Origin of the sequence: Ideonella sp. (genome assembly GCF_035254525.1) — a bacterium.
Classification (GTDB): Bacteria; Pseudomonadota; Gammaproteobacteria; order Burkholderiales; family Burkholderiaceae_C; genus Ideonella.
The window spans coordinates 1-111,308 of the sequence record NZ_DATFAN010000061.1 but is presented as its reverse complement, the minus strand read 5'-3'; the positions used below and the strand labels follow the sequence as shown (position 1 = coordinate 111,308).

Annotated in this window: 107 protein-coding genes and 3 tRNA genes; 51 read left to right on the top strand and 59 right to left on the bottom strand. The window is 71.2% G+C overall.

All coding sequences use genetic code 11. The features are described from left to right. From VJ693_RS05955 to VJ693_RS05945, 3 genes are all read left to right on the top strand, one after another. The coding region (locus tag VJ693_RS05955; RefSeq protein WP_422653704.1) for an acyclic terpene utilization AtuA family protein at positions 1–261 on the top strand (261 nt) is incomplete at its 5' end. After that, the gene (locus VJ693_RS05950) at positions 258–674 is read left to right on the top strand and encodes an AtuA-related protein (RefSeq protein WP_324152590.1); all 417 of its coding nucleotides are present in this window, start codon (positions 258–260) and stop codon (positions 672–674) included. The genes VJ693_RS05955 and VJ693_RS05950, both read left to right, overlap by 4 nt. Further along, positions 671–1,639 (top strand): tripartite tricarboxylate transporter substrate binding protein, encoded by a 969-nt coding sequence (locus tag VJ693_RS05945; RefSeq protein ID WP_324152589.1) that lies wholly within the window; start codon positions 671–673, stop codon positions 1,637–1,639. The genes VJ693_RS05950 and VJ693_RS05945 overlap by 4 nt, the downstream gene beginning before the upstream one ends. Positions 1,640–1,666: 27 nt before the next feature. Here VJ693_RS05945 and VJ693_RS05940 read toward each other — a convergent pair whose 3' ends face one another. Continuing rightward, positions 1,667–3,622 carry a hypothetical protein gene (locus tag VJ693_RS05940; protein WP_324152588.1) on the bottom strand — a complete coding sequence of 652 codons (1,956 nt, stop codon included), beginning with the start codon at positions 3,620–3,622 and terminating at the stop codon, positions 1,667–1,669. Positions 3,623–3,786: 164 nt separating this feature from the next. Here VJ693_RS05940 and VJ693_RS05935 point away from each other — a divergent pair, with 164 nt between their 5' ends. The 6 genes from VJ693_RS05935 to VJ693_RS05910 all read left to right on the top strand — a co-directional run bounded on the left by VJ693_RS05935 (position 3,787) and on the right by VJ693_RS05910 (position 11,557). After that, on the top strand, positions 3,787–5,691 hold the full coding sequence (locus tag VJ693_RS05935) for a TonB-dependent receptor (protein WP_324152587.1): 1,905 nt from the start codon (positions 3,787–3,789) through the stop codon (positions 5,689–5,691). 17 nt (positions 5,692–5,708) lie between these two features. Next, complete coding sequence (locus tag VJ693_RS05930) at positions 5,709–6,308, top strand: YfiR family protein (protein ID WP_324152586.1); 600 nt, start codon at positions 5,709–5,711, stop codon at positions 6,306–6,308. Beyond that, on the top strand, positions 6,305–8,392 hold the full coding sequence (locus tag VJ693_RS05925; protein WP_324152585.1) for an ATP-binding protein: 2,088 nt from the start codon (positions 6,305–6,307) through the stop codon (positions 8,390–8,392). The genes VJ693_RS05930 and VJ693_RS05925 overlap by 4 nt, the downstream gene beginning before the upstream one ends. 64 nt (positions 8,393–8,456) lie before the next feature. Further along, positions 8,457–9,617 carry an efflux RND transporter periplasmic adaptor subunit gene (locus VJ693_RS05920; RefSeq protein WP_324152584.1) on the top strand — a complete coding sequence of 387 codons (1,161 nt, stop codon included), beginning with the start codon at positions 8,457–8,459 and terminating at the stop codon, positions 9,615–9,617. 16 nt (positions 9,618–9,633) lie between these two features. Then, positions 9,634–10,827, top strand: coding sequence for an ABC transporter permease (locus tag VJ693_RS05915; protein ID WP_324152583.1), 1,194 nt, complete (start codon positions 9,634–9,636; stop codon positions 10,825–10,827). Position 10,828: 1 nt separating this feature from the next. After that, positions 10,829–11,557, top strand: coding sequence for an ABC transporter ATP-binding protein (locus VJ693_RS05910; protein ID WP_324152582.1), 729 nt, complete (start codon positions 10,829–10,831; stop codon positions 11,555–11,557). On the opposite strand, the gene VJ693_RS05905 is transcribed toward VJ693_RS05910, so the two are convergent. Both VJ693_RS05905 and VJ693_RS05900 read right to left on the bottom strand, forming a co-directional pair. Beyond that, positions 11,541–12,698, bottom strand: a complete 1,158-nt coding sequence (locus VJ693_RS05905) for a VCBS repeat-containing protein (RefSeq protein ID WP_324152581.1) — start codon at positions 12,696–12,698, stop codon at positions 11,541–11,543. The two genes, VJ693_RS05910 and VJ693_RS05905, sit on opposite strands and share 17 nt — an antisense overlap. Positions 12,699–12,843: 145 nt before the next feature. Further along, positions 12,844–14,736 carry a sigma-54-dependent Fis family transcriptional regulator gene (locus tag VJ693_RS05900; RefSeq protein WP_324152580.1) on the bottom strand — a complete coding sequence of 631 codons (1,893 nt, stop codon included), beginning with the start codon at positions 14,734–14,736 and terminating at the stop codon, positions 12,844–12,846. A 265-nt stretch (positions 14,737–15,001) separates the two neighbouring features. Between VJ693_RS05900 and VJ693_RS05895 the strand changes: the two genes are divergently transcribed. Next, on the top strand, positions 15,002–16,270 hold the full coding sequence (locus tag VJ693_RS05895; protein ID WP_324152579.1) for a PQQ-dependent sugar dehydrogenase: 1,269 nt from the start codon (positions 15,002–15,004) through the stop codon (positions 16,268–16,270). Next, on the top strand, positions 16,270–16,599 hold the full coding sequence (locus tag VJ693_RS05890; protein ID WP_324152578.1) for a cytochrome c: 330 nt from the start codon (positions 16,270–16,272) through the stop codon (positions 16,597–16,599). Before VJ693_RS05895 ends, VJ693_RS05890 begins: the two co-directional genes overlap by 1 nt. A gap of 16 nt (positions 16,600–16,615) precedes the next feature. Here the strand turns inward: VJ693_RS05890 and VJ693_RS05885 are convergent, their stop codons facing one another. Further along, complete coding sequence (locus VJ693_RS05885; protein ID WP_324152577.1) at positions 16,616–17,767, bottom strand: VCBS repeat-containing protein; 1,152 nt, start codon at positions 17,765–17,767, stop codon at positions 16,616–16,618. 93 nt (positions 17,768–17,860) lie between these two features. Further along, positions 17,861–18,850, bottom strand: coding sequence for a helix-turn-helix transcriptional regulator (locus tag VJ693_RS05880; protein WP_324152576.1), 990 nt, complete (start codon positions 18,848–18,850; stop codon positions 17,861–17,863). A 144-nt stretch (positions 18,851–18,994) separates the two neighbouring features. Here VJ693_RS05880 and VJ693_RS05875 point away from each other — a divergent pair, with 144 nt between their 5' ends. Beyond that, complete coding sequence (locus tag VJ693_RS05875) at positions 18,995–20,170, top strand: hypothetical protein (RefSeq protein WP_324152575.1); 1,176 nt, start codon at positions 18,995–18,997, stop codon at positions 20,168–20,170. Here VJ693_RS05875 and VJ693_RS05870 read toward each other — a convergent pair. The 5 genes from VJ693_RS05870 to VJ693_RS05850 form a co-directional block, all read right to left on the bottom strand. Then, positions 20,161–20,829, bottom strand: a complete 669-nt coding sequence (locus VJ693_RS05870) for a histidine phosphatase family protein (protein WP_324152574.1) — start codon at positions 20,827–20,829, stop codon at positions 20,161–20,163. The two genes, VJ693_RS05875 and VJ693_RS05870, sit on opposite strands and share 10 nt — an antisense overlap. Positions 20,830–20,890: 61 nt before the next feature. After that, positions 20,891–21,811, bottom strand: coding sequence for an alpha/beta hydrolase family esterase (locus tag VJ693_RS05865; protein ID WP_324152573.1), 921 nt, complete (start codon positions 21,809–21,811; stop codon positions 20,891–20,893). A gap of 3 nt (positions 21,812–21,814) precedes the next feature. Continuing rightward, entirely contained in the window at positions 21,815–22,804 is a 990-nt protein-coding gene (locus VJ693_RS05860) for a 2-dehydropantoate 2-reductase (RefSeq protein WP_324152572.1), read from the bottom strand. Beyond that, positions 22,801–23,922: a hypothetical protein gene (locus tag VJ693_RS05855; RefSeq protein WP_324152571.1), complete on the bottom strand. Its 1,122-nt coding sequence runs from the start codon at positions 23,920–23,922 to the stop codon at positions 22,801–22,803. The genes VJ693_RS05860 and VJ693_RS05855 overlap by 4 nt, the downstream gene beginning before the upstream one ends. Positions 23,923–24,049: 127 nt before the next feature. Next, positions 24,050–24,688, bottom strand: a complete 639-nt coding sequence (locus VJ693_RS05850) for an NAD(P)-dependent oxidoreductase (RefSeq protein ID WP_324152570.1) — start codon at positions 24,686–24,688, stop codon at positions 24,050–24,052. Between the two features lie 110 nt (positions 24,689–24,798). On the opposite strand from VJ693_RS05850, the gene VJ693_RS05845 reads away from it, so the two are divergent. Beyond that, positions 24,799–25,701 carry a LysR family transcriptional regulator gene (locus VJ693_RS05845; protein WP_324152569.1) on the top strand — a complete coding sequence of 301 codons (903 nt, stop codon included), beginning with the start codon at positions 24,799–24,801 and terminating at the stop codon, positions 25,699–25,701. Between the two features lie 12 nt (positions 25,702–25,713). Here VJ693_RS05845 and VJ693_RS05840 read toward each other — a convergent pair whose 3' ends face one another. From VJ693_RS05840 to VJ693_RS05830, 3 genes are all read right to left on the bottom strand, one after another. Further along, complete coding sequence (locus tag VJ693_RS05840; protein WP_324152568.1) at positions 25,714–26,166, bottom strand: CBS domain-containing protein; 453 nt, start codon at positions 26,164–26,166, stop codon at positions 25,714–25,716. 109 nt (positions 26,167–26,275) lie between these two features. Then, a complete protein-coding gene (locus VJ693_RS05835; RefSeq protein ID WP_324152567.1) occupies positions 26,276–27,082 on the bottom strand; it encodes a hypothetical protein in 807 nt (268 codons plus the stop codon). 23 nt (positions 27,083–27,105) lie between these two features. Further along, positions 27,106–27,774: a glutathione binding-like protein gene (locus tag VJ693_RS05830; RefSeq protein ID WP_324152566.1), complete on the bottom strand. Its 669-nt coding sequence runs from the start codon at positions 27,772–27,774 to the stop codon at positions 27,106–27,108. 79 nt (positions 27,775–27,853) lie between these two features. Here VJ693_RS05830 and VJ693_RS05825 point away from each other — a divergent pair, with 79 nt between their 5' ends. Next, entirely contained in the window at positions 27,854–29,308 is a 1,455-nt protein-coding gene (locus VJ693_RS05825; RefSeq protein ID WP_324152565.1) for a PLP-dependent aminotransferase family protein, read from the top strand. A gap of 51 nt (positions 29,309–29,359) precedes the next feature. Further along, on the top strand, positions 29,360–29,686 hold the full coding sequence (locus VJ693_RS05820) for a thioredoxin family protein (protein ID WP_324152564.1): 327 nt from the start codon (positions 29,360–29,362) through the stop codon (positions 29,684–29,686). Here VJ693_RS05820 and VJ693_RS05815 read toward each other — a convergent pair whose 3' ends face one another. The 7 genes from VJ693_RS05815 to hemC form a co-directional block, all read right to left on the bottom strand. Then, the gene (locus VJ693_RS05815; RefSeq protein WP_324152563.1) at positions 29,687–31,567 is read right to left on the bottom strand and encodes an AAA family ATPase; all 1,881 of its coding nucleotides are present in this window, start codon (positions 31,565–31,567) and stop codon (positions 29,687–29,689) included. A gap of 234 nt (positions 31,568–31,801) precedes the next feature. Further along, on the bottom strand, positions 31,802–33,997 hold the full coding sequence (gene rpoD, locus VJ693_RS05810; protein WP_324152562.1) for an RNA polymerase sigma factor RpoD: 2,196 nt from the start codon (positions 33,995–33,997) through the stop codon (positions 31,802–31,804). Between the two features lie 225 nt (positions 33,998–34,222). Next, positions 34,223–34,299 (bottom strand) — tRNA-Arg (locus tag VJ693_RS05805). A gap of 92 nt (positions 34,300–34,391) precedes the next feature. Then, on the bottom strand, positions 34,392–35,639 hold the full coding sequence (locus VJ693_RS05800; protein ID WP_324152561.1) for a heme biosynthesis HemY N-terminal domain-containing protein: 1,248 nt from the start codon (positions 35,637–35,639) through the stop codon (positions 34,392–34,394). A 1-nt stretch (position 35,640) separates the two neighbouring features. After that, positions 35,641–36,705: a uroporphyrinogen-III C-methyltransferase gene (locus tag VJ693_RS05795; protein WP_324152560.1), complete on the bottom strand. Its 1,065-nt coding sequence runs from the start codon at positions 36,703–36,705 to the stop codon at positions 35,641–35,643. Positions 36,706–36,882: 177 nt separating this feature from the next. Further along, positions 36,883–37,683, bottom strand: a complete 801-nt coding sequence (locus VJ693_RS05790) for a uroporphyrinogen-III synthase (RefSeq protein ID WP_324152559.1) — start codon at positions 37,681–37,683, stop codon at positions 36,883–36,885. Next, on the bottom strand, positions 37,680–38,651 hold the full coding sequence (gene hemC / locus VJ693_RS05785; RefSeq protein ID WP_324152558.1) for a hydroxymethylbilane synthase: 972 nt from the start codon (positions 38,649–38,651) through the stop codon (positions 37,680–37,682). The genes VJ693_RS05790 and hemC overlap by 4 nt, the downstream gene beginning before the upstream one ends. A gap of 104 nt (positions 38,652–38,755) precedes the next feature. Here hemC and ppc point away from each other — a divergent pair, with 104 nt between their 5' ends. Continuing rightward, entirely contained in the window at positions 38,756–41,611 is a 2,856-nt protein-coding gene (gene ppc, locus VJ693_RS05780) for a phosphoenolpyruvate carboxylase (protein ID WP_414652234.1), read from the top strand. 139 nt (positions 41,612–41,750) lie between these two features. Here the strand turns inward: ppc and VJ693_RS05775 are convergent, their stop codons facing one another. From VJ693_RS05775 to VJ693_RS05765, 3 genes are read right to left on the bottom strand one after another with little or no spacing between them, the layout of a single operon-like run. Further along, positions 41,751–42,965, bottom strand: coding sequence for a hypothetical protein (locus VJ693_RS05775; RefSeq protein WP_324152557.1), 1,215 nt, complete (start codon positions 42,963–42,965; stop codon positions 41,751–41,753). Continuing rightward, positions 42,955–43,728: a LytTR family DNA-binding domain-containing protein gene (locus VJ693_RS05770; protein ID WP_324152556.1), complete on the bottom strand. Its 774-nt coding sequence runs from the start codon at positions 43,726–43,728 to the stop codon at positions 42,955–42,957. The genes VJ693_RS05775 and VJ693_RS05770 overlap by 11 nt, the downstream gene beginning before the upstream one ends. Then, on the bottom strand, positions 43,728–44,786 hold the full coding sequence (locus VJ693_RS05765) for a sensor histidine kinase (RefSeq protein WP_324152555.1): 1,059 nt from the start codon (positions 44,784–44,786) through the stop codon (positions 43,728–43,730). Before VJ693_RS05765 ends, VJ693_RS05770 begins: the two co-directional genes overlap by 1 nt. An 85-nt stretch (positions 44,787–44,871) precedes the next feature. Here VJ693_RS05765 and argH point away from each other — a divergent pair, with 85 nt between their 5' ends. After that, entirely contained in the window at positions 44,872–46,305 is a 1,434-nt protein-coding gene (gene argH / locus VJ693_RS05760) for an argininosuccinate lyase (RefSeq protein WP_324152554.1), read from the top strand. 21 nt (positions 46,306–46,326) lie between these two features. Here argH and VJ693_RS05755 read toward each other — a convergent pair whose 3' ends face one another. From VJ693_RS05755 to VJ693_RS05745, 3 genes are all read right to left on the bottom strand, one after another. Next, positions 46,327–47,547: a DUF5666 domain-containing protein gene (locus VJ693_RS05755; RefSeq protein WP_324152553.1), complete on the bottom strand. Its 1,221-nt coding sequence runs from the start codon at positions 47,545–47,547 to the stop codon at positions 46,327–46,329. Next, positions 47,544–48,428, bottom strand: coding sequence for a DUF6502 family protein (locus VJ693_RS05750; RefSeq protein WP_324152552.1), 885 nt, complete (start codon positions 48,426–48,428; stop codon positions 47,544–47,546). The genes VJ693_RS05755 and VJ693_RS05750 overlap by 4 nt, the downstream gene beginning before the upstream one ends. A gap of 65 nt (positions 48,429–48,493) precedes the next feature. Next, positions 48,494–49,720: a DUF5666 domain-containing protein gene (locus VJ693_RS05745; protein ID WP_324152551.1), complete on the bottom strand. Its 1,227-nt coding sequence runs from the start codon at positions 49,718–49,720 to the stop codon at positions 48,494–48,496. 196 nt (positions 49,721–49,916) lie between these two features. Between VJ693_RS05745 and VJ693_RS05740 the strand changes: the two genes are divergently transcribed. Beyond that, positions 49,917–51,197, top strand: coding sequence for a DNA polymerase IV (locus tag VJ693_RS05740; protein WP_324152550.1), 1,281 nt, complete (start codon positions 49,917–49,919; stop codon positions 51,195–51,197). Between the two features lie 4 nt (positions 51,198–51,201). Here VJ693_RS05740 and VJ693_RS05735 read toward each other — a convergent pair whose 3' ends face one another. Next, positions 51,202–51,618, bottom strand: coding sequence for a YbaN family protein (locus VJ693_RS05735; protein WP_324152549.1), 417 nt, complete (start codon positions 51,616–51,618; stop codon positions 51,202–51,204). A gap of 118 nt (positions 51,619–51,736) precedes the next feature. Here VJ693_RS05735 and VJ693_RS05730 point away from each other — a divergent pair, with 118 nt between their 5' ends. The 4 genes from VJ693_RS05730 (at position 51,737) to VJ693_RS05715 (ending at position 54,965) form a co-directional block, all read left to right on the top strand. Then, positions 51,737–52,246 carry a hemerythrin domain-containing protein gene (locus VJ693_RS05730; RefSeq protein ID WP_324152548.1) on the top strand — a complete coding sequence of 170 codons (510 nt, stop codon included), beginning with the start codon at positions 51,737–51,739 and terminating at the stop codon, positions 52,244–52,246. 17 nt (positions 52,247–52,263) lie between these two features. Continuing rightward, complete coding sequence (locus VJ693_RS05725) at positions 52,264–53,205, top strand: LysR substrate-binding domain-containing protein (RefSeq protein WP_324152547.1); 942 nt, start codon at positions 52,264–52,266, stop codon at positions 53,203–53,205. Positions 53,206–53,301: 96 nt separating this feature from the next. Further along, on the top strand, positions 53,302–54,450 hold the full coding sequence (locus tag VJ693_RS05720; RefSeq protein WP_324152546.1) for an alpha-hydroxy acid oxidase: 1,149 nt from the start codon (positions 53,302–53,304) through the stop codon (positions 54,448–54,450). Between the two features lie 80 nt (positions 54,451–54,530). After that, positions 54,531–54,965 (top strand): hypothetical protein, encoded by a 435-nt coding sequence (locus VJ693_RS05715; protein WP_324152545.1) that lies wholly within the window; start codon positions 54,531–54,533, stop codon positions 54,963–54,965. Here the strand turns inward: VJ693_RS05715 and VJ693_RS05710 are convergent, their stop codons facing one another. Further along, positions 54,966–55,859, bottom strand: a complete 894-nt coding sequence (locus VJ693_RS05710; RefSeq protein ID WP_324152544.1) for a DUF3667 domain-containing protein — start codon at positions 55,857–55,859, stop codon at positions 54,966–54,968. Positions 55,860–55,947: 88 nt separating this feature from the next. Between VJ693_RS05710 and flhB the strand changes: the two genes are divergently transcribed. From flhB to VJ693_RS05680, 6 genes are all read left to right on the top strand, one after another. Continuing rightward, positions 55,948–57,102 (top strand): flagellar biosynthesis protein FlhB, encoded by a 1,155-nt coding sequence (flhB, locus tag VJ693_RS05705; RefSeq protein ID WP_324152543.1) that lies wholly within the window; start codon positions 55,948–55,950, stop codon positions 57,100–57,102. Between the two features lie 210 nt (positions 57,103–57,312). Beyond that, the gene (flhA, locus tag VJ693_RS05700) at positions 57,313–59,406 is read left to right on the top strand and encodes a flagellar biosynthesis protein FlhA (protein WP_324152542.1); all 2,094 of its coding nucleotides are present in this window, start codon (positions 57,313–57,315) and stop codon (positions 59,404–59,406) included. After that, on the top strand, positions 59,403–60,980 hold the full coding sequence (gene flhF / locus VJ693_RS05695; protein ID WP_324152541.1) for a flagellar biosynthesis protein FlhF: 1,578 nt from the start codon (positions 59,403–59,405) through the stop codon (positions 60,978–60,980). The genes flhA and flhF overlap by 4 nt, the downstream gene beginning before the upstream one ends. Positions 60,981–60,994: 14 nt before the next feature. Continuing rightward, positions 60,995–61,792, top strand: coding sequence for a flagellar biosynthesis protein (locus tag VJ693_RS05690; RefSeq protein WP_324152540.1), 798 nt, complete (start codon positions 60,995–60,997; stop codon positions 61,790–61,792). A 22-nt stretch (positions 61,793–61,814) separates the two neighbouring features. Further along, positions 61,815–62,528 carry an RNA polymerase sigma factor FliA gene (locus VJ693_RS05685; RefSeq protein ID WP_324152539.1) on the top strand — a complete coding sequence of 238 codons (714 nt, stop codon included), beginning with the start codon at positions 61,815–61,817 and terminating at the stop codon, positions 62,526–62,528. A 51-nt stretch (positions 62,529–62,579) separates the two neighbouring features. Next, on the top strand, positions 62,580–63,077 hold the full coding sequence (locus VJ693_RS05680) for a histidine phosphatase family protein (protein WP_324152538.1): 498 nt from the start codon (positions 62,580–62,582) through the stop codon (positions 63,075–63,077). On the opposite strand, the gene VJ693_RS05675 is transcribed toward VJ693_RS05680, so the two are convergent. Then, the gene (locus VJ693_RS05675) at positions 63,071–63,517 is read right to left on the bottom strand and encodes a DUF2214 family protein (RefSeq protein WP_324152537.1); all 447 of its coding nucleotides are present in this window, start codon (positions 63,515–63,517) and stop codon (positions 63,071–63,073) included. The genes VJ693_RS05680 and VJ693_RS05675 overlap by 7 nt on opposite strands. A 73-nt stretch (positions 63,518–63,590) precedes the next feature. Here VJ693_RS05675 and VJ693_RS05670 point away from each other — a divergent pair, with 73 nt between their 5' ends. Continuing rightward, positions 63,591–64,268, top strand: coding sequence for a TetR/AcrR family transcriptional regulator (locus VJ693_RS05670; protein WP_324152536.1), 678 nt, complete (start codon positions 63,591–63,593; stop codon positions 64,266–64,268). Between the two features lie 10 nt (positions 64,269–64,278). On the opposite strand, the gene VJ693_RS05665 is transcribed toward VJ693_RS05670, so the two are convergent. Both VJ693_RS05665 and VJ693_RS05660 read right to left on the bottom strand, forming a co-directional pair. Continuing rightward, the gene (locus VJ693_RS05665; protein WP_324152535.1) at positions 64,279–65,460 is read right to left on the bottom strand and encodes a DUF4382 domain-containing protein; all 1,182 of its coding nucleotides are present in this window, start codon (positions 65,458–65,460) and stop codon (positions 64,279–64,281) included. Positions 65,461–65,462: 2 nt separating this feature from the next. Next, a complete protein-coding gene (locus tag VJ693_RS05660) occupies positions 65,463–66,326 on the bottom strand; it encodes a DUF6502 family protein (protein ID WP_324152534.1) in 864 nt (287 codons plus the stop codon). A 231-nt stretch (positions 66,327–66,557) separates the two neighbouring features. Here VJ693_RS05660 and VJ693_RS05655 point away from each other — a divergent pair, with 231 nt between their 5' ends. From VJ693_RS05655 to VJ693_RS05625, 7 genes are read left to right on the top strand one after another with little or no spacing between them, the layout of a single operon-like run. Further along, positions 66,558–67,838, top strand: a complete 1,281-nt coding sequence (locus VJ693_RS05655) for an efflux RND transporter periplasmic adaptor subunit (RefSeq protein ID WP_324152533.1) — start codon at positions 66,558–66,560, stop codon at positions 67,836–67,838. A gap of 31 nt (positions 67,839–67,869) precedes the next feature. After that, positions 67,870–68,592, top strand: coding sequence for an ABC transporter ATP-binding protein (locus VJ693_RS05650; RefSeq protein ID WP_324152532.1), 723 nt, complete (start codon positions 67,870–67,872; stop codon positions 68,590–68,592). Between the two features lie 2 nt (positions 68,593–68,594). Next, positions 68,595–69,968, top strand: a complete 1,374-nt coding sequence (locus VJ693_RS05645; RefSeq protein ID WP_324152531.1) for a TolC family outer membrane protein — start codon at positions 68,595–68,597, stop codon at positions 69,966–69,968. After that, positions 69,968–71,272, top strand: a complete 1,305-nt coding sequence (locus tag VJ693_RS05640) for an ABC transporter permease (RefSeq protein ID WP_324152530.1) — start codon at positions 69,968–69,970, stop codon at positions 71,270–71,272. Before VJ693_RS05645 ends, VJ693_RS05640 begins: the two co-directional genes overlap by 1 nt. A gap of 8 nt (positions 71,273–71,280) precedes the next feature. Next, on the top strand, positions 71,281–72,498 hold the full coding sequence (locus VJ693_RS05635; protein ID WP_324152529.1) for an ABC transporter permease: 1,218 nt from the start codon (positions 71,281–71,283) through the stop codon (positions 72,496–72,498). Positions 72,499–72,526: 28 nt separating this feature from the next. Next, complete coding sequence (locus VJ693_RS05630) at positions 72,527–73,897, top strand: sigma-54 dependent transcriptional regulator (RefSeq protein WP_324152528.1); 1,371 nt, start codon at positions 72,527–72,529, stop codon at positions 73,895–73,897. 5 nt (positions 73,898–73,902) lie between these two features. Then, positions 73,903–75,306 (top strand): sensor histidine kinase, encoded by a 1,404-nt coding sequence (locus VJ693_RS05625; RefSeq protein WP_324152527.1) that lies wholly within the window; start codon positions 73,903–73,905, stop codon positions 75,304–75,306. Positions 75,307–75,318: 12 nt separating this feature from the next. Here VJ693_RS05625 and VJ693_RS05620 read toward each other — a convergent pair whose 3' ends face one another. From VJ693_RS05620 to VJ693_RS05605, 4 genes are all read right to left on the bottom strand, one after another. After that, positions 75,319–75,723: a GFA family protein gene (locus VJ693_RS05620; protein ID WP_324152526.1), complete on the bottom strand. Its 405-nt coding sequence runs from the start codon at positions 75,721–75,723 to the stop codon at positions 75,319–75,321. Positions 75,724–75,845: 122 nt separating this feature from the next. Then, positions 75,846–76,364, bottom strand: a complete 519-nt coding sequence (locus VJ693_RS05615) for a hypothetical protein (RefSeq protein ID WP_324152525.1) — start codon at positions 76,362–76,364, stop codon at positions 75,846–75,848. 52 nt (positions 76,365–76,416) lie between these two features. After that, positions 76,417–77,181 (bottom strand): CAP domain-containing protein, encoded by a 765-nt coding sequence (locus tag VJ693_RS05610; protein WP_324152524.1) that lies wholly within the window; start codon positions 77,179–77,181, stop codon positions 76,417–76,419. Next, entirely contained in the window at positions 77,178–79,076 is a 1,899-nt protein-coding gene (locus VJ693_RS05605) for an acyl CoA:acetate/3-ketoacid CoA transferase (RefSeq protein WP_324152591.1), read from the bottom strand. Before VJ693_RS05605 ends, VJ693_RS05610 begins: the two co-directional genes overlap by 4 nt. Before the next feature lie 184 nt (positions 79,077–79,260). Between VJ693_RS05605 and VJ693_RS05600 the strand changes: the two genes are divergently transcribed. Further along, complete coding sequence (locus tag VJ693_RS05600; protein WP_324152523.1) at positions 79,261–79,542, top strand: hypothetical protein; 282 nt, start codon at positions 79,261–79,263, stop codon at positions 79,540–79,542. A gap of 14 nt (positions 79,543–79,556) precedes the next feature. Here VJ693_RS05600 and VJ693_RS05595 read toward each other — a convergent pair whose 3' ends face one another. The 4 genes from VJ693_RS05595 to VJ693_RS05580 all read right to left on the bottom strand — a co-directional run bounded on the left by VJ693_RS05595 (position 79,557) and on the right by VJ693_RS05580 (position 82,243). Further along, positions 79,557–79,955 (bottom strand): DUF1801 domain-containing protein, encoded by a 399-nt coding sequence (locus tag VJ693_RS05595; protein WP_324152522.1) that lies wholly within the window; start codon positions 79,953–79,955, stop codon positions 79,557–79,559. A 10-nt stretch (positions 79,956–79,965) separates the two neighbouring features. Beyond that, on the bottom strand, positions 79,966–80,850 hold the full coding sequence (gene ypfJ / locus VJ693_RS05590) for a KPN_02809 family neutral zinc metallopeptidase (RefSeq protein WP_324152521.1): 885 nt from the start codon (positions 80,848–80,850) through the stop codon (positions 79,966–79,968). A 67-nt stretch (positions 80,851–80,917) separates the two neighbouring features. Next, on the bottom strand, positions 80,918–81,487 hold the full coding sequence (gene dcd, locus VJ693_RS05585; RefSeq protein ID WP_324152520.1) for a dCTP deaminase: 570 nt from the start codon (positions 81,485–81,487) through the stop codon (positions 80,918–80,920). Positions 81,488–81,514: 27 nt separating this feature from the next. Then, complete coding sequence (locus VJ693_RS05580; RefSeq protein ID WP_324152519.1) at positions 81,515–82,243, bottom strand: Crp/Fnr family transcriptional regulator; 729 nt, start codon at positions 82,241–82,243, stop codon at positions 81,515–81,517. A 96-nt stretch (positions 82,244–82,339) separates the two neighbouring features. On the opposite strand from VJ693_RS05580, the gene VJ693_RS05575 reads away from it, so the two are divergent. The 3 genes from VJ693_RS05575 to VJ693_RS05565 all read left to right on the top strand — a co-directional run bounded on the left by VJ693_RS05575 (position 82,340) and on the right by VJ693_RS05565 (position 84,603). Then, positions 82,340–82,876: a DUF962 domain-containing protein gene (locus tag VJ693_RS05575; protein ID WP_324152518.1), complete on the top strand. Its 537-nt coding sequence runs from the start codon at positions 82,340–82,342 to the stop codon at positions 82,874–82,876. Positions 82,877–82,932: 56 nt separating this feature from the next. Further along, positions 82,933–83,919: a 2-dehydropantoate 2-reductase gene (locus tag VJ693_RS05570; protein WP_414652235.1), complete on the top strand. Its 987-nt coding sequence runs from the start codon at positions 82,933–82,935 to the stop codon at positions 83,917–83,919. A gap of 132 nt (positions 83,920–84,051) precedes the next feature. Beyond that, positions 84,052–84,603: a DUF962 domain-containing protein gene (locus VJ693_RS05565; protein WP_324152516.1), complete on the top strand. Its 552-nt coding sequence runs from the start codon at positions 84,052–84,054 to the stop codon at positions 84,601–84,603. 91 nt (positions 84,604–84,694) lie between these two features. Here the strand turns inward: VJ693_RS05565 and apbC are convergent, their stop codons facing one another. The 7 genes from apbC to tolB form a co-directional block, all read right to left on the bottom strand. Next, positions 84,695–85,786, bottom strand: a complete 1,092-nt coding sequence (gene apbC / locus VJ693_RS05560) for an iron-sulfur cluster carrier protein ApbC (RefSeq protein ID WP_324152515.1) — start codon at positions 85,784–85,786, stop codon at positions 84,695–84,697. Between the two features lie 143 nt (positions 85,787–85,929). Next, positions 85,930–86,005: transfer RNA gene (locus VJ693_RS05555), tRNA-Lys, on the bottom strand. 66 nt (positions 86,006–86,071) lie between these two features. Continuing rightward, positions 86,072–86,147: transfer RNA gene (locus VJ693_RS05550), tRNA-Lys, on the bottom strand. 21 nt (positions 86,148–86,168) lie between these two features. Further along, positions 86,169–87,008, bottom strand: a complete 840-nt coding sequence (locus tag VJ693_RS05545; protein WP_324152514.1) for a tRNA threonylcarbamoyladenosine dehydratase — start codon at positions 87,006–87,008, stop codon at positions 86,169–86,171. 7 nt (positions 87,009–87,015) lie between these two features. Continuing rightward, the gene (gene ybgF / locus VJ693_RS05540) at positions 87,016–87,801 is read right to left on the bottom strand and encodes a tol-pal system protein YbgF (RefSeq protein ID WP_324152513.1); all 786 of its coding nucleotides are present in this window, start codon (positions 87,799–87,801) and stop codon (positions 87,016–87,018) included. A gap of 4 nt (positions 87,802–87,805) precedes the next feature. Beyond that, complete coding sequence (gene pal / locus VJ693_RS05535; protein ID WP_324152512.1) at positions 87,806–88,354, bottom strand: peptidoglycan-associated lipoprotein Pal; 549 nt, start codon at positions 88,352–88,354, stop codon at positions 87,806–87,808. Between the two features lie 38 nt (positions 88,355–88,392). After that, positions 88,393–89,646: a Tol-Pal system beta propeller repeat protein TolB gene (gene tolB / locus VJ693_RS05530; RefSeq protein ID WP_324152511.1), complete on the bottom strand. Its 1,254-nt coding sequence runs from the start codon at positions 89,644–89,646 to the stop codon at positions 88,393–88,395. 142 nt (positions 89,647–89,788) lie between these two features. On the opposite strand from tolB, the gene VJ693_RS05525 reads away from it, so the two are divergent. Next, complete coding sequence (locus VJ693_RS05525) at positions 89,789–90,409, top strand: peroxidase-related enzyme (RefSeq protein ID WP_324152510.1); 621 nt, start codon at positions 89,789–89,791, stop codon at positions 90,407–90,409. Next, on the top strand, positions 90,409–91,299 hold the full coding sequence (locus VJ693_RS05520; RefSeq protein WP_324152509.1) for an aldo/keto reductase: 891 nt from the start codon (positions 90,409–90,411) through the stop codon (positions 91,297–91,299). Before VJ693_RS05525 ends, VJ693_RS05520 begins: the two co-directional genes overlap by 1 nt. 23 nt (positions 91,300–91,322) lie before the next feature. On the opposite strand, the gene speB is transcribed toward VJ693_RS05520, so the two are convergent. After that, positions 91,323–92,273: an agmatinase gene (gene speB, locus VJ693_RS05515; RefSeq protein WP_324152508.1), complete on the bottom strand. Its 951-nt coding sequence runs from the start codon at positions 92,271–92,273 to the stop codon at positions 91,323–91,325. An 89-nt stretch (positions 92,274–92,362) separates the two neighbouring features. Between speB and VJ693_RS05510 the strand changes: the two genes are divergently transcribed. Further along, entirely contained in the window at positions 92,363–93,274 is a 912-nt protein-coding gene (locus tag VJ693_RS05510; protein ID WP_324152507.1) for a LysR family transcriptional regulator, read from the top strand. 112 nt (positions 93,275–93,386) lie between these two features. Here VJ693_RS05510 and rng read toward each other — a convergent pair whose 3' ends face one another. Genes rng through VJ693_RS05465 form a run of 9 tightly spaced genes read right to left on the bottom strand, consistent with a single transcriptional unit; the run spans position 93,387 to position 100,935 of the window. Then, a complete protein-coding gene (gene rng / locus VJ693_RS05505) occupies positions 93,387–94,865 on the bottom strand; it encodes a ribonuclease G (protein ID WP_324152506.1) in 1,479 nt (492 codons plus the stop codon). An 18-nt stretch (positions 94,866–94,883) separates the two neighbouring features. Beyond that, a complete protein-coding gene (locus VJ693_RS05500; protein WP_324152505.1) occupies positions 94,884–95,495 on the bottom strand; it encodes a Maf family protein in 612 nt (203 codons plus the stop codon). A gap of 13 nt (positions 95,496–95,508) precedes the next feature. Next, positions 95,509–95,979: a 23S rRNA (pseudouridine(1915)-N(3))-methyltransferase RlmH gene (rlmH, locus tag VJ693_RS05495; RefSeq protein ID WP_324152504.1), complete on the bottom strand. Its 471-nt coding sequence runs from the start codon at positions 95,977–95,979 to the stop codon at positions 95,509–95,511. Between the two features lie 25 nt (positions 95,980–96,004). Next, entirely contained in the window at positions 96,005–96,763 is a 759-nt protein-coding gene (gene rsfS / locus VJ693_RS05490) for a ribosome silencing factor (RefSeq protein WP_324152503.1), read from the bottom strand. Then, positions 96,764–97,381, bottom strand: a complete 618-nt coding sequence (gene nadD / locus VJ693_RS05485) for a nicotinate (nicotinamide) nucleotide adenylyltransferase (protein WP_324152502.1) — start codon at positions 97,379–97,381, stop codon at positions 96,764–96,766. It abuts the gene before it with no gap. Further along, positions 97,378–98,304 (bottom strand): oxygen-dependent coproporphyrinogen oxidase, encoded by a 927-nt coding sequence (gene hemF / locus VJ693_RS05480; protein ID WP_324152501.1) that lies wholly within the window; start codon positions 98,302–98,304, stop codon positions 97,378–97,380. The genes nadD and hemF overlap by 4 nt, the downstream gene beginning before the upstream one ends. Positions 98,305–98,308: 4 nt before the next feature. Further along, positions 98,309–98,908, bottom strand: coding sequence for a 1-acyl-sn-glycerol-3-phosphate acyltransferase (locus tag VJ693_RS05475; protein WP_324152500.1), 600 nt, complete (start codon positions 98,906–98,908; stop codon positions 98,309–98,311). Between the two features lies 1 nt (position 98,909). Further along, complete coding sequence (purD, locus tag VJ693_RS05470) at positions 98,910–100,199, bottom strand: phosphoribosylamine--glycine ligase (RefSeq protein ID WP_324152498.1); 1,290 nt, start codon at positions 100,197–100,199, stop codon at positions 98,910–98,912. A gap of 10 nt (positions 100,200–100,209) precedes the next feature. Beyond that, positions 100,210–100,935: a YebC/PmpR family DNA-binding transcriptional regulator gene (locus tag VJ693_RS05465; protein WP_324152496.1), complete on the bottom strand. Its 726-nt coding sequence runs from the start codon at positions 100,933–100,935 to the stop codon at positions 100,210–100,212. Between the two features lie 252 nt (positions 100,936–101,187). Here VJ693_RS05465 and VJ693_RS05460 point away from each other — a divergent pair, with 252 nt between their 5' ends. The 3 genes from VJ693_RS05460 (at position 101,188) to VJ693_RS05450 (ending at position 103,463) form a co-directional block, all read left to right on the top strand. After that, complete coding sequence (locus VJ693_RS05460; protein WP_324152495.1) at positions 101,188–101,439, top strand: hypothetical protein; 252 nt, start codon at positions 101,188–101,190, stop codon at positions 101,437–101,439. 152 nt (positions 101,440–101,591) lie between these two features. Beyond that, complete coding sequence (locus VJ693_RS05455; RefSeq protein ID WP_324152494.1) at positions 101,592–101,831, top strand: hypothetical protein; 240 nt, start codon at positions 101,592–101,594, stop codon at positions 101,829–101,831. A 63-nt stretch (positions 101,832–101,894) separates the two neighbouring features. Further along, complete coding sequence (locus VJ693_RS05450; protein ID WP_324152492.1) at positions 101,895–103,463, top strand: DUF853 domain-containing protein; 1,569 nt, start codon at positions 101,895–101,897, stop codon at positions 103,461–103,463. 19 nt (positions 103,464–103,482) lie between these two features. Here VJ693_RS05450 and VJ693_RS05445 read toward each other — a convergent pair whose 3' ends face one another. Further along, the gene (locus tag VJ693_RS05445; RefSeq protein ID WP_324152491.1) at positions 103,483–103,986 is read right to left on the bottom strand and encodes a hypothetical protein; all 504 of its coding nucleotides are present in this window, start codon (positions 103,984–103,986) and stop codon (positions 103,483–103,485) included. Between the two features lie 212 nt (positions 103,987–104,198). On the opposite strand from VJ693_RS05445, the gene VJ693_RS05440 reads away from it, so the two are divergent. Together VJ693_RS05440 and VJ693_RS05435 are read left to right on the top strand one after the other, a co-directional pair. After that, entirely contained in the window at positions 104,199–105,305 is a 1,107-nt protein-coding gene (locus VJ693_RS05440) for a sensor histidine kinase (protein ID WP_324152489.1), read from the top strand. Beyond that, the gene (locus VJ693_RS05435; protein WP_324152488.1) at positions 105,302–106,132 is read left to right on the top strand and encodes a LytTR family DNA-binding domain-containing protein; all 831 of its coding nucleotides are present in this window, start codon (positions 105,302–105,304) and stop codon (positions 106,130–106,132) included. The genes VJ693_RS05440 and VJ693_RS05435 overlap by 4 nt, the downstream gene beginning before the upstream one ends. Positions 106,133–106,136: 4 nt before the next feature. Here the strand turns inward: VJ693_RS05435 and VJ693_RS05430 are convergent, their stop codons facing one another. Together VJ693_RS05430 and VJ693_RS05425 are read right to left on the bottom strand one after the other, a co-directional pair. Next, a complete protein-coding gene (locus tag VJ693_RS05430) occupies positions 106,137–106,733 on the bottom strand; it encodes a chalcone isomerase family protein (protein ID WP_324152487.1) in 597 nt (198 codons plus the stop codon). Between the two features lie 178 nt (positions 106,734–106,911). Continuing rightward, a complete protein-coding gene (locus VJ693_RS05425; RefSeq protein WP_324152486.1) occupies positions 106,912–107,382 on the bottom strand; it encodes a hypothetical protein in 471 nt (156 codons plus the stop codon). 218 nt (positions 107,383–107,600) lie between these two features. On the opposite strand from VJ693_RS05425, the gene VJ693_RS05420 reads away from it, so the two are divergent. The 3 genes from VJ693_RS05420 to VJ693_RS05410 form a co-directional block, all read left to right on the top strand. Next, positions 107,601–109,373 (top strand): glutamine--tRNA ligase/YqeY domain fusion protein, encoded by a 1,773-nt coding sequence (locus tag VJ693_RS05420; protein ID WP_324152485.1) that lies wholly within the window; start codon positions 107,601–107,603, stop codon positions 109,371–109,373. A gap of 10 nt (positions 109,374–109,383) precedes the next feature. Next, entirely contained in the window at positions 109,384–110,763 is a 1,380-nt protein-coding gene (locus VJ693_RS05415) for a cytochrome P450 (RefSeq protein ID WP_324152483.1), read from the top strand. 164 nt (positions 110,764–110,927) lie between these two features. Then, positions 110,928–111,308: FAD/NAD(P)-binding protein (locus tag VJ693_RS05410; RefSeq protein WP_324152482.1), on the top strand; the 381-nt coding region annotated here is incomplete at its 3' end.

Here is a 111,308-nt window from a genome sequence, read left to right as displayed (position 1 = left end):
GCCGACGATGCCGGCCGCTGGCTGGCAACGCAGCCCGAAGGCGACGCTCGCGACGTGCGCCTGCGCGTGGCGCTGAACCACACCGAGCGCGCCGTGGCCGAGCGCCTGACGCGCGAAGTGACTGCTCTCTACACCTGCGGCCCGGCCGGCGGCGGCGGCGTGCGCACCGGCCTGCGCGCGCGGCTGGGCACCGTGTCGTGCCTGGTGCCGCGCGAGGCAGTGCCCACGCGCTTTCGTTTCGTCGAGGAGGCCTCGGCATGACGACGACCCCCGGCTTCATCACCGTGCCGCTGCACCACGCCGCCCACGGCCGCACCGGCGACAAGGGCGACCGCTCGAACATCAGCGTGATCGCCTGGGCGCCGGCCCTCTGGCCGCTGCTGGTGGAGCAGATCACCGAAAGCGTGGTCGCCCGCCAGTTCGCCCACCGCACGCCCACCCGCGTCACGCGCCACTTGCTGCCCAACCTGCATGCGATGAACTTCGTGCTCGATGATGTGCTGGATGGTGGCGTGAACGATGCGCTGAACCTCGACAGCCACGGCAAGGCGCTGAGCTACCTGCTGCTGGACCTGCCCTTGCGCGTGCCGGCCGGGCTGGTGCCGCAACTCGTCGCCTGGCCACCGGCTGCACCTGCCGATTTCGATTCACCCCACGGAGACAACCCACCATGACCACCCGCCGCACCGCCATCGCCGCCCTGCTCGCCGCCCTGCCCTGGGCCGGCGTGGCGCACGCGGCCGATGCCTACCCCGCCAGGCCCATCACCTTCGTTGTGCCCTTCGCCGCCGGCAGCGCCACCGATTCGCTCGCCCGCGCGCTGGGCCAATCGATCACCGCCGAGACCAAGCAGCCGGTGGTCGTGGACAACAAGGCGGGTGCCAGCGGCATGCTGGCCGCCCAGGCCGTGGCCCGCGCCGCGCCGGATGGCTACACGGTGCTCATCTCCACCAACACCACGCACGCGGCCAACGAGCACCTGTACAAGAAGATCGGCTACGACCCGGTGAAGGATTTCGCCCCCGTCACCGCGCTGGCCAAGGGCTACCAGGTGCTGGTGGTCAACGTGAACTCGCCCTACAAGACGCTGGGCGAGCTGCTGGCCGCGGCGAAGAAGACACCGGGCAAGCTGACCTTCGGCAGCGGCAGCGCCTCCAGCCGCGTGGCGGGCGAGCTGTTCACGCAGATGGCCGGCATCCAGATGCTGCACGTGCCCTACAAGAGCAACCCGCTGGCGATCACCGATCTGCTGGGCGGCCAGCTCGACATGATGGTGCCCGACACGGCCACCGGCGTGCCGCAGATCAAGGGCGGCAAGTTGCGCGCGCTGGGTGTCACCTCGACCAAGCCGCTGGCACTGCTGCCTGGCGTGCCGACCATCAGCGAGGCCGGCGTGAAGGGCTACGAGATGAGCTACTGGTTCGCCGCCTACCTGCCGGCCAACACGCCGCCGGCGGTCGTCAGCCGGCTGCACGATCTGCTGGTGGCGGGCACCGCGAGCCCGGCCGCCAAGGCCTTCTTCGAATCCGGCGGCTCGGAGCCCTTCACCACCACGCCCGAGGGCCTGGCCAAGTTCCAGATCGACGAATCGCAGAAGTGGGGCAAGGTGATCAAGGCGGCGGGTATCGAGCCGGAGTAAGCCCGCCGGGCCGGCCAGGCTGCGCGCTCAGCGCTCGTAGCCCAGCAGCAGCACGCCCTCCAGCACATTGAGCGCCACCGTGCCTTGCGGCAGGCAGGCAATGCCGACGGCAAACTCGCTTGCCAGCTCGTGCCGTGCCGACACGAACGGCGCCGTGGCATCGGTGGCATCCACCGCCACCGCGCCGCCACCCGGCCGCACCGGCTTGGCGAAGTAGACGATGCGGTCGCAGGCGGCCATGGTGCTTACATAACGATCTACCTCCACCTCGCCGCGCAGCGCCACGAGGGGCGCGTTGGCGAGCGTATACACCTGAAGCCGGCGCGTGTCGAACGCCCCCCGCAGGCCCAGGTACAGGCGCTGGCCTTCGGTGTCGAGCGCGAAGGCCTCGCCGATCGGGATCTGGTTCGCCAGCACGGGCGCCGCGGGGTCGGTGATGTCGTACACCAGCAGCAGGTGCTGGTAGTTGTCCACGGCATAGAGATGCAGCCCGGCGATGCGCGCCAGGGTGACGAAATCCGAGCCTGGCAGGTTGCCCACCCATTGCGGCGCCGAGGGCACCTGCACGTCGTAGATGCGTGCCGGGCCGCTGAAGGGCTTCAGGACGACGTGGTGGCCGGTGGCGGCGAGCGGCCCGGCGCCGGGCAGGATGGTGCCGACGATCTGCGGACGCTTCAGGTCCGCCAGATCGATGATCACCACGCCGGTGGACTGGGTGTTGACATAGGCGCGGCCCGGCGCGAAGACGAACTCGCGTTGCGCGGCGTAGCTGTCCTGGTCGAAATCGGGCAGTGCGAGGCTCCAGGCCAGGTGCGGTGCCTGCGGGTCGGCCAGGCGCAGGCGGTTGAACGCGCGGTCGGCCACGTAGGCGCTGCGGCCCATGGCGTGCAGCGCCTGTGACGCCGGGATCGGCACGTTGACCGAGGCCAGGCGCCTGGGCGCCGTGGGCTGCGAGATGTCCACCCGGTCGATCGAGCTTTCCCGGTTGATCCGGTAGGTGCCGGTGATGGCCTGGTCACCGACCGTGTCGACGGCGACCAGGTCGCCCGCCAGGTTGGCCAGCTGCAGCGGGTTGGCCGGGTCGCTCACGTCGATCACACGCAGCCCGCCCTTGCGGTAGTGCGACTCGCCGCTCTCGATGCCCCGGTCGGCCACATAGGCCAGGCTGCCGTTCAGGGCCACGCCGACCGCGTCCTCCTTCACCGCCTTGACGGAATGGCCGAGTTCGGCCGGGCGCGTGGGATCCGCCACGTCGACGATCCGCAGCCCCGCCGCGCCGGCCGCCACGAACGCCAGCGCGCCCTGCAAGGCGATCTGCCGGCCGTTGGCGGGCAGGCGGGTGGCGCCCAGGCGCCGCAGGGCGCGGGGGTCCGCCGCGTCCAGCACCAGGAACAGCCCGTCGCTCGCCGCCGCGCAGAGCCGGCTGGCCGCGCCCAGCCGCAGGCTCAGGTACGACACGCCAGGCTCCTCGAACACCGACAGCAGCGTGGGCGTACCCGCGTCCCGCACATCCAGCACATGGATCCCCGCCTTGCCCGACGCGGCGTAGAGCGTCTGGCCGTCGGTCGTGAGGCTGCGCGGGCGGAAGCCGGGCGCCGAGTAGGAGCCCAGCAGCACCGGGCGCTGCGGGTCGGTGGCAATGTCGTAGATGCGCAGCCCGGCCTGGCCAGCGGCAAGGTACAGGCGGCCGCCCCCTACCTCGAGATCGGTGATGTCGTCGGATTCCGACGGGCCCTCGCTGACCAGCGCCGGGGGCTTGCCGCCCTCGATGGCATAGACCTGCAGCCGCCGGCCGACGCCGGCGTAGACATGGTCGGCCGTGATCGCCAGCGCCCGCACCGGCCCGAGCGCCCGCTCGAGCTCGACGAAGCGAGCGGCTTCGCCCCCGGCGGCCCGGGCTGGCGTGGGCGCGACGGGCAACACCGCGGCCACGGTCACGCCCAGGGCGAGCAGACACCGACGAACCACGAACAGCACGGTCATCACAGCCTCCGCAGGGGGCAGTGTGCGCCGTGCCGCGCGTCGTTGGCAAACCTGGGGCGCACCCACGGGTGGCAAGAAACCATGTGCGCCACCATGGTCTCTCGCTTGTACAGATGGCCGACCCGCGTCGTAGTATCTAGCCAATAAATTCAGGGGAACGGCAGATGCGCGCTTCGACGCGTTGGTGCTGTTGGGCAGCGGCAGCGCTGTGCAGTGCAGCGCCTGCGTTCGCGCAGCCGCGGCTGGGCGACCTGAGCCTCGAAGAGCTGAGCAACATCGAGATCACCTCGGTGTCCCGCCGCGCCGAGCGCCTGTCCGACGCGCCCACCTCGGTCTACGTCATCACCGCCGACGACATCCGCCGTTCGGGCGTCACCAGCCTGCCGGAGGCGCTGCGCCTGGCGCCGAACCTGCAGGTGGCGCGCTCCAGCGCCAGCGGCTATGTCGTCACCGCGCGCGGCTTCGCCGGCAATTCGGCCAACAAGATGCTGGTGCTGATCGACGGCCGCTCGGTCTACACGCCGCTGTACTCGGGCGTGTTCTGGGACGTGCAGGACGTGATGCTCGAGAGCGTGGACCGCATCGAAGTCATCAGCGGACCGGGCAGCACGCTGTGGGGCGTCAACGCGGTCAACGGCGTGATCAACGTCATCACGCAGGACGCGGCATCGAGCCAGGGCAGCCTGGTGGCCGCCAGCGTGGGCGAAAGCGAGTCGCGCGCCAGTGCACGCCATGCAGCCGTCACCGACGGCGGCGTGGCCTGGCGCGTCTACGCGAAGCGCAGCGACCAGCAAGACACCGAGACGGCCGCCGGCATGCGCATCGACGACGCCGGGCACCACACCCAGGCGGGCTTTCGGGCCGATGCCACCCGCGGGCGCGACCGCCTGATGCTGCGCGGCGATGCCTACCGGGGCCGGCACGAGCAGCCGGCGCCCGCCTCCGGCGGGATCGTCTACGGGCCCCTCACCGTCTCGGGCGCCCACGTGCTGGGCCTGTGGGAGCGCCGGCTGGATGACGGCGCCTCGTTCCAGCTGCAGGCCTATGTCGATCACAACGAGCGCACGGCGGTGCCGATCTACGGCGACACGCTGGACACGCTCGATGTGCAGTTCCAGCACGCGCCCGGCGCCATCGGCCGCCACGCACCGGTGTGGGGCGTGCAATACCGCACCGCGTGGGACCGGGTGGACAACAGCCCGTATCTCGCCTTCCTGCCGCCGAATCGCCGCCAGAACTGGGCCAGCTTGTTCGCCCAGGACGAGATCACGCTCGGCGACGAGTTGCACCTGACGCTGGGCGCGCGCGCCGAGCGCAACGACTACACCGGCGTCGAGTTCCTGCCGACCGCGCGCCTGGCCTGGAAGCTGGCGCCGCAGCACCTGCTGTGGGCCGCCGCCTCGCGCACCGTGCGCGCGCCCTCGCGGCTGGACCGCGAGTTCTTCGTGCCGGGCCAGCCGCCGTATTTGCTGCACGGCGGGCCGGGCTTCGAATCCGAGGTGGCGAACGTGGCCGAGCTGGGCTACCGCGGGCAGCCGACCGCGGCGACCTCGCTGTCGGTCACCGCCCACCGCGCGAGTTACGACCACCTGCGCACCGTCCAGTACGACCCCGGTTTCACCTCCGCCATCGTGGCCAATGGCATGGAGGGCCGCACCAGCGGCCTCGAGCTGTGGGGCAGCCTGCAGGCCCTGCCGAACTGGCGGCTGCACGCCGGCTACAGCCGCCTGTGGCAGGACCTGCGGCTCAAGCCGGGCAGCAACGACCCGATGACCGTGGCCGCCACCGAGGGGGCCAGCCCCGCATCGTCGTGGATGCTGCGCTCGGCGCTCGATCTGGGCGAGCGGGTCGAGTTCGACCTGATGCTGCGGCACGTGTCGAAGCTGACCTCTCCCGCCGTGCCGGCCTACACCGCGCTCGACCTGCGCCTGGGCTGGCGCGCCACGCCCGCCCTCGAGCTTGCGCTGGTCGGGCGGAACCTGGCCGGCAGCCACGGCGAATTCGGCGACCTGGCGACGCGCACCGAGTTTGGCCGCGCGCTGTTCGCCAACGCGCTGCTGCGCTTCTGACGCATGAGGCTTTGCGCATGACCCTCACCTCGATGCGGCGCGCACCGGCCCGGTGGCCCGCCTGGCCCGGTTGGTACCTGCTGGCCGCGCTGGCGCTGCTCGCGAGCCTGGCGGCCGAGCAGGCCTGGGCCCAGGACACGCAGGCCGAGTACCGCATCAAGGCCGCGTTCGTGTGCAAGTTCGGCAACTACATCGAGTGGCCGCCCGCGGCCTTCGCCAGCCCCGAGGCGCCCTTCAGCATCGGCGTGTGGGCACCGGCGGCGGTGGCCGACGAGGTGGCGGCCGCCGCCGGCGGGCTGCTCGTCCATGGCCGGCCGATCAGCGTGCGCCGGGTCGGCCCGGGGGATTCGCTCGAGGGCCTGCACATCCTCTTCGTCGCCCGGGGCCCGGCCGCGCGCCTGGCCGCGGCGCTGGCTGCGGTGAAGGACCGGCCCATCCTGACCGTGACCGAGTCGGACATGCCCGCCGAGGCCGGCGCGGTCGTCAACTTCGTGATCGTCGACGACAAGGTGAAGTTCGACGTCTCGCTGGCGGCGGCCGAGCGCAGCAGCCTGAAGGTCAGCGCGCGCCTGCTCGGCGTGGCCCGCCAGGTGGCCGGCGGGAGGCCCTCGTCATGATGGCCCCGGCCGCATGGCTGTTCGGCGGCTCGCTGCGGCGCAAGCTGCTCGGCGTGATGCTGCTGACGACGCTGGTCGCGGTGGTGGTGGCGCTGGGCGCGATGATCGCCTACGACCTGCGCGCCTACCACCGGGGCTGGGTCGGCGACGTGGGCGCCCAGGCCGAGCTGCTCGCGCGCACCACCGCGCCGGCGCTGGCCTTCGACGATGCCCGCGTGGCGCGCGACAACCTCGCCGTGCTGCGCTTCCAGCCCAAGGTGCGCGCCGCGGCCGTCTACAACGCGCGCGGCGTGCTGTTCGCCAACTACCAGGCCGAAGGCGAGCGCGCCGGCTTCCCCAGCCTGCCCGATGCCGACGGCGTGGCGGTGCAGGGCCGCAGCCTCGTCGCCTACCGGCGCATCGTCGATCACGGCCAGATCCTCGGCACGATCTACCTGCGGGCCGACTACGAGCTGTTCGACCGCCTGCTCAGTTATGCCGGCATCGCGCTGGTGGCCGCCGCGGTGGCGATGCTGGTCGCGGCGCTGGTGTCGTCCTGGCTGCGGCAGATCGTGCTGCAGCCCATCCTGGCCATCGGCGACGCCGCGCGCGAGGTGGTCGAGCGGCAGGACTATTCACGCCGGGTCGACCCGCAGCGCGGCAACGACGAGCTTGGCGCGCTGGTCGCCACCTTCAACGCGATGATGGGCGAGATCCAGCGCCGCACCGAAGCGCTGGAAACCTCCAACCACGAGAAGGCGCGCGAGGTCGACGAGCGGCGCATCGCCCAGCAGGAGGTGATGCGCCTGAACGAGGGGCTCGAGCAGCGGGTGCGCGAGCGCACCGCCGAGCTGGAGCGCTCGAACGGCGAGCTCGCGCTGGCCACGGCCTCGGCCGAGGCGGCCAACCGCGCCAAGTCGGAGTTCCTGGCCAGCATGAGCCACGAGCTGCGCACGCCGCTGAACGCGATCATCGGCTTCGGCCAGCTGCTGGCCGGCGCGGACGCGGCCACGCTCGCCTCCGGCCGCGGGCAGGCGTTCGTCGACCACATCGTCAGTGCCGGGCACCATCTGCTCAGCCTGATCAACGACGTGCTCAACCTCGCGCAGATCGAGGCCGGCAAGCTGACCCTGTCGCTCGAGGGCGTGCGCCTGGCCGAGGTGCTGGCCGAATGCCAGACCATGACCGAGCCGCAGGCGCAGCGGCGCGACGTCCGCCTGATCTTCCCGCCGCCGGTCGATGCCATCGTGAACGCCGACCGAACCCGGCTCAAGCAGGTGCTGCTGAACCTGCTGTCGAACGCGGTCAAGTACAACCGCGACGGCGGCACCGTCGTGGTCGGCTGCGCGCGCCTGCCCGACGGGCGCCTGCGCGTGTCGGTGCAGGACACCGGCATCGGCATGCTGCCGGAGCAGCTGCAGTCGCTGTTCCAGCCCTTCAACCGCCTGGGCCAGGAGACGAGCTCGCGCGAGGGCACCGGCATCGGCCTGGTCGTGACGCGCCATCTCGTCGAGCTGATGGGCGGGGAGCTGGGCGTGTCCAGCACGCCCGGCGCCGGCAGCCTGTTCTGGATCGACCTGCGGCAGCTCGACGCGGCCGATGCCGGCGCCGACGTGGCAGCGGCAGAAGCCCCCGCACCGGCACCCGACACGACGAGTGCCGGCGATGGCGCCGGCGGCGACCAGGCCCAGCGGGTCGCCACCGTGCTCTGCGTCGAGGACAACCCGGCCAGCCTGGCGCTGATCCAGGCCGCGCTGGCGGCGCGCACCGGCGTGCGCCTGATCTCCGCCCCCAACGGCCAGCGCGGCATCGAGCTGGCCCGCAGCCGCCAGCCCGACGTGATCCTGATGGACAACAACATGCCGGTGCTCAGCGGCGGCGCCGCCCAGGCCATCCTGCGCGGGGACCCCCGCACCGCCCACATCCCGGTGATCGCCATCAGCGCCAACGCGATGCCCGACGCCGTGAGCAAGGGCCTGGCGGCCGGCTTCTACCGCTACCTCACCAAGCCGGTCGATCTGCGCGCGCTGGACGAGGCGCTGGACGGCGCGCTGGCGTTGGCCACGCACCGCCGGATGGCGCTGAGCGAGAAACCGCCAAGCTGAGCGCGGCGCCGTCGAGCTTGCTCGATGTCAACGCCCGACAGGTGGGCGGCCCCTAGGATGGGGGATGCGCATCAAACCCCCCAAGGTATATGTCGCGGGGCTGGTCACTGCGCTGGTCGTGTTGGCCCTGGCCGGCGTGGCCTACCAGCGCTTCGGTCGCGCCACCGCGTTGGCCGTTGCCGAGGCCGCGGCTGGCCGGGTGAGCGAGCGCGTGGTCGGGCCCGGAACGGTTCAGGCCCGCGTTCCAGTCACGCTGAGCTCGCGCATCACGGCCAGCGTGCGACAACTCGGCGCCGACGTGGGCGATGCGGTGAGTCAAGGCCAGGCCCTGGCCGTGCTCGACGACCGCGACCTGAGCGCGCGGCGCGGGGTGGTCGACGGCCAGCAGCTCGCGCTGGCCCGCAACCTCGAGGCCGCGCGCGCCGGCAGTGCCCGCGCCCAGGCCGAGCTCGAGCTGGCGCGCAGCAGGCAGCGGCGCGATGCCGAGTTGCTGCAGACCGGCTTCGTCTCGCCGGCCGTGCTGGAAGCCTCCGAAGCCGCGCTGCGCGCCGCGCAGGCCAATCTCGACGCCGCGCGCGCCACCCAGGCTGCACGCGAGGCCGACGCGCAGGCGCTGGTGCATGAGCGGCGCTACGCGGACACACAGCTCTCGTTCGCCCGCCTGGCGGCGCCGATGGATGCCGTGGTGGTTGCGCGGCTGGTCGAGGTGGGCAGCACGGTGGTGCCGGGCACCGCCTTGTTCAAGCTGGTCGACCCGGCCACGCTGTGGGTCGCCGTGCGCGTCGACGAATCGGTCGTCGGCCGCGTGCGCGTAGGTCAGCCGGCGAGCATTCGCCTTCGCACCGGCGACACGCTGCCGGGCAAGGTGGCGCGCATCGCGCACCAGTCCGACGCCGCCACGCGCGAGCTGGAGGTGGACGTGGCCTTCGACGCACCGCCGGCGCGCTTCGCGATCGACCAGGAGGCCGAGGTCGCGATCGGTGTCGGCGAGGCGGCCGGCATCACCGTGCCGCTGTCGGCGCTGACGCGCAATCGCGAGGGCCGCGTGGGGGTCCTGGTGGTCGAAGATGGCCGCACCACCTTCCGCCCGGTGCGCACCGGCGTGAGCGACGGGCCGCGCGTGCTGCTGGCCGAGGGGCTGGCGGCGGGCGAGCGCTTCGTCGCCCAGGCCGATGGCGTGAGGGCCGGGGTGCGGGTGAAGCCGCTCGCCACGGCGGGCCGCTGAACCGGCGCACGGGGCCATGGACCTCGCGCTCAAGGACATCCGGCGCCACGTCGGCAAGTTCGTCGCCACGATCGCCGGCGTCGCGATGCTGCTGGCGATCGTGCTGGTGATGAACGGCATCTACCAAGGCAACATCGCAGACGGCGTCTGGCTGATCGACAACACGGCGACCGACCTGTGGGTGGTCGAGCGCGGGCGCGGCGGGCCCTTCAACGAGAGTTCGCGCATCCCGCTGGACAGCGCCAAGAGCGTGGCCGCCACGCCCGGGGTGGCGCAGGCCTCGCCGCTGGTGATCTACGCCGCGCAGCGCGAGGTGGGCGGGCGCAGCCAGCAGTTCACGGTGATCGGCCACGAGGTCTTCGGCGGCCTGGGCGGGCCCGGCCGCCTGGTGCGCGGGCGCACGATCGCCGCACCGCACTACGAGCTGGTGGCCGACCGAAAGCTGGGGCTTGCGCTCGGCGAGCGGGTCACCTTCGGCACCCATGCCTATACGGTGGTGGGCATCACGCAGGGCGCCGTGGATTCGGGCGGCAACCCGCTCGTCTACCTGTCGCTGCCCGACGCGCAGGAGGTGCAGTTCCAGCAGGACAACCGGGCGCTGACCGCTGCGCGCGCCGCCAACCTGGCCCGGCTCGCGCGCGCCGGCTATTCGGCCGAGCAGGCGAGCCGGCTGCTGCCGCTGCTCGCCACGACCGGCGACACGGTGAACGCCGTGCTGGTCAGGCTCACCCCGGGGGCCGACGGCGCCCAGGTTGCACGGCACATCCGCGATTGGCTGTACTTCAACGTCTACAGCTCACAGGAAGAGCGCAGCCTGATGCTCGAAGGCCGGCTGAGCAAGATGTCGGCGGTGCTGGGCCTGTTTCGCGCGCTGCTGGTGATCGTGTCCATCGTGATCATCGCGTTGATCATCTACGTGCTGACCATCGAGAAGATCCGGTCGATCGCGACGTTGAAGCTGATCGGCGCTCCGAACTGGATCATCGTGCGGCTGATCATGGAGCAGTCGATGGCGCTGACGCTGGCGAGCTTCGCATTGGCCTATGGCCTGCGCGAGGCGATCGCTCCGGGTTTCCCGCGCACGCTGGCCTTCCTGCCGCAGGAAACGGCGGCCACTTTCGCGGTGATGCTGGTCGGCGGCGCGCTCGCCAGCCTGATGGCGATCTGGCATGCGCTGCGCACGCCGCCGCAGCTCGCGCTCGGGGGCTGAGATGCCAGTTGTCGAGGTCGAGAACGTCTCCAAGACCTTCGGCAGCGGCGAGCTGGCCGTGCAGGCGCTCAAGCCCTGTTCGTTCAGCGTGCAGGAGGGTGAGCTGGCCGCGCTGCTGGGGCCCAGCGGCTCGGGCAAGAGCACGCTGCTGCTGTCGATCAGCCTGATCCTCGAGCCGAGCAGCGGGCGCATCGTGATCGATGGGCAGACCGTCTACGACAACGGCTGGACGGGCGTCGACGAGCGCGCATTCCGCCGCCGCCACATCGGCTTCATCTTCCAGCAGCACAACCTGATCCCGTTTCTCACCGCGCAGGAGAACGTCGCGCTGATGATGCAGTTGAACGGCATCGGCCGGCGAGAGGCCGCACGCCGCGCGAAAGACCTGCTGGGTTACCTCGAAATCGCGCACCGCGCCGATGCGCTGCCGGCGAACCTCTCGGGCGGCGAGCAGCAGCGCGTGGCCATCGGCCGCGCGCTGGCCAATGAGCCGCCATTGATCCTGGCCGACGAGCCGACCGCGGCGCTGGACACCGAGCGCGGCAGCAAGGTGATGGCCATGCTGCGCAAGATCGCCCGCGAGCGGCACTCGGCGGTGATCACCGTGACGCACGATCACCGCATGATCGAGGGCTTCGATACCGTCTACCACCTGGACGACGGCCACCTCTCACGGCAGCCCGGGCTCGTCGCCCAGGCCGTCGGGCGCGACCTCAGTTCACCCACTTGATGGCGTAGTTCGGCCCCGGGTAACTGACGCCACCGTTCATCAGCAGAACCCGCGAGCCGTCCATGGTCGCGGCCTGGTGGCCGCAGCCGTCGTAGTCCTGCGGCTGCTTGAACTTGACCCAGGTGCCGGTGGCGCGCCCCTGGAAGACGAGATCCGGCGCGATGTCGTGCCGCGTGGTCGTCTGGCAATCGGCCTTCTGCAGCGTCACATAGACGTCGGGCAGCCCGTCGGCGTTGAAGTCGCCCACGGTCAGCGACTTGCCGGTCACCACGATGTGGCTCGAGTAGGCCGGCGCGTTGTCGAAGAACACACCGGTCCCGCTGTTGAGCCAGATCTGCAGGTCGTTCGTGCCGGTCAGCACGATCAGGTCGTCGCGGCCGTCGTGGTTCATGTCGGCCAGCTTGGCATCGCGCCAGTTGGCGCCGATCGCCGGGGACGCCACCTCGACGAAGTCGCCGGCCCGGTTGTTGCGGTAGATGTGCCCCGGCTTGCTGCCGTTGCACACCACCAGGTCGTCCCAGCCGTCCTGGTCGATGTCGCCCTTGGCCACGCACTGAAAGCCGCGCGCCCCCGTCGCCAGTGTCGGCAGCTCGACGAAGCCCGTGCCGCCCTGGTTGATGAAGACGTGGTTGATGTTGATCTGGCCGTCCGACCGCAGCGTCGCCTCGTTGGTGACGTAGAGGTCGGGGTAGCCGTCGTGGTTCATGTCGAAGGCGATCGGCAGGCGGCCCCGCCCGTACGGATCCGCCGCGCCGTGGTCGGTGCTCTTGTGGAAGACGCCGGCCGCGTCCTGCAGCCACAGCTCGTTGAAGCCCACGTCGGTGCCCCGGTCGGCGCCGACGGTGCAGTAGAAGTCGAGCCGGCCATCCTGGTTGAAATCCGCTGCGCTGCAAGCGTGGCGGTCGACCCATTCGAGCACCTGCGCCGAGGGCACATAACCCGTCGGGCTCCAGTACCAGAGGCGGTCGTCGGTGTCGTGCCCGCTGATCAGGAAGTCGTCGTGCCCGTCGCCGTTGAAGTCGGCGACCATCGATCCCCAGGCCTTCGATGTCTCGATGAACTGGGCGTTGTATTGCGCCTGTGCCGCCGCGCCGGCCAGCGCCAGCACCAGGCCGGCGGCCTGCATTGCGAATCGTCTCATCACCATCCCCCTAGTTGCCCGGCGGCCAACTGCGGCCCGGTGCCTGGCAATCTAGGGGGACGGGGTGGTGCCGACCCGGCGCCAGATCAAGGTCTGGTGCGCTCCCCCTAAGGCGCGGGGTCTGCTGACGGTTTCTTGCGCTCCGTCAAAGGGGCGTGGCGCGCAGGTGGCGGTAGACGGTGGTGCGCGAGATGCCGAGGTTGCGCGAGGTCTGGCTCACGTTGCCGCCGGTGCGCTCGTACTCGCGCCGCACCGTCTCGGCGGCGCCCAGGCGCAGGGCCGAGGCGCCGGCGGGCGCCTCGTGCGGAGGCGGCAGCAGGCGGTCGATATGGTGGCGCTCCAGGCGGCTGGGGGTGCGCGCGTCCGCGCCGGCCAGCAGCGCGCGGGTCAGCACGGAGCGCAGCTCGCGGAAGTTGCCGGGCCAGGTGTGCTGCGCCAGGCGTTCGATCGCCTCGTCGGTGAGCGTCGCGTGGCGGTCCAGCGCGGCGAGCAGGTGGCGCGCCGCGGCGGCGAAATCACGCCGCTGGCGCAGCGGCGGCAGCGCGACGCAGACGGTGTTCAGCCGGTACAGCAGGTCGGCGCGGAAGCGCCGGGCCGCCACCTCGTCGGCCAGGTCGGTGTTGGTCGCGGCCAGCACCTGCACCTCGACGCGGCGCGCAGCGGTGCCGCCCACCGGCCGCACGAGCTGGTCGTCGAGAAAGCGCAGCAGCGCGGCCTGCAGGTGCAGCGGCATCTCGCGCACTTCGTCCAGCAGCAGCGTGCCGCCGTCGGCGCTGGCGATCAGGCCGGCGCTGCCTTCGCGCCGCGCGCCGGTGAAGGCGCCGCCGGCGTAGCCGAACAGCTCGGCCTCGAACAGCTCGTCGGGCAAGGCGCCGCAATTGACGGCGACGAACGGGCCTTCGCGGCCGCTGGCGCGGTGGGCGTGGCGCGCGAGCATCTCCTTGCCGCTGCCGGTCTCGCCCTGGATCAGGATCGGCGCGCCGATGCGCACCGCCGCCTCGACGAGGTGCAGCGCCTCGGCCACCGCCGGGTCGTCGGCCACCATCTCGGGCGCCGTCTGCGGCGGCGGCGGGATGGCCGCGGCGCGCGCCGGGCGCGCCGCCACCGGGCCGGCCACCCGGCGCTCGGCGGGCCGGCTGACGCAGGTGGCCACCAGCGAGCTGCCGAACGCATCGCGCAGGCGCAGCTCGCCGTTGCGGCGCAGCCGCGCAAGCACCGGCTCGAAGGGCTCGCCGAACAACTCCTCGAACGACGCGCCGGGCACGCCGGTGGAGCCCTGCAGCAGCTGGCGGCCGCCGTCGTTCAGCGCGACCAGCCGGCCCTCGTCGTCGAAGGCCAGCAGGCCGGCGCTCAGCGTGCCGAGGAACTCGGGCCGCGGGTGGATGGCAAGCACGAAGCGCGAGCGCATCTGGTGGATGAACAGGCCGTTCTCCATGTTGGTCGCGGCCATGCGCACCAGGGCCTGGGTGTGGCGCTGGCGCGATTCGAAGTACGACGAGGCATCGAGCACGCCGACGACCGCGCCGTGCGCATCGCGCACCGGCGTCGCGGTGCACGACAGGTCACCCAGGTGCAGGAAATAGTGCTCGAGCCCCGTCACGGCCACCGACTGGCCGGTGGCCAGCGCGGTGCCCAGGCCGTTGGTGCCGCACAGGGCCTCGCGCCAGCAGCTGCCGGGCAGGATGTCGGCATCCGACCCGCTCATCGAGAAGCGGTTGTCGCAGAACAGGTCGAGGATCACGCCGTCGCGGTCGGCGAAGGCGAGCAGGAAGTTCGAGCCGGCGATCTGCTGGGCCAGGGTCTCGAGCTCGGCCTGGGCGAGGCGGCGCGTCACCTCGGCGCGCTCGCGGCGGCGCGCAAGATCGGCGGCGTCGACCACCGCGATCGGCGCGGCACCGCGGCTGTCCAGCCCGGCCTGCATGCAGCGCAGCCAGCTGTCGAGGATCTCGGGGCCCGGCATGCCGCCGGGCGGCAGCCTGCCGCCACGCGCCTGCAGGGCCCGGCTGTACGCCGACTGGCGATCGTCGCTGAGGCTCATCACCGTCTCCTCGTGCCCCGCGGGTCGGTGCCCGCAGGTCGCGGCCGACGGTAGCAGCCGGCCCGCGCCGCTGCAACCGAGCGCCATTGAACCGTTTCTGCACAGGGGTCACCCCGGCTGTCGCGCGGCTGGACAGGCGCGCCCATGCCCTGCCCCCGCACCCTGCGGGTCTACCCCCACTGGTACGCCGGTTGCGTGGAGCGCCGTGGGGGCGGCCGCGTTGCGAGCCATCCCTCGCCCAACGACACCACGAGGAGACACACGCATGCGACAACCCGCCACCGCCCTGTGCACCCTGGCCGCCGCCGCCTGCCTGGCCGCCGGCACCGTGCAGGCCCAGAGCCCGAACATCGAGAACCTGAAGCAGATGAAGCTGTCGGGGGTCGACCCCAGCATGCCGCCCGTGCCGCAGGAGGGCAAGAACGCCGCCGCGCTGCGCGAGAACCTCAAGCGCATCAAGCTGCCGCCGGGCTTCCGGATCGACCTGTACGCGGTGGTGCCCGATGCGCGCCACATGGCGGTGGCGCCGAGCACCAACATGCTGTTCGTCGGCACGCGCAAGAACACCGTCTGGGCCGTCACCAACCGCAACAGCGGCGACGTGGCGACCGAGGTCAAGCCCTTTGCGCCTTCGGCCAAGTTCCACGTGCCCAACGGCGTGTGCTGGACGAAGGATGGCTTCCTGATCGTCGTCGAGCACAACCGGGTGCTGAACTTCCCGGCTGCCGAGTTCTTCTACGAAGGCGGCGACGTGGCGGTGATCGAGGTGGTGCCGCAGGGCAAGCTGATCCCGCCCGAGGAGGAATCGTTCAACCACCATGCGCGCACCTGCCGCGTCGGGCCCGACGGGATGCTCTACATCACCCTCGGCCAGCCCTACAACGTGCCGCCGCGCAACAAGCTGGACCTGTTCACCAAGGTCGGCATCGGCGGCATCGTGCGCATGAATCCCTTCGACGGCTCCAAGCGCGAGGTCTATGCCACTGGCCTGCGCAACTCGGTGGGGCTGGAGTTCAACCCGAAGGACAAGACGCTCTGGTTCACCGACAACCAGACCGACGGCATGGGCGACGACATCCCCGCCGGCGAGATCAACCGCGCCACCAAGCCCGGCCAGTTCTTCGGCTACCCGTGGAAGCAGGGCCGCACCCGCATCACCGACGAGGGCTACGACAAGGACCCGCTGCCCCCGAACATCACCGACCCGCAGGTCTACATGGATGCCCACGCGGCCGACCTGGGCCTGGCCTTCTACACGGCCAAGGCCTTCCCTGCGAAGTACCAGGGCGGCCTGTTCTCGGCCCAGCACGGCTCGTGGAACCGCACCAAGCCGATCGGCGCGCGCATCATGTTCACCAGCCTGAAGGCCGACGGCACGGCCGACAAGACCGAGGTCTTCGCCGAGGGCTGGCTCGACGACGAGACCGGCGTCTACCGCGGCCGGCCGGTCGACGTGGCGGTGGCCAAGGATGGCTCGCTGCTGATCAGCGACGACTTCGCCGGTGCGATCTACCGCGTCACCTACGCACCGTGATGGCGAGGGCAACGCGCCGCCGCGCGGTGCTCGCCGCGGCGGCGCTGGCCGCCGGCGGCGCGGCGGCGGCCCAGGAGCCGGGCCCTCCGGCCGTGGGACGACCCTGCATGGTCTGCCACGGCCCGCTCGGCCAGGCCACGCAGCCCGACACGCCCAACCTCGCCGGCCAGCCGGCGAGTTACCTCACGGCACAGTTGCGCGCGTTTCGGGGCGGCACGCGCCGGCACGAGGTGATGTCGGTGATCGCCAAGCCGCTGACGGACGACGACATCGCGCAACTCGCGGCGTGGTTTGCCTCGGTGCGGGTGGAAGTGTCGGCGCCGAAGTGACGAACCGCGCGCCGCCTCAGGGCACCCAGGACAGCACGTAGTTCGGCCCGCGCCAGCTGATGCCGCCGTTCATCAGCAGAACGCGCGAACCATCCACCGTGTCGGCCAGGTGGCCGCAGCCGGCGTAGGCGGATTGGGGCTGCTTGATCTTGCTCCAGGAGCCGCTGGGCATGCCCTGGAAGACGAGGTCGGGCGCCTGGTCGCTCAGCACCGACGGGCAGCCTGACTTCATCAGCACGACGTAGACATCCCAGCGGCCATCCTGGTTGAAATCGCCCACGGTCAGCGACTTGCCGGTGTAGGTCAGCTGATTCTGGTAGCCGGGCTGCACGAAGTACGGGGCAGCGCCGGTGTTGAACCAGATCTGCAGCTTGTTGCCGGCCAGGGTCACCAGGTCGGCGCGGCCGTCGCCGTTCATGTCGGCCAGCTGGGCGGCCACCCATTTCACGGCCGCCGCCACGGTGTTCAGCTCGGCGAAGTCGCCGGCCCGGTTGTTGAGGTAGACATGCGGCGGGCCGGACAGATCGCAGACGATCAGGTCGTCCCAGCCGTCGCCGTCGATGTCGCCCTTGACGGCGCAGGCCGAGCCGCGCTCACCGGTGGCCGCCGTGACCAGTTCAGTGAAGCCGGTACCCCCCTGGTTGACGAACAGCCGGTTGATGCTGAGGTTGCCGTCCGCCCGTGTGCGGCGCTCGTTGGTGAGGTAGATGTCGGGGTAGCCGTCGTGGTTGACGTCGAGCACCATGGGGATCCGGGAACTGCCATAGATGTCTTCCGCACCGTGGTTGAGCAGCAGGTTGAACCGGCCGTCGGCATCCTGCAGCCACACCTCGTTCGCGCCCACGCCCTGGCCCCTGTCGGCGCCGACGGCGCAGTACAGGTCGAGCCGGCCGTCGCGGTTGAAGTCGGCCGCATCGCAATCGTGCCGGTCGACCCAGACCAGCGCCTGCGCCGAGGGCTGGTAGCCGGCGGGCGTCCAGTACCAGATGCGGTCGTCGGTATCGTGGCCCGTGATGAAGATGTCGTCGTGACCATCACCGTTGAAGTCGGCCACCACCGAACCCCAAGCTTTCGAGCTTTCGATGAACTCGGCGCTGTACTGCGCCTGCACCAGGAAAGATTGAAAGGCGAGCGCGACTCCCGCCGCGATGCGAGCTACCCGTTTCATCCCCGACCCCCCTTGTTTGTCAGGGCACTTTAGGCGTTACCTCCGGCAGACCAAAACAACAAAATTGTTGATCCTTACGCGCATCAAGTTCTGCTAGCGGTACTGCGCGGCCGCCGCGGCCAGGCGCTCGCCGACCAGGCGCGCCAGCGCCGGCGGGGCCAGCACCTTCACCTGCGGGCCGTGGCGCAGGATGTCCATCGCCAGCTCGGTCGCATCGGCATACGGCAGCTCCATGCGCAGCGCACCATCGGGCTGGGCGCTCAGGCGCTGCGCCGGGTGCCACTCTTCCTGCGCCACCCACTGCGCGGCGTCGGCGTCGAACAGCAGGGTGGCCCACTGGTCGGCCTTGCCGCTGAAGATGCCGTAGCCGCCGTCGAGCTCGGCCTCGACGGTCTTCATCGCGACGTCCTTCGCGCGCTGCTCCAGCGCCTTGGCGGAGCGAACCGCGTCGAGCGCGAAGCGGCGCAGCCCGTCGCTCGAATGGCACCAGGCATCTAGGTACCAGGTGTTGCGGTAGTGGATCAGCCGCTGCGGCGAGACCTCGCGCCGGCTCTCGGCCTGGCGCTTGCGGGTGAAGTAGACGAGGTCGATGCGGTGGCGCTTGAGCAGCGCACTGCCTACCACCTCGAACCAGCGCGGCGGCACCGGCCGGCGCGCCGGCGCGGCGATCTTCACGCGCCGCATCAGCTCGCGCGATTCGCCCTCGCTCGCGCCGAGCATGCCGTGCAGCTTGTCGAGCAGCGGCTGCAGGTGGCGGCCGAGCACGCCGCCGGCATCCAGCCCCTTGATGAGCTGGTGCATCGTCAGCAACGCGTGGATCTCGGCCTCGCTGAACCACACGCCGGGCAGCTCGTGCGGCGCGGCGGCCGCGGCGGCGCCGCCGGGCGCGGCGCCGTCGAAGCGATACACGTTGTCGAAACGGTCGTAGACGATGGGCGCGTCCATCCGGTCGCGCAGGTACTGCAGGTCGCGCTTGAGCGTGGCGCGCGAGACCTCGAGCTCGCCCATCAATTCGTCGAAGCTGACGCCTCCGTGCGACTTGATCAGCAGCTCGATGCGGTAGAAGCGTTCGGTGCGGTCCATGGGCGGCGACGCTACCACAGGCTCATGGCGTGAGCCTGCAACTTTCTTTTTGCGGGCGACGCAGGCTCATTCCATGAGCCTGTGAAAACGCACAGTGCAGGCACACGCTGTCATCCGACCCCACCGTTCACACCGGAGCACGCCATGGCCACCGCCCAAACCGCCCTCGCCTTCGACGACCTGCCGACGCTGCGGCGCCTGCCCTGCCCGGCACCGCTCGCCCGCAGCGGCCGCACGGCCCGCCTGGCCATGGTGCCTGCCGACCTGGCCGACGACGCCGAGGCGCCCGACCCGGCCTTCGTGCTCGGCTGGGATTACGCCCATCACGGCCTGGTGCCACCGGCCGCGCACCTGCTGCCGGGCCACCCGCTGCGCCAGGGCTGGCAGGCCGGCCGCGCCGCCTTCGGCAGCCGCACGCTGCGCGCCGGCCGCGGGGTGCAGCAGTGGCTGGCGCTGCGCCTGTCCGCGTGGGCCCAGGGCCAGGCCTTCGAGGGCGTCGAGGTCACGCCGAACTACCTGGCGCAGATCGACAGCCGCCGCTGCCCGGTCACCCGCGCGCCCCTCGGCGACGCCGCCTGTGAAGGCGGCGAGGCCGCGGTGATCGAGCGCATCAACCACCGCGCCGGTTATGCCGCCGGCAACCTCGTGGGCCTGAGCCCGCTCGCGCGGCAGGCCAAGGGCGGCAAGCGCTGGGACGAAGCGCGGCTCGCCGCCGTGCTGGCCGAGGCGCGCCAGGCCGAGGGCGCCGGCGCGGTCGAGGGCCTGGCCAGTGCCGAATGGGCGCGGCTGGCCACGCTGATGAGCTTTGCCACGCCGCTGCCGCACGAGTTGGCCGCCACGCTGCCGCTGCGCGTGCTGCCGCCGAACCGGGTGCGGCTGATCAACCCGATCCAGGGCCTGCAGGCCTTGATCACGCTGCAGCTCACCCACAGCGGCTTCGCGGTGCGCATCGCGCAGCTCGTCAACCTGCTGCCGGGCATGGGTCTGCGGCGCGACTTCCACCTCTTCTTCCACAGCCTGCTGCCGCGCGCCTGGCAAGGTGGCCGGCCGGAAACGCCCGAGGTGATGCGCGAGCGCCTCGAAGACGCCTGGGCCCACCCGGATGTGCTGCGCCGCTGGCAGCGCTTCTCGGCCCAGATCAGCGCCGAGCAGGCCGACCAGCTCGTGCAGAAGCTGGTCGCCAAGGGCCTGGCGAACGTGGCAAAGGGCATCCCGGGCGCGCAGCGCACCCAATGGCACCCGGCCGCTCGTGCGACCGAGGGCTGGGCGCTCGAACGCGGCGGCCGCGCGGTCGAGGCCGGCGGGGCCGTTCAGGCGTAGGTCACCCAGTCAGCCAGTTCGGGCTTGTGCAGGTGCGGCAGGCCGTTGAAGCTCAGCAGGCTGTGCCGCTTCGGGCTGGCGACGAACTCGGTCACCGCGCTGTTGCGGATGCGCAGGTTCAGCTCGGCCACCGCGTCGGGCGCCAGGCCCAGCACCAGGCCGACGGCAATCGAGATCGGGCCGCCGCTGGAGACGATCAGCACGTCGGCATCGGCGCGCTCGCGCGCACGCGCCAGCGCAGCGCCCACGCCGGCGGCGAAATCGGCGTAGCTGGGCATGCCGGCCGGCTCGCTGCGGCCCTGCATCCAGGCCACCAGGCCCTCGCGCAGCAGGCGAAAGTGCTGGCGCACCGCCTCGGGGGTCTTGGGCGCAGCGATCGGCCCGCTGTGGACCGCCCGCACGATGGCCTCGGGGTCGTACTCGTTCAGGCCCGGCCAGGCTTCCGGCTCCGGGCGGCTGCCCAGGCCCTCGGCGATGCCCTCGTAGGTCTCGCGGTGGCGGCGCAGCGTGCCGGTGAGCACGAGGTCGAAGCTCAAGGACATGCTGCGGAAGTGCTCGCCGAGCGCACGGCACTGGCGGTGGCCGAGCTCGCTCAGGCGGTCGTAGTCGTGGCTGCCGAACGAGGCCTGGCCGTGGCGGACGAGATAGAGCGTGCCCATGGGCCGGATTGTCCGGCCCGGCGCGCCGCGCGCCTGTCACGGCCGCGACGAAGCCGCCTACCTACCTGGCGTGCGCCTTGAAGAAGGCCCAGATCTCGTCGGTGGCGTTGATCGCCGTGCTCGGCGTTGCGCCCAGCCGGCTGCCCGGCACGCCGCCCGGCCAGGCATGCGGGTTGTCGGCCACCAGCAGCAGCTCGACATCGCGGCCGGCCGGGCAGCGATAGCGTGCGCGCTGCACGGGGCCCTGGGCGATCGTTTCCGGGCTCGCGGCACAGCCGTTGGCCTCGGCCCAGAATCGCCCTTGGGCGGTGGACGGCAGCGCGGGCGTGCCATCCCAACTATCGGGAAAGCGCCCGCCCGGCGCCCCGCCGGCCGCCGGCACCGAGGCATCGAGCGCGCCGTTGATCATCAGCGCCGAGACACCCTGCGCCGGTCTCTTCTCGTCGCCGAATAACGTGGCGACGACCGGCGCGATGGCCGCCAGCTTGTCCGGCAGCTCGATGCCGAGGCGGTGGCTCATCATGCCGCCGTTGGAAATGCCGGTCGCGTAGACACGCCGCGCATCGACCGGATAGTCGGCCACCAGCCGATCGATCAGCGTGCGAAAGAAGCCCACGTCGTCGACGCGGCGCTGCATCGCCTGGCCGCAGCAGTGCCCCGCATTCCAGGTCAGCAGGCGATTGGCGAACCGGCCGCTGCCTTCGGGGTAGACGACGATGAAACCCTCGCGCCGGCCCTTGTCGGTGAAGCCGGTCATCTTCTCGGCGCTCGCCGCATCACCGCCGCCACCGTGCAGCACCAGCACCAGCGGCAGGCGCGCACCCGCCGGCGGGTTGGCCGGCAGGCGCACGACATAGCTGCGCGCGATGCCCTGGTGGTTGAGCTCGTGTCGGCCGGGCCCGGCCGGATCGGCCACCTCGGCGGCCGCCGCCTGCGACAGCGCCACCATCAGCGCCAGGCCGATCACCGCCCGCGGCCGCACGCTTCAGCCCGCCTCGGGGTACAGCCCGTGCACGCGGGCGAACAGCCGCGTGAGGCCCAGCAGCGCGTCGATGTTCGGCGTCGCAACGCCCACGCGTTCGGCGATCTCGCGCACGACCGTCACGATGCCGTCCAGCTCGATCGGCCGGCCGGCTTCCACGTCCTGCAGCATCGAGGTCTTGAAGGCGCCGAGCTTGGTGGTGATCGCGTGGCGGTCTTCGGGCGTCTGCTCGACCGGGCAGCCGATGCGGGCGCCGACCAGCGCGGCCTCGTTCATCGCGGCCGAGCAGAAGCCGCGCACCAGCGGGTCGGCCAGCACGCGGTCGGCCGTGGCCCCGGTGATCGCCGAGACCGGGTTCATGGTCAGGTTGCCCCAGAGCTTGAACCAGATGTCGCGCCGCACATCGGCCGAGTGCGTCACTTCCAGGCCAGCGTGGCCGAGCAGCTCGGCAATCGCCTGCACCTCGGCGCTGCGGCCGCCGGCCGCCTCGCCGATGATCAGGCCGTTGCCGAAGCCGTGTTGCACGAGGCCCGGCTCGGGGCTGGAGGCGGCCACGTGGACCACGCAGCCGACGATGCGCTCGCGCGGGATCGCGGCGGCGATCGTGCCGCCCGGGTCCACGCTCGCGAGCGGCCGGCCGTCGAAGCCGGGCAGCCCCTGACAGAACCACCAGGGCACGCCGTTCATCGCCGGCAGCACGCGCGTCTTGGGGCCCAGCAAGGGCGCGATGCCGCGCGCGACCAGCGTCAGCGCCGGCCCCTTGACCGCGATGACCACCAGGTCCTGCGGGCCGAGTTCGGCCGCCACGTCGCTGGCCGCCGCCACCGGCGCGCGCAGCAGCTCGCCCGCCTGGCGCAGCCGCCAGCCATGCTCACGCAGCGAATGCAGCGTGGAGTTGCGTGCCAGCGCGCTGACCTGCGCCTGCCCGGCAAGCGCCAGCTTTGCGCCGATGAACCCGCCGATTGCGCCGGCGCCGATGATGCAGACCTTCATGTGTTCGTGGTGTTGTTCGTGGTGTTCGTGATGTTCGGGTTGGCCGGGGTCGCGGCGGCCGCGAGGCCCGCCGTGCGCGCGACGACGGCCTGCCAGTTCTGCCGCCAGCCGGGCAGCGCCGCCGGATCCTGCTCGAACTGCTGGCGCAGGAAGGCCGCAGCCAGCGTCTTGGTCGCGCCCTTGATCTGCTGGTTGACCTCGAAGCCGCCCGCCACGGTGCGGTCGGTGAAGATGCTGTGCGAACCGCGGCGGAAGACGACCAGCGCCTTGCGCGCATCGGGCATCGCGTCGTACAGGGCAATGCGGTCCTCGACGCCCGACTCGTAGCCCGGGATCAGGATCACGTCCTCGTTCGAGGTGATGTGCAGCGTGGGCAACTGCACCGGCGCCAGGATCGTCGCCAGGTCGTGCTCGCCATAGAACGGCGGCGCCGACAGCAGGATCGCGGCGTGGTAGCGCGAATCGTGAAAGTCGTAGACCTGCTGGCCGCGGGCCACGCGCGCGCCGATCGACAGCATCGTCGTGTTGGCCCCGTACGAATGGCCGGCGGCGACGATGCGCCGGCCGTCGACGCGCTCGGCCGGGCGGCCGACCACGGGGTGGCTCAGCGCCGGGTCGAGCAGGCGGTCGAGCGCGAAGCGCAGGTCGCGCGCCCGGTCCACCGCCTCGGTTTCGCGCGCCGCCTCGCGCAGGCGGCCGACGAGGCCGAAGGGGTTGCCCCACCACAGCGCGCGGTCGCTGCCCACGTGCTGCACATGCAGGCAGGCCCAGCCGTGGCTGGCGAGGTGGCGGCCGAGGTAGCTGTAGCCCAGCCGCGAGCCGCCGATGCCGTGCGAGAAGACGACCAGCGGCACCGGGGTGTCGGCCGCCGCGCCGTTGCGCTGCGGCCAGTACAGCCGCACCGGCACCTGGCGCTGGCGCGCCGCGTCGACCCAATCCCAGTCGATCACCGGCACGCGCGCCGCGGCGTCGAGCTCGGCGGCCTCGCCCGTGCTGGCGGGCGGCTCGGTGGCCGCGCCGGCGAGGCCGGGCCAGGCCAGCGCGGCGCCGGTGGCCAGCGCCGAGCCGACAAATCGGCGGCGGGTGGGGTCGGAAGGTTGGGTGGCGGCGGGCGGCATGGGAGTGCGAAGTATCAACGCACCGCGCCCGCCACGGTGGACGGGGGGCTCTCAAGGAATGAAGGGCCGCTCCCGAGTTCCTTGGCCCCCGCGGGGGGCGGGCTGGGCGACGCCCGGCCCTGGGGGCTCAGTAGCCGACCGTGAAGCGCTGTCGGCGGTGCGCGCCCTGCTCGGCTTCGTCGAGCATCGCGACGGCGTAATCGGCCACCGAGATCTCGCTCTTGCCGTTCGCGCCCACCAGCAGCTGGTTGCCACCGAGGCGGAACTTGGCCGTCCGCTCGCCCGGGAAGATCATGGCCGAGGGGCTCAGCATGGTCCAGTCCAGCGTCGGCTCGTCGCGCAGCCAGTTCAGCGCGTCGCGCGCGCCCTCGGCCGAGCCTTTCCATTGCGCCGGGAAGTCGGGGCTGTCGACGACCTGCTTGCCCGGCGCCACCTCCAGGCTGCCGGCGCCGCCGACGACCAGCAGGCGCGGCACCGCCGCCTGCTTGGCCGCCGCGATGATCGAGCGGATGCCGCGGCCGTAGGCCTCGCGCACATCCGCCTGGGCGTGGCCACTGAAGGCGCTGATGACCACGTCGTGACCGGCCATCGCGTCGGCCAGCGCCGCCGTGTCGATGACATCGACGGCCTTGGCGGTCAGGCCGGGCGCGGCCTCGAGCTTGGCCGGGTTGGAGACCAGGGCGGTGACCTGGTGGCCGCGCGACAGGGCCTCGGCGCGCAGGCCCGAGCCGATGAAACCGGAGGCGCCGATGAGTGCGATCTTCATGGAAGTGGGTGAGTACGGGGTTGAGATGGCCAGGATGATGGCCCTTGGCGTCGTTTCGATAAACCGCCACAGTCGTGAAACACTGTCGTAGATTCGTTGACAATCAACCCATGGCCGCCGATGCCCCCACCGACCTGAACCGCCTCGGTGCCTTCATCGCCGTCGCGCAGGCCGGCGGCTTCACGGCAGCCGCCGAGCGGCTGGGCATCAGCAAGGCGCGGGTGAGTCTGGACGTGCAGCGCCTCGAGCGCGCACTCGGCCTGAGCCTGTTCACCCGCACCACGCGCCGCGTGCGCCTGACCGACGCCGGCCAGCAGTTGCTCGACGAGACCGCCCCGCTGCTGGCCGACTTGCATGACGCGGTGGCGCGCACCCACCGCAGCGCCGGTGCGGTGAGCGGCAGCTTGCGCATCGCCGCCTCGGTGGAACAGGCGGCGCAGCAGCTCGCCCCGCTGGTGGCCGAGTTCGCGCTGCGGCACCCGGCCTTGAAGATCACGCTGCAGGCGAGCGACCGCGTCAGCGACATGCTGGCCGAGGGCATCGATGTCTCGTTCCGCATGGGCTGGCTGCGCGACTCCACGCTGCGCGCGGTGCGCCTGGGCGAGTTCGAGCAGTTCGTCGTCGCCTCGCCGGCCTATCTGCAGCGCGCCGGCGCGCCCCGCAAGCCCGAGGATCTGGCCGGGCACGACTGGATCGCGCTGACCCTGCTGCCCACGCCGCTGACCTGGCGCTTCACCGCGCGCAACGGCCACACCCGCAGCGTGCGGATGAACGCGCGGCTGCAGACCGATTCGGCCACCGCCCTGCGCGCAATGCTGCTGGCCGGGGCCGGCGTCACGGTGATGGATCGCCTGAGCGTGCAGGCCGACCTCGCCGCCGGCCGCATCGAGCGCTTGCTGCCCGACTGGCGCGTGCCCTCGGGTGGCGTCTTCGCGGTCTACCCGCCGGGGCGGCACCTGAGCGCCGCGGCGCAGGCATTCGTCGAGTTCTACCGCGCGCGCTGGAGCGCCTGAGGCGATGGCCGGTCAGTCCAGCGCCGTCTGTTCCTTGACGAGCTGGCGCGGCACGATGTGCGCCACGTCGCCGAGTTTCTCGGCCAGGTGACGCGTCACGTCATCGGCGGTCAACACGCCGACCAGCCCGCCTTCGCTGTCGACCACTGGCAGCCGGCGCACGCCGCCGGTGCGCATGCGCCAGACGGCCTGGCCGAGGTCTTCGTCCTCGTGCGCGGTGACCAGCGGGTGCACGAGCAGGTCGCCGGCGCGCAGCGCCTCGCCGGCCACGCCCATCGCCAGCACGCGCACCACGAGGTCGCGGTCGGTCACGATGCCCACCGGCTGCGGCCGACCGCCGAGCACCTCGTCGACCACCACCACGTCGCCGACGTGCTGGTCTCGCATCAGCCGCGCCAGCGTCAGCACCGGCGCGTCACGCCCGCAGGTGACGACGCTGCGCTCGCACCAGGTTCCGATTCCCATGATCTCGGCCTTTCGTCAGCGGCCGGCAGGCCGCGCTTCGAAGCATCCCGCATCGGCGTGCGGCCGGCTTGCGCCGCCGCAAGGCGCGAGCATCCGGGCTGCCGCGCGGTCAGGCGGCGACTGCCGCCAGGTAACGCTCGAACGAGCGGTCGACCGCGGCGCGCGCGCCGCCGATGATGTTGCGGCCCCAGCTGTAGCCCCACAGGCTGTCGAAGGCGAAGGGCGCGAGGCGATCCCGCATCGCGCGCACCGCGCTGGGCGGCATCGGCATGTGATTGGGGTAGCTGTACATGAAGCTCAGGTGGCGCCGGTCCGCCACGACCTGCAGCGCATCGCCCGGCAGCAGCGCACCGCCCGCGTGCGGGCCGCCGCGCCAATGCAGCGCCGTGCTGCCGGGGAAGTGGCCGCCGCAGCGGATCAGCGTGACGGTGTCGGACAGGCGCAGCTCGTCACCGCGCCAGTAGTCGATCTGCCGCGCCGGCCGCTGCACCCAGCCGCGGTCGGCCTCGTGCAGCAGGATGGGCACGCCGCCGAAGGCCTCGCTCCACTCGACCATCGCGCCGTAGAAGTGGGGGTGGGAGATGACGATGCGGTCGACCCCGCCGCGCGCCTTCAGCGCCTCGACCGCCTCGGGCGTGACCAGGCTCAGGCATTCCCACAGGATGTTGCCGGCGTCGGTGGGCAGCCACAGCGCACGCTGCGAGATCGCGAAGGCGCCGTCGACCGCGATGGCGGTGAGGCCGTCGTCGTCGCCCAGGCGCAGCCGCAAGCGCTGCCGCAGTTCGTCGTGCGTGGTCCAGCGCTGGCCTTGCCAGCCGACGTACTGGCGCTCGTCCTCGCAGACCGGGCACTTCGCGGGCGGCTCGGGGGTGGCGGCGAACTGGGTGCCACAGGTGTCGCAGATGAAGTGGGGCATGGTGTCGGTCTCCTTCGCGGGGTTCAGGCGGCGGGCGCCGCAGCCACCGGCGTGCCGCGCTGCGCGTACACATCCTCGACGCCGTCATAGGCGCGGCGCGTCGCCGGCCGCTCGGCGACCATGGCGAACCAGCGCGCGAGCGCGGGGAACTCGGCCAGGTCCTGCCCGTGGCCACGGTGCGGCACGACCCAGGGATAGCAGGCGATGTCGGCGATCGAGTACGCATCGCCGACGATGTGGTCGCGCCCCGCCAGGCGCCGGTCCAGCACGCCGTACAGCCGCCGCAGCTCGCGGGTGTAGCGCTCGACCGCGAAGGGCACCGGCTCGCTCGCGTAGACGCGGAAGTAGCCGGCCTGGCCGGCCATCGGGCCCAGGCCCGCCATCTGCCAGAACAGCCACTGCATCACGCCGAGCCGGTCGCGGCCGGCGGGCAGGAGCCGGCCGGTCTTCTCGGCCAGGTACCAGAGGATCGCGCCGGACTCGAACACCGCCAGCGGCTCGCCGCCGTCGGCCGGCGCATGGTCGACGATGGCCGGCATCTTGCTGTTCGGCGAGATCGCCACGAAGGCCGGCGCAAACTGGTCGCCGGCCGACAGGCGCATCGGCACGATGCGGTGCGCCAGCCCCGTCTCTTCGAGGAACAGGCGGATCTTCAGGCCGTTGGGCGTGGGGCTGAAGTACAGGTCGATCACGGGCAGGCTCCAGGCGATTCGTGAGCCTGAAGCGTATGTACCATCTGGTTCCTCGCTTGAGCCAGTCCACGGAGATTCGATGGAGCCAGTTTTCCCGTTCGACCTGGCACTGCCGGCGCGTGGCGACGGCGCCCGTGCCCAGGCACTGCACCAGCAGTTGCGCAGCGCCATCCTCGACGGGCGGCTCACGGCCGGCAGCCCGTTGCCCGCGACCCGGCGCGTGGCCGCGGCGCTGGGCCTGGGGCGCAACACCGTCGTCTCCGCCTACGACCTGCTGGTGGCCGAGGGCTACGTGCTGCCGCGCCCCGGCGCCAAGGCGGTGGTGGCCGAGCTGGCGGCGCGCCGCGCCGGGCCGATGCAGCGCGCACTGCGCCGCACCGACACGGCCGAGCGCATCAACCCGCTGTGGCGCCAGCCGGCCTTGCAGCCCGAGCCGCCGCGCACGTTGCCCGAGCGCAGTTTCCGCCTCGGCGTGCCGGAGCACCGCTTCTTTCCCCACGAGGCCTGGCGGCGGCTCACGGCGCAGTCATTGCGCATCTGGGCCCGCACGCCCTTCGCCTACCCGCCGTCGGTCGGCATTGCGCCCTTGCGCGAGGCGATCGCGCAGCACGTGGCGTTTGCCCGCGCCGTGGCCTGCACGGCCGACGACGTGGTCGTCACGTCGGGCGCGCAGCAGGCCTTCGACCTGCTCGCGCGGCTGCTCGTCGTGCCCGGGCAGACCCGCGTCGCGGTCGAGGAGCCGGGCTACCCGCCGCTGCGCGCGGCCCTCATCGCCGCCGGCGCGAAACTGGTGCCGGTGCCGGTCGACGACGAGGGGCTGTGCGTGGACCAGCTGCCGCCCGACGTGCAGGTGATCAGCGTGACCCCCTCGCACCAGTCGCCGACCGGCGTCGCGCTGTCGCTGCGCCGGCGCGGCGCGCTGCTGGCCTTCGCCCGCGAGCGCGGCGCGGTGATCCTGGAAGACGACTACGACGGTGAATTCCGCTTCGGCGTACGGCCGCTGGACGCGCTGCAGACGCTGGACCGCGACGGGCTCGTGTTCTACATCGGCACCTTCTCGAAGAGCCTGTTCCCCTCGCTGCGCAAAGGCTTCATCGTCGCCCCGGCTTGGGCCCGCGAGCCGCTCGCCGCGGTCAAGCACTGTGCCGATTCACACTGCGACACGGTCACGCAGTCCGCGCTCGCCGCGTTCATCCGCGACGGCCACCTGGCGCGCCATGTGCGGCGCATGCGGCCGGTCTATGCCGAGCGGCGCGAAGCGCTGCTGCATGGCCTGCAGCACCGGTTGGCCGACTGGCTGGCGCCGATCCCGAGCGAGGCCGGGCTGCACCTGGCCGCGCGCATCCGCGAGCCGCGCCGCGCCGCGGCGGTCGTCGCGGCCATGCGCCAATGCCTGCCGGGTGCGCAGACCACCGCCGAGTACGCGTTTGCGCCCGCCGGCTTGGCACCGGCACTGTGCTTCGGCTATGGTGTGGTCGATGCCGACGAGATCGATCGCGCGTTGCGACGAATGCGCCGGGCGCTGGAGGGCTGACGCCCGGCGGCGCGGCGCTGGCCGAACGAATCGAATCCCAGGAGAGCCCCGATGGCCTTCACGACCCACTTCGTCTCGCCCGAGCCGGCACGCGCCGAGGTCGACGCGCTGCCCGGCGCCACAGTGCTCGAGTTCGGCACCGGCTGGTGCGGCTTCTGCCTGCGGGCACAGCCGCTGATCGCCAGTGCCTTCCAGGGCCACCCCGAGCTGCGCCACCTGAAGGTCGAGGACGGGCCCGGCCGGCCGCTCGGTCGGTCGTTTCGCATCAAGCTGTGGCCCAGCCTGGTGCTGATGAAGAACGGCCAGGAGATCGAGCGGCTGGTGCGGCCGCAGAGCACGGCCGAGATCGAACAGGCGCTGGCCCGGCTGGCGGGCTGATCAGCCGGCCGCGGCCGGTTCCGGCTCGGCGGCCGGCAGGGCGACTGCCACCGCCGTGTCGCCCAGCAACGCCTTCAGCGGCGCGCCGGACAGCACCTCGGTATCGAGCAGCGCCTGCGCCATCGCGTCGAGCCGGTGGCGCTGGGTGGTGAGCACCTCGCGGCAGGTGGCCTGCGCGGCTTCGAGCAGGTGGCGCGCTTCGGTCAGCACCGCGGCCTGCACGTCCGGCCCCAGCAACTCCTTCGGGATGCCCGCGACGCTGAGCAGGCCGAAGGTCTCCGAAAAGCCGAGCTGGCCAACCATCTGGATCGCGAGCTCGGAAGCTCGCTTCAAGTCGTCCGACGCGCCGGAGGACACGCTGCCCAGCACCATCAACTCGGCTTCACGCCCGCCCAGCATCATCGCCAGGCGGCTGACCAGTTCGCCCTGCGCATACAGCGGGTCCTCGGTCTCGCGCGTCATGTAGGTCACCCCGAGGCCGGGGCCGCGCGGCTCGATCGTCACCCGCTCGATGCGGCCGGCGCCGGCCCAGTGGCCGACGATCGCGTGGCCGGCCTCGTGCACCGCCAGGCGGTCGCGCGTGCCGGCGGTCAGCAGATCCTTGATCGGCGAAACCTCGCCGCCCAGCAGCTGCGTCTCGATCGCGCGCAGCAGATGCTCCGGCGTCACCGCGTCGGCACCCTGCTCGGCCGCGCTCGACGCCGCCTTGTTGACCAGGTTGGCGATCTCGGCCGGCGACAGGCCCGTGGCCATGCGCGCCAGCGCCGCGGTGTCGGCGCGGCCGTCGTGCTTGACCTTGCCGAGATAGAGATCGAACAGCGCGGCGCGCTCGGGCAGCGTGGGCTTGTTCAGGCGCACCAGCATGTCGAAGCGGCCGGGGCGGCGCAGCGCCTCGTCGATGTTGTCCTCGTGGTTGGTCGCGGCGACGACCACCACGTTGTCCATCGGGTCGAAGCCGTCCATCTCGACCAGCACGCGGTTGATGATGCGGTTCATTTCCGATTCCGCGCCGCCGCCCGGGCCGCCGTGGGCCCGCCTGCCGATGCCGTCGACCTCGTCGATGAACAGCACGCACGGCGCCTGCTTGCGCGCCAGCTTGAACAGCGCCTTGACCTTGGCGACACCCGCACCGTAGTAGGTGGCGGTGAAATAGGAGCCGTCGACCGCGATGAAGTGGGCCTTGCTCTCGCCGGCCAGCGCCTTGGCCAGCAGCGTCTTGCCGGTGCCCGGCGGGCCCACCAGCAGCACGCCGCGCGGCGCCGCGGCGCCGAGCCTGGCGTATTGCGCCGGGTCGTGCAGGAAGGCCTTCACGCGCTGCAGCGCGGCCTTGGCCTCGTCATTGCCGATCGCATCGGCAAACCGGGTCTCGGGCCGGCTCGGCAGCGTGGCCGCGTCCGAACCGGCGCGCATCTGCACCCGGGTCAGCAGCAGCACGCCGCCGCCGAGCAGCGCCACCAGCAGCAGCGGCGACAGCGCCGAGCCGATCGCACCCAGCGCGCGCTGGCTCGGCGTGCTGCCGTCGACCTCGATGCCCACCAGCGTGAAGCCGGCGGCGAGGCTGCGCTCGCCGAGCCGATCCAGCGCGGTGCCGGCACAGCCGAGCGACGAGCAGCCCGGCACGTTCGCGCTGGCCTTCTCGCCGCTCTTCAGCGTGTAGAGCACCAACCCCGGCTGCCTGTTGGCCACACCGACGGCGGCCACGCGGCCCTGGTCGATGGCCTGGACGAAGTCCGACACCGAATGCGGCTGGCCGAGCCAGGCGTCGGGGTCCTGCTCGAACTGCTGGGCCAGCGGGTTCTTGCGTGCCAACGCTTCATCGTTGGCGTGCTGCCACAGCCAGCCCAGGCCGGCCAGCGCGACGAGTGCCGCTGCGAGGGCCATGGTGGCGCGCGGGTGGGCGCGGCTGCGCGCCAGGAGTTTCTGCCAGACGGTCATGGGAGGGCCGGGCGACCGGCGCGATGTGCAACTGCGGCCGCTGCCGGCGAGCGCCGGGCGGGCGAACAATCGGAGAAAAGACTCCGATGTTTACGGCAAGTTCACCGCCGGATCGCGTAAACCTTCGCCCGGTGATCGTTACCAGCGGTATCGGAGCCCGCCCATGGCCAACCGGGAGCGCTAGACGAGGCCATCCGCGAAGGTCCGAAGCTTGTCGGACCGGCTCGGGTGCTTGAGCTTGCGAAGGGCCTTGGCTTCAATCTGACGAATGCGCTCGCGCGTCACGTCGAACTGCTTTCCGACTTCATCGAGCGTGTGGTCACTGCTCATGTCGATGCCGAAGCGCATGCGCATGACCTTTGCCTCACGGGCAGACAACCCATCAAGGAGCTCGGCGACGACCGAACGCAGGCCCGATTGCATGGCCGCTTCCATCGGCGCCACGTTGAGACTGTCTTCAAGGAAGTCGCCCAGCGTCGTGTCGCCCTCGTCGCCGACCGGCGACTCCAGCGAAATCGGCTCCTTGGCGATCTTCATGATCTGCCGGATCTTGGCTTCGGGCATCTCCAGCTTCTCGGCCAGCGTCGCCAGATCCGGCTCGACGCCGAATTCCTGCAGGTGGGTGCGACTGACCCGATTCAGCTTGTTGATCGACTCGATCATGTGGACCGGAACGCGGATGGTCCTGGCCTGGTCGGCGATCGCCCGGGTGATGGCCTGGCGGATCCACCAGGTCGCATAGGTCGAGAACTTGAAGCCGCGCCGGTACTCGAACTTGTCCACCGCCTTCATCAGGCCGACATTGCCCTCTTGAATGAGGTCGAGGAACTGCATGCCGCGGTTGACGTACTTCTTCGCGATGGAGATCACCAGGCGCAGGTTGGCCTCGATCATCTCCTTCTTGGCGTTGAGCGAGGCGCGCTCGCCGTCGTTCATCTTCTGGTTGATGGCCTTCAGCTCGTTCAGCGGGATCACCGCCTTGGTCTGGATGTCGACCAGCTTGGCCTGCAGCTCCTGCAGGGCGGCCACGTGGCGGCCCACGGCCGCGCTGTAGGGCCGGCCCGCCGCCGCTTCGCGCAACACCCAATCGAGGTCCAGCGCGTTGGGCGGGAAGTGCTCGATGAAGTACTCCTGCGGCATGCCGCAGCGATCGACGGCGATGCGGCGGATCTCGCGCTCGTGGCGGCGAACACCATCGACCTGCGCGCGCAGCAGGCCACACAGCTTGTCGATCGTCTTGACGGTGAAGCGGATCGTCATCAGCTGGTCGGTCAGCGTGCGCTGGGCCGCGCTGTACTTCGCCGAGCCGTGGCCGTGCTTCTCGAAGGCGGTGCGCAGCTTGCCGAAGCTGACGCGCATCGCGGCAAACCGGTCGAGTGCCTGGGCCTTCATTTCCTCGAGGCGGCGGGTCATCGCGCGGCTGCCGCCGTTGCCGTCGTCGTCGTCCTCGCTGTCGTCGAACGAGTCGGTGTCTTCTTCGGCGACGTAGTCGTCTGCCTCGCCGGCCACGACGAAACCGTCGACGACTTCGGAAATGCCCAGTTCGCCGGTGGCGATCTTGTCTGCGTAGGCCAGGACCTCCGCCACCACCAGCGGCGACGACGAGACGGCCAGCATCATGGCCTGCATGCCGCCTTCGATCCGCTTGGCGATCTCGATCTCGCCCTCGCGGGTCAGCAGCTCGAACAGGCCCATGTCGCGCATGTACATGCGCACCGGGTCGGTGGTGCGGCCGAATTCGGAGTCGACCGTCGACAACGCCGCTTCGGCGGCCTCCTCGGCCTCCTCATCCGACGTCGCCGTGCCCGCGCCGCCGGCCACCAGGAGGGTGGCGGCATCGGGCGCTTGCTCGTAGACGGCGATGCCCATGTCGTTGAGCATCTTGACGGTCGCCTCGATCACCTCGGCGTCGACCAGCTTCTCGGGCAGGTGGTCGTTGATCTCCTGCTGGACCAGGAAGCCCCGCGTCTTGCCCATCTTGACCAGCGTCTTCAGGTCGCTGCGGCGCTTGGCGGCTTCTTCTTCGGTCAGCGTCGTCACATCCAGGCCGAACTCGCGGATCAGCGCGCGTTCCTTGGACTTGGGCACCTTCATCCGCAGCGGCTTCGCCTTGGCGGGCGTGCCGGTCCCGTCGGCGGTGGCGGGCTCCGCCGCGTCGCCGATGTCGTCGACCGAGGCGAGGTCGTCCAGATGCGCCTCGTCGAGGTCGTCTTCCGGCACCACCGGCGCCGCCTGGCCCTTGGCGCTCACCTTGGTCTTCGCCTTGACCGGGGCGGCGGCGGCCGCAGCCGGGCGCTTGGCCGCACGCTTGGCCGGCGCAGCGGCGGCGATCTTCTTGGCAGGCGCCGCGCGCACGGCAGTCGACTTCTCGGACATTCGATTCCTCAGTGGTGGAAGGCAGTGGGCAAGGCCACTCCCCATCAACTGGGGATCGCGGGCCAGATTGAAAGGCCAAGCGCCGAGCCCGTCAGCCCTTCCGGCGACGACCGCACAACAAGACAAACCCACAACCAATTCGTTGACAACGGGCTCCGGCCCATCGGCAAAGAAGAACGGGTTAGACGCCGGAACGTCTAACCCGTTGATCCATTTCTTGTTGTTTGGTGCGGCTGGCAGGATTCGAACCCACGACCCCTTGGTTCGTAGCCAAGTACTCTATCCAACTGAGCTACAGCCGCTGAGCCTCGCAGTATAGCACGAGTTCTTGAGACTTTGGAAGATCTTGTTCGCCGTGTCGCATTTCCTGCGTTGCGGCGTTGCGCGGCGGCCCTCAGTCGATCGCGGCGGCGCGCTGGTCGTAGGCCTGCGCCTGCTCCTCGTGGCCTTCTTCGCGCGCGATGGCGGCCAGGCAGCGCAAGGCCTGGCGGCGTACCGGCGCCGGCAGCGAGGCGGCCGAGGCGGTCTGCTCGAGCGGGCGGCGTGCCTTGCCCCAGAGCTGGCGGTCGGCGAAGGCCATGCCGGCCGCGGCCACCAGCGCGGGCTCGTGGCCATGCGCGCTGAGCGCGGCTTCGATGCGCGGCAGCCAATCGTTGCCGACACCCGGCGCGCAGGCCACCAATGCCAGCGCCAGTTCGCGCCGGTCTTCGGCAGGGGCGGTGGCGATCGCGTCCCAGGCCGCTTGCAGCCAGAGGCGGCCCTGCTCGGCGTGGCCCATCGCCTGCGCGCGGCGCGCGGCGCGGGCGACGACGAAGGCATCGCGCCGGTCGTCGGCGTCCAGATGGGCCCAGACGCGGCGCAGCTGGTCGAGGTCGTAGGCCTGCTCGATCGCCTCGATCGCGAGCGAGCGCAGCAGCGATTGCGCGGCGGGCGCCGAGAAGCCCTGGTGCTTGGCAAGCAGGCGTGCGGTCTGCAGCGCGTCGAGCGGGCGGCGCTCCTGGCGCGCGGCCTGCAGCTTCAGCCGCAGCGCCTGCGTGCGGCGTGCCGCGCCGGGCGGCAGCTCAGCCAGCAGTGCCAGGCCACGCTCGGCGTCGCGGTCCTCGAGCGCCCATTCGGCACCAAGCAGTTGCAGCCCGTCGAACGCGGTGGCCGAACCGGCGCGGCCGCGCACCAGGGCCAGCGCGGTGTTCATGCGCTCGTCGCGACCGCGCTTGTCTTGCAGGCGGTGCAGGCCGGAGGCGGCGACCATCTCCGCCAGCACGGTGAATTGCGTGTCGGCGCGCAGCTCGGCGCTCAGGGCCTGCAGGTCGAGCGCACGCTGTGCGGCCCGCTGCGCGCGCGCGTAACGCGCCGCGAACAGCTCGGCCAGCGCCTCGCGCAGCGCAGCACCAGCCGCGCGCTCGCGCTTCTGCTCGCGCCATTCGCGGGCCCGCGTGGGCAGGCTCAGCAGCGACTGCGCCGCCTGCAGCGCAGCAAAGACGATGAAGATCGTGGCCAGCAGCGCGAGCAGGAACAGGTTCAGCGACAGGTCCAGGCGCCAGCTGTCATAGAACACCGAGACCAACGCATCGTTGCGGCCGAGCACGGTGGCGGCCACCACCGCTGCCGTGAACAGCAGCACCAGCCAGATCACCGAACGCATGTCAGCGGCCGGCCGTGGCTGCGGCGAGGGCAGCCAGGGTGTCATCGGGCCGCGGCAGCGTGACCTGCCGCGTCTGCGCGCTGACCTGACGCAGCAGCTCGGCGGCGCCGATCACGCGGCGCGAGCTGCGGTCGAAGTACCGCTCGAGCGCCGCCTGGGCCTGGGCCAGGTCGCCCTGCGCCTGCTCGAACTGGCGCGACAGCAGCGCGAGCCGCGCGTTGAGCAGCCGAAGCTTCAGGTTCTCGCGCAGGAAATAGGCCTGCTCGGGCGCGACGAGCATCGCCTCGGGCTGGTCGATGCGCGTCACGCGCACCAGCGAGCGGACTTCGGCCCAGGTCTCGGTGGCAGCCCGCTGCCAGGCCTGATCGACCCAGCCCAGCCAGCTCGGCAGCACCGGCTGCGGCTCCGACGCGGCCGGCGCACGCGCCTGGGTGGTGCCCTTGCCCGCGGCAGTGTCCTTGCCGGAGGCGGCCTTGCGCTCGGGGTTGACCAGCATGGGCAGGTCGTCGACCAGGCGCACCGCCTCGTCGAGCTTGATCGACAGGCTGGGCACATCGGCCACCGACACGGCGCGTACACGATCGAGATCACGCGCAACGGCACGGCGCACACGCTCGAGGCGTGGCTGGTTGTAGCGCGCCAGGCGCTCGTCGGCCTGGCGCAGCACGGCCACGAGCGGCTCGGCGCTGCCGGTGATGGCCGACTGCTGCTGCGCCACGCGCAGCCCGGCCTCGACGTCGGCCAGCACGTTCTCGTCACGCGAGCGTGACAGCGACTGGATCAGCTCTTCGACCTGCGATCGCTGCAGCGCCGATTCGGCCACGCGCGCTTCGATCAGCGCGAGCTTGGCCGCCGCATCGGCGGCGATGTCGTGCGCCTGGCGCGCCAGCAGTCGCGCTTCGGTGGATTGATCCTGGCTGCTCTGCTGGCGCCGAACGAGCTCCTGCTCGAGCGTTTTTACACGCTGTTGCGTGCTCCACACCAGCGACAGGCTGGCCACGCTGAGCGCGGCCAGCACGAACGCACCCAGCGGCCAGACGATCGACTTCAGCGGATGGGCGGGCACGGACGCAGCAGCCGGCGCAGGGCCGGTCGATGGCGCCATCGCCACCGGCTCGGCGGCTGCTGGCGCCGGAGATGACGAGGGCAATTCAGGGGCATTCACGGTGTCGAAGGATTGTATCGACCGCCCTCGTCGGCCCGGGGCCGGCGCGGCTTCGGCGCCACACTGGTTCTTGGGGATTCAGCGCGGCGCGGGCAAGGCGGCCAGCGCGTCGGCCACGGCCTCGGGTGTCGGGCGAATCTCGATCACTTCGCCGAATCCGGCCGCTCGGGCGCGCGCGGCGATGCGCGGGTGCGAGGCCAGGGCGAGTGCCCCCGCCCAGCGGGCGCCGGGCGGCGCGACGGCCTCGAGGTTGTCCACTGCTTCCGAGCTGCTGAGCAGCCAGGCGTAGGCCTCGGGCTGCGCCAGCGCGAGGGCCAGCAGTTGCCGGCCGGCAATGTCGAGCTGCGGCGCCCGCCGCGCGTAGGACTGGACGAATTCGACCTCCGCGCCGGCCGCACGCAGCTGCGTGGCGAGCCAGTCGCGCCCGCCGTCGCCTCGCACGATGGCCACGCGCCGGCCGGCCCAGGCCAGTCGCGGTGCGAGCACGGCCCACAGCGCCTCGGAATCGAACTGGGCCGCATCCGGCGCCGGCTCGACGATCCGATCCGCCGGCACGCCGGCCTCGCGCAGCACGGTGCTGGTGCCCGGCCCGGTCGTCGCGGCAAGCAGTGTCGCAGGCCAGCGCCAGCCCGCGGGCAGCGCATCGACAAGGCATTGCGCCGCGTTCGGGCTGACGAACATCGCCAGCGCCGCAGGCTGCGGCGGGCCTTCGGCCAGGCTCGCGAACCAGGTTCGCAATGCCGCGGGATCGGGCGTGCCGACGATGTCGATCAACGGCAGCAGCTCGGCGCGCACGCCGAGCGCCGCCAGCCGCTGCTGCCACGCCTGGCCCTGCGCCCGCGGGCGCGTGACCAGTGCGCAGCGTGCCGGCAAGGTCACGCCACCGCAGCCAGGTAGTGCGCGGCGCCGGCCTCGCCCAGCCGGGCGGCGGCGAGCCGGCCCAGCGCCTCGGCCGCCTCGGTGTCGGCGACCTCGCTGCGCACCTCGAGCTTCAGCAGCGGCTGCAGCGGGTCGGCCCCATGGCCCAGCGCCACCGCAAGGTGCAGCTCGGTGGGCGTCGCCCAGTGCGCATGCGCCGCCAGCGGCACCGAACAGCTGCCGCCGAGCGAGCGCGACACGGCGCGCTCGGCATGGGTGGCCAGCCAGGTCGGCCGGTGCGACAGGCCGGCCAGCGCGGCGCCCAGCGCGGCGTGATCGGCTCGAATCTCGAGGCCGAGCGCGCCCTGGCCGGCGGCGGGGATCATCTCGTCGGGCTCGAACAGCGCACGCACCCGCGCCGCCAGGCCCAGGCGCTTCAGGCCGGCGGCGGCGAGCACGATCGCGTCATAGCCGCCCTCGTCGAGCTTGCGCAGCCGGGTGTCGAGGTTGCCGCGCAGCGGCTCGATGCGCAGATCCGGCCGGTGCGCCATGAGCTGCACCACGCGGCGCAGGCTCGAGGTGCCGACGACCGCCCCCTCGGGCAAGGCGGCCAGGTTCTCGTAACGATTGGAGACAAAAGCGTCGCGCGGGTCCTCGCGCTCGAGGATCGCCGCCAGCACGAAGCCCGCCGGCAGGTCCATCGGCACATCCTTCAGCGAATGCACCGCCAACTGGGCGTGCCCGGCTTCGAGCGCGGTCTCCAGCTCCTTGACGAACAGACCCTTGCCACCGACCTTGGACAGCGTGCGGTCGAGGATCTGGTCGCCGCGGGTCGTCATGCCCAGCAGCTCGGCACGCAGCCCGAGCTCGGCCCCGAGCCGGTCGCGCACATGTTCGGCTTGCCAAAGGGCGAGCCGGCTTTCGCGGGTGGCGATGACGACCGGCGCGGTGGTCGAGGCAGTGGGCGAAGAGGTGTTGGCTGCAGGCATGGGTGGAATTATCGCGGCGCCCAGGTGCTGCGGCCGCCGAAACCGGGCGGGAACCCTGTTACGATCCGCCAGTGGTAATTTAGTTACTTCAGTCTGGAGCTCCCATGCCTCGCGCCGCCCGCTCGCCCGCCGCCGCCCCGAAGACGTCGCCCCGCTCGCGAACGGCTCTCGTGAAGACCAGCGCCAAGGACGATGCAGCAGAGAAGAACCGGCCGCTGATGGAGGATATCCGGTTACTTGGCCGTATCCTCGGCGACGTGATCCGCGAGCAGGAGGGCCGCGCCGCCTTCGAGCTGATCGAGCGGGTGCGCCAGCTCTCGGTGGCCTACCGGCTGAAGAAGGACGCCTCCGCCGGCCGGGTGCTGGACCGCTTGCTGAAGAACCTTTCGGCCGATCAGACGGTCAGCGTGATCCGCGCGTTCAGCTACTTCTCGCACCTGGCCAACATCGCCGAAGACCGGCACCACGTGCGCCGGCGCGAGCACCACGAGGCCGAAGGCCACCTGCAGGAGGGCTCGCTCGCCCACTGCTTCGAGCGCCTGGCGCGCGCCGACCACCGCGGCGCCGACATCGCCGCGCTGCTGGAACGCGCCTACATCTCGCCGGTGCTCACCGCCCACCCGACCGAGGTGCAGCGCACCAGCATCCTCGACGCCGAGCGCAGCATCGCCCAGCTGATCGGCCAGCGCGAGGAGCTGCGCACCGAGCGCGAGCGCCACGAGAACGAGCAACTGATCCGCGCCCGCGTCACCCAGCTCTGGCAGACGCGCATGCTGCGCACCGCAAAACTGCGCGTGTCCGACGAGATCGAGAACGCGCTGTCCTACTACCACGCGACCTTTCTGCGCCAGGTGCCGCGCATGTACCGCGAGATCGAGGAGTCGCTGCAGGGCCACCCCGTGCCGCCCTTCTTCCGCATGGGCCACTGGATCGGCGGCGACCGCGACGGCAACCCCAACGTGACGGCCGACACGCTGCGCCTGGCCCTGTCGCGCCAGGCCGAGACCGCGCTGCGCCACTACCTGACCGAGGTGCACTCGCTGGGCGCCGAGCTGTCGATGTCGGCCATGCTGGCGCCGGTGCCGCCCGAGATGCAGGCCCTGGCCGAGCGCTCGCCCGACCGCAACCCGCACCGCGAGGACGAGCCCTACCGCCGCGCATTGATCGGCGTCTACGCGCGCCTGGCCGCCACGCTGCATGCACTGACCGGCACCGAGGCGCTGCGCCATGCGGTGGCCCCGCAGGACCCGTACGCCAATGCCGACGAATTCGCCGCCGACCTCGCCGTGATCGAGCACTCGCTGCGCTTTCACCATGCCGATGCGCTGGTGGCACCGCGCCTGGCGCCGCTGCAGCGCGCGGTGCAAGTATTCGGCTTCCACCTGGCCACCGTCGACCTGCGGCAGAGCTCGGACCAGCACGAGGCGGTGGTCGCCGAGCTGCTGCGCGTGGCACGCATCGAAGCCGACTACGCTGCGCTGCCCGAGGCCGAGCGCCAGGTCGTGCTGCTGCGGCTGCTGGACGACGCGCGCTCGTTGCGCGTGCGCGGTGCCGACTATTCGGCGCTGGCCAACAGCGAGCTCGCGATCTTCGAGACCGCCGCCGAGATGCGCCAGCGTTTTGGCGCGGCGGCGATCCGCCACTACATCATCTCGCACACCGAAACGGTGAGCGACCTGCTCGAGGTGCTGCTGCTGCAGAAGGAGACGGGCCTGCTCAACGGCACGCTGGGCGATTCGGCGCGCGCCGACCTGATCGTCTCGCCGCTGTTCGAGACCATCGCCGACCTGCGCAATGCGGTGGCGATCATGCGCGACTTCTACGCCCTGCCCGGCATCACCGCGCTGGTCGCGCGCGGCGGCGGCGAGCAGGACGTGATGCTGGGCTACTCCGACAGCAACAAGGACGGCGGCTTCTTCACCAGCAACTGGGAGCTCTACCGCGCCGAGATCGCGCTGGTCGAGACATTCGATGCGCTGGAACAGGAGCATGGGATTCGCCTGCGCCTGTTCCATGGCCGCGGCGGCACCGTGGGCCGCGGCGGCGGCCCGAGCTACCAGGCCATCCTCGCGCAGCCGCCGGGAACGGTGAAGGGCCAGATCCGGCTGACCGAGCAAGGCGAGGTGATCGCATCGAAATACGCCCACCCCGAGATCGGCCGGCGCAACCTCGAGACGCTCGTTGCCGCCACGCTGGAGGCGAGCCTGCTGCACCCGACCAAGGCCGCGCCGAAGGCCTTTCTCGATGCCGCGGAGTCGTTGAGCCAGGCCAGCATGGCGGCCTACCGCCACCTCGTCTACGAGACCGAGGGCTTCACCGACTACTTCTTCGCCGCCACCCCGATCCGCGAGATCGCAGAGCTCAACATCGGCTCGCGCCCGGCCTCGCGCAAGGCCACGCGGGCGATCGAGGACCTGCGCGCGATCCCCTGGGGCTTCTCGTGGGGTCAGTGCCGCGTGGCGCTGCCGGGCTGGTGCGGCTTCGGCTCGGCGGTGGAGGCCTTTCTGGCGGGCGACGACACGAAGGGCTCGGGCCGCACCGCCCGGCTCGAGCTGCTGCAGCGCATGCACAAGCAGTGGCCGTTCTTCCGCACGCTGCTGTCCAACCTCGACATGGTGCTGGCCAAGAGCGACGTGCGGATCGCGCAGCGCTACGTCGAGCTGGTCGAGGACAAGCGGCTGGGCAAGCGCATCTTTGCCGCGATCCGCGCCGAGTGGGACCGCACGCACGACGCGCTCGCGCTGATCACCGGCGAAGGCGAGCGGCTGCAGAGCAACCCGGCGCTGGCGCGCTCGATCGAGCACCGCTTCCCCTACCTCGACCCGCTGAACCACCTGCAGGTCGAGCTGATGCGGCGCTACCGCAAGCGCCGCGAAGGCGATCCGTCGAACGACCGCCTGCAGCGCGGCATCCACCTGTCGATCAACGGCATCGCGGCGGGCCTGCGTAACACGGGGTGATTGAGGCCCCCACGCCCCCTTCCGGGGGCTGCCCCCCCGGGGGGGCTCGCGCAGCGGACCGGCAAAGCCGGATCCGCGCACGCCGCTTGATGGCGGCGGCTCCTTTGGAGCGCCTTGTCCGCTTGGGGCTCGGCCGTGGTCAATGCGCCGTCGAGCTCGCGGCGCGCCGGGCCAGCGCGACTTCGCTGTCGCTGGCGATCAGCGACATCACCGCATCGATGCGCTCGAAGCTGCGGCAGGCCTGATCGAGCGTCAACGGCCCCGTCGCGTCGCCGGCGTCGGTGATCGCGAGGGCGTCGCCCAGCGCGTCGGCCATTTCGCGGTGCTCGGCCTCCAGCGCATCGACACGTTCGGCCGGCCAGCCGCTGCGGCGGCCGATCGCGATGCCGGTGCCGCGCTCCAGCATCGTCTGGCCGCTGCCGACCAGCAGCTCGGCGACCGCGCTGCACTGCGCCAGCCGCCCCGGGCCCATCGCGCCGGGCGCGCACAGACGCGACACGTCGAGCGTGTCGGCCTCCGTCAAGGCCACGCCGGTGCCGAGCAGGTCCACGGCCAGCACCTCGCGCTCGACCGGCGCCAGCGCCTGCAATGCCGGGCTGGCGGCCAGCCGCACGAGGTCGGCGCTGGCCAGCCGGCTGGTGCGCGCCTCGGCCGCACGGGCCATGGCCTCGCGCACGGTGGCCACGTCGCCACGGTCCTGCGCCTCGGCGGCCATCGCGAGCCAGGGCTGCACGTTGTCCGGGTCGACCGCGGCCCAGCGCTGCGGCAACAGCGACGAGCAGGCAGCCGGGCTCTCGACCGCCGGGTTTGCGCACAACTGCGAGGCCAACCCGGCGACGCGCGGGTCGTTGCCGCCCAGCGCCTCGCTGACCAGCGCGAGAAAGGCCTCGGGCGGCAGCGCCTCGTCGGGCGCCCGGGCACGCGCGGCGATCAGCTGGCCGGCCAGGCGCTCGAACGGGTCGGCCGAGCCCGCCAGCAGCGCCGCGGCGTGCGCCAGCGCGGCCGGCCGCAGCCTGCGAAACGCCCGGTCGATCGCACCGGCCCGCTGGCCTGCCAGCGCGCGCCACGCCGGGGGACAGGCAGGATCCACGGCCGCGGCCGACGGCGCGGCGACCCGAGGCGGCGCGGCGGTCGAAGCCGCCTCGCCCGAGGCCAGTGCCGCGGCCCAGCGCCTGGCAGCCTCGTCGAGGGCGGCCGCCGCCACGGTGCTCTCGGCGGCCGCGCCCGACACCAGCGCGTCGGTGCCATCGTTCAGCAGGTACCACGCGGCAAGGCCCAGCGCCGCCACCACGCCCAAGCCTGTGGCGACCCCGCCGGCACGCGGCCGGCGCCCGGCCTGGCCCTCAGCCGGCACGCGCGAGCACCTCGCGCACCTGCGGCAGCTGGCGCCGCGAGACAGCCAGCCACTCGCCGCTGGGCTCGACCTGCACGGCCCAGCTCTCGCCGCCTTCGTCGGCCTCCGAGCCCGGCAGCACGCGGCGCTCGAGCGCGCGCACCGCGGCCTTGGCCACCACCATGCTGCGGTGGATGCGCACCACTGCCTCGCCCAGGCGCTGCTCGAGGTCGGAGAGCGCGTCGTCGAGCACGTAGCGGTGCTTGGTGGTGCACAGCGTCACGTACTTCATCTCGGCACGCAGGTAGACCACCTCGGGCACGGGGATGCGCAGCACGCGGCCGCGGTCGCTGACGACGAGCGTGGGCACCTCGGCCGGTTGCGGCGCCGGCGGCGCAGCGGGCGCCCGGCCCAGCCGCTGCTCGACCCGCGCCAGCGCCTCCTGCAGCCGCGCGCGCCGCACCGGCTTGGTCAGGTAATCGACCGCATCGACCTCGAAAGCCTGCAGCGCATGCTCGGCGTGCGCCGTCACCAGCACCACGGCCGGCGCAGGCTGGTGCTCGCGCAGCCGCTGGGCCAGCGCGATGCCATCCATGCCGGGCATGTGGATGTCCAGCAGCACCGCGTCGACCGGCTGGCGCGCGAGTGCGTGCAAGGCCTCGGCAGCGCTGCCCGCCTCGTCGACCACCGTCGCCGCGGGGCGCACGCAATCGGCCAGCAGGCCGCGCAGGCGCAAGCGGGCCAGGGGCTCATCGTCGACGATCAGGACGCGAATTCGATCCATCAGGCGGGCACACCAATGCTGACGCGATAGCGGCCGTCCTCGGTCAGGCCGCTGCGGAAATCGGCGTCGAGATCATGCATCAGCCGCAGCCGCTCGCGCACGCTGGCAATGCCGATGCCGTGGCCGGCCTTCGACGGCGCACCGCCCACCGTATTGGTGACCGAGATCAGCACGCGGTCGCGCCGGCGGCGGGTGCGGATCTCGATCGTGCCGCCCTTGTCGGCCGGCTCGATGCCGTGGCGCACCGCGTTCTCGATCAGCGGCTGCAGCGCCAGCGGCGGCAGCTTCGCGCCGATGGCGTTGGGGTCCAGGTCCCATTCCACGTCGAGCCGGCGGCCGAAGCGCAGCTGCTCGATCGCCAGGTAGCGGCGCGACAGCTCGATCTCGGCGCCGACGGTGGTGGCCTGGTCGAGGGCGCCGAGCGCGGCGCGGAACAAGTCCGACAAGTCCTCCAGCACCTCCTCGGCACGCTGCGGGTCGAGCCGCACCAGTGTGATCGCGGTGTTCAGCGTGTTGAACAGGAAGTGCGGCCGGATGCGGGTCTGCAGGTCGGCCAGGCGCGCAGCGGCCGCGGCGGGCAATCGCGCGCGCTCGCGCCAGCGTTCGTTCTGGTAGACCAGCATCGCGAGCAGCGCGCCGGTCACGGCCGGCGCGACGGGGCTCGCGCCGGGCGACGGCGCCATGCCCACCGCCGCCATCGGCCACCACAGCAGCAGCGCCGCTGCGGCGCCCAGGCCGCCGGCCACGGCCACTTGCGCCCCGCGGGCCGCCCGCGCGATCAGGTGGCGGCCGACGCAGGCCATCAGCACCCACAGCAGCGTGGCCGGCACGGCGACCGTGGCGGCCGCCGACAGATCGCTCACCCAGGCCGCGGCGCTGTGGGCGCCGAACAGCAGCCCCGCGCCGAGTACGACGATGACCAGCAGCATTGCGCGCAGCAGCGTGCCGCTGCGGCACAGCGGCAGCGGCTCGGGCCGCGCCGGATCCGGCGCGGTGACGACCTCGCGCAGGTCGTCGAACAGGGTGCTGGTGGCGCCGGTGTCGTGCGTGCGTTTCACGGCGGACATTCTGGCGGCCCGCATCGGCATGCGCGCGGCATGGCTCCTAGAATTCGTGGTTTCCCTGACACAACCCGGGCCCGCCATGAGCACGAACCAGTTAGACAAGAAATCCCAGGCCTGGTCGGCCCTGTTCTCGGAGCCGATGGGCGAGCTGGTCAAGCGCTACACCGCCAGCGTTTCGTTCGACCAGCGCCTGTGGCGGGCCGACATCGACGGCAGCCTGGCCCACGCGGCCATGCTCGCGCGCCAGGGCATCATCAGCGCGCAGGATCTGGCCGACATCGAGCGCGGCATGGCGCAGGTGCGCGGCGAGATCGAGAACGGCGAGTTCGTCTGGAAGGACGAGCTCGAAGACGTCCACCTCAACATCGAAGCGCGGCTGACCCAACTGGTCGGCGACGCCGGCAAGCGCCTGCACACCGGCCGCTCGCGCAATGACCAGGTTGCCACCGACGTGCGCCTGTGGCTGCGCGGCGAGATCGACGCGATCGCGCCGCTGCTGGCCGACATGCAGCGCGCGCTGGTCGCCGTGGCCTCGCACCACACCGAGACCGTGATGCCCGGCTTCACCCACATGCAGGTCGCGCAGCCTGTGAGCTTCGCCCACCACCTGCTGGCCTACGTGGAAATGTTCGCGCGCGACGCCGAGCGCCTGGCCGACGTGCGCAAGCGCGTGAACCGCCTGCCTCTGGGCGCCGCGGCGCTGGCCGGCACCAGCTACCCGCTGGACCGCGACAGCGTGGCCGCCGCGCTCGGCTTCGACGGCATCTGCCAGAACAGCCTCGATGCGGTCAGCGACCGCGACTTCGCGATCGAGTTCACCGCCTTCGCGACGCTGGTGATGGTGCACGTCTCGCGGCTGGCCGAAGAGATCGTGCTGTGGATGAGCCAGAACTTCGGCTTCATCGACCTGTCGGACCGCTACTGCACCGGCTCGTCGATCATGCCGCAGAAGCGCAACCCCGACGTGGCCGAGCTGGCCCGCGGCAAGAGCGGCCGCGTGGTCGGCCACCTGATGGGCCTGATCACGCTGATGAAGGGCCAGCCGCTGACCTACAACAAGGACAACCAGGAAGACAAGGAGCCGCTGTTCGACACCGTCGACACGGTCAAGGACACGCTGCGCATCATGGCCGAGATGGTCGGCGGCGAGGTCGATGCCAACGGCACGCGCTCAGGCGGGCTGAAGGTCAAGGCGGAGGCGATGCAGCAGGCTGCCAGGCGCGGCTACGCGACGGCGACCGACCTGGCCGACTACCTGGTCAAGAAGGGCCTGCCCTTCCGCGATGCGCACGAGGTGGTCGCCCATGCGGTGAAGGAGGGCCTGAACCGCGGTGTCGACCTGGCCGACCTGCCGCTGGCCACGCTGCAGGGCTTTCACGCCTCGATCGGCGAGGATGTGTTCGAGGTGCTCTCGCTGACCGGCTCGCTGAACGCGCGCAACGTGATCGGCGGCACCGCGCCCAACCAGGCGCGGGCCCAGCTCGAGCGGCACCGCGCGCGGCTGGGCCAATGAGGTGCCGCTGAGCCGTCGGGCTCAGTCTTCGATCTCGACCTCGCTGGCCACCACGGTCGTGCCGTCCTCCGACAGCTGGCCGTGCACCTTGACCTTCACGTCGACCGCGAGGTCGTCGGCGGTGCCGTTCTTGATCTCGGCGTCGCTGTAGTCGACGACCTGCTCGCGCAGGACGAAGGTCATCGCCACGGGATCGATCGCGCTGATGTGGGCCTCGATCTCGATGTTGCGTCCGCCGCCGCTGTCGTCGCCGCCGTCATCGCCGCTGCCCTTGACCTCGACCTTGCTGGCGATCAGCACGCCGCCGCTCATCGTGCCCTCGACCTCGACCCGCACGCCGGCCGCCAGCGTGGCGCCGGCCGGCTCGATGCTGGCCGACGCGGCGTTGACCCGCACGCCCGACAGCGTGAAGTCGGCGTTCGAGGTGTAGCTCGCAATCACGCTCTCGATCTCGACCTCGTCGCCCTCGGCCGGCCTGGCGGCCCCGTCGTCGAAGCGGGTGATGACCCAGCGGCCGTTGGCGTCGGGCGTAGTCTCGAGCTTCAGGCGCACGATCTGCCCGTTGGCCAGGTTCACCGGCGCGATGTCGGCCGCGTAGCTGAAGCTCGCGGCGCCGATCTGCAGCGTGTGCTGCACCGTGTCGAGGTTGGCGACGACGCCGCGCAGCTTGTAGGCCGAGGGCGTGCCCTTCAGCTCGATGCGCTGCGCCGCATAGACGCCGCTGACCGGGTCGAGGATCGCGAAGACCTCGACGTCGTCGCCCGGCACGATCACCGACTGGCCGCCGACCAGGTTCTCGTCGAACACGGTCGACGCCGTCACGCGCACGGTCTGGCCCAGCACCGTCAGCGTGCTGCCCACCACGTCGTTGGCGCTGACCGGGCCGATCAGGTCGCTGCCGACGTGCACGGCATCCGCCACTGCGGTGCCCAGCGTCTGGTCGATCGCACCGCCGTCGATGCGCACCGTCATGCCCAGCTTCAGGTCGGCGGCGCTCAGCAGGTTGCCGTCGTCATCGCTGATCGCGGCCTGGCTCTCGTCGAAGTGGATGCCGTTGACGATGATCGAGCCGAAGCCCGCGATCGGCCCCTCGCTGTAGCTCGACACCGACCCGGTGCCCTGGCCCTCGACGCCACCGCCGCAGGCGTGCAGCAAGGCGGCGGCCACGCTGACGAAGCCCAGCAGGCCGATGCGGCGCCAAGCGCCGAAACGGGTCGATCCGAAGGTGAAAGTCGGGCTCATGATTTGTCTCCTGCCGGGGGCAGCGCCTCGCCCTGCGGGGGCGGCGCGTCCGGCTGGTGGTAGCTGTACAGGCCGATCAGCACGCGCTGCGTCGGCGAAGGCGCGGCGCCGTCGACCGGCTCGGCGGCGCCGGCCTCGATCAGGCGCTCCAACGCCGGTACCAGGCTGTCGAAAGCCTGCTTCCATTGGGCAGCCGTCAGCTGCCGGACGGCTTGCACTGCATCAAGGGGTACGCCGCTGGCGACGATGGCCTGCTCGAAGTGCTGGCGGCCGTCGCCCAGCACGTTGGCCACCGCGCCGGCCAGGTGGCTGCCGACATTGCTGCCGAGGATTCGCAGCGCGCGCGGCAGGTCGCTGCGCGGCACGAGCGCGTCCTTCACCGGCAGCACCTGGTCCGCCGCCTCGTCCAGCGTCGCGTAACCCAGGCGCTGCATCTCGCTGAGCAGGCTGCGCGGGTGCACGTCGCTGGTGACCTCGCGCGCCAGCGCCTCGAAGCTGGGCCGTGGGCCCTGGCGAGGCAGTGGCTTCGGCTGGCCTGCCACGTCGCGGTACAGCGGGTCCGTCAGCCAGTGGGCATACACCTCACCGGCCAGCGAGCGCTTCGGACGCGCCTGCTCGAGCTTGGCGTGCACCAGCCGCGTCACCTCGCGCCGGTTGATGCCGGTCGCGGTGCTGATGCGGCTGACCTGGCGGTGCGGCAGGCCGCCCGGGTTGGCGTCGCGCGCGGCCTGCACGAACGCCGTCTTCAGCCGCTCATCGACCTCGCTGAACGGCACCCCGCGCGCCACGGCCAGCCGCGCCAAGGGCGCGAGCAGGGCGTTGACAGCCTCCAGCACGGCCTGCTGGTCGGGCGGCAGCGAGGAGTCATTCGGTTCAGTCATCTCGGCGTGGGCAGGGCAAAGGCTCAAATGTGCACATTGCCCAGACCCATCCTACCTTGTCCGGCTCAATCCTCGCGGCTGATGCGGGTGGCCGTGAGTTGCGTGCCGTCGTCCGAGAGGTTGCCCTTGACCTCGACCATCAGCCCATCGGCCAGGTCGGCCTCGGCCAGGTCACGCCACTCGGTCGTCTCGCCGTAGGCCACCGTCAGCCCGCGCAGGCTGAAGGTGTGGGCCGCCGTGTCGAGCGCGCTGATGCCGCCGTGCAGCTCGTAGTCCTCGCCGCGCTCGTGCTCGCCCTCCTCGTCCTCGAGGTGGACCTTGGTTGCGACCAGCACCCCGTCGACCAGCGTGCCCTCGACCTCGACCATCGCGCCGAGCACGACGCCGGATTGCCCGTCGGGGAAGGTGGCCGCGCTGGCATCGACGGCAAGGCCGTTGACGCTGAACTGCGTGGCCGAGGTCCAGGCGTCGATCAGGCCCTTGACCTCGGCCTCGCCGTGGTCGTCGTGGTGGCGTTCGCCGGCTTGCACCTGGGTCGCGACCCATTGGCCGCCGACCGGCGCGGTGGCCAGCAGCACGCGCACCCGCACGCCGTTGGCCAGCTGCGGCGTCACCTCGCTGGCGCTGGCGTAGTTGATGGTCGCGGCGCCGATGCGGAAAGTGTGGGCCGTGCCGTCCAGCGCCTCGACCAGGCCGCGCAGCTTGAAGGCTGCCGGTGCCGATCCGGCCTCGATGCGGCTGGCCACATAGGCGGCGCGAGCAGCGTCGAACTGGGCGTGGACCTCCAGCACCGCGCCGGCCGAAATGCCGGCCAGGCCACCGGGCAGGTTGTCGTCGAACACGGTGCGCGGGCTGATCGCCACCGTCTGGCCCAGCACGGTGAGCTGCTGGCCCGCGAGGTCCACCGCCTCGACCGGCCCGAGGATCTCGCTGCCGAAGCGGATGCGCGTGGCCACGCCATGGCCGCCGGCACGGTCGATGTCGGACGCCTCGACCTCGACCTGGGCGCCGAGCTTCAGGTCGTCGACGCCGTGGCGGTTGCCGTCGTCGTCCAGCACCTCGGCGCCGCTGTCGTCGAAGCGAACGCCGTTGACGATGACCGAGCCGAAGCCGCTGATCGCGCCACTGGTGAACGACGAGCGCGCCTGCGGTGGCGGGGTCGTCGTGTCGCCGCCGCCGCCGCCGCAGGCGACGAGCAAGGCCGCCAGCGCGGTGGCCAGCAGCGACGCACGGGAGGTGGGAATACGCCGTGCGGCCCCGGCGCCGCGCAGCGAAATGTGTTGGGTACTCATGATGGGCTCCCGCACGACGCTCAGCACGCCGTGCCATGGGTGGCTGAACCTGCCCTCGACCGTGCCGGGCGTCAGGCGCAGCGCCGAAAGGTCCTTCGGCGTGTCGCCATAGTAAATGTGCTGAATGCACATTTCAAGCATGGGAACGTAACTCTTCGCGTCGACCACTGATAATCCATCCAGTTGCCGAGCTGCCATGCCCACCCCACCGCGCCGCCTGATCGCTCACCTCGACATGGACGCCTTCTACGCGTCGGTCGAGCTGCTGCGTTACCCCGATCTTCGTGGCCGCCCCGTGGTCGTCGGCGGCGGCCGGCGCCATCAGCCCGAGCTGCTGCCCGACGGCACGCGCCGGTACGCGCTGCTGAAGGACTACACCGGACGCGGCGTGATCACGACCTCCACCTACGAAGCCCGGGCGCTGGGCGTGTACTCGGCCATGGGCACGATGAAGGCCGCCGCGCTGGCGCCGCATGCGGTGCTGCTGCCGGTCGATTTCGAGCAATACCGCGCCTATTCGCGCCGCTTCAAGGCCGCCGTGGCCGAGCTGGCGCCGGTGGTCGAGGACCGCGGCATCGACGAGATCTACATCGACCTGACGAACGTGCCCGGTGCGCAGGACGCCGTCGGCCACGACCCGCTGGGCGGCGTGCGCGCGCTGGCGCTGGAGATCAAGAACAACGTCAAGCGGGCCACCGGTGGCCTGACCTGCTCGATCGGCGTCACGCCGAACAAGCTGTTGTCCAAGATCGCCTCCGAGCTCGACAAGCCCGACGGCCTGACCGTGCTGACGCTCGATGACCTGCCCACGCGCATCTGGCCGCTGGCGGCGCGCAAGGTCAACGGCATCGGCCCGAAGGCGGCGGCGAGGCTGACCGAGCTCGGCATCCACACCGTGGGCGACATCGCGCAGCGCGAGCGCGGCTGGCTCGTCGAGCACTTCGGCCGCTCGTACGGCGCATGGCTGAACGACATGGCCTGGGGCCGCGACGAGCGCCCGCTGGTCACCGACAGCGAACCGGTGTCGATGAGCCACGAAACCACCTTCGACCGCGACCTGCATGCGGTGCGCGACCGGGCCGAGCTCGGCGCCATCTTCACCCACCTGTGCGAGATGCTGGCGGCCGACCTGCAGCGCAAGGGGTATCTGAGCCAGACGATCGGCATCAAGCTGCGCTTCGACGATTTCAAGACCGCCACGCGCGACCTGACGCTGCCCGAGCCGACCGCCGACGCGCAGGCCATCCGCCGCGCGGCCGGCGAGTGCCTCAAGCGCGTCGACCTGAGCCGTCGCCTGCGGCTGCTCGGCGTGCGCGGCGGCCGGTTGATGACGCCCGGCGAGTGGGAGGCGCGGGTCCGGCGCGCCGCCGAGCTGGCGCGTGGCCGCAAGCCCGCGGCGCCGGCAGCCGTGGCCGAGGAGCCGCCGGCCGGCTACAACCTGCCGTTGTTCGAGCCGCCGGCCGACGCCGACCCATGACGGCTCAGCGCGAGCTCGGCAGCCGCCAGAGCCAGATCGCGACCGCCGTGCAGCAGATGGTCGGCACGTAGCGCCAGGGTGCGGCGAGCGTCAGCCCGGCCCACAGGCTGCTCGCGGCCATCATCGCCGTGGCCAGCCGCTTGGCCGCGAGCGGCACGGCGCGCCGCTCGCGCCAGTTGCGCACCATCGGGCCGAAGTGGCGGTGGTTCAGCAGCCAGCGCTCCCAACGCTCGCTGCCGCGCGCGAAGCAGAACGCCGCCAGCAGCACGAAGGGGGTGGTCGGCAACAGCGGCAGCGCGATGCCGACGATGCCCAGCAGCAGCGCGAGTGCGCCGCCGGCCAGCCACAGCCGCCGCACCCAGCGCCAGGGCACGGCGGCGCCAGCAGGTGTGGGTACGCCGGGGGCGCGGTCTTCGGGCATGGGCCGATTGTGCCGAGCCGGCCCGCCTTGCGTCAGCGCAAGGTCGCTCCGGATTGATGATGCCCGCCCGCCACCGGTCGGGGACAATCCCGATCCCCCTTTTGCATGAATTGCCGCCATGCCGAGCCTGACCTGGTCCGACGAACTCGTCCTCGCCCACCCGCAGATGGACGCGACGCACGAGGAATTCGTTGCGCTGCTGGGCGCCGCAGAAACGGCCCTGGCCGAGTCGCGCGAGGCGGGCCTGGCCGCCTACGAGGTGCTGGTCGAGCACACCGTGGCCCACTTCGGCCAGGAAGACCGCTGGATGACGGCCACCGGCTTCGCGCCCGAGAACTGCCACAGCTTCCAGCACGCCCAGGTGCTGGGCCTGATGCACGAGGTGGCCCGGCTGGCCCGTGAGCAGGCCGATTTCGGCCCGCTCGGGCGGGTGCTGCCCGAACTGGGCGCCTGGTTTCGCATGCACGCGCAGAGCATGGACGCGGCCCTGGCCTCGCACCTGGACCAGATCGGCTACGACCCGGCCACCGGCCACATCGCCCGCGCGCCGGCGGCGCAGGGCATGACCGGCTGCGGCGGCTCGAGTTGCTCACCCTCGCCCCAGCCCGGCGAGCCGGCCGAAGCCTGAGCAGCCAGAATGCGGGCGTGAGCGCCCCGCCGCCCTTTTCCGCCGACCTGCGCCTACCCTCGCTCGAGGGCCTGCGCGCCTTCGAGGCCGCCGCGCGGCTGGGCACCTTCGAGCGCGCGGCCGACGAGCTGGCGATCACCGCCAGCGCCGTCAGCAAGCGCATCGGTGCGCTCGAGGACCTGCTCGGCGTGGTGCTGCTGCAGCGGGGCGCCAAGACGCTGGCGCTGTCGGCCGCCGGCAAGGAATACCTCGAGCAGGTGCGCGCCGCGCTCGCGCTGCTGGCGGCGATGCCGCTGCACCAGCGTGCCGCTCAGCGCCGCGAGCGCTTGCGCATCAGCGCGCCGCCCACCTTTGCCCGCCAGGTGCTGGTGCCCGCGCTGCCCGAGTTCTGCAGCCGGCACCCCGGCGTCGAACTGGAGATCGTGCTGTCGGTGCCCTACCTCGACCTGGCCGGCGCCGATGCCGAGCTGGAAGTGCGCCACGGCCCGGCGGGCGCCTTCGGGGCCGATGTGCCGCCGCTGTGGCGCGATCACCTGCTGCCGCTGGCCAGCCCGGCGCTGCTGGCCACCGAGGCATCGACGCCGCGCACCCCCGCCGAGCTGGCGCGGCTGCCGCTGCTGCGCACGCCGGTCGAGCCCTGGCAACCGTGGTTCCGCGCCCAGGGCCTCGACTGGCCCGAGCCGGACCAGGGCCCGCGCCTGGTCGACCTGGGCCTGACGCTCGAAGCCGCGCGCTGCGGCCAGGGCGTGGCGCTGGCCCGGCCGGCGCTCGCACGGCAGATGCTGCGCAGCGGCGAGCTGGCGCCCGCGCTGGGCATCGGCCGCACGCCGATGGTGGCCGCCGCCACCGCCTACCACCTGCTGCCCGGCACACGCCCCACACCGGCCGCCGAGGCCTTTGCCGCCTGGCTGCGCGAAGCCGGCGCGCGTGCGGCGGCCGAAGGCCTGGCGCTGGTTTAGCGAAGCCGATTCCGGCGCGACGCGAACATCTTTCCGGCCGCCGGCCCGGTCCGGCCGCTAGCATCCGGCCGACAAGCCAACTGCCGGAGACAACGGATGAGCGTGATCACCAACATCGAGGACCTGCGCGTCCTGGCCCAACGGCGCGTGCCGCGCATGTTCTACGACTACGCCGACTCCGGCTCATGGACCGAGAGCACCTACCGCGCCAACGAGACTGACTTCGCCAAGATCAAGCTGCGCCAACGGGTGGCCGTGAACATGGAGGGCCGCTCGACCGCCACGACGATGATCGGCCAGCCGGTGGCGATGCCGGTGGCCATCGCGCCCACCGGCCTGACCGGCATGCAGCACGCCGACGGCGAGATCCTGGCCGCGCGCGCGGCCGAGGCCTTCGGCATCCCGTTCACGCTGTCGACGATGAGCATCTGCTCGATCGAGGACGTGGCAGCCCACACCAAGGCACCCTTCTGGTTCCAGCTCTACGTGATGAAGGACCGCGACTTCATCGAGCGCCTGATCGACCGCGCCAAGGCCGCGAAGTGCTCAGCGCTGATGCTGACGCTGGACCTGCAGATCCTCGGCCAGCGCCACAAGGACCTGAAGAACGGCCTGTCGGCGCCGCCGAAGCCGACGCTGGCCAACCTCCTGAACCTGATGACCAAGCCGCGCTGGGGGCTGGGGATGCTGGGCACTTCGCGGCGCGGCTTCGGCAACATCGTCGGCCACGTCAAGGGCGTCGAGAACATGGGCTCGCTGTCGGAGTGGACCGCCAAGCAGTTCGACCCCAGCCTGTCGTGGGCCGACGTGGAGTGGATCAAGAAGCGCTGGGACGGCAAGCTGATCCTCAAGGGCATCATGGATGCGGAGGACGCCCGCCTTGCGGCCGATTCCGGCGCCGACGCGCTGATCGTCAGCAACCACGGCGGTCGCCAGCTCGACGGCGCGCCCTCGTCGATCCAGGCGCTGCCGGCGATCGCCGACGCCGTGGGCTCGAAGATCGAGGTGTGGATGGACGGCGGCATCCGCTCCGGGCAGGACGTGCTGAAGGCCCGTGCACTCGGCGCCCGCGGCACGCTGATCGGCCGCGCCTTCCTCTACGGGCTGGGCGCGATGGGCGAGGCCGGCGTGGCCAAGGCGCTGGAGATCATCCACAGGGAGCTCGACCTGACGATGGCCTTCTGCGGCCACACGAAGATCGACACCGTCGATCGAGGGATTCTCCTGCCCGGCACGGCGCCTTGATCGGAGCCGGGGCTGCATATACTTCCGCGGCCCGGCAGAGCCCCTCATCCAGGGCTGCCGTCATGCCACGAAGGACTCCCATGAAGACCCGCCTCGCCTGCCTGCTCGCCACGCCCCTGCTGGCGCTTGCCGCCCACGCCGCCCATGCGGCCGACCCCGTCTACATCACGCTGGACCACTCCTCCGACGGCGTGATCGACAAGGCCTCGGCCCAGGCCGTGTGGAACGAGCTGCTGGCCGGCAAGGTCGTCAAGCTCAACAAGCTCTACCCGACCAAGCGCTGGGGCTTCGTCAGCGAGGTCGAGGGCGGCTTCAACCAAGGCAAGACCTGTGTCGTCACCGCCCGCGCGATGATGATGCCGGTGACGGTGGGCAAGTCGCTGGTGTTCAAGCCGAACAGGACCGCCACTGCCTTCGATGCCCTGCCCAACGCCACGCGCGAGCAATGCCAGGACCTGGCCAAGGCCAAGCTGAAGGAAGCCGCCAGCGGCGTGTTGTCCGGCCTGATGCAGTGATCAGGCGATGAAGGCCCAGACCGCGACGATCGCCATCGCCGTGGTCAGGGCGACGAAGTAGAAAAAGCCCAGGCTCACCACGCGCAGCGTGGTGGCCCACCAGCGGCCGCCATAGACCGCCTGCAAGGCGACGATCGAGTAGACCGGCATCGCCGCCATCGCCAGCCCCTTGACCCAGGGAATCGCCGCCAGCTGCACGATGACCATCGCGAAGAGGAAGGCGTGCAGGTGCAGTGCGAAGACCAGGTGCTCCGACCAGCGCATGCGCCGGTTGAAGTAGACGATCTTCAGCAGCAGGGCATACAGCGGCAGCAGCGCAAACATCGCGCTGCCCCAGTGGCTGACGAATCGCTCGGGCACCTTGCGCAGCTCGCGCTCCATGCCCTTGGCATCGAGCGAGAAACGTTCCTGCAAGCGCTCGCACCAGGCGGCGGGCGGCCCCTTGCAGACGAACCGGCCGTTCTCCATGCCGGCCTTGATCGAATCGGTGATCTCCAGGCGCGTGTTGTTGAACTCGTCGCTGCTGTCGAGGATCACCGGCTGCCCGGTCGGCGGACGCACCACGGTCGACCATTGCAGCGCCAGCAAGGCCACCACGCTGATCGTCAGGTACAGGCGCAGCGGCAGCACATAGCGCCGCTTGCGGCCGGCGAAGTACTCCTGGGTCAGCCGCCCAGGCAGGAACAGCAGCGTCAGCAGCGTGCGCCAGAGCGCCCCCTCCATCGCCACGTAACTGCCACCGAACTGCTGCAGGAACTCGCCCACCGTGGGCGGCTTCAGGGTGGTCTCCTGCCCGCAGTGGCCGCAGTAGTTGGGCCGGGGCTCGACGAGCAGCGAGCCGCAATTGCGGCAGGCCTCGGGCGGGGGAACGGCGGTGACAGTGACGGCGCTCACGGCGCTGGATTATTGCGAGAACTGGCGGTACTTCGCGGGTCTTTTCGCGCTCAAGATTCCGCCCCCGCCCGGCACCATGTGAGCTGACATGGCCGATTCCGCCCAGGACCGCACCTTACCCGCGTCAGAGCGGAAGAAAAGCCGCGCCCGCGAGGACGGGCAGATACCGCGTTCGCGCGACCTGGGCCACTTCGCGGCGCTGGCCGCCGGCGGCGCGCTGATGATGGCCGGTGCGAGGCCGCTGTCGGGCTGGCTGCAGCAGTTGCTGAGCAATGGCCTGCGCTTCGACCACGAGATGATCGCCAACCCGGACGCGATGGGCCGGCAGTTCTGGTCGCTCGCCGCGCAGGGGCTGATGGTCATCGTGCCGATGGGCCTGCTGATGGCCGTGGTGGCGATCCTCGCCGCCGTGCTGTCGGGTGGCTGGAACGTCAGCTTCAAGGCGCTGCAGCCGAATTTCGGCCGCTTCAACCCGATCGCCGGCATCGGGCGCCTGTTTGCCAAGCAGCACCTGCTGGACCTGCTGAAGATGTGCGTGCTGGCCGCGGTGATCGGCACCGTCGGCGTGCTCTACCTCAAGTCGCAGTGGCAGGGCCTGGCCCAGTTGCTGGCGATGCCGCTGCCCGAGGGCATCGCGACGCTGTCGCACACGATCGCCGCCGGCTTCGGGCTGATGCTGCTGGTGATCGGCGGCTGGGCCCTGATCGACGTACCGATGCAGCGCCAACTGTGGCTCGGCCGCCTGAAGATGACCCGCGAGGAAGTCAAGCAGGAGCACAAGGAAGCCGAGGGCAACGTCGAGGTCAAGGGCAAGATCAAGGCCCGCATGCGCGAGATGGTGCGCAAGCGCATGCTCGCCGCCGTGCCGCAGGCCGACCTGGTGGTGATGAACCCGACCCACTATGCCGTCGCGCTGAAGTACGACGAAGCGAAGATGGGCGCGCCGCGCGTGGTCGCCAAGGGCACCGATCTGCTGGCGCTGAAGATCCGCGACCTGGCGCGCGACGCCAAGGTGCCAGTGCTGCAGGCGCCGCCGCTGGCGCGCGCGCTGTATGCGCATTGCGAGCTCGACCAGGAGGTGCCGGCCGCGCTGTTCGCCGCCGTGGCGCAGGTGCTGGCCTGGGTCTACGCGCTGCGCCGCACGCCCAATGCGGCGATCGCGCAGCCGAGCATCAGCGTGCCCGACGAGCTCGACCCCCAGTCGCCTGCCTTCCACGCCAAGGGCCGCCGCCCGGCGCGCTGACCACGGCGCGCGCGGCGCCGCCGCTTCAAGTGGCGTGCGCGGACCCGGCTTTGCCGGTCCGCTGCGCGAGCCCCCCAGGGGGGGGCAGCCCCCGGAAGGGGGCGTGGGGGCCCACGAACACAGCCGGTTTCCCGGCCCTTTTCCGGCTCAAGTTTTCCGGCCGCCCGGGCAACATCCGGTTTCACGATGCCCGCCTGCTGACTGCTGCCGATGAACGCGCTCCAACAACAACTGCAAGCCCTGTTCGGCGCCCAGAACGCCGTGCTGCTGCGTGCGCTGATGGCGCCGGTGTTCATCGTGATGGTCCTGGCGATGATGGTGCTGCCGCTGCCGCCGTTCGCGCTGGACCTGTTCTTCACCTTCAACATCGCGATGTCGCTGATGGTCATGCTGGTTGCGGCCAACATGATCAAGCCGCTCGATTTCGCGGCCTTCCCGACCGTGCTGCTGGTCACCACGCTGCTGCGGCTGTCGCTCAACGTGGCCTCGACCCGCGTCGTGCTGATCGAAGGCCATACCGGCCCCGGCGCCGCCGGCAAGGTGATCGAGGCCTTCGGCCACTTCCTGATCGGCGGCAACTTCGCCGTCGGCCTGATCGTCTTCGCGATCCTGGTGGTCATCAACTTCATCGTGATCACCAAGGGCGCCGAGCGCATCGCCGAGGTCGGCGCGCGCTTCACCCTCGATGCGATGCCCGGCAAGCAGATGGCCATCGACGCCGACCTGAACGCCGGCCTGATCGACGAGGCCGAAGCCAGGAAGCGCCGCTCCGAAGTCGGCGAGGAAGCCGATTTCTTCGGCTCGATGGATGGTGCCTCGAAGTTCGTGCGCGGCGATGCGGTCGCCGGCATGCTGATCCTGCTGATCAACGTGGTCGGCGGTTTCACCATCGGTGTCGCGCAGCACGACCTGTCGGCCTCCGAAGCGGCCAGCTCCTACATCCTGCTGGCGGTCGGTGACGCGCTGGTCGCGCAGATCCCCGGCCTGCTGATCTCGGTGGCCGCGGCGATGGTGGTCTCGCGCGTGGGCTCCGAGCACGACATCGGCCACCAGATCCGCACCCAGGTCTTCAACTCGCCGCGCGCGCTCGGCCTCACCGCCGGCATCATCGGCCTGCTGGGCCTGGTGCCGGGCATGCCGCACCTGGTGTTCCTGCTGATGGCCGGCGTGATCGGCTACTACGCCTGGTGGCTGACCCAGCGCGCCAAGCGCGAAGCGAAGCAGCCGAAGATCGACGCAACCCAGGCCGCCCCGGCCGCGAACGCCGAGGCCACCTGGGACGACCTGCAGCCCGTCGACACGCTGGGCCTGGAAGTGGGCTACCGGCTGATCGCGCTGGTCGACAAGGACCGCAAGGGCGACCTGCTCGCCCGCATCAAGGGCATCCGCAAGAAGTTCGCGCAGGAGGTGGGGTTCCTGCCGCCTTCGGTGCACATCCGCGACAACCTGGATCTGAAGCCCAGCATGTACCGCGTCACGCTGCGCGGCGCGGTGGTCGGCGAGGGCGAAGCCTTCCCCGGCATGCAGCTGGCCATCAACCCGGGCGGCTCGGTGCCCCAGCTGCCGGGCACGAAGACCGTCGACCCGGCCTTCGGTCTGCCCGCCGTGTGGATCGAGGAGCGCCACCGCGAGCAGGCGCAAATGAGTGGCTATACGGTGGTTGATTGCTCGACCGTGGTGGCGACCCACCTTTCACACTTGATGCAAGTGAATGCAGCCAAGCTGCTGGGCCGGATCGAGACCCAGGCGCTGGTCGAGCATGTGACGAAACTGGCCCCAAAACTCATCGAAGACGTGGTCCCCAAGATGGTTGGCATCGCAACGTTGCAGAAGGTCTTGCAGCTGCTGCTCGACGAAGGCGTGCACATCCGCGACTACCGCTCGATCATCGAATGCCTGGCCGAGCACGCCTCGATGGTGACCGACCCGGCCGAGCTGGCCCGCCGCATCCGCATCCACCTGGCCCCGGCCATCGTCCAGCAGATCTACGGCCCCGCCAAGGAGCTGGACGTCATCGCGCTGGAGCCCGATCTCGAGCGCATGGTCAACCAGGCCCTGAACTCGCCGCACGGCGCGGTGCTGGACCCGGGCGTGGCCGAGGCCCTGACCAAGCAGGCCGCCGAGAGCGTGCGCAAGCAGGAGAACCTGGGCGTGCCCGCCTGCCTGCTGGTGCCCGATGCGCTGCGCGCACCGCTGGCCCGGTTGCTGAAGCGTGCCGCCCCTCGCCTGAAGGTGCTGGCGCACAGCGAGATTCCTGAGACCCATTCGATCCGGATCGGCTCGATCATTGGAGCAACATCGTGAACGTCAAGCGCTTTACGGCCCGCACCTCCCGCGAGGCATTCGCCCTGGTCCGCCAGGCGTTCGGCGAAGACGCGGTGGTGCTGTCGACCAAGCCGGCACCCGAAGGCGTCGAAGTGCTCGCGATGGCGCCCGATTCGGTGGCGCAGATCGAGAAGGTCGCCGAGACCGCGCCGCTCGTCAGCGCCGCTCGCACGGCCCCGGCCGCCCGCCCCACCCCGCGCGGCGAAAGCCTCGCCGCCCGCGTCGAGCGCCAGAACGCCCAGCCGGCCGCCGGCCGCCGCGCCGCCGCCGACGTGCAGGAAGACGTCGAGCAGATGGCGATGAGCACGCTGTCGTTCCAGGACTACGTTCGCGAGCGCATGCTCAAGCGCCGCCAGGCCGCGCTCGGCCAGGACGACATCGCCAGCCCCGCCATCGCGGCCGACCGCCCATCCGAGCGTCATGTGGCGCGCGCCGCGGCCGAAGCCCCGGCCCGCCGCCCGCTGCCACGCGCCGACGAAGGCAGCCGCACCGAGCCGCGCGCCGAACCGCGTGATTTCGCCGCCTCGATGCCCAGCCTGTCGGCCATGCCGGCGATGCACGACGACGGCCCCGGCGCCGCCGCCGCCCGCCGCGACCAGCAGGACATGATGAACGAGCTGCGCTCGATGAAGGGCCTGATCGAAGAGCGCTTCGGCGCGCTGGCCTTCATGGAGAAGCTGCAGCGCCAGCCGCGCCAGGCCCTGCTCGCGCAGAAGCTGCTCGACGCCGGCTTCTCGCCCGGCCTGATCCGCAAGCTGGTCGACGCGCTGCCCGCCAACGCGGCCGACGAAATGGTCTGGGCCACCAGCGTACTCGAGCGCAACCTGTTCGCCGGCGACCACGAGCCCGCGCTCGAAGAGCAAGGCGGCGTCTACGCGCTGATCGGCTCCACCGGCGTCGGCAAGACCACCAGCACCGCCAAGCTGGCCGCCGCCTTTGCCACCCAGTACGGCGCCGCCAACCTGGGCCTGATCACGCTGGACGCCTACCGCGTCGGCGCCCACGAGCAGCTGCGCGCCTACGGCCGCATCCTCGGCGTGCCGGTGCACACCGCGCACGACCGCGCCTCGCTCGAAGACCTGCTCGAGCTGCTGGCAGGCAAGAAGATGGTGCTGATCGACACCGCCGGCATGGCCCAGCGCGACAGCCGCACCCGCGAGCTGCTGGACATGCTCTCGCACCGCTCGATCCAGCGCCTGCTGGTGGTCGACGCGGCGGCCCAGGGCGAGACCATCGACGAGGTGATCACCAACTGGCGGGCCGCCCAGTGCAAGGGCGTCGTGCTGTCGAAGATCGACGAGGCCGTCAAGTTGGCCCCGGCGCTCGACGCGCTGATCCGCCACAAGCTGAAGGTGCTGGGCGTGGCCAACGGCCAGCGCGTGCCCGAAGACTGGCACCGCCTGTCGTCCCAGGCCCTGGTGCAGCGCGCGCTGCGCGCCACCACCAACCCGACCTGGAAGCTCGAGGCCGACGACGTGCAACTCGTCTTCGCCTCGGCGCCGCGCGGCGGCCGGTCCATCGGCTCGGCCGGCGCCTCGCCGCTGCACGCCTGAGCACGCCGCACACCATGCGAAGCCAGACCCCCACGATGGACGAGTGGTACGCGCCGCCGGTCGACCAGGCCGAGGGCCTGCGCCGGCTGTTCGCCTCCGGCCGCCGGCAGCGCCTGGTGCCGGTCGCCTTCAACGCGCATGTCGACTGCACGCCCGTGCTGCTCGAGCGGCTGGCCGGTGCCTTCACCGAGCTCGGCGCCCACACGCTGGTCATCGACGCGGCCGACAGTGCACCACGCGCCAATGCGGTGGCCGAGATCGACCTGGCCGCGGCGATCGAATCGCTGGGCCCGAACATGAGCTACCTCGCCGCGCGCGGCCTGCCGCTGCGCCACGTGAACTCGCGCGGCTCGTGCGAGGCCTGGCTCAGCGCGGTCGAGACGGCGGCGCCGCAGGCCGACGTGCTGCTGCTGCATGCCAACGCACGCGACCTCGTTCGCCTGCTCGGCCGGCGCGAGGTGCGCCCGGTGCTGACGACCTCGCTCGACCCGGCCAGCCTGACCGATGCCTACACCTCGATGAAGCTGCTGGCCCAGCGCTCCAGCCTGATGACCTTCGACCTGCTGACCGGCATGGCCGGCGCGCCCCGGGCCGCGCAGCGCATCGCCGAGCGGCTGGCCAGCTGTGCCGATTCCTTCCTCGGCGCGGTGGTGCGTGAAGCCGTCTGGCTCGACAAGCGCGACCCGCTCGATGCGCCCGCGACGCCGGCGCTGGCGCGCCTGGCCGCCAATCAGCTGCTCGACCCCGAAGCGCCCGACACCGGCTTCGGCCCCGGCGCCCTGGCCGCCGCCCACGAACAACACGTCTACTGACACGCCCCCCGGGAGACCGCCCATGTACACCGCCACCGGACGCCTCGACTCCAACGCGTTGCTCAAGCAGTACAGCCCGCTGGTGCGCCGGCTCGCGCACCAGATGATCGCCAAGCTGCCCGCCAACGTGGAGATCGACGACCTGATCCAGGTCGGCATGATCGGCCTGCACGACGCGCTGGGCCGCTTCGACACCGACCAGGGCGTGCAGTTCGAGACCTTCGCCACCCAGCGCATCCGCGGCGCGATGCTCGACGAGCTGCGCGGCAGCGACTGGATGAGCCGCGGCAACCGCCGCCAGCAGCGCGAGATCGAAACCGCCGTGCACAAGCTCGAGCAGCGCCTGGGCCGCGCGCCGCAGGAGAGCGAGATCGCCAAGGAGCTCGGCGTCAGCCTGACCGACTACCAGGACACCCTGACCAAGGTGCGCGGCACGCAGCTGGTCTACCTGGAAGACATGTCGGGTGACGAGGGCGGCGACGAATTCCTCGACCGCCACGTCGCCAACGAAGATGCCAACCCCCTGTCCCAGCTGCAGGACCACCGCATGCGCCAGGCGCTGGTGGACGCCATCAAGAAGCTGCCCGAGCGCGAGCAGTACGTGATGAGCATGTACTACGAGCACGACATGAACCTGAAGGAAATCGCCGCCGTGCTCGGCGTGACCGAGTCGCGCGTGTGCCAGCTGCACAGCCAGTCGATCGCCCGGCTGAGGGTCAAGTTGCGCGAGTGGTGATTCGGCGCCAGGATCTACGGCCAAGGCACGCGCCTTGCCCCGGAGATCCGCATGAAAACGCTGCTCCTCATCCGCCACGCCAAGTCCGGCAAGGACGACCCCACTCTGGCCGACCGTGACCGGCCGCTGAACGACCGCGGCCTGCGCGACGCCTCCCGCATGGGCGAGCGCCTCGCCCGGCGCGGCGTGCACCCGGACCTGATCCTCACGAGCCCGGCGCTGCGCGCGCTGAGCACGGCCCAGTTGATCGCCGACGCGCTCGGCCACCCGCGCACTTCGATCGTCGCGGACGAGCGCCTTTACGAGTCGACGCCGCCCGCGCTGCTGGCGATCGTGCGTGACACCGAAGACCGCCACCGCACGCTGATGCTGGTGGGCCACAACCCCGAGATCAGCGCCCTGGCCCACCGCCTGGCGCCCGACATCACCGAGATGCCGACCTGCGCGGTGCTCGAGTGCGGCTTCGACGCGGCCAGCTGGGCCGATGTCGGCGATCGGCACCCGGTGCGCGTGAACCTCGACAGCCCGAAGGGCCTGCCCGGTCAGTAACCGATGCCGCGCGCCATCAGCGCCGCGAGCAAGGGAATCAGCGTGAGCAGGCCCAGTTGCGCCAGCATCCAGCGGCGCAGGTCGTAGACCGCCGCGGCATCGGGCAGCGCGGTCTGCTTGCGCCAGCGGATCAGCCGCACCGTCGGCACCGCCGACAGCAACCCGACAGCCACGAAGACGCCGATCTTGGCCCAGAAGACCGGGTTCGATGCGTAATAGCTCCAGCCCTTGGCCCCGAAGACGGCGCGCACGAAGCCGGCCAGCACCACCGCGCCGGCCAGCGCGCCGTAGACCTGGTCGAGCCGGGCGAGCTGGCGCAGCCGGTCGCCGTCGGTCAGGCCATCTACCAGCACCAGCTCGGCGAACAGCACCGCCACCAGCGAAAAGACCAGCAGGTGGTGCAACGAAGCCAGCAGCGCATCGAGGATCATCGGGTCCATATCTTTCCACCGTCAAGATCAAAGTGGGGCGATTCTCAAACCTTAACTTGACGCTGTCAAGTTAGAATCCCTGATGGCCTCGCGGCGAGATATTCCCCCCACGGCAGACACCTACCACCACGGCGCGCTGCGCGAGGCGCTGATCGCCGCCGCCGAGACGCTGCTACGCGAGCAGGGGCTGGAGGCGTTCACGCTGCGCGAGTGCGCGCGCCGTGCCGGCGTCTCGCACGCCGCCCCGGCGCACCACTTCGGCGATGCACGCGGCCTGCTCAGCGCCTGCGCCGCCGCCGGCCTGGCGCGCCTGGCCGACACGATGGACGGCTATCTCTCGCTCGCGCCGGCCGGCGATGCCACCGCACGGCTGCGCGCGGTCGGCCAGGCCTACATCGATTTCGCGCTGACCAACCGGGCCTTGTTCCAGCTGATGTTCCGCCGCGACCGGCTCGACCCGCAGGACGCCGCCCTGCGCGCCGCCGGGCAGCGCGTGGGCGATGCACTGCGCGACTCGATCGACGCGTTGCTGGCCGAGCGCCGCCTCCCGGCGGCCGAGCGAGGCCAGCGCATCCTGCTGGCCTGGTCGCTGGTGCACGGCTACGTCACGCTGGTGCTCGAGCAGCAGACCGGCGAGCTCTTCGGCCTGGCGGCCGACGCAGCCGACTCCGGCGCCGCCGCCAGCGCCATGGGCGCGGAGCTGCTGCGCCTGCTGATCGATGGCCTGGCGCGGCCCGTGGCCGCGCCAGGCAGCGCCTGACTCGAGGGCATCAAGGGAAGGTGAAGCTCATCGGCGGCACCGGCAGCTTGGCGTCGATGGCCTGCGTCTTGACCACCCCGCCGGACGCGGCCTCGATGGTGTACAGGCCGGTGGCCGTGAGGTCGGCGCTGAAGCTGATCGAGGTCGGCGCTGCGACGTAGACCGTGCTTTCCGGCGGATCCAGCGGCAGCGTGAAGCTGAAGGCGCCGCTGAGCGCGTCGACCGCGGCGTACTGCACCTCGACCGTCGGTCCGCCGTTGAACGATTGCAGCGCGCGCACCGTCGCCGTGGCCGGCGTCACCGTGCCGGCGACCGACGCGGTGCCGAAGGCGGCGACCGACGGCACGATCGGCACGACCGCGGTGCTGACGTTGGTCACCGCCACCGTGTCGACCGGCACGCCGGTCATCACGGCGGTCGCGCGGCCCTCGGCGCTGACCACCAGCTCGTAGTTGCCGGCCGGCACCGGGTACAGCACGAACTTGCCCGCCAGGTCGGGCGCCGTGGCCTTGACGACCACACCACCCTGCTGGACGCTGACCAGCGTGCTCGGCAGCGCGATGGCCGGGTCGAGATACCCCACCACGCCCTGACCGGCGGTCGTGAGCATCGGGGTCGCGGTGATGACCGGCTTCAGGTTGTAGCGGCCGGAGTTGCCTGCCTTCACGACCGAGCGGCAGGCATCGAAATCGAGCACCACGTCGACCGCCTGGCCCTCGGCCACGTCGACATCCATGTTGACCTTCAGGCCGCTCTGCTGGCCACTGGGCGTGTGCAACTCGGTCTCGGCCTCGCCGGTCGGGATGACCGAATTCGCCAGCGGCTGGGCCTGGCTGTTATCGACCAGCACCAGCCGAAGCTGCGTGTACTTGCCGGCCGGCAGCGGGGTTTCGCCGAGCGCCTCGACGATACCGTTCTGCAGCGTCAGCAGGTCGACGCGCTTGGCCGGGTTCATGACGATCTCGGTCCAGCCGGCGTCGTTGTCCCCGGCATCCGCGCTCTGGTTGACGCGGATGCGGTCGATCGTGACGTTCACCTCGTCATAGCCGCAGGCGGGAGCATCGGTCAGCGACACGCGCATCACGCCCGTGCCGCCGATGCCCCCGCCGCCGCCACCGCTGCCACCTCCACAACCAGCCAGCAGCAGGCCCAACGCCGCGCAGGCCGACAACACCATGCGTTGCAGCTTCATGTTCATTCTCCTGATGAATCGGAGGGGCCGATGGGCTCCTCGAAGTAATAGATGCCGACGCCGACCCGTGCCGCATGCGGCTCGGAGCCTGTCTCGGTCTCGCTCTTGGTCTCGTGATGGGCAACGCCCGTGTCGTGCTCTTGCAGCCAGCCGTCAAGCCGCTCGAGCAAGGCCTGGGCCTGCATCGCGCTGAGCTTGCGCAGCGCGGGCAAGGCCGCTGTCGGAATGCGGTGGTACATGACCTTGCGCTGGAATCGCGGGTCGGCCAGGCCGGGGGCGAGGTTGTGGTCGATCGTCGCGATCAGGTCGGCCACGTCGCTGCCGAGGATCGCCAACTTGTCCGTCGCGCTGATCGCGGGCACGTAGGCGCGCGCCTGCAGCACGACGCGGCCCGCGTCGTCGCGCCGCACCGCACCGACGCGCAGCAACTCGTCCATGACCGCGCGCGGCGGCACGTCGCCGCCATGGCGCCGCACGAGGCCGGCGAAACCCTGCTCCCCCTCGTCGGCCAGCGGGCGCGGCTGGCCGTTCGAGTCACGGAAGTCGGCGTCGCGCAGCCAGCCGGTCAGCACGCGCGCAGCGCGGTTGTAGCGCTCGCCCTCCTCGCCCGGGGCCGGCGCCGGCTCGGAAAGCAGGTGCCGCACCTCCTTGCGCGTCAGGCCCGACAGGATGGCGGCGCGCGACACCGACGGCAGCTTGCCCTCGATCGCGAACTCCTTCATCGCCACGTCGACGTAGACCCGCTTGGCGATCGCCTCGAAGGCCAGAAACGACACCGACTGCCGCAGCAGCAGGCGGAACAGCGGCCGCAGCAGGCTGGCAAGTGCCGCTTCGAGCACGCCTTGGCGGGGGATGGGAGCGTCCATGATTGGGAAAATTTTCCCAAATCATGCGCCGCCTCCATGCTGACGACTGTTCGAAGTTGTGACCGGGTGCCGTGTCCGCCAGAACTGTCCGCCCGGCTGTCCGCGGACACCGTCGGCGAGCCGCGATCAGTGGTAAGCGCTTGATTAAGAAGAAGAATCCTGGGATTCCCCGGCTGGTACGCAGCTTGCGAAATGACACCCCGACGCCACCCCACCCCAATGCCGGACACCATGATTCGAGACACCTCTGCGCAAGACCGCGCCCTCGCCCCCCAACCGCTCTGGCGGCGGCGCCGGGCCCAGGTGCTGGCCGCGGTCGGCGGTGGGGTCGCGCTGGCGCTGGCGGCCTGGGCCTGGCCGGGGCTGACGCGCGGACTGCAGGCGGGGCAGTCGGTCAGCCAGGCCCGGCTGGCACTGGCCGAGGTCGAGCGCGGGCCCCTGACGCGCGATGTTGCCGGCGAAGGCAAGGTCGTCGCCGCGGTCAGCCCGACGCTGTACGCCGGCAGCGCCGGCTCCCTGAGCCTGCTGGTCCAGGCCGGCGACCCGGTCAAGCAGGGCCAGCCGCTGGTGCGCATCGCCAGCCCCGAACTCAACGCCCGCCTGGCGCAGGAGCGCTCGAACGCCGATGCACTGCACAGCGAGGCGCTGCGTGCCGAGGCCGACGCCCGCCAGCAGCGTGCGATCGCGCAGGGCCAGCTCGAGACCGCGGCCATCGCCCACAAGGCCGCGCAGAACGAGCTGGCTCGCCAGACCCAGGCCTTCGACGCCGGCGCCACCGCGCGCTCGCAGGTCGACCAGGCGCGTGACGCGGTCGAGCGCGCCCAGGTCGCGCTGAAGCAGGCGCAGGAGCTGTCGACTTTGAAGGACGACGCGATGCGCTTCGAGCTGCAGGCCAAGCGCCAGGCCTTCGAGCGCCAGCAGCTCCTGGTCAAGGACATCGAGCGCCAGAGCGGCGAGCTGACGGTGCGCTCGCCGGTGGACGGCCAGGTCGGCCAGCTCTTCGTCGCCGACCGCATGAGCGTGGCCAAGGACGCCAGGCTGCTGACGATCATCGACCTGTCGCAGCTCGAGGTGCAGATGCAGGTCGCCGAGAGCTTCGCACGCGAGCTGCAGCCGGGCATGCCGGGCGAGATCAGCGGCAACAGCCAGCGCTGGGCCGGCCGCGTCAGCTCGGTCTCGCCCGAGGTCGTCAACGGCGAGGTCGCCGCGCGCCTGCGCTTCGACGGCGCGGTGCCCGAGCAGCTGCGCCAGAACCAGCGGCTGTCGGTGCGCGTGCTGCTGGACAGGCGCGACAACGTGCTGAGCGTCGCCCGCGGCAGCTTCGTCGACGAAGGCGGCGGCCGCACCGCCTACGTGCTGCGCGACGGCATCGCCGAAAAGCGCGCCATCAAGCTCGGCGCGCAAAGCCTGGCCAAGGTCGAGGTGCTCGAGGGCCTGCAGCCCGGCGAGCGCGTCGTGATCTCCGGCGCCGACCACTTCCGCGGCGCCGAGCGCGTCGTGATCACCCCTTGAATCGCCCCACAACGACCCAGGAGCCCACCCCATGCTGAAGATGCAATCCCTGGCCAAGGTCTATCGCACCGAGATGGTCGAGACCTACGCGCTGCGCCACTTCGACCTCGAAGTGCGCGAAGGCGAATTCGTCGCCGTCACCGGCCCCTCGGGCTCGGGCAAGACCACCTTCCTGACGATCGCCGGCCTGCTGGAGGCGTTCACCTCGGGTCGATACGAGCTCGACGGCGTCGACGTCAGCCGCATGGGCGACGACGAGCGCTCGCGCATCCGCAACCAGAAGATCGGCTTCATCTTCCAGGCCTTCAACCTGATCCCCGACCTGAACGTGATCGACAACATCGAGGTGCCCTTGCGCTACCGCGGGCTGCCCGGGGCCGAGCGGCGCCAGCGCGCGGCCGATGCGCTGGCCCGCGTCGGCCTGTCGGCACGCGCGCGGCACTACCCGAGCGAGCTGTCGGGCGGCCAGCAGCAGCGCGTGGCGATCGCCCGCGCGCTGGCCGGGCAGCCGAAGCTGCTGCTGGCCGACGAACCGACCGGCAACCTCGACAGCCAGATGGCACGCAGCGTGATGGACCTGCTGGAGGAGCTGCACCGCGAGGGGGCGACGATCGTGATGGTCACGCACGACCCTCAGCTCGCCGCGCGCGCGCAGCGTAACGTGCACGTGATCGACGGCCAGGTCGTCGACATCGCCGCCGAGCTGCATCTGGACCCGGCGCTGCTGCGCCCGCACGCCGCCTCGGCCTCCTGACGATGCGCCTGCGCCCTTCACTCCTCGCGCTGGCGCTCGCGCTCGGCCTGGCCCGGCCGGCGTCGGCCGACGACCTGCTGCAGGCTTACGCCATGGCGCGCGCCGCCGACCCGGTGCTGGCCATGGCCGACGCGCAGCGCGGTGTGCAGCACGAGCTCGCGCTGCAGGCCCGCGCCGCGCTGCTGCCGCAGTGGCAGCTCGACGCCACCGAACTGCGCGACCAGCAGGACGGCACGCGCCAGCGCGAACTCGCCAGCCGTGTCAGCCAGGTGCTGCTCGATCTCGGCCGGCTCCGCACCTGGGAGGCCGAGCGAACGCTCGAATCGGCGCAGGGCCTGCGCCTGCGCGCAGCCGAGCAGGCGCTGTGCGCGCGCGTGGCCACCGCCTACTTCGGCGTGCTGTCGGCACAGGCCGCGCTCGCGACTACCCAGGCCAACGAGGACGCGTTCGCGGCCCAGGTGGCGCAGGCGAGCAAGCGCTTCGAGGCCGGCCTGTCGGCGCAGGTCGATGTCGACCAGGCGCGCGCCTACCACGCGCTGGCCCGCGGCGCCACCGTGCAGGCGCGCCAGGCGCTGGCCGATGCGCGCGAGGCGCTGGCGCAGATCACCGGCCAGCCACCGGGCGAGCTGCAGCCGCTGGCTGCCGAGCTGCCGGCGCTGCCGCCCGAGCCGCGCGACCCGCAGGCCTGGGTCGACCAGGCGCTGCGCGGCAACCCGTCGCTGCAGGCCCAGGCCCGCCTGGTCGATGCCGGCGAGCAGCGCATCGGCGCCGCGCGCGCGGCCCACTGGCCCACGCTCAGCGCCGGGCTGGACAGCACTCGCAGCGGCGGCGCCGGCATCAGCGACGAGCAGCGCCGCGGCGGCACGCAGTTCGCGCTGCGCCTGACCGTGCCGCTGTTCGCCGGCGGCGCGACGCAGTCGCAGCTGCGCCAGGCGGGCTTTCAGCGCGACATCGCGCGCGACGAGTTCGAAGCGGCCCGCCGCGCCCTCGTGCGCGAAACGCAGGCGCAGTACCAGGCGGTCGTCGCCGGCGTGGCCCTGCTGGAAAGCACGCGCACCGCGGTGGCCGCCGCCGACCAGGCACTGGCGTCGACCCGCGCCGGCCAAGGCCTGGGCACCCGCACGATGACCGACCTGCTGCTGGCGATCCAGACCCAGGCCGCCGCGCAAAACGCGCACGACCAGGCACGCCACGGCTACGTGCTGGCGCGGCTGCTGCTGCAGCAGGCCGCCGGCGTGCTCGGGCAGGCCGAGCTGGCGGCCGTCAACGAATGGCTTCTGAGGGCCCCGAGGGCCGGGCTAACGCCCAGCCCGCCCCCCGTGGGGGTCAAGGAACTCGGGAGCGGCCCGTCGTACCTTGAGAAAAAGGAAACGTGATGCTCGCCTACTACTTCGATCTCGCGCTGCGCAGCTTCAAGTCCGCCCGCGGCCTGAGCGTGCTGATGGTGCTGGCGCTGGCGCTGGGCATCGGCGCCTGCATGACCACGCTGACGGTCTACCACGTGCTGTCGGGCGACCCGATCCCGCACAAGAGCGACCGGTTGTTCGACGTCGAGCTCGACGCGGCCAACACGATCGGCTGGAAGCCGGGCGACGAGCCGACCTTCCAGCTCACCCGCTTCGACGCCGAGGCGCTGCTGCGCGCAAAACACGCCAAGCGACAGGTGATGATGACGGGCGCGAACGTGCCGGTGCAGCCCGAGTCCACCGCGGTCAAGCCGTTCTACGCGCCGGCCCGCTACAGCTCGGCCGACTTCTTCGCGATGTTCGACGCGCCCTTCCAGTTCGGCAGCGGCTGGGATGCCGCGGCCGATGAAGCGCAGGCCCGCGTCGTCGTGATCTCGAAGTCGCTCAACGACCAGCTCTTCGGCGGCGAGAACAGTGTCGGCCGCACGCTGCGCGTGCGCAGCGTCGACATGCGCATCATCGGCGTGCTGAAGGAATGGCGGCCGGTGCCCCACTTCTACGACCTGACCTTGGGCATGGCCGAATCCGAGCAGGTGTTCCTGCCCTTCTCGACGGCGATGGGCCTGAAGTTCGGCAGTTCGGGCAACATGAACTGCTGGGGCAACGGCGGCGCCGGTGTCGGCCCACGCGACCTGGCCGCGCCCTGCGCGTGGATCCAGTACTGGGTCGAGCTCGAATCGGCCGACCAGGCCGCCGCGTTCCGCGACTACCTGGTTCAGTATTCCGAGGAACAACGCCGCGCCGGCCGCTACGAGCGGCCGGCCAACGTGCGGCTGCGCAACGTGACCGAGTGGCTGGTCCACCGCCAGGTGGTGCCGGGCGACGTGCGGCTGCAGGTGGTGCTGGCCTTCGGCTTCCTGCTCGTGTGCCTGACCAACACCGTCGGCCTGCTGCTGGCCAAGTGCCTGCGACGCTCCGCCGAGATCGGCGTGCGCCGCGCACTCGGCGCCACGCGCGGCGCGATCTTCGCCCAGTTCGTCACCGAGGCCGGTACGCTGGGGTTGGCCGGCGGCGTGCTCGGCCTCGGGCTCGCGATGCTGGGCCTGTGGCTGGTTCGCCAGAGCCCGGCCGAGTACGCCCCGCTCGCGCAGATGGACTGGCCGATGCTCGCGCTGACCTTCGCGCTGGCGCTCGCGGCCAGCCTCGTCGCCGGCCTGCTGCCGGCCTGGCGCGCCGCCACCGTCACGCCGGCCCAGCAACTGAAGACCCAATGAGGAACCGAATGGACATCCTGCCCATCCTGTCGACCCTGCGCCGCCACAAGACCGCAGCTGGCCTGATCGTGATCGAGATCGCGCTGACCAGCGCGATCGTCTGCAATGCGCTGCACCTGATCAGCCACCGCCTCGGTGTGCTGAACCGCGACACCGGCCTGCCCGAGGCCGAGCTCGTCGTGCTCGCCGCGCGCAGCACCGGCGGCCCGGCCGACCCCGACGAGCTGACCGCGCGCGACCTCGCCGCGCTGCGCACGCTGCCCGGCGTGAAGGACGCAACGATCGTCAACCAGATCGTCTACGGCCACAACAGCAACAACAGCGGCGTGCACATCACCGCCGACAAGAACGAGCAGCGCACCGTGGCCGCGCACTACGTCGGCGGCGAGGGTGTCGTCGCCACGATGGGCCTGCAGCTCGTCGAGGGGCGCGACTTCAAGCCCGAGGAGTTCCTGGCCAGCTCGGTGGTCGACCAGGCCGAGCAGCCCAGCGTCGGCCAGGTCATCATCAACCGCTCGATGGCCGACAAGCTCTTTCCGGGCCAGTCGGCACTCGGCCGCACGGTCTACGCCTACGACGAGGCCCCGTCCACCGTGATCGGCGTCGTCCGCAGCCTGCCGCACCCCTACCCCGGCAAGGCCGAGAACGAGAGCGAGCACGCGATGCTGTTCCCGGTGCGGCCGACCTTCCGCAACGGCACCTACCTGCTGCGCGTCGCGCCGGCGCAGCGCGAGGCGGCCCTGAAGGCGGCGACCGCGGCGATCGAGCGCAACGACCCGTCCCGCATCGTCACCCAGGGCCGGCTGCTGAGCGAGATGCGCGCCGAGTTCTACGCGCAGGACCGCTCGATGGCCTGGCTGATGGGGGGCGTGATCGTCGCGCTGCTGGTCGTCACGGCCTTCGGCATCGTCGGCCTGGCCAGCTTCTGGGTCCAGCAGCGCACGCGCATGATCGGCACGCGCCGCGCGATGGGCGCCACGCGTGGCCAGATCCTGCGCTACTTCCAGCTCGAGAATTTCCTGCTCTCGGGCGTCGGCATCGCGCTGGGCATGCTGGGGGCCTTCGGCCTGAGCCTGGTGCTGATGGCGAGCTACGAGTTGCCGCCGCTGCCGCTGGCCTTCCTGCCCGTCGGCGCGCTGGTGCTGTGGGGCCTGGGGCAGCTCGCGGTGCTCGCACCGGCGCGGCGCGCGGCGGCCCTGCCACCGGTGGCAGCTCTGCGCAGTTGATCAGCGGGTTGCTATCCTCACGGGCCTCATGCACACCGTCCTGATCATCGACGACCACCCCGGCGTCGGCGAAGCGCTCGCGCTGCTGCTGTCGCTGCGCGACATCCGCGCGCTCGTCGCCACCGCGCCGGCCGAGGGCCTGGGCCTGCTGGCGCGCGAGCCGGTCGACCTGGTGATCCAGGACATGAACTTCAGCGCCGACACCACCTCGGGCGAAGAGGGCTCGGCGCTGTTTCGCGCGCTGCGCGAGCGCAGCCCCGACCTGCCGGTGGTCCTGCTGACGGCCTGGACGCGGCTGGAGAGCGCGGTCGAGCTGGTCAAGGCCGGTGCCGCCGACTACCTGGCCAAGCCCTGGGACGACGCCAAGCTGCTGGCCACGGTGCAGAACCTGCTGGAGCTGGGCGAGACCACCCGCGAGCTCAAACGTGCCCGGCAGGAGCGGCGGGCACGGCGCGAGGCACTGCAGCAGCGGTTCGACATCGATGGCCTGGTGTTCCAGTCCGAGGCGATGCTGTCGACGCTGGAGCTGGCGGCGCAGGTCGCACGCACCGAGCTGCCGGTGCTGGTCACCGGGCCGAACGGCGTCGGCAAGGAGCGTGTGGCCGCGCTGGTGCACGCCAACTCGGCCCGCAAGGCGCTGCCCTTCGTCGCGCTGAACTGCGGCGCGCTGCCGGCCGAGTTGATCGAGGCCGAGCTGTTCGGTGTCGACAGCGGCGCCTACACCGGCGCCCACCGCGCGCGTGAAGGCCGCTTCGAGGCCGCCCACGGCGGCACGCTGTTCCTCGACGAGATCGGCAACCTGCCGCTGGCCGGCCAGGTCAAGCTGCTGCGCGTGCTCGAGACCGGCCGCTTCGAGCGCCTGGGCTCGAGCCGCACCCGCGAATCACAGGTGCGCATCGTCAGCGCGACCAATGCCGAGCTGAAGGCCATGGTCGCCGCCGGCACGTTCCGCGAAGACCTGTACTACCGGCTCAACGTGTTCGAGCTGCGCGTGCCGCCGCTGGCCCAGCGGCGGGACGACGTGCTGCCGCTGGCCACGCACTTCCTCGGCCCGGCCGCCGCGCGCCTGACCGACGCCGCGCGCGATGTGCTGCTCGCGCATGCCTGGCCCGGCAACGTGCGCGAGCTGAAGAACGTGATGGCCCGCGCCGCGCTGCTGGCCGGCGACGGCCCGGTCGTGCCGGCGCACCTGCAGATCGAGTTGCCGAGCCGGCCCGCCGCGGCGCGCGACCTCGACGAACCCGGCAAGGACGCCGTGCTCGCCGCGCTGGCCGAGGCCCACGGCGTGGTCAGCCGCGCCGCGCAGGCGCTGGGCCTGTCGCGCCAGGCCCTGTATCGCCGCATGGAGCGCTACGGCATGGCGGGGGCTGGCGGCCCGGTGGCCGACACCGCCGCTTGACCCGCATGGGCGGCCTTCGTGCGCTGGCTCTCAGCTTGCAGGCCCGCCTGACACTGTTGCTGCTGGCCACGGCCTCGCTGGCCGGCCTGGTGCACGTGGCAATCGTTCAATGGCCGCTGCCCGCGCTGATGGCGCTGCTGCAGCGCCGGCTCGGCTGGGCTGTGCAAGCGCCCGCACCCGGCAGCGCCAGCGCACTCGCATTGACGGCGCTGCTGTTGTTTCCCTTCCTGGCCTGGATGGCGGCCGTCACCGTCGGCCCGCTGCAGCGCCTGTTGCGCGCGCTGCAGGGCGCGGTGCTGAGCTACCGCGAGGGCGACTTCAGCATGTCGATCCGCGCGCCGGGCCATGCCCCGCTGGGCGAGCTCGGCGAGCTGCTGCGCCTGCACAGCGAACTCGGCATGGCCCTGCGCGACCAGCGCCAGCAGCTCGCGCAGCGCGAGCTGCTGCTCGACACCGTCGTGCAGAACACGCCGCTGGCGCTGCTGCTGTGCGACGAGGGTGGCCAGATCGTCTACGCGAACATCGCCGCGCGCCAGATGCTGGCCGAGGGCCGGCGCCTGGTCGGCAATACGCTCGACACCGTGCTGGCCGACGCCCCGCCCGACCTGCGCGACGCCGTGCAAAGCGGGCAGGACCAGCTCTTCTCGGTCAGCGACAGCGCGGGCCACGAGGAGCACTTCCACCTGTCGCAGCGGCCGCTGCTGCTGCAGGGCGTGCGCCACCGCCTGATCCTGCTGCGCCGCATGACGCGCGAGCTGGCCCGCGAGGAGGTGGCCAGCTGGAAGCGGGTGATCCGCGTGATCAGCCACGAGCTGAACAACTCGCTGGCGCCGATCTCTTCGCTCGCGCACAGCGGCGCCGAGCTCGCCCGCCGCGGCCAGGCCGAACGCCTGCCCAGGGTGTTCGACAGCATCGCCGAGCGCGCAAGCCATCTGCACACTTTCCTGGCCGGTTACGCCCGGTTCGCGAAGCTGCCGCAGCCGCGCCCGGAGCCGGTCGACTGGCCGGCCTTTCTCGATCGGCTGGGCGCGCACAGCCAATTCAGCTGGCTCGGCGCGGCGCCGGCATCACCCCCGTGCTTCGACGCCGGCCAGGTCGAGCAGGCCTTGATCAACCTGCTGAAGAACGCCCACGAATCGGGCAGCGCGGCGCAGGACATCTCGCTGGCCTTGGCCACGACGACCAGCGAGATGCGCTTCACGGTGGCCGACCGCGGCCCCGGCATGAGTGACACGGTGCTCGCCCAGGCCCTGCTGCCGTTCTACTCGACCAAGCGCAGTGGCACCGGCCTCGGCCTGGCCCTCGCGCGCGAGATCGCCGAGGCCCACGGCGGGCGCATCGCCCTGGCGAACCGCGAAGGCGGCGGGCTGGCGGTCACGCTCGTGCTGCCGGTCGACGCCAGCCGCTGACCCGCTGGCGCGCTACAGATGCCGCGTCTCGGCCGGCGCCTCCCACCAGGTGTTGTCGCGCCCGTTCGCGAACCTGACCGGGGCGTTGGCCAGCTCTTCCAGCGGCGCGTCGTCCAGCGTGCACAGTTGCACCGAGACATAGTCGCCGCCGATCTGCTCGATGTAGCCGCGGCCGAAGGGGCGCACGCCGCAGTGGCGGCAAAACAGGTGGTGGCCACTCATGGTGCCGAACTGGTAGTCCAGCAGATCCGCTTCACCGGACAACAGGCGAAAGTCGGCCGGCTTGATGATCGCGCTCCAGTTGCGCGTCTTGGTGCAGATCGAACAGTTGCACTTGCCGGTGCCGGCCGCGAGGTCGATGTCGGCCTCGTAACGCACGGCGCCGCAATGGCAGCTCCCCGTGTAGCTCTTCTTCATCGGGTCCTTCTCCTGGCTGAATGTGTGAATCTGGTGAGGGTCGATCACCGCGCGTGTCGGCGCGGCGCCGGCCATGCTGCCAGTGCCAGGTCAAGCCTGCTGTTTCCGACTGTGCCGTGGGCTCAAGGGCAGCGCAGCACCGCCCCTTCGAGCGTGCAGGCGCCGCGCGGCCCGACCAGGTTCGGCCCGACGCGGTTCAGGCGCGAGCCGTCGCTGGCCCAGCAGCCGGCCGGGTCGCAACCCACCACCGTCAGCAGCGGCTCGGAGCGGGCGGGCAGCGCTGGCTGCGCCGGCACCGGTGGGGCCACCGGCGCGGTCAGGGGCCGGCCGGCGGTGACGGGCGACACCGTCACGGGCGGCTGCGCCGTGCGCGCCGGCGCGGCGCTGCCGCGGCTGCCGCCGAGGCAGGCCCGCGCAGCCCGCTCGCGCCACGGCTGCAGCGCCGAAGCGGCGGCACCGGGCGCCGAAGCCGATGGCGGCGCGCTGCGTGCCGCCGACAGTGCAGCCGTCTCCTGCGCCTGCAGCGCGTCGAGCGCCTGGCGGCAGGCGACCGACTCCGGTGCAGCCGGCAGTTCGGCATCGGCGGTCATCGCCGCCCAGCCAGCGACCGCACCCACGATGAAGGCGAGCACGCGTGCCATCTTGATTGGAGCGCCTCCAGAGGTCGGAGTTCGAATCGATCGGCGCGGCCGTTCAACCACCGGCCAGGCGCAGTCCGCGGCCCGCCGGCTCGATGCGGTAGCTGGCCCCGGCCGTCGGTTGCAGTTGGATCGGCTCCGGCCGGCCGGGCAGCGCGACCCGCAGCGTCGCCGCGCTGCACTGCTCGTGTCGGCGCGTGACACCGGGTGCCAGGCTATAGCGCATGTCACCGAGTTCGTAGCGCACCGGCTGGTCGCTGCGGTTGGCCAGCTCGAAATGCATCCGCAATGCGGCCGGGCGGCCAAACATCTGCACCGCGTAGTAGCGGTCGCCCCGCGCATTGCCGGCCATCGCCACGCCGGTCTCGGTGGCATCGGCGGCGAGCAGGTTGCGCCGGTGGCCCGGCGAATCGATCCAGCCCTGCATGAAGCGCTCGGGCAGCTCGGCCGGGTCGAGGCCCGCCGAGCTCATCACATAGGCGATGTTCTCGGCCACCAGGCACCAGGCATAACCCTGGGCCTCGGCACGCTCCGCGGGCTCACGCCCATCGGCCTCGTGGCTGTAGCGTCCCGTGCGCGCCATGAAGGCGGCGAACTCGGCCGCCGCGGCGCCGAGCACGGTGTTCGGCACCAGCGGCGCCAGGCCCTGCGAGCGACGGAAAGCGTTGCTTCGGTCGACGATGTCCTGCTGGGCCCGGGCGAGTTCGGGTTCGCGCGCCGCGGCCGGCCGCGACACTGCAGTGCCCAGGAAGAGGGTCGCCAGCACGGCGGCGGCCGCCACGCCGTGGCAGCCGCGGGCCCATCGCCGAGCGGGTGTCATTCGCTCGTCAGGCCCTGCCGCGCCTCGTCGGCCGTGCCGTACAGGCGGGGCGCGACGCCGCGCGCGGCCAGCGCCGGCCCGAGCTTGGCGCGCAGGAAGGCCGAGCTGGTGTAGCGGGTGACCTGCAGGTAGTGGCGCTCGACGATCTCGTGCACCATCGCCGCCCACGCGTCCTCCACCTGGGGGTCGAGCGCGAAGTGCTCGTAGTTGATGACGCCATAGACCTTGTGGCCCAGCGGCTCCAGCCGCTGGGCGATCTCGCGGCGCACTGCCTCCACGTCGTCGGGCGTGCGTATGCTCAGGTGCTCGAAATTGACGAACAGCGTGCGCTGGTCGGCGTCGTAGGTGAAACGATCGGCCAGCGGCAGCAGCAGCAGGCGGGCACGCAGGCCCATCGGCGCATCGGCGAAGAGGGCGGCGTCCATGCGCTTCGGCTCGCACTCGACGATCGGCGTGAAGCCCATGCGGGCGAGGATGTCGCGCTCCAGGTCCAGCCCCGGCGCAATCTCGATCAACTCCAAGCCCTCGGGGTGCAGGCGGAACACCGCCGCCTCGGTCACGTAAAGCACCTGCTGGCCGCGCCGGCGCGCCTCGGTGCCCGAGAAGGTGCGCTGCTCGACCCCGGCGACGAACTTCGGCCCGTCCTCGGTCGCGAAGGTGCCGGTGAAGACCAGCTTCTTGGCGTTCTGGCTGATGTTGATGAAGCCACCTGCGCCGGCCAGCCGCGTGCCGAAGCGGCTGACGTTGACGTTGCCCTGCGCATCCGCCTGGGCCAGCCCGAGAAAGGCCAGGTCCAGCCCGCCGCCGTCGTAGAAGTCGAACTGGTAGGGCTGGTCGATCACCGCCTGCGTGTTGACCGCAGCGCCGAAGTTCAGCCCGCCGGCCGGAATGCCGCCGATCACGCCGGGCTCGGCGGTCAGCGTGATCAGGTCGATCACGCGCTCCTCGGCGGCCACCGCGGCCACGCCCTCGGGCATGCCGATGCCCAGGTTCACGATGCTGTGCGGCCTGAGCTCCAGCGCCGCGCGGCGGGCGATGACCTTGCGCTTGCCGGCGTGCATCGGCTCCACATGGCCGGGCGGCACGCGGATCTCGCCGGCGAACGCGGCGTTGTAGGGCTCGGCGAAGGTCTGCTGGTGGTAGCGCGGCTCTTCGGCGACGACCACGCAGTCGACCAGCACGCCGGGGATCTTGACCTGCCGGGGGTGCAGCGAGCCGGCCGCGGCCAGCCGCTCGACCTGCACGACCACGATGCCGCCGGAATTGCGCGCCGCCATCGCGATCGCCAGCGCCTCCAGCGTCAGCGCCTCGCGCTCCATCGTCACGTTGCCGTCGGGGTCGGCGGTGGTGCCGCGCACGAAGGCCACGTCGATCGGGAAGGTCTTGTAGAACAGGTAATCCTCGCCGTCGATCGGCATCAGGCGGACCAGATCCTCGGTCGTCCTCGCGTTGACCTTGCCGCCGCCCAGGCGCGGGTCGACGAAGGTGCCCAGGCCGACCCGGCTCAGGTGCCCCGGCTTGGCCGAAGCGATGTCGCGAAACAGCTGCGAGATCACGCCCTGCGGCAGGTTCCAGGCATCGATCTCGTTGTTCACGGCCAGCGCCTGCAGCTTCGGCACCAGGCCCCAGTGGCCGCCGATCACCCGCGCCACCAGGCCCGCATGGCCCAGATGGTTCAGCCCGCGCTCCCTGCCGTCGCCCTGCCCGGCCGCGTAGACCAGGCCCAGGCGCCGAGGCGCGCCGGTCTCGACGAAGCGCTTCTCCAGCGCCACGGCCAGGTTCTCGGGAAAGCCGATGCCGACGAAGCCGCCAGTGGCCAGCATGTCGCCGTCGTGCACGAGCTTGACCGCGTCGGCCGCCGAAACCACCTTGCCGCGCTCGGCCAGCGCCGCCATGCGGGCGTGGGCGTTGGAGTTTCGTGGCGAAGCCGCGGGCGCGGAGGTGGTGGGCTTGTCCATCCGGCCAGTGTCCGCCCAGGCGCCCGGGGCCGCCATGCGGGGCGGCCCCTCCCTCACATCGAAGCTGACACGAAACTGACGTAGCGCTACAGTCGACCCATCCCTTGCGAGGAGGGCCGCCATGAGCTTCGCTCAACTCACCGCCATGAAGGCCTGGATGGTCGCCCACCGTGCCGGCCAGCCCATCGAGTACCACACCTGCGATGCGGTGCTGACGCTGTGGCTGTTGGGCTGGATGGGCGCGCCGGCCTTCATCGTGCTCGACGCGCCCTGGGCGGTGATCGGCTGCGTCGCGCTGTTCTTCACCCCGTCGGCCTACCTGCGCCTGCGCCGCTCGCTGCACCTGAAGGGCCGGCTGCGCTGCGACTGGCTGGACGCGGTGCGGCACCCCGCCCGGGCCTGAGCACCGCCGCCGGGTCAGCCCTCGTCGCGCGGCAGCCCGGCGCCGGCTTCGCTGGGTGCGCGCGCCACGCTGGCGGCCACCAGCATCTGCACCTGCACCACGTCCACCGGCTGTTGCAGCCGGCAGCGGTAGCTGCGCGTGCCGCGACCGTGCCCCTCGAGCGGCCCCAGGTCGGGCGGCAGCAGGTAGCCGTTGAAGATCTGCAGGTTCACGTGGCCGCGGTGCGGCGCGATCGCGAGCAGCGGCGCCCCGCCCCAGACGAAGACCAGTTGGCCCCATCGGATGATCTCGTCCAGCGCCGGCTCGGCCTCGCGCACCGCCGCGCGCAGGGCCTGCGCGACCTCGCGCTGGGCCGGTGGCTGGAAATCCAGCCAGGCGGAGATGAGGGCCTTGGAGCGGGGGCCGGGGCGCATGGTGACATGCCTAAAGCTGCCGTGCCTTGAAGGTGTCGCAGTCGCCCACACTACCGCTTTGCAGCCCGCGGCGGAACCACCCTACGCGCTGTGCGCTCGTTCCGTGGGTGAAGGTCTCGGGCACGACGCGCCCTTGCGATTGGCCCTGCAGTGCGTCGTCGCCGATGCGCGAGGCGGCGTTGAGTGCCTCTTCGACGTCGCCGCCTTCGAGGATCTGGCGTGCCGCATCGGCATGGTGGGCCCAGACGCCCGCAAAACAATCGGCCTGCAGCTCGACACGCACCGACAGCGCATTCGCCTGTGCCTGGCCCATCCGGCCGCGCCGCTGGTCCACCTGCCCGGTGATGCCCATCAGGTTCTGGACGTGGTGGCCCACCTCGTGGGCAATGACGTAGGCCTGGGCGAAATCGCCCGGCGCGCCGAGCTGGCGCTGCAAGGTGTCGTAGAAGGCCAGGTCGATGTAGACCTTCTGGTCGCCGGGGCAGTAGAACGGCCCCATCGCGGCTTGGCCAGTGCCGCACGCGGTGGGGGTCACGCCGCGGAACAGCACCAGGTGCGGCGGGCGGTAGCGGGCGCCACTTTGCTGGAACAGCTGGCCCCAGACGTCCTCGGTGATGCCCAGCACGGTGGCGACGAAGGCGGCCTGGCGGTCGCCGGCGGGCGGCGCGTGGGCCGGCGCCTGGGCGGCCGGCGGAGCGCCGGTGTTCGGGTTGCCGCTGAGCAGCCCCAGCACCGTCAGCGGGTTGATGCCGAAGATCCAGCCGGCCACCAGCGCGACGGCCACGGTCCCCAGGCCGATCCCGCGCCCACCGATGGGCAGGCCGAAACCACCTCCGCCGCCCTCGTCGCGTCGGTCTTCGACGTTCTCGCTCTGACGGTTGCCTTCCCAGCGCATGGCGCCACCTCCTGCATGACTGCTTGCGGCGGCACGGCAAGCCGCGCGCCCGGCCGGGGATCAGGGATCAGGTCTTGGGCAGCGTGACGCCGCGTTGGCCCTGGTACTTGCCGCCGCGATCGGCATAGCTGGTCTCGCAGACCTCGTCGCTCTCGAAGAACAGCACCTGGGCACAGCCCTCGCCGGCGTAGATCTTGGCCGGCAGCGGCGTGGTGTTGCTGAACTCCAGCGTGACGTAGCCTTCCCACTCGGGCTCGAACGGCGTCACGTTGACGATGATGCCGCAGCGCGCGTAGGTGCTCTTGCCCAGGCAGATCGTCAGCACGCTGCGCGGGATGCGGAAGTACTCGACCGTGCGCGCCAGCGCGAAGCTGTTGGGCGGGATGATGCAGACGTCGCTCTCGATGTCGACGAAGCTCTTCTCGTCGAAGTTCTTCGGGTCGACGACCGTCGAGTGGATGTTGGTGAAGACCTTGAATTCGCGTGCGCAGCGAATGTCGTAGCCATAGCTGGAGGTGCCGTAGCTGACGATCTTGTGGCCGTCGGCCGCAAACCGCACCTGGCCCGGCTCGAACGGCTCGATCATGCCGTGCTCTTGCGCCATCCGGCGGATCCACTTGTCGCTCTTGATGCTCATCGAAGCCTCTGTCGAAGTGGGCTGATTCTAGGCGGCGGGGCTGTCCAGACCGGCCGCCGCAGCCAGCGCCGCAAGGTCATTCAGCTCGATGCTGCCGTAGCGCAAATGGATCAGCCCGCGGGCCTCGAGCGCGCGCAAGGCCTTGTTGGCCGTCTGCCGGCTCACCCCCAGCATCAGCGCGAGCTGCTCCTGGGGCAGGCGCAAGGTGCGCCGCGGCGGCCCGCTGCGCGCGCCCCAGCCATGGGCCTCGAGCCAGAGCCGCTTGGCCAGGCGCCCTTCGAGCGGCAGCTGGGCGATGTCTTCCAGCACGCCGAACAGCATGCGCAGTTTCGCGCAGGCGAGCTGGGCGATGGCCTGCCAGTGCGCCGGGTGCTCGGCGAGCCAGCCCCGCAGCGCCCGCTCGGGCACGCGCAGCACCACCGTCGGCCCATCGGCCACCGCATCGTGCGTGCGCGGGCGGCCGTCGATCAGCGAGATCTCGCCGAACCACTGGCCGGGCTCGAGAAAAGCCAGCAGCGTCGCCCGCCCGTCGCCCTGCACCGCGCCGACCCGCAGCGCCCCTTCAAGCACGCAGGCCAGCCCCTCGGCCGCCTGGCCGCGTTCGAACAAGGCCTCGCCGGCGCCCAGGCGCTGCACGCGGCCCAGGTGCTGCAGGGCCTCGCGCAGCTCGGCCGGGCACTGGGCGAACCAGGCGTCGCCGTTCAGCACTTCATGCCAGGCGCGCGGCGTGGATGCGGGAATGTCCGGATCGTGCATGGCGGGTCGCTCAAGCCGAATGTCGGCGTTTTGACAGTCGTCAACAGCAGGCGACCCTAGCATGCGGCGACCGCTGTCAAACCCCAGGAGTGCCCCATGCGCCATGCCGCCGAGCTGTTGATCCAGTACGCCCGCTACCACCGCGATCGCCGCAACATCGCGACGCACTTCGTCGGCATCCCGCTGATCGTGTTCGCGGTCGGCGTGTTGCTGGCACGCGCCAGCTTCGAGGTGGCCGGCGTCCCGCTGACGGCCGGCTGGCTGGTGGCCGCGCTGGTGACCGTGTGGTACCTGACGCGCGGCCGGCTCGACCTGGGCCTGGCCGTCAGTGCGGCCACCTGGCTGCTGGTCGCATTGGCCCACCAGGTGGCCGGCGGCAGCACCGCCCACTGGCTGGGCTGGGGCCTGGGCGTGTTCGTCGGCGGCTGGGTGCTGCAGTTCATCGGCCACTACTACGAGGGCCGCAAGCCCGCCTTCGTCGACGACCTGGTCGGCCTGCTGGTCGGCCCGATGTTCGTGATGGCCGAGGCGATGTTCGCGCTCGGCTGGGGCCGTGACCTGCGCGACGAGATCGAGCGGCAGGCGGGGCCGACGCATCTGCGCGATCTGAAGCAACCCGTCGCCTCGCATTGAGCCCCGCATTGAACGCGCCGACGGTCGCCGCCCCCGGCCCCGGCCCGGTGCTCGTCATGGGTGCCGGCAGTGTCGGCGGCTACGTGGGTGGCGGCCTGCAGGCGGCCGGCGCCGAGGTGCACTTTGTCGGCCGGCCGCGCATGCTGGATGCCTGGCGCGCCCACGGCCTGCGCCTGACCGACCAGGACGGGCGAGACGAGCGCCTGCCGCCCGTGGCGCTGCATCTGTCGGCCACGGTGCCCGCCGGCATCGCGCCATCGCTGGTGCTGCTGGCCGTGAAGTGCGGCGCCACGCGTGAGGCCGCCGCCGCGCTGGCAACGGCACTGCCGGCCGGCACGCCGGTGCTCTCGCTGCAGAACGGCCTGGGCAATGCCGAGGCCGGCCGGGCGGTCGCCCCGGCGCTGCGCTGGCTGGCTGGCATGGTGCCCTACAACATTGCCGAACTCGGCCCCGGGCACCTGCACCGCGGCACCGGCGGCAAGCTGGCGGCGCAAGACGACCCTGCCCTGCGGGCCTGGCTGCCGGTATTCGACGCCGCGCGGCTGCCGATGCGGCTGTACGCCGACTTGAAGCCCGTCCAGTGGGGCAAGCTGCTGCTGAACCTGAACAACCCGGTCAATGCCTTGTCGGGCCTGCCCCTGCGTGCCGAGCTGATGCAGCGCGGCTACCGCCAGGTCTTTGCCGCCCTGCAGCGCGAGGCACTGACCGCGCTGGCGGCGGCCGGCATCGAGCCCGCCCAGGTGGCCGCGGCCGCGCCGCGCAAGCTGCCCACCCTGCTGTCGCTGCCCGACTGGCTGTTCCGCCGCGTGGCCGCGCGCATGCTGCGCATCGACCCCGAGGCCCGCTCCAGCATGGCCGACGACCTCGCGCTCGGCCGCACGACCGAAGTCGATGCGCTGTGCGGCGAGGTCGTGCGCCTGGCCCAGGCGAATGGGCTGGCTGCGCCGCTGAACCAGCGCATCCAGGCGCTGGTGGAGGCCTGGCCCGGCCAGCCGGCGCCGCTGGCGGCGCCCGAACTGAAGTCGCGGCTCGGGCTGCGTTGATGCACCCGCCGAGGGCGCCATCCCACCGCCGCCGTCGCTTGAAATCTTCACGCTTGCGGGTACTTTCCAGGCCTGTTCAGCCCCTGTGCACAGCGCTAGGATCAAGGCATGTCGCCATCCCGGGAGGCTGCCATGCCCTCACCCTTTCGACCGGCGCGTGAGTTGCTCATCCAATACGCCCGCTACCACCGCGATCGGCGCAACATCGCCACCCACGTTGTCGGCATCCCGATGATCGTCTTCGCCATCGGCGTGCTGCTGGCCCGGCCCGCCGTCGGCGTGGCCACCCCCGCCGGCATGCTCGCGCTGACGCCTGCCCTGATGCTGTGGAGCCTGACCACGCTGTGGTACCTGACCCGTGGGGAGTTCCTGCTCGGGCTGGCCGTGAGCCTGCTCAACGGCGCACTGGTCTTCCTCGCCGCGCCGCTGGCCGGGGCCGGCGTCGTGCCGTGGCTGGCGGCGGGCCTGGGCCTGTTCCTGCTCGGCTGGGTGATCCAGTTCATCGGCCACTACTACGAGGGCCGCAAGCCTGCCTTCACCGACGACCTGATCGGCCTGCTGGTCGGGCCGCAGTTCGTGACCGCCGAGGCGCTGTTCTCGCTCGGCCTGCTGCACGGGCTGCGCGCCGAGATCGAGCGCCGCGCCGGGCCCACGCGCATCCGCGACCTGGCCTTTCCGGCCTGAATGGGACACCCGGCGCCGGGGTACCGGCGCACCCTCCATGAGGGGGCGCGGCCGCTTCGCAGCAGCCGTGCGCTGGCCGCGCCACCGCCCCTCAGGTCGTCTTGGAGACGCTGATGGTCGGGAATTTCGACGAGAAGTCCTTCGCCTTCTGCGCCACGCTGACCGCCACCTGGCGGGCCACCGACCGGTAGATCGCGGCGATCTCGCCGTCAGGCTCGGCCACCACCGTCGGCGTGCCGCTGTCGGCCTGCTCGCGGATCTTCATCGTCAACGGCAACGCCCCGAGGTAGGGCACGCCACGCGACTCGGCCATCTTGCGGCCTCCCTCGGCGCCGAAGATGTGCTCGGTGTGGCCGCAGTTCGGGCAGCAATAGACCGCCATGTTCTCGACGATGCCCAGCACTGGCACGCCGACCTTCTCGAACATCGACAGGCCGCGCTGCGCGTCGATCAGCGCGATGTCCTGCGGCGTCGTCACGATCACCGCCCCGGTGATCGGCACGCGCTGGCTCAGCGTGAGCTGGATGTCGCCGGTGCCCGGCGGCATGTCGATCAGCAGGTAATCGAGATCGTGCCAGTTGGTCTGGCGCAGCAATTGGTCCAGGGCCTGCGTGGCCATCGGGCCGCGCCAGATCATGGCCTGGTCGGGCTCGACGATGAAGCCGATCGACATGACCTGCACGCCGTGGTTCTCGAGCGGCTGCATGGTCTGGCCGTCGGCGCTCTCGGGCCGGCCGGCGATGCCCATCATCGTCGGCTGGCTCGGGCCGTAGATGTCGGCATCGAGAATGCCCACCCGGGCACCCTCAGCCGCCAGCGCGAGCGCGAGGTTGACCGTCGTCGTGCTCTTGCCGACGCCGCCCTTGCCCGACGCCACCGCGATGATGTTGCGCACCTGCGGCAGCAGCTGCACGCCACGCTGCACCGCATGCGCGACGACCTTGAAGCCCACGTTGACGCTGACGTTGCCCACGCCCGGCACGCTGCGCGCCGCGGCGATCAGCGCCGTGCGCAGCGCCGGGAACTGGCTCTTGGCGGGATAGCCGAGCTCGACGTCGAACGACACCTGGTCGCCTTCGATGCGAAGGTTGCGCAGCTGCTTGCCGCTGACGAAATCCTGCTGGGTCTGGGGGTCGACGACGGTGCGCAAGGCGTCGAGCAGCGCGGTCTCGGATACGGGCATGGGTACGGCCTGGGTGGTGAGGCATCCAGTCTAGCCCAGCTGCCGAGGCCCTTTGCGCGTGCGGGCGTCATTGCCTCGATCGCCAATGACAAAGGGCCTGACCTTTCGGCCAAGCCCTTGTCGCTTGCTCATCGCTTGAATCTTGGTGGGCCCTGTAGGATTCGAACCTACGACCAACGGATTAAGAGTCCGCTGCTCTACCAACTGAGCTAAGAGCCCCGGTGTCTTTCGACGCTTGCCAGCAATCTTACCTTTCGGCGAGATCACCCGGCACATGACGGGTTGTGGTGGGTTGTGCAGGATTCGAACCTGCGACCAACGGATTAAAAGTCCGCTGCTCTACCGACTGAGCTAACAACCCTTACCCCGGTAGAGCCTCACATCATATCACGAGATTTTCACGATTGGAAAGAGTGGGGCGCGCAAGACACACGGCAATCGCCTCGCCGGCCGCTGCGAGGCCGAAGCTGGCGGTCACCGTGACGGTCGAGCCATAGCCGTGGCAGTTCAGCCCGCCGTCGCGCGGGCCGCCGATGTCGCAGGCCGCCTCGACCGGCGGCGCGACGCTCTCGCGCGAGAACACGCAGCGCACGCCGATGGCGCCCTGCCCCGCCTTGGTCGCGCCGTATTCGCGGCGCAGGCGCTGGCGCAGGTTGGCGAGCAGCGGGTCGTGCGTCACCGCCGCCAGGTCCGCGATGTCCAGCCGCTCGGCGTGGCGCTTGCCGCCGGCCGCGCCGCAGCACACGAGTGGCACGTGCTCGCGCAGCGCCCAGGCAGCCATCGCGGCCTTGGCACGCACCTGGTCGCAGGCGTCGATCACCGCGTCGATGGGGCCGGGCAGCAGCGCCGGCCAGTTCGCCGCATCGACGAATTCGTCCACCACCTGCACCGCGCAGCCAGGGTGGATGTCGGCCACGCGTGCCGCCAGCGCCTGCCCCTTGGCCATGCCGAGCGTGGCGCCGAGCGCCTGGATCTGGCGGTTGATGTTCGACTCGGCAACGTGATCCATGTCGATCAGCACCAGGCCGGCCACGCCGCAGCGCGCGAGCGCTTCGGCCGCCCACGAACCGACCCCGCCCAGGCCCACCACCGCCACGCGCAACGCACGCAGCCGGGCATAACCTGCGTCGCCGTACAGGCGGCGCAGCCCGCCGAAGCGACGCTCCAGGTCGGGTGCGTCGTCGAGCAGCGGGGGGGGTGGGGCCGCGAGCGTGTCGTTCACCCGGCGGTTACTTCAGCGCGACCAAACGCTCGCGCGCGGCTTGCGCCGCTTCGGACTTCGGATACTGCTTGATCAACTCTTCCAGCGTTCGCTTCGCGCTCTTGTTGTCCTTCAGCTCGGCCTGGCAGTTGGCCAGCGCGAGCAGGGCCTCGGGCGCACGAAGGTGATCGGGCGCCGCGGTCACGAAGGCGCGGAAAGTCGCGATCGCGTCCTTGTACTGGCGCTGGCCGTACTGGGCGTTGCCCAGCCAGTAGCGCACCGAGTCGACGTAGCCGCTGGCCGGGTAGCGCCTCAGGAAGCTGGACAGCGCGGGCGCGGCGCGGTCGTACTCGCCGCTGCGCATCGCGGCCATGGCCTCGTCGTAGATGCGCTTTTCCTCGGAGTCGACCGAGAACTCCTTGCCGTCGACCGACACCTGCTGCGGCTCGAGCTTGCGCATGCGCTCGTCCACGCCTTGCGCGATGTCCTTCTGCTTGCGCTGCACTTCCGACAGATCGCGCAGCATCTGCTCGTCCTGCCCGCGCAGGCGCGCGAGCTCGGCCCTCAGCTGCTCGTTCTGGTTGTTCAGGTCGAGCATGCTGCGCTGCAGGGTCTGCAACTGGTCGCTCAGCTGCTTGAGGGCCGCGGCCTGCTCGCTGCGTTGCTGCTCGCCCTGGGCCACCTTGGCCCGCAGGTCGAGGATGGCCTTGCGCGCCTCGTCATCGTCGAACAGGCCCGCGCGCGCCGGCAGCGTCGCAGCGAGCAGGGCGCCGAGCGCCACGGCGCGCAGCAGGAAGGGTCGGGCGCGGGCCATGGACTCAGCGGTCCTTCAGCTCGGCACGGCGGTTCTTCGCCCAGGCCGCTTCATCGCTGCCCTGCACCGCCGGGCGCTCCTCGCCGAAGCTCACGGCCTCGAGCTGGCCGTCGGTGGCCCCGACCAGCAGCATCGCCTTCTGCACGGCCTCGGCACGCTTCTGGCCCAGGGCCAGGTTGTACTCGCGGCTGCCGCGCTCGTCGGTGTGGCCCTCGATCAGCATGCGCTTGGCCTTGTTGGCACCCAGGAACTTCGCAAAGCCCTCGACGATCGGGCGGTACTCGTCCTTGACGACGAAGCTGTCGAAGTCGAAGTACACGGTGCGGCCCAGGCCCGCGGGCGGGTTGGCATTCGCGCCCAGGTCGACCGACTTGACGGCACTCTCGGCCGCAGGCGAGCCCTGATTGCCGGCACCGGCACCCGCACCTGCTTCGGTGGGCGTGCGCGATTCGACCGGCGCCGGGGTGTCGAGCTTGGTCGAGCTGCAGCCCGCCAGCCAGACCAGCGCCAATGCCGACATCGCGCCGGCCCCAACGTTCCATTTGACCGCCATGGGTTCTCTCCTTTTTTCGTGGGTGAAAGTGCGCCGGATCATCGCCCGTACGGGCCCCAGACCGGTTCGCGGATATCAAGGCCGCTGGTGAGCAGCTTCGTCTTGATCTTGCCATCCAGGGTGGTGGTCATCAACAGCTCGTGCCCCTGGGCGCGGGTGGCGTAGATGATGAACCGGCCGTTGGGCGAGAAGCTCGGGCTCTCGTCGTCGCTGGTGTCGCTGAGCACCTGGACCGCACCGCTGGCCAGGTCCATGGTCGCCACCTTGAAGCCGCCGTTGCGCTGCACGAAGGCCATCATGCGGCCGTCGGGGCTGATGGCGGGGCTGACGTTGTAGCTGCCCTGGAAGGTGACACGCTCGGCCCCGCCGCCTGCGACCGGCTGGCGGTAGATCTGCGGCGAGCCGCCCCGGTCGCTGACGAAGTACAGACTCTTGCCGTCGGGCGAGAAGACCGGCTCGGTGTCGATGGCCGAGCTTTGCGTCACGCGGCGCGGGTTCGCGCCGTCGCGGCCGATCAGGAAGATCTGCGAGCCGCCCTCGCGTGAGAGCGTGACCGCCAGGTCGCGCCCGTCGGGCGACCAGGCCGGCGCGCTGTTCGAGCCCTTGAAGTTGGCCACGCGGCGGCGGGCACCGGTTTGCAGGTTCTGTACCCAGACCACCGGCTTGCGGTCTTCGAAGGAGACGTAGGCCAGCTCGCGGCCGTCGGGCGACCAGGCCGGCGAGATGATGGGGTCGGGGCTGGTCAGCGGCACCTGCCCGCCTTCGCCATCGGCATCGGTCACGCGCAGCGTGAAATGACCGCCGCCCTTGGTGACGTAGGCGATGCGGGTCGCGAACACGCCCTTTTCGCCGGTCAGCTTTTCGTAGATCGCGTCGGCGATGCGGTGCGCCGCCAGCCGCAGGTCGGCGGCCGGCACGGCCAGGCTCTGGCCGCCCTGGTCGGCGCCCTTGACGACATCCCACAGCTTGTAGCGTACGTCGAAGCGGCCGTCGGCCAGCTTGGTGACCGAGCCGGCGGCCAGCGCGTCGCTGCCGCGGCTGCGCAGGTCGGGGAAGCCCGGCGCGCCGGTTTCGTCGATGCGCAGCGGCGCATCGATGAAGCGAAACGCTCCACTGCGTTCGAGGTCCGCGCGCACGATGGCCGAGATGGCGTTCGAGCCGCCGAGCGACTCGTCACGAAACGGCAGCAGCGTGATCGGCAGCTGGGTCGCGCCGATGCCGGAAATCTCCACGCGGAACTCGGCCTGCGCGGGCAGCGCAGCGGCCGTTCCGAGCGCACCGAGGGCGCCCATCCAATGTCGTCTGGACCACATAGCGGCGGATCGAGTCATGCGGTGGGCCGAAGGTTCCGCTTCGGCATCAATGTCTGGCGGGCGGAATTCTAGGCCGGCATACCATCACACCCTCGGCCGGCTGGCCCCGTCATTTGTCGCCATGAGCAACACGCCCCCCATCAGCCGCTTCCCCGTACCCGAGATCGGCTCGCTGCCGGAGGACCTGCGCCAGCGCATCCTGGAGGTGCAGGACAAGGCCGGCTTCGTGCCCAACGTGTTCCTCGCGCTGGCCCACCGGCCGGCCGAGATGCGCGCCTTTCTCGCCTACCACGACGCCTTGTTGCTGAAGGAGGGCGGCGGCTCGACGAACCAAGAGGCGTCAGGCCAGGGCCTGACGAAGGGCGAACGCGAGATGATCATCGTCGCCACCTCGGGCGCGAACCGGTGCTTGTACTGCGTGGTCGCGCATGGCGCGATCCTGCGCGTGTACGAGAAGAGGCCGCTGATCGCCGACCAGATCGCGGTCAACCACCGCAAGGCGGACATCACGCCGCGCCAGCGCGCGATGCTCGATTTCGCGATGAAGGTCTGCCTGCACGCCGACGAGATCGAGGAGGCCGACTACGCCGCGCTGCGCGCGCACGGCTTCACCGACGAGGACGCCTGGGACATCGGCGCGATTGCCGCGTTCTTCGGCCTGTCCAACCGCATGGCCAACCTGATCGGCCTGCGGCCGAACGACGAGTTCTACCTGATGGGTCGCGTGCCCCGCCAGAAATGATGGCAGCGCCCCCCGACCAACCGGCCGGCCTTTCGCCGCTCGTCGCCGGCGCCTGGCGCCTGGCCGAGTGGGAATTCAACGTCCAGCAGCGCATCGCCTGGATCGAGGGCAACCTCGAGCGCGGGCTGACCAGCTTCGACCACGCCGACATCTACGGCGGCTACCAGGTCGAGCCGCTGTTCGGCGAAGCCCTGGCCCACGCGCCCGGGCTGCGCGAGCGGATGCAGCTCGTCACCAAGTGCGGCATCAAGCTGACCGGCCCGGCGCGGCCGGCCCACGAGACGCATTGCTACGACACCTCGGCCGCGCACCTCACCGCCTCGGTCGAAGCGAGCCTGCGCGCGCTGCACACCGATCGCATCGACCTGCTGCTGATCCACCGGCCCGATGCCTTGATGGACGCCGACGACGTGGCCGCCACCTTCGAGCGCCTGCGCCGCGACGGCAAGGTGCTGCATTTCGGCGCCTCGAACTTCACGCCCTCGCAGTTCGAGCTGCTGAACGTCCGCATCCCGCTCGTGACCAACCAGCTCGAATGCTCGCCGCTGCAGATGGCGCCGATCCACGACGGCAGCTTCGACCAGGCGCAGCGCCTGCGTGCGCGGCCGATGATCTGGTCGCCGCTGGCCGGCGGGCGCCTCTTCAGCGATGACGGCCCGGCGGCGCACCGCGTGCGCTGGGTGATGGGCGAGATCGGCGCGCGCCTGGGCGTCTCGACCACCACGCTGGCCATCGCCTGGCTGCTGCGCCTGCCGTGCCGGCCGATCCCGGTGATCGGCTCGCGCCGGCTCAGCGCGGTGGACGAAGCGACGGCCGCGCTGGGCCTGCGGCTGTCGAACGACGACTGGTACCGCATCTGGACCGCCGCCGCGGGGCACGAGGTGCCCTGACCGGCGGGCTCGACCCAGGCTGATCAGCGCCGCTGTGCAGCCAGCACGCACAGCATCTCGGCGGCCATGTGGGCCGCAGCCAGTGCGGTGATCTCGGCGTGGTCGTAGGCCGGCGCGACCTCGACGACATCCATGCCGACGATCTTCAGCGGCACCAGCCCGCGCAGGATCTGCTGCGCCTGCGCGCTGGTCAGGCCGCCGGGCACCGGCGTGCCGGTGCCCGGCGCGTAGGCCGGGTCGAGACAGTCGATGTCGAAGGTCAGGTAGGCCGGGTGCTGGCCGACGATCTGGCGGATGCGCTCGGCCACGGCCTTGGGGCCATGCTCGTGGACCCAGTCGGCGCCCAGCACCTCGATGCCCATGAAGTCGTCGTTCCAGGTGCGGATGCCGACCTGCACCGAGCGCGTCGGGTCGATCAGCCCGTCCTTCACCGCCTTGTAGAACATCGTGCCGTGGTTCAGCGATTCGGGCGCGTCGTCGGGCCAGGTGTCGCAGTGCGCGTCGAAGTGCACGATGGCCAGCGGCCCGTGCTTCTCGGCGTGTGCCTTCAGCAACGGGTAGGTCACGAAGTGGTCGCCGCCGAGCGACAGCATCGTCGCGCCGGACTGCACGATGGGCCGCGCGTGGGCCACGATGCTGTCGACCACGGTCGAGGGCCGGTGGTGGTCGATCGCGCAGTCGCCGTAGTCGATCACCGACAGGTGCTCGCAGGGCCCGAAGCCCCAGGGATGCAGCTTCTCGTTGAGCTGCACCGAGGCGGCACGCATCGCCGCCGGGCCCAGCCGCGCGCCGGGGCGGAAGGTGGTCGCGATGTCGAGCGGGATGCCGGTCACGACGACGTCGGCACCAGCCAGCTCGCGCGTGTAGCGGCGGCGCATGAAGCTCAGCACGCCAGCGTAGGCAGGCTCGTGCACGTAACCGCGCAACTCGGGGCGGTGCAGCGCCAGGTCGGCCTGCAGGCGAGGTTCATTCATCGGTGGGCTCCGGTATTCGACGAAGTGTTCGGATGAGGCGATGATGTGACGCCGTCCCTGGCAAGTCCATTAGCCGAACCAAAGTTACCATGAATTCTGCTGATACCGGCGCACGGCGCGAGATCCCCTTCGCGAGCCTGGTCGCGTTCGAGGCAACGGCCCGGCTGGGCAACCTCTCGCGGGCGGCCGACGAGCTCAATCTGACCCAGTCGGCCATCAGCCAGCGGGTGCTGAAGCTGGAGGCGCATGTTGGCCAGCGCCTGTTCCTGCGCCACGGCCACGGGGTCAAGCTGACCGGCGCGGGCGAGTTGCTGCTGGCCACGACGCGCGAGACGCTGCAGCGCCTGCAGGCCGGCTTCGACCGCATCGCCCCCTACAAGAACAAGGCCTCGCTGCTGCTCGCCTGCCCGGCCGATGCCGCGCACGGCTGGCTGTTGCCGCGCCTGGGCCGGCTGCGCGCGGAGCATGACGGGCTGGAGGTGTGGCTGATGCCCGAGCGCGAGATCACCGCGATCGACCGCATCGATGTCGACCTCGTCGTCTCGCGCCGCCCGCTGCACCGTGCCGACGTGGAATGCGTGCCGCTGCTGGAGGACGAGAGCGTCGCGCTGGCCGGCCCGCGCTGGGCCGAGAAGCTGGCCCGCAGCCCCTGGCCGAAGCTGCTCGAGAAGGCGCCGATCCTGTTCCTCGAGCGCGAGCCCGAGTGGGGTGGGCTGCTGGCGGCGCCGGCGCTGAAAGACTTGCACATCCAGCGCGCGGCGACGATCCAGGACGAGCGTCTGCTGCTCGATGCCGTGCTGCACGAGCAAGGCATCGCCCGGCTGCCGCGCGTACTGGCCGCCGATGCGATGGCCCGCGGCGCCGCCGTGGCGCTGCCCCAAGTCCCACCCGCCCCGCGCGAGCGCCTTTGGCTGATGCGCAGCCGACTCACACCCCGCACGCCGCTTGCCAACCAAGCCTTTGACTGGCTGCTCGCCGAAGCTGCCGTGAGCATCGATTGAGGCCGGGCGCGCGAAGCGCCGCCCTCTCCAAGTGGCGTGCGCGGATCCGGCTTCGCCGGTCCGCTGCGCGAGCCCCCTCCGGGGGGCAGCCCCCGGAAGGGGGCGTGGGGGCCTACAGCAACACGATGTCGTACTGCTCCGGATTCATCGTCGGCTCGGCCGACAGCGAGATCGGCTTGCCGATGAAGGCGGAGAGGTCCGCCAGGTGCGAGCTCTCTTCGTCGAGCAGCATCTCGACCACCGAGGCACTGGCGACGACGCGGAACTCCTTAGGGTTGAACTGGCGTGCTTCGCGCAGGATCTCGCGCAGCACGTCGTAGCAGACGCTGCGCGCGGTCTTGACCTGGCCGCGGCCCTGGCAGGTGGGGCACGGCTCGCACAGCATGTGGGCCAGCGATTCGCGAGTGCGCTTGCGGGTCATCTCGACCAGGCCGAGCTGCGTGAAGCCGCTGACCGTCGTCTTCGTGCGGTCGCGGCTGAGCTGTTTGCGGAACTCGGCCAGCACGGCCTGCTGGTGGTCCTCGCGCACCATGTCGATGAAGTCGACGATGATGATGCCGCCCAGGTTGCGCAGCCGAAGTTGCCGCGCGATGGCCTGCGCCGCCTCGAGATTGGTCTTGAAGATCGTGTCGTCGAAGTTGCGCGCCCCGACGAAGCCGCCGGTGTTGACGTCGATCGTCGTCAGCGCCTCGGTCTGGTCGACGATCAGATAGCCGCCCGACTTCAGTTCGACCCGCCGCGCCAGCGCGCGCGAGATCTCCTCCTCGATGCCGAAGAGGTCGAAGATCGGCCGCTCGCCGCGGTAGTGCTCGAGCTTGGCCACCGCGGTGGGCGTGTAGACAGCGCCGAAGGCCTTGAGCAGGTCGTACTGCATCTTCGAATCGATGCGGATCGACTGGGTCGCTTCGGTGGCCAGGTCACGCAGCACGCGCTCGACCAGGCTCAGGTCCTGGTGCAGCAGCGTGCCGGCCGGCTGCGCGAGTGCACGCTGGCGGATCTGGGCCCAGGTCTTGCGCAGGTAGTTGATGTCGTCGGCCAGTTCGGCGTCGGTGGCTTCCTCGGCGTTGGTGCGCAGGATGAAGCCGCCGCCGCCACCGTCTTCCGGCTTGCCGACCAGGGCCAGCATGCGCGCGCGCAGTTGGTCGCGCGCCTCGGCCGAGCCGATCTTCTGCGAGATGCCGATGTGGTTGTCCTGCGGCAGGAAGACGAGCATGCGCCCGGCAATGCTGATCTGCGTCGACAGCCGCGCGCCCTTGGTGCCGATCGGGTCCTTCACGACCTGCACGGTCAGCGTCTGGCCCTCGAAGACCTGCTTCTCGATCGGCGGTGGCGGCGTGCCGTCGTTCGTGGCGCGGGGGTTGTAGGTGGCGGTGTGCAGATCCGCCACGTGCAGGAAGGCGGCGCGTTCCAGGCCGATGTCGATGAAGGCGCTCTGCATGCCGGGCAGCACGCGAGCGACCTTGCCGAGGTAGATGTTGCCGACCAGGCCGCGCTCCAGCGCGCGCTCGATGTGCAACTCCTGGATAGCGCCGTTCTCGATGAGGGCCACCCGCGTCTCCTGCGGGGCCCAGTTGATCAGGATGTCGTGCATGGGGCCTCGCCGCAGTTGCTAGAAGCGCAGTCGAGCGCGGCGCAGCAACTGGGTTGTCTCGTAGAGGGGCAAACCCATGATACCGGAGTAACTTCCGGCAATGCGGCTGATCCAGCCGGCCAGCGAGCTCTGGATCGCATAGGCGCCAGCCTTGCCGAAGGGCTCGCCGCCGGCGACGTAGGCCTCGATGATCTCGGCCGGCAGCGGCGCGAAGTGCACGCTCGAATCACTCACCGCCAGCGCGCTGCGCCGGCCGTCCCACACCGCCACCGCCGTCAGCACCCGGTGGCTGCGGCCGGACAGGGCCTGCAAGGTGGCGACGGCCTCGGCGGTGTCCGCCGGCTTGCCGAGGATGCGTCGCCCGAGTGCCACGGTGGTATCGGCGCAGAGGATGGGCGCGGCCGGCAAGCCGCGCTGCGCCAGCCGATCGCGCGCGGCCATCAACTTGGCGCGCGTGACGCGCTCGACGTAGACCCGGGGCAGCTCGCCGTGGCGCGTGGCCTCCAGCGCCTCGGCGTCTTCACCGTCGCCGGCCAGCAGCAGCTGATGCTGCACGCCGATCTGGCCCAGCAGCTGCCGGCGGCGCGGGCTTTGCGACGCCAGGTAGATGAAATCGTGGACAGGTGCCATGGCGCCGGGTCAGTCACTCTCGATGGTAAGGGTGGCCGATGGCCAGCGACCACGCGCGGTACAGCGCCTCGGCCAGCAGCACACGCACGAAGGCGTGCGGCAGCGTCAGGTCGGAAAGGCGCAGTGTTTCGTCGGCCGTGGCCTTGAGCGTGGGGTCGAGCCCGTCGGGCCCGCCGATGACGAAGACCACGTCGCGGCCCTCGCCGCGCCAGGCGCTCATGCGCTCGGCCAGTTGCACCGTGGTGAGCCGGCTGCCGCGCTCGTCCAGCAGCACCCGGCGAGCGCCTTTGGGGCAGGCGGCCTCGAGGCGCTGCGCCTCGGCGGCCATCAGCTGCGCCGCAGTCTTGCCGCCGCTGCGCGGCTCGGCCTTGACGGCCTTCAGCTCCAGCCGCATCTCGGGCGGAAACCGCTTGGCGAAATCGTCGTAGGCCGCGTCGACCCAGGCCGGCTGACGCTGGCCGACCGCCGCGATCACGAGGCGCATGGAAGCGAAACGGTCGGGCCGTGCGTCAGCGCGCGGCGCTCTTGCGCGCCGGGGCGGCCTTGGCCGCCGGCGACTTCCGGGCCGGCGCCTTCTTCGCCGGGGCCGCCTTCTTGGTCGCAACGGTCTTCGCGGCAGCGGCCTTCTTCACCGGGGCAGCAGCCTTCCTGGCGGGCGCCGCCTTCTTCGCCGCTGCGCCGGCGCCGCTGGCATGGCCGCTGCTGACCTTGCGCGCCGCAGCCGGCTTCTTCGCGGTGGCAGCACCGTCGCCGGCAGTGCGGCGCTTGGGCGCCGACTTCCCGAGCGCGGCGCGGCCGGCGGCCGACTTCTCGGTCGGCGCCGCATGCGCTGCGGTCGCCTTCTTCGCCGCCGGTTTCTTCTTCACCGGCACCTCATCTGCCTCGTCCGCGGATTCCGAGGCCTTGGGCAGCGTGGTCTTGTCGGAAGCGATCTTCAGCTTGACCGGCTTGCCGCCCCAGATCTCCTCGAGGCGGTAGTAGTCGCGGATCGCCGGCTGCATGATGTGGGCCACGGCCGCGCCGCAGTCGACGATGATCCATTCGCCGTTGTCTTCACCCTCGGTGCGCAGCACCGGCATGCCGCCGGCCTTCACCGCGTCGCGCACGCTCGCCGCCAGCGCTTTCGTCTGGCGGTTGCTGGTGCCCGATGCGACGATGACGCGCTCGAACAGCGGCGAGAGGTGTTCGGTGTTGAAGACCACGATGGCTTGAGCCTTCACGTCTTCGAGGCCATCGACGATGGCGCGCTGCAGTTTGCGGATGTCCATTCAGGGGCCGGGGGCTGCCCGGTAGAGCTGGTGTTGGTCAATATAGCCTGCGACCGCTTCGCCCACCAGCGGGGCAATCGGGCTGCCGGCGGCGGCGAGGTGGCGCACCAGGGTGGCCGAAATGTCGATTCGCGGCAGCGGAAGCTCCCGCCAGTCGAGCTGCCGGGCAGCCCAGGCCGCCGGCGGCTTCGGCGTCTGGCCCTCGCGGGCGGCGACGGCCAGCGTGGCCAGTTGCGGGATGGCGTCGGCCTCGTGCCAGGTGTCGAGCTGGCCGAACTGATCGGCGCCGATCACCAGGAACAGCGCCGCGCCCGGGAACTCGGTCGCCAGCTCGCGCAGCGAGTCGACGGTGTAGCTCGGGCCTTCGCGCCGAAGCTCGCGCGGGTCGAGCACAAGGCCGGGTTCGCCGGCCATGAGCAGGCGCAGCATCGCCTCGCGTTGCGCGGCATCGGCGTGGATGCGACCCGCCTTCTGCCACGGCTTGCCGGCCGGCAGCAGGCGCAGTTCGTCCAGGCCCAGCGCATCGCGGGCGACACGGGCCAGTGCGAGATGCGCGAGGTGCGGCGGGTCGAAGCTGCCGCCATAGACGCCGATGCGGCGCGCGGGCGTGGCGTTCACCAGTTCTCGTCGGCCCAGTCGCGCGGGCGCAGGAAATCGCTGTACAGCCGGGCCTCCGGCGTGCCGGGCTCCGGGTGCCAGTCGTAGCGCCAACGCGCGATCGGCGGCATCGACATCAGGATCGCCTCGGTGCGCCCACCCGACTGCAGGCCGAACAGGGTGCCTCGGTCGAACACCAGGTTGAACTCGACGTAGCGGCCCCGGCGGTAGGCCTGGAAGTCGCGCTCGCGCTCGCCGTAGGGCGTGTCGCGCCGGCGCTCGGCGATCGGCAGGTAGGCGCCGAGGAAGGCGTCGCCCACGCTCTGCGTCATCGCGAAGCTGCGCTCGAAGCCGAGCTCGTTGAAATCGTCGAAGAAGACGCCGCCTATGCCGCGGGGCTCATCGCGGTGCTTGAGGAAGAAGTACTCGTCGCACCAGCGCTTGAAGCGCGGGTGCAACTCAGGCCCGAAGGGGCCGAGTGCGTCGCGGCACGTGCGGTGGAAGTGCACCGCGTCGGCCTCGACGCCGTAGTAGGGCGTGAGGTCCATGCCACCGCCGAACCAGACCACCGGCTCCGCACCCGCCGGCCGGGCGGCGAACAGGCGCACGTTCATGTGCACCGTCGGCACATGCGGGTTGCGCGGGTGCAGCACCAGCGACACGCCCATGGCCTCGAACGGCGCGCCGGCCAGTGCCGGCCGATGGGCGGTGGCCGAGGCCGGCATCGCCGCACCCTGCACGTGGCTGAAATTGCAGCCGCCGCGCTCGAAAAGGTTCCCCTCCTCGACCAGGCGGGAGATGCCGTCGCCCTGCAGGCGCTCGCCGGCCGGGCGGGTCCAGGCGTCGCGCAGGAAGGGTTGGCCATCGAGCCCGGCCAGCGCATCGACGATGCGCTCTTGCAGGCCGACGAAATAGGCGCGGGCCGCCGTGGTGTCGAAGCTCATGGGGTCACTCCTTCAAGGCGATCGGCCCGGCCAGGTCGGGGTGGCGGCCGATCACGCCATCGTAGGCGCAGGCGATGGCGGCCAGGTCGACCTGGCGTTCGCCACTCAGGCGCAGGAAGCCCTGCACGCCGACACGCCTGCGGCGGTAGTCGAAGAAGGCCAGCCCCAAGGGCACGCCTGCTTGCACCGCCACCTGGTAGAAGCCGCTGCGCCAATGGGGCTGGTGCCGGCGTGTGCCCTCGGGGGCCAGCGCCAGCCAGAGGAAATCATCCTGCGCACGGGCCCGCCGGAAGCGCGCCACCATGTCGGCGACGATGCCGCTGGCGTTGAAGCGATCGACCGGGATGCCGCCCAGCCAACGCAGCCAGCGGCCGAACAGCGGAAGGCGAAACAGGCTGTCCTTGCCCCAGAACGACAGATGCAGCCCCAGGCTCCACTTGGCCAGCACGCCGACCACGAAGTCCCAATTCGAGGTGTGCGGGTAGGCGATGAGGATGCCCTGGCGCGCCGGCAGGCCGTCGAACACCAGCTCCCAGCCGGCCAGGCGCAGCAACGCGCGGGCCAGGCGGCTGCCGCGCCCTGCGGGCGGCAGCCGGTCTGTCACCTCAGCGTTTGATGGCACGGTGGCCAATGTCGGAGCGGAAGATTGCGCCGTCGAAGCGGATGCCCTGCAGCACCTCGTAGGCGCGGTGTTGCGCCGCGCGCGCCGAATCACCCAGCGCCGTCACGCACAGCACGCGGCCACCGCTCGTGACGATCTGCTTGCCCTGCGGCGCCGTGCCGGCGTGGAAGACCATCGCATCCTCGCTGCCCGCTGCGTCGGCCGGCAAGCCGGTGACCGCGTCACCCTTGCGCGGATTGGCCGGGTAGCCGGCCGCGGCCATCACGACGCCGAGCGCGAAGCGGCGATCCCATTGCAGCTCGACCTGATCCAGCGTGCCGTCGCAGGCGTGCACCAGCACGTCGACCAGGTCGCTCTTGAGCCGCATCATGATCGGCTGCGTCTCCGGGTCGCCCATGCGGGTGTTGAACTCCAGCGTCTTGGGCTGGCCGTTGGCATCGATCATCAGCCCGGCGTAGAGGAAGCCGGTGAACGGGATACCGTCCTTGGCCATGCCGGCGATCGTGGGCAGGATGATCTCGTGCATCGCGCGGGCGTGCACGTTGGGCGTGACGACCGGCGCCGGCGAGTAGGCGCCCATGCCGCCCGTGTTCGGGCCGGTGTCGCCGTCGCCGACGCGCTTGTGGTCCTGGCTGGTGGCCAGCGGCAGCACGCTCTTGCCGTCGCACAGCACGATGAAGCTGGCTTCCTCGCCCTGCAGGAACTCCTCGATCACGACACGCGCGCCGCCGGCGTTGTGTTGCACGCCCAGCGTGTTGTCCTCCAGCATGAAGCGCACGGCCTCGTGCGCCTCTTCCAGCGTCATCGCGACGACCACGCCCTTGCCGGCCGCCAGGCCGTCGGCCTTGACGACGATCGGCGCGCCGAGCCGGTCGATGTAGGCATGCGCGGCCGCGGCATCGCTGAAGGTCTCGTAGGCCGCGGTCGGGATGCCGTGGCGCTTCATGAAATCCTTCGCGAAGGCCTTCGAGCTCTCGAGCTGGGCCGCCGCCTTGGTCGGGCCGAAGATGCGCAGGCCGCGGGCGCGGAAGACATCGACCACCCCTTGCGACAGCGGTGCCTCGGGGCCGACGACCGTCAGGCCCACCTTCTCGGCGACGGCGAAGTCGGCGAGCTTGTCGGGGTCGGTGATGGCGACATTGGTCAGCCGCTTGTCCAGCGCCGTGCCGCCGTTGCCCGGCGCCACGTAGACATGCTGCACCTTCTCGCTCGCCGCCAGCTTCCAGGCCAGCGCATGCTCGCGGCCACCGCCGCCGATCACCAGGACGTTCATGCTTGGGTGCTCACTCTTCGATCTCGGCGTTGTGATAAACGTCCTGCACGTCGTCGAGGTCCTCGATCACGTCGAGCAGCTTCTGCATCCTTGCGGCGTCCTCGCCGGTCAGCGTGATCGTGTTCTCGGCGCGCATCGTCACCTCGGCGATCTCGGGCTTCAGGCCCGCCGCCTCGAGCGCGTTCTTCACCGCCTCGAAGTCGGTCGGCGCGGTCAGCACCTCGATTGAGCCATCGTCGCCGGCGATCACGTCGTCGGCGCCGGCCTCGAGCGCGACCTCCATCACCTTGTCTTCCGAGGTGCCGGGGGCGAACACGAGCTGGCCACAGTGCTTGAACTGGAAGGCCACCGAGCCTTCGGTGCCGAGGTTGCCGCCGTACTTGCTGAAGGCGTGCCGCACTTCGGCGACCGTGCGCACCCGGTTGTCGGTCATGCAGTCGACGATGATCGCCGCCCCGCCGATGCCGTAGCCCTCGTAGCGGATTTCCTCGTAGCTGACGCCTTCGAGGTTGCCGGTGGCCTTGTCGATGTTGCGCTTGACGGTGTCGACCGGCAGGTTGACCGCCTTGGCCTTCTCGATCGCCAGCCGCAGCCGCGGGTTGGCGGTCGGGTCGCCGCCACCCAGCCGGGCCGCGACCATGATTTCACGGATCACCCGCGTCCAGGCCTTGCCGCGCTTTTCGTCCTGGCGGCCCTTGCGGTGCTGGATGTTGGCCCATTTGGAATGACCGGCCATGAAAACTCCTGTGGCGCCGCCCCTCGGATCGGTAGACCGGGGCGGCTGCTTCGACGATGGGGAACTGATCATTTTAGCCCGGGGGCGCGCCGGCAGGCCTGGCGCGCGGGGGCGACTCGGACGACGCAGTCGCCGCGCCGAGCTGGATACGGGCTTTGCCCACAGTCCCTCGCCACGGCGCTACCATGCGTAGCGGCGGGGCCGCGCCACGAGCGCAGCCGCCGCTTCAACCCAGATTCGGAGGATTCGAGCATGCGTCCCATCCATCTTGCCCCCGTGTTCGTGGCCCTGGCCGCCGGCCTGGCTGCTTGCGCGCTTCCGCCCGCCGAGCCGGAACCGGAAGCCGTCGCCCAGGGCCCGATTCCGGATCCGTCGCGCCAGAAGTGCGCCACGACCACCGGCAGCCGGATCGCGACCACCTGCTCGAACCTGGTCAAGTCGACCAACAACACGGCGGCCATCCGAGAGATGCAGCGCCACCAGCCGATGAACGGCGGCAACTGACGCCGAACGCACACCGGCGGCGCACGTCCGGGCGAGCCCCCCCCTAACTGACCAGGGACACCCGACCGTCACAGCGCGTTACCATCGACGTCCACGTGGGCCGCAGCGCCGGATCGCTGCGGCCCTTTCTTTTGTCATGTGGAGGATGTTCCATGCGTCAACGACGCCTGACCTTCGTGCTGCCCGCCCTGGCAGCCGTGCTGCTCGGCGCCTGCGCGGCGCCCCAGCCCGACGGCTCCGACAACAAGGTGGCTGCGGGCCCGCGCGACTGCGAGCCGCAAACCGGCACCCGCGTGCCCGCGTCCTGCACGCGCCCCAAGGGCACGACGTCGAGCAGCGTGGGCAACGTGCAGACGATGGAGCGTCCGACGCGCATCGAGCTCAGCCGCTGAGCCGCTCGGCCAGGGCGCTAGACTCGGCTGGCCACTCCAGCCGACTCTCGAAAGAACGCACCCATGGCCGATCCCCTTCTCGTCGCCCGCCACGGCGACATCGAATGCCACCTGCTGCCGGGCCTCGCCAACCGGCACGGCCTGATCACCGGGGCCACCGGCACCGGCAAGACCATCACGCTGCAGACGCTGGCCGAGAGTTTCTCGAAGATCGGCGTGCCGGTCTTCATGGCCGACGTCAAGGGTGACCTGACCGGCATCACCCAGCCCGGCAGGATCGGCGACAAGCTCGCCGCCGTGCTGAAAGAACGTGGCCTCGACGCGCCCGAGCCCATCGCCTGCCCCGCCACGCTGTGGGACGTCTTCGGCGAAATGGGCCACCCGGTGCGCGCCACCGTCAGCGATATGGGCCCGCTGCTGCTGGGCCGCATGCTCGCACTCAACGAGACCCAGGCCGGTGTGTTGAACCTGGTGTTCAAGATCGCCGACGACCACGGCCTCGCGCTGCTCGACCTGAAGGACCTGCGCGCGATGCTGCAGCACGTGGGCGACAACGCGAGCCAGTTCACCACCGAGTACGGCAACGTCAGCGCGGCCTCGATCGGCGCGATCCAGCGCGGCCTGCTGCAGATCGAGGAGCAAGGCGGCGCCAAGTTCTTCGGCGAGCCGATGCTCGACATCGCCGATTTCATGCAGACCGTCGACGGCAGGGGGGTGATCAACATCCTGGCCGCCGACAAGCTGATGAACGCGCCGCGGCTGTATGCCACCTTCCTGTTGTGGATGCTGTCAGAGCTGTTCGAGTCGCTGCCCGAAGTCGGCGACCTGGAACAACCCAAGCTGGTGTTCTTCTTCGACGAGGCGCACCTGCTGTTCAAGGACGCGCCGACCGCCCTGGTCGAGCGCATCGAGCTCGTCGTTCGCCTGGTGCGCAGCAAGGGCGTGGGCGTCTACTTCGTGACGCAGAACCCGCTGGACGTGCCCGACACCGTGCTCGGCCAGCTCGGCAACCGCGTGCAGCATGCGCTGCGCGCGTTCACGCCGCGCGACCAGAAGGCCGTGAAGACCGCCGCCGAGACGATGCGCGCGAACCCGGGCCTGGACATCGCCACCGCGATCACCGAGCTGGCGGTCGGCGAGGCGCTGATCAGCTTCCTGGATGCCAAGGGCCGCCCCGAAATCACCCAGCGCGCTTATGTGATCCCGCCCGGCAGCCAGATCGGCCCGATCACGCCGGCGCAGCGCCAGGCCTTGGTGCAGGGCTCGCTGGTAGCCGGCGTCTACGAAAAGGTGGTCGACCGCGACTCGGCTTACGAGAAGCTCAAGGGCCGCGCCGCGGCCAGCGCCGACGCGGCGCGCTCGATGGCCGACGAGGCCGAGGCCGCCACCCGCCGCAGCCCGGCCAACCTGCCCGGTGCAGCCACGCCGCCGGCCCCGGGCGGCGGCGGCCTGTTGGGTGGCCTCGGGGACATCCTGTTCGGCAGCACCGGGCCACGGGGCGGCCGGCGCGAAGGGCTGGCCGAGGCAGCGGCCAAGAGCGCCATGCGCTCGGTGGGGTCGGCGGTCGGCCGCGAGATCGTGCGCGGCGTGCTGGGCTCGATCCTCGGCGGCAGCACCTCGCGCCGGCGCTGATGGTGCCCCGGCGGCTCGGTCACGCCGCCTCGGCCAGCGTCGGTCGCGCCGTGCTGCGCTGCACGTAGCCCCGCACTTCCAGGTCGTGCTTGTCTTCGGCGACCGCGGCCAGCAGCTCGCGGCGGATCTGCCCTTCCAGCAGCGGCCGGATCAAGGCGCCCACCACCGGCGGCAGCGGCAGGCGGATCGTCACTGACACCACCGTGCCGGCCCGGTCGCCGCGCGTTTCCGGCCCGAACTCGAAGTGCAGCGAGCCGCCCTTGTTGAAGCCCTCGACCGAGGTGTCGGTCATGCTGCCGTCGGCACCGAACTCGCGCTCGAACACGTCGCGCTGCCGGATGCCCAGCAGCGTCACCTCCTGGATGTAGCGAGCCCGCCGGGCAGTCTGCTGCAGCACCCGCAAGCCGAGCTTCGGATGCACGTTGGCCTCGATGTGGTGTTCGAGGTCGGCAAATTGCGATCGGACGGTGCCCAGGTCGGCGGCAATCCACTCGTCATGGCGGACTTCGGCATAGCGGGTCATGGAGGTCTCCTCGGTGGCGGTTCAGCGGGCGGGCGGCGGCGACGGCCCCTGGATCACATACGACGTCCACGGCGCCCTGGATGCAAGCCGGCCGCGGCGCCACGGGTGCCGTGCCCGCCGCTGGCGCCACCGCCGTGCCGCTTCGCGCCGGCGGGCCACCGGCCGTCGCCGGCTGCTTCCGCACGGGAACGCGCCGAGCACAATCCCGCCTGATGGCCGACCGCCCCTCGCCCCTGCCACCCACGCTCCGAGCCTTCGCCGCACGGCTGCTGCGCCACCTCGCCTACGCCGCCGTGCTGGGCAGCGGCGTCGGGCTCGTGCTGGCCGGGCTGTTTCGCCAGCACGCGGGCGTCACGCTGGTCTATTCCTGGTGCATCGCCCTCGGCTGCAGCATCTCGATCGACCTGCTGCGGCGCACGGCATCGGCCTGGGTGCATCGCCGGGAATCGCCACCCGGCCCGCAAGCCCTGGCCGATTGGCCCGGCTGGGGCTGGATGTCGGCTTGCCTGGTGCTGGGCACGCTGATCGGCTTCAGCCTCGGCACCGAGCTCGCCAACCGACTCACCGGGGCCGAAGCCCACACGCTGCTCACGGGCGGCCTGGGCATGGCCGGTGCGTTGTTGATGATCTCGCTGGTGCCGGGCGTCGGCGCCACCCATTACTTCTACTCGCGGGCCCGCCTGCAGGCCGCGCAGCGCCTGGCGGCCGAAACCCGCCTCAAGCTGCTCGAATCGCAGCTCGAGCCGCACATGCTGTTCAACACGCTGGCCAACCTGCGCGCGTTGATCGCCCTCGATCCCGAACGAGCCCAGGCCATGCTGGATCGGCTGATCGCCTACCTGCGCGCCACGCTCGGCGCGAGCCGCGCGCCGCTGCATCCGCTGTCGGCCGAGTTCGCACGTCTGGCCGACTACCTCGCGCTGATGCAGGTGCGCATGGGCGACCGCCTGCGGGTGGAACTCGAGTTGCCGCCCGCCTTGGCCGCCACGCCGGTGCCGCCGCTGCTGCTGCAGCCGCTGGTCGAGAACGCGATCAAGCACGGGCTGGAGCCCAAGCGCGGTGGCGGCCTGATCCGCGTACAGGCCCTGCGCGAGGCCGGTGAGCTGGTGCTGCGGGTGGCCGACACCGGCGTCGGGCTGCAAGCCGCCGCCGAGCGCGCCGCCGCCGAGCCGGGCACCGGCTTCGGCCTGGCCCAGGTGCGCGAGCGGCTCGCCACGCTGCACGGCCCGGCCGCCTCGATCAGCCTGTGCGCCGGCCCCGCCGAGGCCGGCGGCACCGTCATCACCCTGCGCTGGCCCGAGCCGGCGGCCGCCCCATGAACCACCCCGCTTCCACCGACGACCCGCAGCTGGCCGCCACCGCGCTGATCGCCGAGGACGAGCCCCTGCTCGCCCAGGCCCTGCAAGCCGAGTTGGGCCGCGCCTGGCCCGGCCTGGCCATCGTCGCCCAGGCGCCCGATGGCGACAGTGCGGTCGAGCTCGCGCTGCAGTCGCAGCCGCAGCTGCTGTTCCTCGATATCCGCATGCCGGGCCGCAGCGGGCTGGAGGCGGCGCAGGCCATCGTCGAGGACTGGCCGGCCGAGCGGCCATTGCCACTGATCGTCTTCATCACCGCCTACGACCAGTACGCGCTGCAGGCGTTCGAGGCCAGCGCCGTCGACTATCTGCTCAAGCCGGTGCAGCCGGCGCGGCTGGCCGCCGCCTGCCAGCGCCTGCGCGGCCTGCTCGTCGGGCAGCGGCCGGCAGCCGGCGCGCTGCCGGGGGAGCAGTTGCTCGGCCAGCTGCGGGCGCTGCTGGGCGTGGCCACGCCCGGCAGCGCCCCGCCGCTCAGCGTGATCCAGGCCTCGTCCGGCTCGGTCGTGCACATGGTGCCGATCGAAGACGTGGTCTATTTCGAGGCGGCCGACAAGTACGTTCGCGTGTTGACGGCCGAGCGCGAGCACCTGATCCGCACGTCGCTGCGCGAGCTGCTGCCGCAGCTCGACCCCGAGCGCTTCTGGCAGGTGCACCGCAGCATCGTCATCCAGGCGCGCGAGATCGCGCAGGCGTTGCGCGACGAGGCCGGGCGGGTGCAACTGGTGCTGCGCCGCCGGCCCGAGCGGATCAGCGTGAGCCGGATCTACGCGCCGCGGTTCAAGGGCATGTGAGGTGTCATGAGGCCTTTTCACCCAGCAGCGCGGGTTTCAGCGAGCTGTCGGCCGGCTTGTCGCCCAGCCAGATCTTCAGGATCGCGTTGTAGAAGGCCACATCGGGCAGCGGCTCGGCCAGCGGCTTGCCGTTGAGCTGCAGCACGGTGCCGGTGCCGGGCAGCCAATCACCTGTCAGCACGTCGCCCTTCTTCAGCGTCTCGATGCTCTTGAACATCTCGCCAAACTTGGCGATCTGCTTGGCCAGCCGGGTCCTCTCGGCCTGGTCGGAGTTCTTGTCGAGGCCGGCCATGAAGGCCTCGCCCAGATCGGCACCGCTGACGTTGCGCAGCATGGACAGCGTGAAGCGGCGCGGCCCCTCGGCGGCCAGCACCTCGGACGAGGCCCGCTTCGTCTCGGGCAGGTACAGGCCCATCACGTAGACCTTGAAGATGACCCGGGTGCGCACGCCCGCCCCGTTGAGCTTCAGTTCCTTCCCGCCGACCGTGGTGCTGTCGGCGAGCTTGACGCCTTCGATCTCGACGGCCGTGGCGGCCCCGGCCAGCGCCATCGTCAACAGCAGTCCGTTCAACAAACGGGCGATCATGGAACTCGGTTTCATGCAGTCTCCAGGTGAGGAACGCGGAACCGCACGCCCCCCCGGGCGGCGCTGGGCGGCGTGCAAAACGCGTATCAGGGCACGGGCCCCATCAGGCTGTCAAGGCGGGAAAACAAGACGGCCGGTGCCCATTGGGTACCGGCCGTCGTTCACCGTGTGGCGCCGACCAGCAGCGCAGCACTCAGCGCAGGACGCGGGTGGTATGCACCTGGCTCATCGGCTCGTAGCCGCCGCGGCCGGGGTCGCCGCGGCCGGGGTCACCGCGGCCCGGGTTGCCGCGATCCCAGCCATCGTGGTGATGGTGGTAATAGCCGTAGCCCGGGCGCACGATCACCGGCGCGCGGTAGTAGCGATAGACCGGCCGCGGCGCCACCACGACAGCGGGCGGGCCATAGACCACCGGTGCATAGACCGGCGGCGGCGGCACGTAGACCACCGGCGGCGGGGTGTAGACCGGCGCATAGACCACGGGGGCGGGCCCGTAGTAGCGCGGCACGTGGCCGCCGCCGATGACGGTGCCGACTTGCACCCCGGGGGCGATCGGCGCATTGATGCCGATCGACCAGCTCACGCCAGCTTGGGCCGGCAGCGCGAAGGCGGCCGCGGCCAGCACGGCGGCCACCGGCAGGATCTTGATCAGACGAGCGCTCATCGCAGTCTCCTTGGATATCGCGGTGGCCACGAAAAGGCCCCCATGGTCACGCAACGGCGCCCGGCGACGGCGCGTTGACCCGGCCGGGTCGCAAGATGTAACGCCTGGCGCCGCGGGAACCGCCCTGCGCCGTGCGCCCGGATCCGGAAAAGGGGGCGCTGACTACAATCCCCGCTTGCCCTCGAGCCCGCTGTCCATGAGCGGCCCTTCGTTGACTCATGACCGAACACAAACCCTCTCCCAACAACTTCCTGCGCGCGGTCATCGAGCGTGACCTCGCCGCCGGCACGTACGACGGCCGGCCTTTCGGCGGTAGCCCGGGCGACGCTGCGCACCACGCCGCGGGTCAGTCCGACCCGGCTCGCGTGCGGCTGCGCTTCCCGCCGGAGCCCAATGGCTACCTGCACGTCGGCCACGCCAAGAGCATCTGCCTGAACTTCGGGCTGGCTCGCGATTACGGCGGTGTGTGTCATCTGCGCTTCGACGACACCAACCCGGAGAAGGAAGAGCAGGAGTACGTCGACGCGATCGAGGAGATGGTCCAGTGGCTGGGCTGGGACTGGAATGTCTTCGGCACCAGCCACCTGTACTTCGCCAGCGACTACTTCGATTTCATGTACCGCGCGGCCGAGCACCTGATCGAGCGCGGGCTGGCCTACGTCGACGAGCAGAGCGCCGAGGAAATGCGCGCCAACCGCGGCGACTTCACGACCCCCGGCACCGACAGCCCGTTCCGCGCCCGCACGCCGGAGCAGAACCTGGCGCGCTTCCGCGAGATGCGCGACGGCCAGCACGCCGACGGCTCGATGGTGCTGCGCGCGAGGATCGACATGGCCTCGCCCAACATCAACCTGCGCGATCCGGCCATCTACCGCATCCGGCGGGCGACCCACCACAACACCGGCGACAAGTGGTGCATCTACCCGATGTACACCTACGCCCATCCGATCGAGGACGCGCTGGAGCGCATCACCCACTCGATCTGCACGCTCGAGTTCGAAGACCAGCGGCCCTTCTACGACTGGCTGCTGGAACGGCTGGCCGAGGGCGGCCTGCTGGCCCACCCGCTGCCCAAGCAGTACGAGTTCGGGCGCCTGAACCTGAGCTACGTGATCACCAGCAAGCGCAAGCTCAAGCAGCTGGTCGACGAAAAGCACGTCAGCGGCTGGGACGACCCGCGCATGCCGACGCTGGCCGGCATGCGCCGGCGCGGCTACACGCCGGCGGCGATCCGCAAGATGGCCGACGACTCCGGCGCCAGCAAGACCAACATCTGGCTCGATTACTCGGTGCTCGATATCGCGCAGCGCGACGACCTGGACCCGCAGGTCGCCCGCGCGATGGCCGTCATCGACCCGTTGCCGCTCAGGCTCACCAACTGGGCCGAGGCCTTCGGCAGCGCCGATCACCGCGAGCCGTGCCACGCCCCGGTGCATCCGCACCACCCCGAGCGTGGCCAGCGTGCCTTCAGCCTCGGGCCCACGCTGTGGATCGAGCGTGACGATTTCGCCGAAACGCCGCCCAAGGGCTTCTTCCGCCTGTTCCCCGGCAACAAGGTGCGGCTGAAATACGGCGTGGTCGTCGAGTGCACCGGCTGCGAGAAGGACGCCGACGGACGCGTCACGGCCGTCACCGCCACCGTCGTGCCCGACACCAAGAGCGGCACGCCGGGCGCCGACGCCATCAAGGTCAAGGGCGTCATCACCTGGGTTGGCGCTCACGACGCGGTGGCCGCCGAACTGCGCCTGTTCGACCGCCTGTTCACCGAAGCGCAGCCGGATGCCGGCGGGCGCGACTACCTCAGCGTGCTGAACCCGGCGAGCAAGCAGGTCGTGCGCGGCTACGTGGAGCCCTCGCTCGCCGACGTGCCGGCCGAGACGCGCTTGCAGTTCGAACGCCACGGCTACTTCATCACCGACCGCATCGACCACCGCGCCGGCGCCCCGGTGTTCAACCGCATCACCGGCCTGAAAGACAGCTGGGCCAAATAGGCCCCGCGCCATGCCCGCTGCCGGCGCCCACCCACCCGGCCCGCCACGCCGCTGGTGGGGTCTGCCGCTGCTGCGCGCCATGCGCGCGGACTACCTCGGCTTCACCGAGGGCCTGCAGCGCGCGCATGGCGATCTGACCTTCATGCAGCTTGGGGCCGAACAGGCCTATGACCTCTTCACGCCCGAGCTGGTGCGCGAAGCCCTCGTCGACCAGGCCGATGCGCTGATCCGCTGGCAGCGCGGCATCGAGGTCTTCGAGCAGGTCTTCGGGCAGAGCGTGCTGGTCACCGAGGGCGCCACCTGGCAGCGCCAGCGGCGCATGCTGCAGCCGGCCTTCACGCCGCGCCGAGTCGCAGGCTATGCCGGGTTGATGCGCGATGCCGCGCGGTCGGCGCTGGACGACGCGGTGCCTGCCGGGCAGGCCGAAGCGGTGGTCGCGATGGACGGTCTGTGGACGCGCGTGGCGATGGACGTGATCATGCGCACGCTGTTTTCCAGCAGCGCACCGCAGGATGCGCGCGAGGCCGCGGCGGCGGTGCAGGTGCTGTCCGAGACGGCCATGCGCGAGATGTTCTGGCCGCTCACCCTGCCCGACTGGTGGCCGCTGCCCGGCAAGGCGGCCAAGCGCCAGGCCCTGCGCCTGCTGCGCGGGCTGGTGGCCCGCCACATCGATGCGCGCCGGGCCGACGCCGGCGGCGTCGAGCGCGATGACCTGCTCGCCCACCTGCTGGCGTTGCGCGACGACACCACCGGCGAGGCCCTGTCGCCCGCCGAGGTGTTCGACCAGTGCATGGTCAGCTTCCAGGCCGGGCACGAGACCTCGGCCACCGCCTTGCTGTGGTGGAGCCGCCTGATGGCCGAGCACCCCGCCGCGCTGGAGCAGGCACAACGGGAGCTCGACGCGCACCTCAGCGGCCGTGAGCCCGAGGCGGGCGACCTGCCTGCCCTGCCTTGGCTCGGCGCGACGCTGAAGGAGGCCATGCGCCTGTACCCGCCCGTGGCGGCCGTGATGACCCGCCGCACGACGCGCGACATCAGGCTTGGCGGCCACCCCATCCCAGCCGGCGCACTGCTGCGCATCACGCCCTGGGTGCTGCAGCGCGACGCGCGCTGGTTCGATGCGCCCGGTGCCTTCCGTCCCGAGCGTTACCTGCCGGACGCACGGCCCTTTCCGCGCGGTGCGTGGATGCCGTTCGGCACCGGCCCGCGCGTCTGCATCGGCCAGCACTTCGCGATCTTGGAAATGACGTTGGTCGCGGCGATGCTGCTTCAGCGCTACGACCTGAGGCTCCCGCCCGGGACGCAACCCGCCGAGCCGGTCCTGAACGTGACGCTCAGGCCCCGCGGCGGTGTTCGGCTGCTGCTGGCGCGGCGCTCATCACACCGCTAGCAGAGCTCGCGATCGCGGCCGCACGACGTCGCCGCTACCAAGATCGAGATCAAACGGTTCATCTGCAGGGCTCCACCGGCGCGGCCGGCCGTGCCATCATCACGTGTCCCCTTCGCGGCCCACATTCGCAGTCGCCGCAGCCTGGCCCACCGCGACCCGACTCGATGACGACGCCTGCCCCGCCGCACATCACCCGCCGAGATTTCCTCAACGGACTGGCGCTGGCCACGGGCCCGCTCGCGACCGCGGCGGCACCGGTCGGCTCCGACCCCATCGCCAGCCGCACCGGGCTGCAGGGACAGACCGATGCCGTGATCGCCACGGCCCACGCCTGGCGCGACACCCCCGCGCGAAGTCGTGACAGCGTGGCCGAGGTCGACCCGCAGGTCGAGGACCTGGTCGTCGTCGGCGCGGGCCTGAGCGGCCTGGCCGGCGCCCACCTCTTCCGCCAGCACGTCGGCCGGCCGGCGCGCATGCTGCTGCTCGATGCGCTGGACGACATCGGTGGCCACGCGCGCCGCAACGAATTCGTCTCGCGCTCGGGC

Coding starts and splice junctions, on each gene's coding strand:
- VJ693_RS05870 (WP_324152574.1), bottom strand. CDS start 20,829: ATGGGCACGCTCTATCTCGTCCGCCACGGCCAGGCCTCGTTCGGCAGC.
- VJ693_RS05815 (WP_324152563.1), bottom strand. CDS start 31,567: ATGGCCCTCGCAGCGGCACTCGTCGCGCTGGCCGGCCTGGGCTGGCTG.
- VJ693_RS05415 (WP_324152483.1), top strand. CDS start 109,384: ATGCCCGCTGCCGGCGCCCACCCACCCGGCCCGCCACGCCGCTGGTGG.
- VJ693_RS05500 (WP_324152505.1), bottom strand. CDS start 95,495: ATGGCACCTGTCCACGATTTCATCTACCTGGCGTCGCAAAGCCCGCGC.
- VJ693_RS05655 (WP_324152533.1), top strand. CDS start 66,558: ATGATTCGAGACACCTCTGCGCAAGACCGCGCCCTCGCCCCCCAACCG.
- VJ693_RS05915 (WP_324152583.1), top strand. CDS start 9,634: ATGGACCTCGCGCTCAAGGACATCCGGCGCCACGTCGGCAAGTTCGTC.
- dcd (WP_324152520.1), bottom strand. CDS start 81,487: ATGAGCATCAAGAGCGACAAGTGGATCCGCCGGATGGCGCAAGAGCAC.
- VJ693_RS05640 (WP_324152530.1), top strand. CDS start 69,968: ATGCTCGCCTACTACTTCGATCTCGCGCTGCGCAGCTTCAAGTCCGCC.
- VJ693_RS05945 (WP_324152589.1), top strand. CDS start 671: ATGACCACCCGCCGCACCGCCATCGCCGCCCTGCTCGCCGCCCTGCCC.
- VJ693_RS05890 (WP_324152578.1), top strand. CDS start 16,270: ATGGCGAGGGCAACGCGCCGCCGCGCGGTGCTCGCCGCGGCGGCGCTG.
- VJ693_RS05820 (WP_324152564.1), top strand. CDS start 29,360: ATGGCCTTCACGACCCACTTCGTCTCGCCCGAGCCGGCACGCGCCGAG.
- VJ693_RS05755 (WP_324152553.1), bottom strand. CDS start 47,547: ATGAGCCCGACTTTCACCTTCGGATCGACCCGTTTCGGCGCTTGGCGC.
- VJ693_RS05735 (WP_324152549.1), bottom strand. CDS start 51,618: ATGCCCGAAGACCGCGCCCCCGGCGTACCCACACCTGCTGGCGCCGCC.
- VJ693_RS05665 (WP_324152535.1), bottom strand. CDS start 65,460: ATGAAGCTGCAACGCATGGTGTTGTCGGCCTGCGCGGCGTTGGGCCTG.
- VJ693_RS05880 (WP_324152576.1), bottom strand. CDS start 18,850: ATGGACCGCACCGAACGCTTCTACCGCATCGAGCTGCTGATCAAGTCG.
- VJ693_RS05525 (WP_324152510.1), top strand. CDS start 89,789: ATGAGCAACACGCCCCCCATCAGCCGCTTCCCCGTACCCGAGATCGGC.
- VJ693_RS05885 (WP_324152577.1), bottom strand. CDS start 17,767: ATGAAACGGGTAGCTCGCATCGCGGCGGGAGTCGCGCTCGCCTTTCAA.
- VJ693_RS05600 (WP_324152523.1), top strand. CDS start 79,261: ATGAGCTTCGCTCAACTCACCGCCATGAAGGCCTGGATGGTCGCCCAC.
- VJ693_RS05740 (WP_324152550.1), top strand. CDS start 49,917: ATGCCCACCCCACCGCGCCGCCTGATCGCTCACCTCGACATGGACGCC.
- VJ693_RS05745 (WP_324152551.1), bottom strand. CDS start 49,720: ATGAGTACCCAACACATTTCGCTGCGCGGCGCCGGGGCCGCACGGCGT.
- VJ693_RS05645 (WP_324152531.1), top strand. CDS start 68,595: ATGCGCCTGCGCCCTTCACTCCTCGCGCTGGCGCTCGCGCTCGGCCTG.
- VJ693_RS05620 (WP_324152526.1), bottom strand. CDS start 75,723: ATGAAGAAGAGCTACACGGGGAGCTGCCATTGCGGCGCCGTGCGTTAC.
- VJ693_RS05925 (WP_324152585.1), top strand. CDS start 6,305: ATGATGGCCCCGGCCGCATGGCTGTTCGGCGGCTCGCTGCGGCGCAAG.
- VJ693_RS05570 (WP_414652235.1), top strand. CDS start 82,933: ATGGGTGCCGGCAGTGTCGGCGGCTACGTGGGTGGCGGCCTGCAGGCG.
- VJ693_RS05615 (WP_324152525.1), bottom strand. CDS start 76,364: ATGGCACGCGTGCTCGCCTTCATCGTGGGTGCGGTCGCTGGCTGGGCG.
- VJ693_RS05610 (WP_324152524.1), bottom strand. CDS start 77,181: ATGACACCCGCTCGGCGATGGGCCCGCGGCTGCCACGGCGTGGCGGCC.
- VJ693_RS05950 (WP_324152590.1), top strand. CDS start 258: ATGACGACGACCCCCGGCTTCATCACCGTGCCGCTGCACCACGCCGCC.
- rlmH (WP_324152504.1), bottom strand. CDS start 95,979: ATGCGCCTCGTGATCGCGGCGGTCGGCCAGCGTCAGCCGGCCTGGGTC.
- VJ693_RS05465 (WP_324152496.1), bottom strand. CDS start 100,935: ATGGCCGGTCATTCCAAATGGGCCAACATCCAGCACCGCAAGGGCCGC.
- VJ693_RS05800 (WP_324152561.1), bottom strand. CDS start 35,639: ATGCGTTCGGTGATCTGGCTGGTGCTGCTGTTCACGGCAGCGGTGGTG.
- speB (WP_324152508.1), bottom strand. CDS start 92,273: ATGAATGAACCTCGCCTGCAGGCCGACCTGGCGCTGCACCGCCCCGAG.
- VJ693_RS05430 (WP_324152487.1), bottom strand. CDS start 106,733: ATGAAACCGAGTTCCATGATCGCCCGTTTGTTGAACGGACTGCTGTTG.
- VJ693_RS05435 (WP_324152488.1), top strand. CDS start 105,302: ATGAACCACCCCGCTTCCACCGACGACCCGCAGCTGGCCGCCACCGCG.
- flhB (WP_324152543.1), top strand. CDS start 55,948: ATGGCCGATTCCGCCCAGGACCGCACCTTACCCGCGTCAGAGCGGAAG.
- VJ693_RS05455 (WP_324152494.1), top strand. CDS start 101,592: ATGCGTCAACGACGCCTGACCTTCGTGCTGCCCGCCCTGGCAGCCGTG.
- VJ693_RS05930 (WP_324152586.1), top strand. CDS start 5,709: ATGACCCTCACCTCGATGCGGCGCGCACCGGCCCGGTGGCCCGCCTGG.
- VJ693_RS05770 (WP_324152556.1), bottom strand. CDS start 43,728: ATGGATCGAATTCGCGTCCTGATCGTCGACGATGAGCCCCTGGCCCGC.
- VJ693_RS05685 (WP_324152539.1), top strand. CDS start 61,815: ATGTACACCGCCACCGGACGCCTCGACTCCAACGCGTTGCTCAAGCAG.
- pal (WP_324152512.1), bottom strand. CDS start 88,354: ATGGCGGTCAAATGGAACGTTGGGGCCGGCGCGATGTCGGCATTGGCG.
- VJ693_RS05650 (WP_324152532.1), top strand. CDS start 67,870: ATGCTGAAGATGCAATCCCTGGCCAAGGTCTATCGCACCGAGATGGTC.
- VJ693_RS05595 (WP_324152522.1), bottom strand. CDS start 79,955: ATGCGCCCCGGCCCCCGCTCCAAGGCCCTCATCTCCGCCTGGCTGGAT.
- rsfS (WP_324152503.1), bottom strand. CDS start 96,763: ATGGACATCCGCAAACTGCAGCGCGCCATCGTCGATGGCCTCGAAGAC.
- VJ693_RS05445 (WP_324152491.1), bottom strand. CDS start 103,986: ATGACCCGCTATGCCGAAGTCCGCCATGACGAGTGGATTGCCGCCGAC.
- VJ693_RS05720 (WP_324152546.1), top strand. CDS start 53,302: ATGAGCGTGATCACCAACATCGAGGACCTGCGCGTCCTGGCCCAACGG.
- VJ693_RS05635 (WP_324152529.1), top strand. CDS start 71,281: ATGGACATCCTGCCCATCCTGTCGACCCTGCGCCGCCACAAGACCGCA.
- VJ693_RS05850 (WP_324152570.1), bottom strand. CDS start 24,688: ATGAAGATCGCACTCATCGGCGCCTCCGGTTTCATCGGCTCGGGCCTG.
- VJ693_RS05520 (WP_324152509.1), top strand. CDS start 90,409: ATGGCAGCGCCCCCCGACCAACCGGCCGGCCTTTCGCCGCTCGTCGCC.
- flhA (WP_324152542.1), top strand. CDS start 57,313: ATGAACGCGCTCCAACAACAACTGCAAGCCCTGTTCGGCGCCCAGAAC.
- VJ693_RS05895 (WP_324152579.1), top strand. CDS start 15,002: ATGCGACAACCCGCCACCGCCCTGTGCACCCTGGCCGCCGCCGCCTGC.
- rpoD (WP_324152562.1), bottom strand. CDS start 33,997: ATGTCCGAGAAGTCGACTGCCGTGCGCGCGGCGCCTGCCAAGAAGATC.
- VJ693_RS05605 (WP_324152591.1), bottom strand. CDS start 79,076: ATGGCGGCGCTGGCCGAGCGCGGCAAGGTGGTTTCGGCGGCCGACGCG.
- tolB (WP_324152511.1), bottom strand. CDS start 89,646: ATGGGCGCCCTCGGTGCGCTCGGAACGGCCGCTGCGCTGCCCGCGCAG.
- VJ693_RS05630 (WP_324152528.1), top strand. CDS start 72,527: ATGCACACCGTCCTGATCATCGACGACCACCCCGGCGTCGGCGAAGCG.
- VJ693_RS05625 (WP_324152527.1), top strand. CDS start 73,903: ATGGGCGGCCTTCGTGCGCTGGCTCTCAGCTTGCAGGCCCGCCTGACA.
- apbC (WP_324152515.1), bottom strand. CDS start 85,786: ATGCCCGTATCCGAGACCGCGCTGCTCGACGCCTTGCGCACCGTCGTC.
- VJ693_RS05580 (WP_324152519.1), bottom strand. CDS start 82,243: ATGCACGATCCGGACATTCCCGCATCCACGCCGCGCGCCTGGCATGAA.
- rng (WP_324152506.1), bottom strand. CDS start 94,865: ATGCACGACATCCTGATCAACTGGGCCCCGCAGGAGACGCGGGTGGCC.
- VJ693_RS05920 (WP_324152584.1), top strand. CDS start 8,457: ATGCGCATCAAACCCCCCAAGGTATATGTCGCGGGGCTGGTCACTGCG.
- VJ693_RS05440 (WP_324152489.1), top strand. CDS start 104,199: ATGGCCGACCGCCCCTCGCCCCTGCCACCCACGCTCCGAGCCTTCGCC.
- VJ693_RS05910 (WP_324152582.1), top strand. CDS start 10,829: ATGCCAGTTGTCGAGGTCGAGAACGTCTCCAAGACCTTCGGCAGCGGC.
- VJ693_RS05935 (WP_324152587.1), top strand. CDS start 3,787: ATGCGCGCTTCGACGCGTTGGTGCTGTTGGGCAGCGGCAGCGCTGTGC.
- VJ693_RS05715 (WP_324152545.1), top strand. CDS start 54,531: ATGAAGACCCGCCTCGCCTGCCTGCTCGCCACGCCCCTGCTGGCGCTT.
- VJ693_RS05670 (WP_324152536.1), top strand. CDS start 63,591: ATGGCCTCGCGGCGAGATATTCCCCCCACGGCAGACACCTACCACCAC.
- VJ693_RS05680 (WP_324152538.1), top strand. CDS start 62,580: ATGAAAACGCTGCTCCTCATCCGCCACGCCAAGTCCGGCAAGGACGAC.
- VJ693_RS05835 (WP_324152567.1), bottom strand. CDS start 27,082: ATGCCCCACTTCATCTGCGACACCTGTGGCACCCAGTTCGCCGCCACC.
- ypfJ (WP_324152521.1), bottom strand. CDS start 80,850: ATGCGCTGGGAAGGCAACCGTCAGAGCGAGAACGTCGAAGACCGACGC.
- VJ693_RS05825 (WP_324152565.1), top strand. CDS start 27,854: ATGGAGCCAGTTTTCCCGTTCGACCTGGCACTGCCGGCGCGTGGCGAC.
- VJ693_RS05900 (WP_324152580.1), bottom strand. CDS start 14,736: ATGAGCCTCAGCGACGATCGCCAGTCGGCGTACAGCCGGGCCCTGCAG.
- VJ693_RS05450 (WP_324152492.1), top strand. CDS start 101,895: ATGGCCGATCCCCTTCTCGTCGCCCGCCACGGCGACATCGAATGCCAC.
- purD (WP_324152498.1), bottom strand. CDS start 100,199: ATGAACGTCCTGGTGATCGGCGGCGGTGGCCGCGAGCATGCGCTGGCC.
- ppc (WP_414652234.1), top strand. CDS start 38,756: ATGCCTCGCGCCGCCCGCTCGCCCGCCGCCGCCCCGAAGACGTCGCCC.
- hemF (WP_324152501.1), bottom strand. CDS start 98,304: ATGAGCTTCGACACCACGGCGGCCCGCGCCTATTTCGTCGGCCTGCAA.
- VJ693_RS05425 (WP_324152486.1), bottom strand. CDS start 107,382: ATGAGCGCTCGTCTGATCAAGATCCTGCCGGTGGCCGCCGTGCTGGCC.
- VJ693_RS05750 (WP_324152552.1), bottom strand. CDS start 48,428: ATGACTGAACCGAATGACTCCTCGCTGCCGCCCGACCAGCAGGCCGTG.
- VJ693_RS05510 (WP_324152507.1), top strand. CDS start 92,363: ATGAATTCTGCTGATACCGGCGCACGGCGCGAGATCCCCTTCGCGAGC.
- VJ693_RS05565 (WP_324152516.1), top strand. CDS start 84,052: ATGCCCTCACCCTTTCGACCGGCGCGTGAGTTGCTCATCCAATACGCC.
- VJ693_RS05875 (WP_324152575.1), top strand. CDS start 18,995: ATGGCCACCGCCCAAACCGCCCTCGCCTTCGACGACCTGCCGACGCTG.
- ybgF (WP_324152513.1), bottom strand. CDS start 87,801: ATGGCCCGCGCCCGACCCTTCCTGCTGCGCGCCGTGGCGCTCGGCGCC.
- VJ693_RS05730 (WP_324152548.1), top strand. CDS start 51,737: ATGCCGAGCCTGACCTGGTCCGACGAACTCGTCCTCGCCCACCCGCAG.
- VJ693_RS05690 (WP_324152540.1), top strand. CDS start 60,995: ATGCGAAGCCAGACCCCCACGATGGACGAGTGGTACGCGCCGCCGGTC.
- VJ693_RS05845 (WP_324152569.1), top strand. CDS start 24,799: ATGGCCGCCGATGCCCCCACCGACCTGAACCGCCTCGGTGCCTTCATC.
- argH (WP_324152554.1), top strand. CDS start 44,872: ATGAGCACGAACCAGTTAGACAAGAAATCCCAGGCCTGGTCGGCCCTG.
- VJ693_RS05460 (WP_324152495.1), top strand. CDS start 101,188: ATGCGTCCCATCCATCTTGCCCCCGTGTTCGTGGCCCTGGCCGCCGGC.
- VJ693_RS05575 (WP_324152518.1), top strand. CDS start 82,340: ATGCGCCATGCCGCCGAGCTGTTGATCCAGTACGCCCGCTACCACCGC.
- VJ693_RS05660 (WP_324152534.1), bottom strand. CDS start 66,326: ATGGACGCTCCCATCCCCCGCCAAGGCGTGCTCGAAGCGGCACTTGCC.
- hemC (WP_324152558.1), bottom strand. CDS start 38,651: ATGCCTGCAGCCAACACCTCTTCGCCCACTGCCTCGACCACCGCGCCG.
- VJ693_RS05905 (WP_324152581.1), bottom strand. CDS start 12,698: ATGAGACGATTCGCAATGCAGGCCGCCGGCCTGGTGCTGGCGCTGGCC.
- VJ693_RS05840 (WP_324152568.1), bottom strand. CDS start 26,166: ATGGGAATCGGAACCTGGTGCGAGCGCAGCGTCGTCACCTGCGGGCGT.
- VJ693_RS05675 (WP_324152537.1), bottom strand. CDS start 63,517: ATGGACCCGATGATCCTCGATGCGCTGCTGGCTTCGTTGCACCACCTG.
- VJ693_RS05420 (WP_324152485.1), top strand. CDS start 107,601: ATGACCGAACACAAACCCTCTCCCAACAACTTCCTGCGCGCGGTCATC.
- VJ693_RS05855 (WP_324152571.1), bottom strand. CDS start 23,922: ATGCCGCCCGCCGCCACCCAACCTTCCGACCCCACCCGCCGCCGATTT.
- VJ693_RS05860 (WP_324152572.1), bottom strand. CDS start 22,804: ATGAAGGTCTGCATCATCGGCGCCGGCGCAATCGGCGGGTTCATCGGC.
- VJ693_RS05940 (WP_324152588.1), bottom strand. CDS start 3,622: ATGACCGTGCTGTTCGTGGTTCGTCGGTGTCTGCTCGCCCTGGGCGTG.